At 73.7% G+C, this 113,591-nt stretch carries 107 protein-coding genes and 3 tRNA genes (2 of these 110 cut by a window edge); 53 read left to right on the forward strand and 57 right to left on the reverse strand.

The window, feature by feature from the left end:
- Positions 1–286 carry the 3' end of a serine hydrolase domain-containing protein gene (locus RMN56_RS10440; RefSeq protein ID WP_313723627.1) on the forward strand. 815 nt of this gene lie to the left of the window's left edge, so 286 of the gene's 1,101 nt are visible here — the last part of the coding sequence; its start codon lies beyond the left edge, outside the window; it ends in the stop codon at positions 284–286.
- A gap of 59 nt (positions 287–345) precedes the next feature.
- On the opposite strand, the gene RMN56_RS10445 is transcribed toward RMN56_RS10440, so the two are convergent.
- Positions 346–1,272 (reverse strand): phytoene/squalene synthase family protein, encoded by a 927-nt coding sequence (locus RMN56_RS10445; RefSeq protein WP_313723628.1) that lies wholly within the window; start codon positions 1,270–1,272, stop codon positions 346–348.
- A 65-nt stretch (positions 1,273–1,337) separates the two neighbouring features.
- On the opposite strand from RMN56_RS10445, the gene RMN56_RS10450 reads away from it, so the two are divergent.
- From RMN56_RS10450 to RMN56_RS10485, 8 genes are all read left to right on the forward strand, one after another.
- Complete coding sequence (locus RMN56_RS10450) at positions 1,338–2,495, forward strand: polyprenyl synthetase family protein (protein WP_313723629.1); 1,158 nt, start codon at positions 1,338–1,340, stop codon at positions 2,493–2,495.
- Positions 2,496–2,524: 29 nt separating this feature from the next.
- A complete protein-coding gene (gene crtI, locus RMN56_RS10455; protein ID WP_313723630.1) occupies positions 2,525–4,006 on the forward strand; it encodes a phytoene desaturase family protein in 1,482 nt (493 codons plus the stop codon).
- The gene (gene idi / locus RMN56_RS10460; RefSeq protein ID WP_313723631.1) at positions 4,003–4,608 is read left to right on the forward strand and encodes an isopentenyl-diphosphate Delta-isomerase; all 606 of its coding nucleotides are present in this window, start codon (positions 4,003–4,005) and stop codon (positions 4,606–4,608) included. The genes crtI and idi overlap by 4 nt, the downstream gene beginning before the upstream one ends.
- Positions 4,598–5,545 (forward strand): MerR family transcriptional regulator, encoded by a 948-nt coding sequence (locus tag RMN56_RS10465; protein ID WP_313723632.1) that lies wholly within the window; start codon positions 4,598–4,600, stop codon positions 5,543–5,545. The genes idi and RMN56_RS10465 overlap by 11 nt, the downstream gene beginning before the upstream one ends.
- A gap of 80 nt (positions 5,546–5,625) precedes the next feature.
- Positions 5,626–6,420, forward strand: a complete 795-nt coding sequence (locus RMN56_RS10470; RefSeq protein ID WP_313723633.1) for a polysaccharide deacetylase family protein — start codon at positions 5,626–5,628, stop codon at positions 6,418–6,420.
- A gap of 155 nt (positions 6,421–6,575) precedes the next feature.
- A tRNA-Glu gene (locus RMN56_RS10475) sits at positions 6,576–6,648 on the forward strand.
- A 33-nt stretch (positions 6,649–6,681) separates the two neighbouring features.
- Positions 6,682–6,755: transfer RNA gene (locus RMN56_RS10480), tRNA-Asp, on the forward strand.
- 74 nt (positions 6,756–6,829) lie between these two features.
- Positions 6,830–6,903, forward strand: a tRNA-Phe gene (locus RMN56_RS10485).
- A 239-nt stretch (positions 6,904–7,142) separates the two neighbouring features.
- Here RMN56_RS10485 and RMN56_RS10490 read toward each other — a convergent pair.
- Positions 7,143–8,333 (reverse strand): low temperature requirement protein A, encoded by a 1,191-nt coding sequence (locus tag RMN56_RS10490; RefSeq protein WP_313723634.1) that lies wholly within the window; start codon positions 8,331–8,333, stop codon positions 7,143–7,145.
- A gap of 384 nt (positions 8,334–8,717) precedes the next feature.
- Here RMN56_RS10490 and RMN56_RS10495 point away from each other — a divergent pair, with 384 nt between their 5' ends.
- Positions 8,718–9,569: a hypothetical protein gene (locus tag RMN56_RS10495; RefSeq protein WP_313723635.1), complete on the forward strand. Its 852-nt coding sequence runs from the start codon at positions 8,718–8,720 to the stop codon at positions 9,567–9,569.
- Between the two features lie 10 nt (positions 9,570–9,579).
- On the opposite strand, the gene RMN56_RS10500 is transcribed toward RMN56_RS10495, so the two are convergent.
- Complete coding sequence (locus tag RMN56_RS10500; protein WP_313723636.1) at positions 9,580–10,755, reverse strand: hypothetical protein; 1,176 nt, start codon at positions 10,753–10,755, stop codon at positions 9,580–9,582.
- Positions 10,756–10,962: 207 nt separating this feature from the next.
- Here RMN56_RS10500 and RMN56_RS10505 point away from each other — a divergent pair, with 207 nt between their 5' ends.
- Complete coding sequence (locus RMN56_RS10505; RefSeq protein ID WP_192579716.1) at positions 10,963–11,478, forward strand: SRPBCC family protein; 516 nt, start codon at positions 10,963–10,965, stop codon at positions 11,476–11,478.
- A gap of 31 nt (positions 11,479–11,509) precedes the next feature.
- On the opposite strand, the gene RMN56_RS10510 is transcribed toward RMN56_RS10505, so the two are convergent.
- Both RMN56_RS10510 and RMN56_RS10515 read right to left on the reverse strand, forming a co-directional pair.
- Positions 11,510–12,217 (reverse strand): DUF2786 domain-containing protein, encoded by a 708-nt coding sequence (locus tag RMN56_RS10510; protein WP_313723637.1) that lies wholly within the window; start codon positions 12,215–12,217, stop codon positions 11,510–11,512.
- A 38-nt stretch (positions 12,218–12,255) separates the two neighbouring features.
- Positions 12,256–12,645, reverse strand: coding sequence for a hypothetical protein (locus tag RMN56_RS10515; protein WP_313723638.1), 390 nt, complete (start codon positions 12,643–12,645; stop codon positions 12,256–12,258).
- A gap of 166 nt (positions 12,646–12,811) precedes the next feature.
- Here RMN56_RS10515 and RMN56_RS10520 point away from each other — a divergent pair, with 166 nt between their 5' ends.
- A complete protein-coding gene (locus RMN56_RS10520; protein WP_313723639.1) occupies positions 12,812–14,161 on the forward strand; it encodes an ABC transporter substrate-binding protein in 1,350 nt (449 codons plus the stop codon).
- Between the two features lie 55 nt (positions 14,162–14,216).
- Here the strand turns inward: RMN56_RS10520 and RMN56_RS10525 are convergent, their stop codons facing one another.
- Together RMN56_RS10525 and RMN56_RS10530 are read right to left on the reverse strand one after the other, a co-directional pair.
- The gene (locus tag RMN56_RS10525; protein WP_313723640.1) at positions 14,217–14,960 is read right to left on the reverse strand and encodes an enoyl-CoA hydratase/isomerase family protein; all 744 of its coding nucleotides are present in this window, start codon (positions 14,958–14,960) and stop codon (positions 14,217–14,219) included.
- Between the two features lie 52 nt (positions 14,961–15,012).
- Positions 15,013–15,870: a 3-hydroxyacyl-CoA dehydrogenase family protein gene (locus RMN56_RS10530; RefSeq protein WP_313723641.1), complete on the reverse strand. Its 858-nt coding sequence runs from the start codon at positions 15,868–15,870 to the stop codon at positions 15,013–15,015.
- A 168-nt stretch (positions 15,871–16,038) separates the two neighbouring features.
- Between RMN56_RS10530 and RMN56_RS10535 the strand changes: the two genes are divergently transcribed.
- The gene (locus RMN56_RS10535) at positions 16,039–16,326 is read left to right on the forward strand and encodes a hypothetical protein (protein WP_091041421.1); all 288 of its coding nucleotides are present in this window, start codon (positions 16,039–16,041) and stop codon (positions 16,324–16,326) included.
- Positions 16,327–16,365: 39 nt separating this feature from the next.
- On the opposite strand, the gene RMN56_RS10540 is transcribed toward RMN56_RS10535, so the two are convergent.
- Positions 16,366–17,142, reverse strand: coding sequence for a class I SAM-dependent methyltransferase (locus RMN56_RS10540; RefSeq protein WP_313723642.1), 777 nt, complete (start codon positions 17,140–17,142; stop codon positions 16,366–16,368).
- Positions 17,143–17,314: 172 nt separating this feature from the next.
- Between RMN56_RS10540 and RMN56_RS10545 the strand changes: the two genes are divergently transcribed.
- On the forward strand, positions 17,315–17,692 hold the full coding sequence (locus RMN56_RS10545) for a PPOX class F420-dependent oxidoreductase (protein ID WP_313723643.1): 378 nt from the start codon (positions 17,315–17,317) through the stop codon (positions 17,690–17,692).
- Between the two features lie 91 nt (positions 17,693–17,783).
- Here RMN56_RS10545 and RMN56_RS10550 read toward each other — a convergent pair whose 3' ends face one another.
- Together RMN56_RS10550 and RMN56_RS10555 are read right to left on the reverse strand one after the other, a co-directional pair.
- Positions 17,784–17,993, reverse strand: a complete 210-nt coding sequence (locus tag RMN56_RS10550) for a BldC family transcriptional regulator (RefSeq protein WP_007073996.1) — start codon at positions 17,991–17,993, stop codon at positions 17,784–17,786.
- 255 nt (positions 17,994–18,248) lie between these two features.
- Positions 18,249–19,088 carry a DUF8083 family protein gene (locus RMN56_RS10555; protein WP_313723644.1) on the reverse strand — a complete coding sequence of 280 codons (840 nt, stop codon included), beginning with the start codon at positions 19,086–19,088 and terminating at the stop codon, positions 18,249–18,251.
- 174 nt (positions 19,089–19,262) lie between these two features.
- Here RMN56_RS10555 and RMN56_RS10560 point away from each other — a divergent pair, with 174 nt between their 5' ends.
- Positions 19,263–20,345: a Glu/Leu/Phe/Val family dehydrogenase gene (locus RMN56_RS10560; protein ID WP_313723645.1), complete on the forward strand. Its 1,083-nt coding sequence runs from the start codon at positions 19,263–19,265 to the stop codon at positions 20,343–20,345.
- Positions 20,346–20,647: 302 nt separating this feature from the next.
- The gene (locus RMN56_RS10565; RefSeq protein WP_091315761.1) at positions 20,648–20,866 is read left to right on the forward strand and encodes a DUF3073 domain-containing protein; all 219 of its coding nucleotides are present in this window, start codon (positions 20,648–20,650) and stop codon (positions 20,864–20,866) included.
- 143 nt (positions 20,867–21,009) lie between these two features.
- Here the strand turns inward: RMN56_RS10565 and amcA are convergent, their stop codons facing one another.
- The 5 genes from amcA to RMN56_RS10590 all read right to left on the reverse strand — a co-directional run bounded on the left by amcA (position 21,010) and on the right by RMN56_RS10590 (position 25,762).
- Positions 21,010–21,246 carry a multiple cyclophane-containing RiPP AmcA gene (gene amcA / locus RMN56_RS10570; protein WP_313723646.1) on the reverse strand — a complete coding sequence of 79 codons (237 nt, stop codon included), beginning with the start codon at positions 21,244–21,246 and terminating at the stop codon, positions 21,010–21,012.
- On the reverse strand, positions 21,215–22,318 hold the full coding sequence (gene amcB, locus RMN56_RS10575) for a cyclophane-forming radical SAM peptide maturase AmcB (protein ID WP_313724702.1): 1,104 nt from the start codon (positions 22,316–22,318) through the stop codon (positions 21,215–21,217). Before amcB ends, amcA begins: the two co-directional genes overlap by 32 nt.
- A 124-nt stretch (positions 22,319–22,442) precedes the next feature.
- Positions 22,443–23,597, reverse strand: coding sequence for a phosphoribosylformylglycinamidine cyclo-ligase (gene purM / locus RMN56_RS10580; protein ID WP_262283485.1), 1,155 nt, complete (start codon positions 23,595–23,597; stop codon positions 22,443–22,445).
- Positions 23,598–23,653: 56 nt separating this feature from the next.
- On the reverse strand, positions 23,654–25,237 hold the full coding sequence (gene purF / locus RMN56_RS10585; RefSeq protein ID WP_313723647.1) for an amidophosphoribosyltransferase: 1,584 nt from the start codon (positions 25,235–25,237) through the stop codon (positions 23,654–23,656).
- A 171-nt stretch (positions 25,238–25,408) separates the two neighbouring features.
- Positions 25,409–25,762 (reverse strand): sterol carrier family protein, encoded by a 354-nt coding sequence (locus RMN56_RS10590; RefSeq protein ID WP_313723648.1) that lies wholly within the window; start codon positions 25,760–25,762, stop codon positions 25,409–25,411.
- Between the two features lie 158 nt (positions 25,763–25,920).
- Between RMN56_RS10590 and RMN56_RS10595 the strand changes: the two genes are divergently transcribed.
- Positions 25,921–28,014 (forward strand): carboxypeptidase regulatory-like domain-containing protein, encoded by a 2,094-nt coding sequence (locus RMN56_RS10595; RefSeq protein ID WP_313723649.1) that lies wholly within the window; start codon positions 25,921–25,923, stop codon positions 28,012–28,014.
- Positions 28,015–28,113: 99 nt separating this feature from the next.
- Here the strand turns inward: RMN56_RS10595 and RMN56_RS10600 are convergent, their stop codons facing one another.
- The 4 genes from RMN56_RS10600 to purS all read right to left on the reverse strand — a co-directional run bounded on the left by RMN56_RS10600 (position 28,114) and on the right by purS (position 32,626).
- A complete protein-coding gene (locus RMN56_RS10600; protein ID WP_313724703.1) occupies positions 28,114–28,863 on the reverse strand; it encodes a 2-phosphosulfolactate phosphatase in 750 nt (249 codons plus the stop codon).
- 10 nt (positions 28,864–28,873) lie between these two features.
- The gene (purL, locus tag RMN56_RS10605; RefSeq protein ID WP_313723650.1) at positions 28,874–31,615 is read right to left on the reverse strand and encodes a phosphoribosylformylglycinamidine synthase subunit PurL; all 2,742 of its coding nucleotides are present in this window, start codon (positions 31,613–31,615) and stop codon (positions 28,874–28,876) included.
- Positions 31,616–31,682: 67 nt separating this feature from the next.
- Entirely contained in the window at positions 31,683–32,366 is a 684-nt protein-coding gene (gene purQ / locus RMN56_RS10610; protein WP_313723651.1) for a phosphoribosylformylglycinamidine synthase subunit PurQ, read from the reverse strand.
- The gene (gene purS / locus RMN56_RS10615) at positions 32,363–32,626 is read right to left on the reverse strand and encodes a phosphoribosylformylglycinamidine synthase subunit PurS (RefSeq protein ID WP_154229431.1); all 264 of its coding nucleotides are present in this window, start codon (positions 32,624–32,626) and stop codon (positions 32,363–32,365) included. The genes purQ and purS overlap by 4 nt, the downstream gene beginning before the upstream one ends.
- Before the next feature lie 471 nt (positions 32,627–33,097).
- Here purS and RMN56_RS10620 point away from each other — a divergent pair, with 471 nt between their 5' ends.
- Complete coding sequence (locus RMN56_RS10620) at positions 33,098–33,781, forward strand: S1 family peptidase (RefSeq protein ID WP_313723652.1); 684 nt, start codon at positions 33,098–33,100, stop codon at positions 33,779–33,781.
- Between the two features lie 69 nt (positions 33,782–33,850).
- Positions 33,851–34,372, forward strand: coding sequence for a YbjQ family protein (locus tag RMN56_RS10625; RefSeq protein WP_262283576.1), 522 nt, complete (start codon positions 33,851–33,853; stop codon positions 34,370–34,372).
- 5 nt (positions 34,373–34,377) lie between these two features.
- Here the strand turns inward: RMN56_RS10625 and purB are convergent, their stop codons facing one another.
- From purB to RMN56_RS10640, 3 genes are read right to left on the reverse strand one after another with little or no spacing between them, the layout of a single operon-like run.
- Positions 34,378–35,799, reverse strand: coding sequence for an adenylosuccinate lyase (gene purB / locus RMN56_RS10630; RefSeq protein ID WP_313723653.1), 1,422 nt, complete (start codon positions 35,797–35,799; stop codon positions 34,378–34,380).
- Between the two features lie 58 nt (positions 35,800–35,857).
- Positions 35,858–36,625: a hypothetical protein gene (locus RMN56_RS10635; RefSeq protein WP_313723654.1), complete on the reverse strand. Its 768-nt coding sequence runs from the start codon at positions 36,623–36,625 to the stop codon at positions 35,858–35,860.
- Positions 36,622–37,140 carry a SigE family RNA polymerase sigma factor gene (locus RMN56_RS10640; protein WP_313723655.1) on the reverse strand — a complete coding sequence of 173 codons (519 nt, stop codon included), beginning with the start codon at positions 37,138–37,140 and terminating at the stop codon, positions 36,622–36,624. Before RMN56_RS10640 ends, RMN56_RS10635 begins: the two co-directional genes overlap by 4 nt.
- A gap of 177 nt (positions 37,141–37,317) precedes the next feature.
- Here RMN56_RS10640 and RMN56_RS10645 point away from each other — a divergent pair, with 177 nt between their 5' ends.
- Both RMN56_RS10645 and RMN56_RS10650 read left to right on the forward strand, forming a co-directional pair.
- The gene (locus tag RMN56_RS10645; RefSeq protein ID WP_313723656.1) at positions 37,318–39,642 is read left to right on the forward strand and encodes a right-handed parallel beta-helix repeat-containing protein; all 2,325 of its coding nucleotides are present in this window, start codon (positions 37,318–37,320) and stop codon (positions 39,640–39,642) included.
- 177 nt (positions 39,643–39,819) lie between these two features.
- The gene (locus RMN56_RS10650; protein ID WP_313723657.1) at positions 39,820–42,132 is read left to right on the forward strand and encodes a PKD domain-containing protein; all 2,313 of its coding nucleotides are present in this window, start codon (positions 39,820–39,822) and stop codon (positions 42,130–42,132) included.
- Between the two features lie 55 nt (positions 42,133–42,187).
- Here RMN56_RS10650 and RMN56_RS10655 read toward each other — a convergent pair whose 3' ends face one another.
- A complete protein-coding gene (locus tag RMN56_RS10655) occupies positions 42,188–43,480 on the reverse strand; it encodes an acetyl-CoA C-acetyltransferase (protein WP_313723658.1) in 1,293 nt (430 codons plus the stop codon).
- 54 nt (positions 43,481–43,534) lie between these two features.
- Here RMN56_RS10655 and RMN56_RS10660 point away from each other — a divergent pair, with 54 nt between their 5' ends.
- From RMN56_RS10660 to RMN56_RS10690, 7 genes are all read left to right on the forward strand, one after another.
- Positions 43,535–44,893, forward strand: a complete 1,359-nt coding sequence (locus RMN56_RS10660) for a 3-oxoacyl-ACP reductase (RefSeq protein WP_313723659.1) — start codon at positions 43,535–43,537, stop codon at positions 44,891–44,893.
- A gap of 260 nt (positions 44,894–45,153) precedes the next feature.
- Positions 45,154–46,041, forward strand: coding sequence for a MaoC/PaaZ C-terminal domain-containing protein (locus RMN56_RS10665; RefSeq protein ID WP_313724704.1), 888 nt, complete (start codon positions 45,154–45,156; stop codon positions 46,039–46,041).
- Between the two features lie 85 nt (positions 46,042–46,126).
- Positions 46,127–46,879, forward strand: a complete 753-nt coding sequence (locus RMN56_RS10670; RefSeq protein ID WP_313723660.1) for an NUDIX hydrolase — start codon at positions 46,127–46,129, stop codon at positions 46,877–46,879.
- Positions 46,876–47,850 (forward strand): BUD32 family EKC/KEOPS complex subunit, encoded by a 975-nt coding sequence (locus tag RMN56_RS10675; RefSeq protein ID WP_313723661.1) that lies wholly within the window; start codon positions 46,876–46,878, stop codon positions 47,848–47,850. The genes RMN56_RS10670 and RMN56_RS10675 overlap by 4 nt, the downstream gene beginning before the upstream one ends.
- A gap of 10 nt (positions 47,851–47,860) precedes the next feature.
- Positions 47,861–48,817: a hypothetical protein gene (locus tag RMN56_RS10680; protein ID WP_313723662.1), complete on the forward strand. Its 957-nt coding sequence runs from the start codon at positions 47,861–47,863 to the stop codon at positions 48,815–48,817.
- Positions 48,814–50,064: an adenylosuccinate synthetase gene (locus RMN56_RS10685; RefSeq protein WP_313723663.1), complete on the forward strand. Its 1,251-nt coding sequence runs from the start codon at positions 48,814–48,816 to the stop codon at positions 50,062–50,064. The genes RMN56_RS10680 and RMN56_RS10685 overlap by 4 nt, the downstream gene beginning before the upstream one ends.
- 24 nt (positions 50,065–50,088) lie before the next feature.
- Positions 50,089–50,706, forward strand: coding sequence for a DedA family protein (locus tag RMN56_RS10690; RefSeq protein WP_313723664.1), 618 nt, complete (start codon positions 50,089–50,091; stop codon positions 50,704–50,706).
- A gap of 8 nt (positions 50,707–50,714) precedes the next feature.
- Here RMN56_RS10690 and RMN56_RS10695 read toward each other — a convergent pair whose 3' ends face one another.
- Together RMN56_RS10695 and RMN56_RS10700 are read right to left on the reverse strand one after the other, a co-directional pair.
- Positions 50,715–51,362, reverse strand: coding sequence for a response regulator (locus tag RMN56_RS10695; protein ID WP_313723665.1), 648 nt, complete (start codon positions 51,360–51,362; stop codon positions 50,715–50,717).
- Positions 51,359–52,513 carry a sensor histidine kinase gene (locus RMN56_RS10700; protein ID WP_313723666.1) on the reverse strand — a complete coding sequence of 385 codons (1,155 nt, stop codon included), beginning with the start codon at positions 52,511–52,513 and terminating at the stop codon, positions 51,359–51,361. The genes RMN56_RS10695 and RMN56_RS10700 overlap by 4 nt, the downstream gene beginning before the upstream one ends.
- 160 nt (positions 52,514–52,673) lie before the next feature.
- On the opposite strand from RMN56_RS10700, the gene RMN56_RS10705 reads away from it, so the two are divergent.
- A complete protein-coding gene (locus RMN56_RS10705; protein WP_313723667.1) occupies positions 52,674–53,342 on the forward strand; it encodes a DedA family protein in 669 nt (222 codons plus the stop codon).
- Here the strand turns inward: RMN56_RS10705 and RMN56_RS10710 are convergent.
- A complete protein-coding gene (locus tag RMN56_RS10710) occupies positions 53,317–53,955 on the reverse strand; it encodes a TetR/AcrR family transcriptional regulator (protein WP_313723668.1) in 639 nt (212 codons plus the stop codon). The genes RMN56_RS10705 and RMN56_RS10710 overlap by 26 nt on opposite strands.
- 77 nt (positions 53,956–54,032) lie before the next feature.
- Between RMN56_RS10710 and RMN56_RS10715 the strand changes: the two genes are divergently transcribed.
- The 4 genes from RMN56_RS10715 to RMN56_RS10730 all read left to right on the forward strand — a co-directional run bounded on the left by RMN56_RS10715 (position 54,033) and on the right by RMN56_RS10730 (position 59,115).
- Positions 54,033–54,485, forward strand: coding sequence for an SCP2 sterol-binding domain-containing protein (locus RMN56_RS10715; protein ID WP_313723669.1), 453 nt, complete (start codon positions 54,033–54,035; stop codon positions 54,483–54,485).
- 1 nt (position 54,486) lies between these two features.
- Entirely contained in the window at positions 54,487–55,701 is a 1,215-nt protein-coding gene (locus RMN56_RS10720) for an acyl-CoA dehydrogenase family protein (protein ID WP_313723670.1), read from the forward strand.
- Positions 55,702–55,883: 182 nt separating this feature from the next.
- A complete protein-coding gene (locus RMN56_RS10725; protein WP_313723671.1) occupies positions 55,884–57,449 on the forward strand; it encodes an AMP-binding protein in 1,566 nt (521 codons plus the stop codon).
- Between the two features lie 97 nt (positions 57,450–57,546).
- A complete protein-coding gene (locus tag RMN56_RS10730) occupies positions 57,547–59,115 on the forward strand; it encodes a N,N-dimethylformamidase beta subunit family domain-containing protein (RefSeq protein ID WP_313723672.1) in 1,569 nt (522 codons plus the stop codon).
- A gap of 76 nt (positions 59,116–59,191) precedes the next feature.
- On the opposite strand, the gene purD is transcribed toward RMN56_RS10730, so the two are convergent.
- From purD to RMN56_RS10745, 3 genes are all read right to left on the reverse strand, one after another.
- The gene (gene purD / locus RMN56_RS10735; RefSeq protein WP_313723673.1) at positions 59,192–60,439 is read right to left on the reverse strand and encodes a phosphoribosylamine--glycine ligase; all 1,248 of its coding nucleotides are present in this window, start codon (positions 60,437–60,439) and stop codon (positions 59,192–59,194) included.
- Between the two features lie 85 nt (positions 60,440–60,524).
- Entirely contained in the window at positions 60,525–61,460 is a 936-nt protein-coding gene (locus tag RMN56_RS10740) for a type IV toxin-antitoxin system AbiEi family antitoxin domain-containing protein (RefSeq protein ID WP_313723674.1), read from the reverse strand.
- A 182-nt stretch (positions 61,461–61,642) separates the two neighbouring features.
- Positions 61,643–62,932, reverse strand: coding sequence for an adenylosuccinate synthase (locus RMN56_RS10745; RefSeq protein ID WP_313723675.1), 1,290 nt, complete (start codon positions 62,930–62,932; stop codon positions 61,643–61,645).
- 122 nt (positions 62,933–63,054) lie between these two features.
- Here RMN56_RS10745 and RMN56_RS10750 point away from each other — a divergent pair, with 122 nt between their 5' ends.
- Together RMN56_RS10750 and RMN56_RS10755 are read left to right on the forward strand one after the other, a co-directional pair.
- Positions 63,055–64,053: a diacylglycerol kinase family protein gene (locus RMN56_RS10750; protein WP_313723676.1), complete on the forward strand. Its 999-nt coding sequence runs from the start codon at positions 63,055–63,057 to the stop codon at positions 64,051–64,053.
- Between the two features lie 892 nt (positions 64,054–64,945).
- Entirely contained in the window at positions 64,946–66,598 is a 1,653-nt protein-coding gene (locus RMN56_RS10755) for a MinD/ParA family ATP-binding protein (RefSeq protein ID WP_376787317.1), read from the forward strand.
- Between the two features lie 48 nt (positions 66,599–66,646).
- On the opposite strand, the gene RMN56_RS10760 is transcribed toward RMN56_RS10755, so the two are convergent.
- On the reverse strand, positions 66,647–67,075 hold the full coding sequence (locus tag RMN56_RS10760; protein WP_262283514.1) for a DUF3151 domain-containing protein: 429 nt from the start codon (positions 67,073–67,075) through the stop codon (positions 66,647–66,649).
- Between the two features lie 262 nt (positions 67,076–67,337).
- On the opposite strand from RMN56_RS10760, the gene RMN56_RS10765 reads away from it, so the two are divergent.
- Positions 67,338–68,549, forward strand: coding sequence for an LOG family protein (locus RMN56_RS10765; RefSeq protein WP_313723678.1), 1,212 nt, complete (start codon positions 67,338–67,340; stop codon positions 68,547–68,549).
- Positions 68,550–68,605: 56 nt separating this feature from the next.
- On the opposite strand, the gene fbaA is transcribed toward RMN56_RS10765, so the two are convergent.
- Positions 68,606–69,628 (reverse strand): class II fructose-bisphosphate aldolase, encoded by a 1,023-nt coding sequence (gene fbaA / locus RMN56_RS10770; RefSeq protein ID WP_107077057.1) that lies wholly within the window; start codon positions 69,626–69,628, stop codon positions 68,606–68,608.
- A gap of 131 nt (positions 69,629–69,759) precedes the next feature.
- Positions 69,760–70,143, reverse strand: coding sequence for a phage holin family protein (locus RMN56_RS10775; RefSeq protein WP_313723679.1), 384 nt, complete (start codon positions 70,141–70,143; stop codon positions 69,760–69,762).
- 137 nt (positions 70,144–70,280) lie between these two features.
- Here RMN56_RS10775 and RMN56_RS10780 point away from each other — a divergent pair, with 137 nt between their 5' ends.
- Complete coding sequence (locus RMN56_RS10780; RefSeq protein WP_313724705.1) at positions 70,281–70,493, forward strand: hypothetical protein; 213 nt, start codon at positions 70,281–70,283, stop codon at positions 70,491–70,493.
- 33 nt (positions 70,494–70,526) lie between these two features.
- Here the strand turns inward: RMN56_RS10780 and RMN56_RS10785 are convergent, their stop codons facing one another.
- A complete protein-coding gene (locus RMN56_RS10785; protein WP_313723680.1) occupies positions 70,527–71,588 on the reverse strand; it encodes an LCP family protein in 1,062 nt (353 codons plus the stop codon).
- Positions 71,588–72,070, reverse strand: coding sequence for a SigE family RNA polymerase sigma factor (locus RMN56_RS10790; protein WP_313723681.1), 483 nt, complete (start codon positions 72,068–72,070; stop codon positions 71,588–71,590). The genes RMN56_RS10785 and RMN56_RS10790 overlap by 1 nt, the downstream gene beginning before the upstream one ends.
- A gap of 183 nt (positions 72,071–72,253) precedes the next feature.
- Here RMN56_RS10790 and RMN56_RS10795 point away from each other — a divergent pair, with 183 nt between their 5' ends.
- A complete protein-coding gene (locus tag RMN56_RS10795; protein WP_313723682.1) occupies positions 72,254–73,828 on the forward strand; it encodes an LPXTG cell wall anchor domain-containing protein in 1,575 nt (524 codons plus the stop codon).
- A gap of 173 nt (positions 73,829–74,001) precedes the next feature.
- Positions 74,002–74,787, forward strand: a complete 786-nt coding sequence (locus tag RMN56_RS10800) for a DedA family protein (protein ID WP_313724706.1) — start codon at positions 74,002–74,004, stop codon at positions 74,785–74,787.
- 183 nt (positions 74,788–74,970) lie between these two features.
- Here RMN56_RS10800 and RMN56_RS10805 read toward each other — a convergent pair whose 3' ends face one another.
- The 15 genes from RMN56_RS10805 to RMN56_RS10875 form a co-directional block, all read right to left on the reverse strand.
- Positions 74,971–75,348: an ArsR/SmtB family transcription factor gene (locus RMN56_RS10805; RefSeq protein ID WP_076468717.1), complete on the reverse strand. Its 378-nt coding sequence runs from the start codon at positions 75,346–75,348 to the stop codon at positions 74,971–74,973.
- 57 nt (positions 75,349–75,405) lie between these two features.
- The gene (gene pyrE / locus RMN56_RS10810) at positions 75,406–75,945 is read right to left on the reverse strand and encodes an orotate phosphoribosyltransferase (RefSeq protein ID WP_313723683.1); all 540 of its coding nucleotides are present in this window, start codon (positions 75,943–75,945) and stop codon (positions 75,406–75,408) included.
- 166 nt (positions 75,946–76,111) lie between these two features.
- On the reverse strand, positions 76,112–76,921 hold the full coding sequence (locus RMN56_RS10815; RefSeq protein ID WP_313723684.1) for an SDR family NAD(P)-dependent oxidoreductase: 810 nt from the start codon (positions 76,919–76,921) through the stop codon (positions 76,112–76,114).
- Positions 76,918–77,724 (reverse strand): hypothetical protein, encoded by an 807-nt coding sequence (locus RMN56_RS10820; protein WP_313723685.1) that lies wholly within the window; start codon positions 77,722–77,724, stop codon positions 76,918–76,920. The genes RMN56_RS10815 and RMN56_RS10820 overlap by 4 nt, the downstream gene beginning before the upstream one ends.
- Positions 77,725–77,796: 72 nt before the next feature.
- Complete coding sequence (locus RMN56_RS10825) at positions 77,797–78,540, reverse strand: hypothetical protein (protein WP_313723686.1); 744 nt, start codon at positions 78,538–78,540, stop codon at positions 77,797–77,799.
- A 70-nt stretch (positions 78,541–78,610) separates the two neighbouring features.
- A complete protein-coding gene (locus tag RMN56_RS10830) occupies positions 78,611–79,639 on the reverse strand; it encodes a hypothetical protein (protein ID WP_313723687.1) in 1,029 nt (342 codons plus the stop codon).
- Positions 79,640–79,649: 10 nt separating this feature from the next.
- Complete coding sequence (locus RMN56_RS10835; protein WP_313723688.1) at positions 79,650–81,218, reverse strand: polyamine aminopropyltransferase; 1,569 nt, start codon at positions 81,216–81,218, stop codon at positions 79,650–79,652.
- Positions 81,215–81,985, reverse strand: coding sequence for a hypothetical protein (locus tag RMN56_RS10840; protein ID WP_313723689.1), 771 nt, complete (start codon positions 81,983–81,985; stop codon positions 81,215–81,217). The genes RMN56_RS10835 and RMN56_RS10840 overlap by 4 nt, the downstream gene beginning before the upstream one ends.
- Positions 81,985–82,407: a DUF350 domain-containing protein gene (locus tag RMN56_RS10845; protein WP_313723690.1), complete on the reverse strand. Its 423-nt coding sequence runs from the start codon at positions 82,405–82,407 to the stop codon at positions 81,985–81,987. The genes RMN56_RS10840 and RMN56_RS10845 overlap by 1 nt, the downstream gene beginning before the upstream one ends.
- Positions 82,408–82,435: 28 nt before the next feature.
- The gene (locus tag RMN56_RS10850; RefSeq protein WP_313723691.1) at positions 82,436–82,861 is read right to left on the reverse strand and encodes a DUF4247 domain-containing protein; all 426 of its coding nucleotides are present in this window, start codon (positions 82,859–82,861) and stop codon (positions 82,436–82,438) included.
- Complete coding sequence (locus tag RMN56_RS10855; protein ID WP_313723692.1) at positions 82,858–83,349, reverse strand: DUF2617 family protein; 492 nt, start codon at positions 83,347–83,349, stop codon at positions 82,858–82,860. The genes RMN56_RS10850 and RMN56_RS10855 overlap by 4 nt, the downstream gene beginning before the upstream one ends.
- Before the next feature lie 2 nt (positions 83,350–83,351).
- Positions 83,352–83,984 (reverse strand): DUF4178 domain-containing protein, encoded by a 633-nt coding sequence (locus RMN56_RS10860; RefSeq protein ID WP_313723693.1) that lies wholly within the window; start codon positions 83,982–83,984, stop codon positions 83,352–83,354.
- Positions 83,985–84,077: 93 nt separating this feature from the next.
- Positions 84,078–84,455, reverse strand: a complete 378-nt coding sequence (locus RMN56_RS10865) for a hypothetical protein (RefSeq protein ID WP_313723694.1) — start codon at positions 84,453–84,455, stop codon at positions 84,078–84,080.
- Positions 84,456–84,580: 125 nt separating this feature from the next.
- Complete coding sequence (clpB, locus tag RMN56_RS10870) at positions 84,581–87,172, reverse strand: ATP-dependent chaperone ClpB (protein WP_313723695.1); 2,592 nt, start codon at positions 87,170–87,172, stop codon at positions 84,581–84,583.
- Positions 87,173–87,257: 85 nt separating this feature from the next.
- Complete coding sequence (locus tag RMN56_RS10875; RefSeq protein ID WP_313723696.1) at positions 87,258–87,899, reverse strand: TetR/AcrR family transcriptional regulator; 642 nt, start codon at positions 87,897–87,899, stop codon at positions 87,258–87,260.
- 82 nt (positions 87,900–87,981) lie between these two features.
- On the opposite strand from RMN56_RS10875, the gene RMN56_RS10880 reads away from it, so the two are divergent.
- Complete coding sequence (locus RMN56_RS10880) at positions 87,982–89,118, forward strand: epoxide hydrolase family protein (protein ID WP_313723697.1); 1,137 nt, start codon at positions 87,982–87,984, stop codon at positions 89,116–89,118.
- Between the two features lie 48 nt (positions 89,119–89,166).
- Here the strand turns inward: RMN56_RS10880 and RMN56_RS10885 are convergent, their stop codons facing one another.
- The gene (locus RMN56_RS10885; protein ID WP_313723698.1) at positions 89,167–90,276 is read right to left on the reverse strand and encodes a hypothetical protein; all 1,110 of its coding nucleotides are present in this window, start codon (positions 90,274–90,276) and stop codon (positions 89,167–89,169) included.
- Positions 90,277–90,310: 34 nt separating this feature from the next.
- Here RMN56_RS10885 and RMN56_RS10890 point away from each other — a divergent pair, with 34 nt between their 5' ends.
- The 3 genes from RMN56_RS10890 (at position 90,311) to RMN56_RS10900 (ending at position 92,626) form a co-directional block, all read left to right on the forward strand.
- The gene (locus RMN56_RS10890; protein ID WP_313723699.1) at positions 90,311–90,811 is read left to right on the forward strand and encodes a cation:proton antiporter regulatory subunit; all 501 of its coding nucleotides are present in this window, start codon (positions 90,311–90,313) and stop codon (positions 90,809–90,811) included.
- Between the two features lie 7 nt (positions 90,812–90,818).
- Positions 90,819–92,027, forward strand: coding sequence for a cation:proton antiporter (locus RMN56_RS10895; protein ID WP_262283538.1), 1,209 nt, complete (start codon positions 90,819–90,821; stop codon positions 92,025–92,027).
- 170 nt (positions 92,028–92,197) lie between these two features.
- Positions 92,198–92,626, forward strand: coding sequence for a hypothetical protein (locus RMN56_RS10900; protein WP_151465805.1), 429 nt, complete (start codon positions 92,198–92,200; stop codon positions 92,624–92,626).
- Between the two features lie 206 nt (positions 92,627–92,832).
- Here RMN56_RS10900 and RMN56_RS10905 read toward each other — a convergent pair whose 3' ends face one another.
- The 5 genes from RMN56_RS10905 to dnaK all read right to left on the reverse strand — a co-directional run bounded on the left by RMN56_RS10905 (position 92,833) and on the right by dnaK (position 97,622).
- Complete coding sequence (locus RMN56_RS10905; RefSeq protein WP_313723700.1) at positions 92,833–93,042, reverse strand: hypothetical protein; 210 nt, start codon at positions 93,040–93,042, stop codon at positions 92,833–92,835.
- A 179-nt stretch (positions 93,043–93,221) separates the two neighbouring features.
- Positions 93,222–93,662 (reverse strand): heat shock protein transcriptional repressor HspR, encoded by a 441-nt coding sequence (locus RMN56_RS10910; RefSeq protein ID WP_313723701.1) that lies wholly within the window; start codon positions 93,660–93,662, stop codon positions 93,222–93,224.
- A gap of 31 nt (positions 93,663–93,693) precedes the next feature.
- On the reverse strand, positions 93,694–94,875 hold the full coding sequence (gene dnaJ, locus RMN56_RS10915; protein ID WP_313723702.1) for a molecular chaperone DnaJ: 1,182 nt from the start codon (positions 94,873–94,875) through the stop codon (positions 93,694–93,696).
- A 79-nt stretch (positions 94,876–94,954) separates the two neighbouring features.
- Complete coding sequence (gene grpE / locus RMN56_RS10920; RefSeq protein ID WP_313723703.1) at positions 94,955–95,713, reverse strand: nucleotide exchange factor GrpE; 759 nt, start codon at positions 95,711–95,713, stop codon at positions 94,955–94,957.
- 49 nt (positions 95,714–95,762) lie between these two features.
- Positions 95,763–97,622, reverse strand: coding sequence for a molecular chaperone DnaK (gene dnaK / locus RMN56_RS10925; RefSeq protein WP_313723704.1), 1,860 nt, complete (start codon positions 97,620–97,622; stop codon positions 95,763–95,765).
- Positions 97,623–97,830: 208 nt separating this feature from the next.
- On the opposite strand from dnaK, the gene RMN56_RS10930 reads away from it, so the two are divergent.
- The 3 genes from RMN56_RS10930 (at position 97,831) to RMN56_RS10940 (ending at position 102,632) form a co-directional block, all read left to right on the forward strand.
- Complete coding sequence (locus RMN56_RS10930; protein WP_313723705.1) at positions 97,831–99,672, forward strand: GTPase domain-containing protein; 1,842 nt, start codon at positions 97,831–97,833, stop codon at positions 99,670–99,672.
- A 17-nt stretch (positions 99,673–99,689) separates the two neighbouring features.
- Entirely contained in the window at positions 99,690–101,348 is a 1,659-nt protein-coding gene (locus RMN56_RS10935; RefSeq protein WP_313724707.1) for a GTPase, read from the forward strand.
- 66 nt (positions 101,349–101,414) lie between these two features.
- A complete protein-coding gene (locus tag RMN56_RS10940) occupies positions 101,415–102,632 on the forward strand; it encodes a hypothetical protein (protein ID WP_313723706.1) in 1,218 nt (405 codons plus the stop codon).
- A 15-nt stretch (positions 102,633–102,647) separates the two neighbouring features.
- On the opposite strand, the gene RMN56_RS10945 is transcribed toward RMN56_RS10940, so the two are convergent.
- Positions 102,648–103,421 (reverse strand): hypothetical protein, encoded by a 774-nt coding sequence (locus tag RMN56_RS10945; RefSeq protein ID WP_313723707.1) that lies wholly within the window; start codon positions 103,419–103,421, stop codon positions 102,648–102,650.
- Between the two features lie 488 nt (positions 103,422–103,909).
- Here RMN56_RS10945 and pdhA point away from each other — a divergent pair, with 488 nt between their 5' ends.
- The 5 genes from pdhA to RMN56_RS10970 all read left to right on the forward strand — a co-directional run bounded on the left by pdhA (position 103,910) and on the right by RMN56_RS10970 (position 111,013).
- Positions 103,910–105,088: a pyruvate dehydrogenase (acetyl-transferring) E1 component subunit alpha gene (gene pdhA, locus RMN56_RS10950; RefSeq protein ID WP_313723708.1), complete on the forward strand. Its 1,179-nt coding sequence runs from the start codon at positions 103,910–103,912 to the stop codon at positions 105,086–105,088.
- Positions 105,088–106,077 (forward strand): alpha-ketoacid dehydrogenase subunit beta, encoded by a 990-nt coding sequence (locus tag RMN56_RS10955; protein ID WP_262283548.1) that lies wholly within the window; start codon positions 105,088–105,090, stop codon positions 106,075–106,077. The genes pdhA and RMN56_RS10955 overlap by 1 nt, the downstream gene beginning before the upstream one ends.
- Before the next feature lie 5 nt (positions 106,078–106,082).
- Complete coding sequence (locus tag RMN56_RS10960; protein WP_313724708.1) at positions 106,083–107,534, forward strand: dihydrolipoamide acetyltransferase family protein; 1,452 nt, start codon at positions 106,083–106,085, stop codon at positions 107,532–107,534.
- 223 nt (positions 107,535–107,757) lie between these two features.
- On the forward strand, positions 107,758–107,895 hold the full coding sequence (locus tag RMN56_RS10965; RefSeq protein ID WP_165823299.1) for a hypothetical protein: 138 nt from the start codon (positions 107,758–107,760) through the stop codon (positions 107,893–107,895).
- A 349-nt stretch (positions 107,896–108,244) separates the two neighbouring features.
- Positions 108,245–111,013, forward strand: coding sequence for an LppU/SCO3897 family protein (locus RMN56_RS10970; protein ID WP_313723709.1), 2,769 nt, complete (start codon positions 108,245–108,247; stop codon positions 111,011–111,013).
- A 51-nt stretch (positions 111,014–111,064) separates the two neighbouring features.
- Here the strand turns inward: RMN56_RS10970 and RMN56_RS10975 are convergent, their stop codons facing one another.
- A complete protein-coding gene (locus RMN56_RS10975; protein WP_313723710.1) occupies positions 111,065–111,643 on the reverse strand; it encodes a TIGR03086 family metal-binding protein in 579 nt (192 codons plus the stop codon).
- A gap of 86 nt (positions 111,644–111,729) precedes the next feature.
- Between RMN56_RS10975 and RMN56_RS10980 the strand changes: the two genes are divergently transcribed.
- Both RMN56_RS10980 and RMN56_RS10985 read left to right on the forward strand, forming a co-directional pair.
- On the forward strand, positions 111,730–112,377 hold the full coding sequence (locus RMN56_RS10980; protein ID WP_313723711.1) for a TetR/AcrR family transcriptional regulator: 648 nt from the start codon (positions 111,730–111,732) through the stop codon (positions 112,375–112,377).
- Positions 112,378–112,439: 62 nt separating this feature from the next.
- Positions 112,440–113,591, forward strand: the 5' portion of a protein-coding gene (locus tag RMN56_RS10985) for an NHL domain-containing thioredoxin family protein (RefSeq protein WP_313723712.1). It continues 681 nt past the right edge of the window; only the first 1,152 of its 1,833 coding nucleotides appear in the window; it begins with the start codon at positions 112,440–112,442; the stop codon falls past the right edge of the window.

The raw sequence follows: 113,591 nt of genomic DNA on the forward strand, positions 1-113,591 counted from the left end.
GCTCGCCGGCGGCACCCTCGACGGGGTAAGCCGGTTCAGCCCCGAGCTGGTCGCCGAGGCGACCCGGGTGCAGTACGACGGGCCGGACCTGGTGCTGGACCGCCGGGCGTCCTGGACGTTGGGCATGCAGTGGGAGCCGGACGGGAGCTGGGGCATGGGCGGGATCGGCGGCAGCAGCGCCTGGGCCGACCCGGAGCGCGGCTACACCTTCGCGTATGCGACCGGTCGGCTGGCCGACCACGACCGGGTGGAGGATCTGGTCGAGGCGCTGCACTCCTGTCTCTGACGGGAAGCGGACTGAGGCCACACCGGGTCGGCGTCCGGACCTCCAGCGCGTGCGGTCGCTCACGCCACCAGGGCCGGCCGGAGCGCCGGGCCGGGGATCCGCACCGGCGCGCCGGGCGGGGTGACCAGCGCCTGCGCGGCCACCGCCATCCGCCGGCGCCGGGGTACGCGGGCCCGCCGGACGAACACGTCGAAGTCCTGTGCGGCCACCTCGTCGAGGATGCCGCCGTAGAGCGCGTACGCGGTGCGCATGCAGGCCTGCGAGGCCGGGGCGAGCAGCGGGATGCCGGGCGCGGCGGCCTCGTAGTGGGCCTGGGCGCGGGTCACCTCGTACGCGATCAGCTCCCGCAGTCGCGGGGTGCTGCGGCCGGCGGCCCGGGCGGCGAGCAGGTCCTCGCGGGTGACGTCGAACGCGGCCAGGTCCTGGTCGGGCAGGTAGGTGCGCCCCCGGTCCAGGTCCTCGGCGACGTCCCGGATGAAGTTGGTGAGCTGGAAGGCGAGACCGAGCTGGCGGGCCGGCTCCCGGGCGGCGGCCGGGTCGGAGCTGCCCAGGATCGGCAGCATCATGGTGCCGATGACCGCCGCCGACCCCTCCATGTAGTCGAGCACGTCGTCGTAGGTCGGGTACGACGGGACCGTGAGGTCCATCGTCATGCTGCGCAGGAACGACGCGAAGTCGTCGCGGTCCAGATCGAAGACGGCGATGGTGTGCAGCACGGCGGGGAGCAGCGGGTCGTCGACCGGCTCGCCGTGCAGGCCGGCGACGAACCGGGCGGACCACTCGGCGAGCCGGGCCGCGCGCTCGGCCGGTGGGAGTTCCTCGGTGCGGTCGACGATCTCGTCGGCGTAGCGCGTGAAGCCGTACAAGGCGTGCACATGCCGCCGTTTCCAGGCGGGCAGCAGCCGGGTGGCGAGATAGTAGGTACGGCCGTGACGCCGGTGCAGCTCGCGGCAGCGTTCATAGGCAGCGGTGAGATCCGTGTCCACCGGCCCTCCTCCAGATTCGACGCAGCAATCGACGCAACTCGTAACCCTAGGGTACGCTCGCCCGCATGGCCAACGACGCAGTTGCCGGTACTCCGCCCCGCTTCGTCGCGCCGGCACAGCCCGGCGCGACCGACGATCCGGTCCGCGGCGTCCTGGCCGCGTTCACACAGGACCTGGTGACGGGCGTCGACGAGACCCTCACGGCGTTCCTGTCCGCCGAGGTCGACGCGCTCGCCGAGATCGACGTGGCGATGGGCGGGTTCGCCGCGACGGCCCGCGACTGCGTGCTGGCCGCCGGCAAGCGGGTCCGGCCGACGTTCGCGTACTGGGGCTGGCGCGGCGTGGTCGGCGGCGACGCGCCGCTGCCCTCGGTGCTGCCGGCGCTCGCCGCGCTCGAACTGCTGCACACCTTCGCGCTGGTGCACGACGACGTGATGGACGCCTCCGACACCCGGCGCGGCCGGCCCACCGCGCACCGGGCCGCCGCCCTGCGGCACCGGGCGGCCGGGCACACCGGTGACCCGGAGCGCTACGGCGAGGCCGTCGCTGTGCTCATCGGCGACCTCTGCCTGGTCTGGGCCGACCGGCTCATGACGCACGCCGCCGTGCCGCCGGCCCGGCTGCTCGACGTACGCCGCTGCTACGACCAGATGCGGGTGGAGACCGTCGCCGGACAGTTCCTCGACGTGCTGGGCGAGCACGACGCGGCGAACTGGTCGGTCGACCGGGCGCTGCGGGTGGCCCGCTACAAGACGGCCGGCTACACCGTCCAGCGACCGCTGCTCTTCGGCGCCGCCCTGGCCGGCGCCGAGGCGGACTCCCGGCTGATAACCGCCTACACGCGCTACGGGCTGGCCGTCGGGGAGGCGTTCCAACTCCGGGACGACCTGCTCGGGGTCTACGGTGATCCGGCCGCCACCGGCAAGCCGGCCGGGGACGACCTGCGGACCGGCAAACCGACCGTGCTGCTGATGCTCGCCCGGCAGCTCGCCACACCGGCCCAGCGCCGCGCGCTGGAGCGGGCCGGCACGGTCACCGGGGCGGGCGAGGTGGCCCGGCTGGCCGACCTGGTACGCGACACCGGGGCGGTGGCCCGGGTGGAACGGATGATCGCCGACCGGGTGACCGAGGCGCAGGTGGTGCTCGACGGCGCGCCGATCGACGGCACCGCGCGCACCGCGTTGACCGGCCTCGCCACCGCCGCCACCACGCGGCGGGCATGATGGGCAACTTCACGAACAAGGGAGCCGGAATGCGCACCGTGAGCGGGCGTACCGACCGGGTGGTGATCGTCGGCGCGGGGCTGGGCGGGTTGGCCTGCGCACTGCACCTGGCCGGCAGCGGCCGGCAGGTGACCGTGCTGGAACGGGAGCCGGTGCCGGGTGGGCGCGCCGGCCGGCTCGGCGTCGACGGGTACGAGTTCGACACCGGACCGACCGTGCTCACCATGCCCGACCTGATCGCCGAGGCCCTCGGCGCGGTCGGCGAGGAGCTGAGCGACTGGCTCGACCTGACCCCGCTCGACCCGGCCTACCGGGCCTGGTACCCGGACGGGTCGACGCTGGACGTCATCACCGACACCACCCGGATGGCCGCCGAGATCGCCCGGGTCTGCGGGCCCCGGGAGGCGGACGGCTACCTGCGCTTCGTCGACTACGCGCGCGACCTGTGGCGCTGGGAGCGGGCGGATTTCATCGAGCGCAACCTGGACGCGCCGACCGACCTGCTCACCGGCAACCTGCTCAGGCTGCTGGCGAACGGCGCCTTCCGGCGGCTCCAGACGAAGATCGACCAGTTCTTCCGGGACCCGCGTACCCAGCGGATCTTCTCCTTCCAGGCCATGTACGCGGGCCTCGCGCCGCACGACGCGCTGGCCATCTACGCGGTCATCGCGTACCTCGACTCGGTGGCCGGGGTGTGCTTCCCGCGCGGCGGCATCCACGCGGTCTCCCGGGGGATGGCCGGCGCGGCCGAGAAGCACGGCGTGCAGATCCGCTACGGCACCACGGTGACCCGGGTCGAGACGGCGCACGGCCGGGCCACCGGCGTGGTCACCGCCGACGGCGAGTTCGTCCCCGCGGACGTCGTGGTGCTCAACCCGGACCTGCCGGTCGCCTACCGGGACCTGCTGCCGGCGAGCCGGCAGCGCAAGCTCACCTACTCGCCCTCCTGCGTGGTGCTGCACGTCGGTTCGACGCAGGGCTACAGCCGGATCGCCCACCACAACATCCACTTCGGGCGGTCCTGGAAGGGCACGTTCGACGAGGTGATCCGGCGGGGCGAGCTGATGACCGACCCGTCGCTGCTGGTGACCAACCCGAGCCGGACCGACCCGTCGGTGGCCCCGGCCGGCAGGCACACCTACTACGTGCTCGCCCCGGTGCCGAACCTCCACCGGGCGCCCTTCCACTGGCCGGGCGACCTGACCCGCCGCTACGCCGACCAGCTCGTGACGACGCTGGAGGAGCGGGGCTACGTCGGCTTCGGCGACGGCATCGAGGTGCTGCGCGCGGTGACCCCGGCCGACTGGGCGGCGCAGGGCATGGCCGCCGGCACCCCGTTCGCCGCCGCGCACAGCCTCTTCCAGACCGGCCCCTTCCGCCCGCCGAACCTGCACCGGACGCTGGGCAACGTGGTCTTCGTCGGCTCCGGCACCCAGCCCGGCGTGGGCGTGCCGATGGTCCTCATCAGCGGCAAGCTCGCCGCCTCGCGGATCACCGGGAGGACATCTTGACGGCCCGGGAGAAGCACCTCGTCGAGCTGGTCGACGACGGCGGGCGGGTGCTCGGCGAGACCACCGTGGCCGCCGCCCACCAGCCACCCGGCCGGCTGCACCGGGCCTTCTCGGTGCTGCTGGTCGACCCGCGGGGGCGGATCCTGCTGCAACAGCGGGCCGCCGTGAAGACCCGGTTCCCGCTGCGCTGGGCCAACGCCTGCTGCGGCCACCCCCTGCCCGGCGAGTCGCTGGTCGAGGCCGCCAACCGGCGGCTCGCCGAGGAACTCGGCGTCGACCCGGTCGACCTCACCGAGGTCGGGGTCTACGTCTACTACGCCGAGGACCCGGCCACCGGTCGGGTCGAGTTCGAGTACGACCACGTGCTGCGCGCCGACGTACCGGCCGACCTGCCGATCCGGCCCGACCCGGACGAGGTGGCCACCCTGCGCTGGGTCGACCCCCACGAGCTGGAGGCGGAGCTGGACGTCGACCCCCGCGCGTACGCGCCCTGGCTCGGCGGGGTGGTGAACCGGCTGCTGCGGCCGGCCCGTCCCGTCGCCGACGTGACCCGGACGGGCGCGCCGGCCGACAAGGCACCGGAGCGGTCGGGTGGCGGATGAGGCGCTGAGCGCGGGAGCCGTCGCGCGCCGGCTGGGGGTCGCCGTCACCACCCTGCGCACGTGGCACCAGCGCTACGGCCTCGGCCCCAGCGAGCACGTGCCGGGGCACCACCGGCGCTACACGCCCGCGGACCTCGCGCGCCTGGACATCATGCGCCGGCTCACCGCGGAGGGGGTCGCCCCCGCCGAGGCCGCGCGCTGGGCCCGGCAGGCACCGGCCGTCCTCCCCGCCGAACGGCCCGGGCTGAACCGGCGGGTCACGGCGGCCCGGGACGGCGGCGGAACGACCATCCCGGTCGGCCGCGCCGGACCGGTGGCCCGCGGCGTGGCCCGCGCCGCCATGCGGCTGGACTCGGTGGCGATCGGCCGGGCCATCGCGCACGCCCTCGCCACCGACGGCGTGGTCCCCACCTGGGACGGGCTGCTGCGGCCGGTGCTCGCCGGCATCGGCGAACGGCACGCCGCCACCGGCGGGCTGGTCGAGGTCGAGCACCTGATGTCCCGCTGCGTCTCCGAGGCGTTCGCCACCGTGGCCCGGGCACACCCGGCCGCCGGGCCGGCCCGGATCCTGCTCGCCTGCGCCGATGAGGAACAACACACCCTGCCGCTGGAGGCGCTGGCCGCCGCCCTGGCCGAGGTCGGGGTGGGCTACCGGATGCTGGGCGCCCGGGTGCCGGTGCCCGCCCTGGTCGAGGCGGTCAACCGCACCGGCCCGGCGGCCGTGGTGCTCTGGTCGCACACCCGCGCCACGGCCGATCCGGACCAGCTCACCGCGGTGCTCGCCGCCCCGCGCCGCCCCCTGCTGGTGCTCGCCGCCGGGCCGGGCTGGCGGGCCGACACGCTCCCGGCCGGGGTGGTCCGCCCGGTGAACCTGGCCGAGGCGGTCTCCCTGGCGGTGGCCGTACGGGATTCCCTGGACCAGTCGACGACGGGCTGAGGGGTCGGGCCCTCCCGATTCGGCGCGACGTCCACTACGGTCGGAAAGTCCGCCCGACCCCACCCCCTCTCGGAGCGACGATGCGTCCACGCGCCGTGCTGGCGTTCGCCCTCGGCCTGGTCCTCCTCATGGCCGGCTGCGGCGAGCCCGGCAAGACCCCGTCCCAGGCCGGCGCCTCACCGGCCGCCCCGGCCGCCCCGGCGCCGTCGCCCACGCCGAGCCCACGGCCCAGCCCGAGCCGCACCACCCCGCCCAAGCCCAAGCTGCGGCCGATGCCGAAGACCCTGCCCGCCGGGCTGCACCGCTCCAGCGGCAGCCAAGGGGTCGCCCTCACCTTCGACGACGGGCCGGACCCCCGGTACACGCCGCAGATCCTCGACCAGCTCCGGGCGGCCCACGTCACGGCGACCTTCTGCCTGGTCGGCAAGCAGGCCAAGCGCTACCCGCAGCTGGTGGCCCGGATCGCCCGCGAGGGGCACCAGATCTGCAACCACAGCTGGCGGCACGACATCAACCTCGGCCGCCGGCCGCTGGCCGAGATCCGGGCCGACCTGGTCCGCACCAACCAGGCCATCCGGGCGGCCGCGCCGCGTGTCCCGATCACCTGGTTCCGCCAGCCCGGCGGCCGCTGGACGGCGGAGGAGCTGACGGTGGCCCGCCAGCTCGGGCTGCGCCCGCTGCACTGGAGCGTCGACCCGCAGGACTGGGATCACCCGCCGGCGAAGACGATCGTCAAGCGGGTGACGGCCGCGACCCACCACGGCTCGATCGTCCTGATGCACGACGCGGGCGGCGACCGGACCCAGACGATGGCCGCCTGCCGGCACCTGATTCCGGACCTCAAGCGGCGGTACGGGATCTCCCGGCTACGGTGACATCGCCTCTGACCTGCGGTTTCGCCCGGCTCTGCGCCCGTGGCCATACCGGTTTGGCCGGCCGAGGAGGCATGGCATATGCTTCTCATGCCTCCGGCGGGGCCGGATGGGAGCAAGTCCGCTTGAAGTTGCGAGTGTGCAATGATGGCGGGGCCGCCCTCATCGTCTAGCGGCCCAGGACGCCGCCCTTTCAAGGCGGTAGCACGGGTTCGAATCCCGTTGGGGGCACGGTCCGGCTCAGGCCGGATGCAACACCAGCTAGGTCCTGTGGAGCAGTTGGAGTGCTCGCCGCCCTGTCAAGGCGGAGGTCGCGGGTTCAAGTCCCGTCAGGACCGCAAGCGCTGACGCCGCGCCCTTCATGCGCGGCGTTCTGCGTATCGGCCTGTGCGGTAGCATGAGCCGACAGCACGGCCAGGTAGCTCAGTTGGTACGAGCGTCCGACTGAAAATCGGAAGGTCGGCGGTTCGACCCCGCCCCTGGCCACATAGCCTTTCGCCGGGCTACAGGAGCGCCGACCAGCGGAAACGCCGGTCGGCGTTCTGCTTACGCCCCGGGATCCCGCCTGTCTGGTCTGACCCTCGTTGACCCCGGAATCCCTCTGCTGGCCGCCCCTTGTTGCCTGGGGACTGCACGGACCCCGTCATGCTGGTCGGCCGAGAACGCGTGGCCGGCTGGCAAGGTCAAGATTGCTGTCAGCAGGGAGTGTTCGTGATCTCGGGTTGTTATCCGGGCGGTGCCGGTGCCTCGGAGGGCCGCCCGGCCGCGCGGTGGACGTCGGCGATGGCGATCGCGAGCAGCGCGGCGGATGCCGCGGCTACCGCCGTCAGCGGTGGGGTGAAGGCCAGCGGCACGGTCAGCAGTAGGAGGACGGCGATGCCGATCAGCCGGGGCCGGGACATGCGGGAGAAGACCACGCGCTCCAGCAGCGCCCGGCCGAAGAGGTAGATGGCGGGTCCGCCGAGGATGACCGCCAGCCAGGCGGAAGCGCTGTGGCCGGCGGGATGTGTCTGTACGAGTTCGTGTCCGGCGGCGGTGGCGAGGACGCCCACGATCATGAAGACGTGAGCGCCGGCAGCGACGCGGCCCAGGCGGGCGGGATCTTTCGCCGACGCGATCGCCACTCCGAAGAGGTCTCCTGCCTTGTAGGAGTAGATGCGCCAGAGCAGCACGGCGGTGAGGAACGCGATCACCAGCCCGAATGTCTGCGTGAGGCTTCGGAACCCGGCCTGGTCGGTGTAGGCGATGCCGACCGCGAGGATCGCCTCTCCGAGCGCGATCATCAGCAACTGTCGGTACCGGTCGGCGAGGTGCTCGGGGGCGTGCGCCCAGGCTGTAATGCGTTCTCGTCCCAGCCGGGGCGCCGGCCAGCCCGTTCGGGCGGCTCCGTATTCGATGGTGACGGCGAGCAGCCACAGCAGCGTCCCGGCCGTGCCGCCCGTGACGGCGCCGAGGAGCCAGGGCACGGCGGATATGCAGAACCAGAACAGGGTTGCCAGATAGCGGCGTCGAAGGGGATGCCTGCGCAGCGTCAGCGCGAGCACCGCCACCCGGCTGATCTGCAGGGCGACGTAGATCACGGCGAAGGCCAGGGCGGTCGCGTCGAACGCCTCCGGAATGGCAGCGCCCAGCAGCAGCACACCGAACGCCGTCACCAGCACCACGACCTGGGCCTCGTTGCCACGAGGGTCGAAGCGAGCCGTCCCGTAGGCCGTCATCGTCCACACCCAGATCAGCGGCAGGATCAGCAGCATCACCCGCAGCAACGTCACCCACTGGTCGGTCGCGGACGCACTTGCCAGACCGGGGGCGCTGGACGCCACCACCTGGTTGAGCGCGAAGACCACCACCAGATCGAAGAACAGCTCGACGAAGCTGGCCTGCTGCGGGCTGCGCTCACCACGCAGCAGCCGCACCGCCCGACCGGCACCCTTCGCCGAACCGGCGCTTCCCATGGCTGCCATTCAATGCGGAGTTGCGGCCTCCGATGGTGACTTCCGGGAATCGCAGGGCCCCCAAGGGCGTGTTGACAACGGCTACGGGAAGTGCCGCTCACTCGCGGATCTCCTCGCCGGGCAGTCGTAGACCGGCCAGTAGGGTGGGGCCGGTTCGACCCCTTCCCTGGCCACCTGGCCTTTGCCGGCCCACAGACATCCCCACCAGCGGAAACGCCGGTGAGGATCTTGCTGTCGGCCGTCCCGGCGGGTGGTCGCGAAGCCTGGCTCAGGGGCGTGAGTCCGGGTCGGGCCGGGGTTGGTCCCGATGGTGTGTCGGGCGGAGCCGGGCGAAGACTGAGCCGTATGACGAGAGAGCAGCGGGACATCTTCGCGCCCTGGCGGTTCACCTACGGGGCCGAGAGCCGGCGACGGCTCGCCGCGTCCGTGGTGGCCGTGCCCCGGGCGCTGGGCGCACTGGATGGGGCGGCGCGGCGGCCCGGTCGCCTTCGGGGACTGGGCAGGGCCCTGCTCGCCCTGCCGGTCGCGGTCGCCTCCACCGCGCTCACCGCGGTGCTCGCCTACCTGGTGCTGATCAACGTGCTGGCGTACCCGATCCGCCCCTGGCTCGGACTCGGCGAGCAGATCGGCACGGCCTGGTACGCCCACGCCTGGGGCGGCCCGACCCTGGCCGGCGCGTGGGCGACCCACGCGGCGCTGGTCCTGCTGCTGGTCGTACCGCCGATGGTCTGGGCCGTCCGAGGACTCACCGCCCTCCAGTGGCGGCTCACCGATCACCACCGAGTCGTCCATGTCACCGCGCGGCCCCTCCCGCCTCGGCGGCTGACCAATCGGACTTCGGCCGCACCGGCCGTCGCGCCGTCCCCGGCGGTGCGCGTCGCACCCGCCGTCGTCGAGCCGGTGGCCGTCCGGCCGGCACCGCCGCTGCCCGTCGCGGTGGTCACCCGGCCCGTGCGGCAGGACGCCGGGGCGACGCGCGGCGGGCGGGGGCGCCGCGTGGGAGCCGTGCTCGCGGCCGTGGGGCTGCTGGTGGCCTGCTCGCTCACCGCGCACGCCAACGGGATCGGGGACAACCTGATCTGGGCGCCGCGCGACCTGACCAGCGGCGTCGCCCTCGCCGTGACGCTCACGCCGGTCGCGGGGCTGCTGCTGCTCCGGCGTACGGCCTGGTGGCGGTCCCCGGCCCGGCTTCGCTGAGCCTGCGGGACTACCGCTCCGGTCGGTGCTGGCTCATGCCGTTCTGGATCGCCTCCCAGACGCTCCGGCCGGCCTGCAGCAGCGTCTCCCCGGCCTGGCCGGCGAGCTGGGCCGGGCCGGGCGGGCCGCCCGGCCCCTTCTCCCCTTCCTCCGGCTTGCCGCCGGCAGCCGGCTTCCCCTGCTCGCCGGCCTTCCCCTGCTCACCGGTCGCGCCCTGGTCCGCGGTCTTCCCCGGCTCGGCCGCCTTCCCCGCGGCGGATGGCCCTCCAGGTCCGGTGGGCGGCTGACCGGTCGGCGGGCGGCCGGCACCCGCACCGGACGGGCCACCGCCGGGCTGCCCACCCTCCCGGCCGGGCTGCCCGCCCGCGCCGGTCTGGCCGGCTCCGACGCCGGGCTGCCAACCCTCGCGGGACGTGCCGCCGCCCTGTTGGCTCGCCGGGCCGCCCTCGCGGGTGGCACCGCCGCCCCCGCGAGTGGACGGCTGCTGACCGCCACCACCGCCAGGCGGAGCGCCGGCCCCGCCGGACGGCGGCCGGTCCCCGGCGCCCGCCTGCGGTTTCGGCTGCCCTTGATCGCCCGCTGGCGGCTTCGGCCGCCCCTGGCCCGGTGACGGTGCCGGGTGTCCCTGGTCGCCGATCGGCGGCTCGGGGGCACGGGCCCCGCTCGGCGCCGCCGGGGACGGCGGTGCGGGCCGGCCGACGCCCTCCCGGGGTGGCCGGTCGGCCACCGCACCGACCGTCCCGATGCGCTGCCCGCTCTCGTCGCGGACGGGTGCGCCCGCCAGCCGCCGGGCCACCCGGTTGACCTCCTCGACGTCGGTCACGGCCGAGCGGGCCAGCGCCTCGATGAGGTGCGGGTTCCGGTCGATGGTGGTGAGTGCGCGGTCCAGAATCTGCACCAGCTTCTCCAGGCGCACCTTGAGCAGCACCTCGGCGCTGACGCCGGTGACGTCCAGTTCCACGTCGTCCAGATGCACCCGGACCCCGGCGTCGAGCTGCAGCAGGTTGGCCAGCCGGGCGCGCAGTGACAGGTCGGCGTCGAGCCCTCGGACGGACAGCCGGATCTGGTCGACCGTCACCTCCGGGATGTCGAGCAGGACGTCCGGCTCGGACTGCCCGCCGTCCTGGCGGGCGGGCCGCCCGCCCGTCTGGTCCGGCTTCCGCTCGGTCGCTCCGTTCTCGCTCATGCTCCCCGCTCCCCGCTGACCCGTCGGCCGGGCCGAATCAGCGGCGGTTACCCGGTTTCCGGCGGGGCATCCCTGGTGGTCCCACACGCCCGTGAACAGCGGCGGTGGGGACGGCCCGGCGCTGTCGGGAAAGAGGGCTCCCGCTGTCCGGAAGCGGGCGAAGATGAAAGCTGCACAGCGGGGCATGAGCCGGTATGGTCCGGGCCTATGGGACAGGGGATGGCCGATCCGGATGAGGTCCGCCAGGAATTCGACCGATTCTCCCTCCGCAGCACACTCTTCGCCCCCGCCTCCGCCGACCGGGCGTTCGCCGTGTTCACCGGCTCGCTGACCGACTGGTGGGTGCGCGAATACACCTGGTCGGGGCCGGAGGCGCTGGCCGAGCTGGGCATCGAACCGCGTGCCGGCGGCATGCTCTACGAGATCGGCCCGTACGGCTTCCGCGGCGACTGGGGCCGGGTGCTGACCTGGGATCCGCCCCGCCGGCTGGTCTTCACCTGGCAACTCGGGCCGGACCGGGTGCCGGTGCCGGATCCGGCGCGGGCCAGCGAGGTCGAGGTCCTCTTCCAACCCGAGGGGCCGGAGCTGACCCGGGTCGACGTCGAGCACCGCTACTTCGACCGGCACGGTGAGGCCGCCGAGGGCTACCGCAAGGCACTCACCGCCGGCTGGCACGAACTCCTCTGCCGCTACCTGGCGACGGTCGCCCGCACCACCGACTGACGCCAGGGGCGTCAGCCGCGAGCGCCCGGCGTCAGCGGTCGATGCCCCGCGCCGGGGATCGGGTGCCGGTCACGCCGGTGCCGCCGAGGTCGGCCCGGCGACCCGCGGCCGCGCCCGGACCGAAGCCACTGCCCGCCAGCCGGCGGCGCGGGGCGGTACGCAGCCGCGGATACACCTCGGCCACCCGGCGCTGCACCCGGTCGGACCGGTCGGCGAGCACCAGCGCCACCGAGGGTGCCCCGGATCCGGCGACCGCGCCGGCCTCGGCCGTCCGCAACCGCTCGGCGACCGCCTGCGCGAAGCCGGCCAGCCAGGTACGCCGGAAGGCGGCCGGATGCTCCCCGGCCGGTACGGCGGTGCCGGCCAACCCGTGCGCGGCCTGCACGAGCAGTGAGGTGAAGAGCAGCTCGACCCGTTCCAGGTCACTGGCGAAGCCGAACAGGTGCAGGTCGAAGCCGCTGCCCTGCCGGCGGCGTACGCAGCGGCAGCGCAGCGGGTCGGCGACCGCCGCGAGCAGGCCAGCCTTGTCCCGGGCGTACGGGGCGACCACCTCGACCACCCGGTCGCCCACCGGGTCGGTGGCCGGCTCGCGGGCGGCGAGCAGCGCCCGGTCGACGCCGTAACGGGCGATCAGCTCGGTGGCCTTGGCCATGAAGGCGGCCGACTCGGCCGGCGTGCACGCCGGGTCCTCGGCCTGGGCGAGCAGCTTGCGGACCTTGCTGAGCATCGCCTCGGACATGCACCAGAGCTATCACAGGCCGGGGCCGGGACGGGCGGTCAGCCCGCCCGGCTGCGCAGCGTCGCGACCGTCGACCCGGCGAGGGTGAGCAGACAGTCGGGCAGCAGCCCGTCGGCCGCCGCGGCGCCGAACAGCGCCTCGCCGGTGTCGGCGTCGTGGTTGGCGTACGCGCTGACGAAGCGGGCCACCCACCGGGTGTCGTAGTCGGCCTGGTCGATCCCGGGGAAGTCGAGCGCGGCGCCGCCCGCGGGGGCCTCGTCGCCGACCATGGTGGCGGCCAGGCACCAGGCCACCCCGTACGCCCCGGCCAGCCCGGAGCGGTCCACCACGGCGTCGAAGGTGCCCACCACGCCGTCGCCGTCACCGGCCAGCGCCGAGCGGAGCACGGCGGTCGCATCGTCCAGCGTCTGCTGTGCTTCGTCGGTCACCTGCGGAACAGTAGTTCGGAGGGTCAAGCGGTGACCCCGGAACGGCCCTTCCCTCACGGAGAGTGATACCGGCAGTCGGGGTGCCGACGGACCGACCTCCACGGTCCCGCTCTCCGCGCCGGCACGCTAATGTGCGCAGCGGACCTTCGCCGGAGGAAGGACGACCATGCTCAAATCTCGCGCGTCGCGTACGGCCCTGTCCACGGCCTGCGCGGCGCTCCTGCTCGCCACCAGCGCCTGCGGGAGCGACAAGCCCGAAGAGGCCACCGCCACCCAGGTGCGCCTCTACGGCACCGACGGCAACATGCAGAACTCGTACGTCGACGAGCTGAAGGACCGCGCGGACCTTCTCAACGGCATGAAGGGCACCACCCCGCTCACGCCGCTGCCCGAGAGCTTCAAGGAACGGCTACGCACCGTAGATCCGAGGCTGAAGGACTACCTCTACTCGGCGGAGACCTATGACGCGATCGTGATCAGCGTGCTGGCCGCCCAGCTCGCCGGCACGACGCAGCCGACCGATATCGCCAAGCAGATCGTCGGCGCGACCACCGGCGGCCAGCGCTGCGACGAGGTCGCCACCTGTCTCCAGCTGGCCCGGGCGGGCCAGGACATCGAGTACCGCGGGGTGTCGCTGACCCGGGCCGGGTTCACCGACGCCGGTGAGCCGGCCGCCGCCAGCTACGCGACGCTGCACTTCGGGAACCGGCAGCTCGACGACGGCAAGACCGAGTTCGTCGGTGCCGGTGACGAGTCGGGGGCGAGCACTAAGACGCCGCCGCGGGGCAAGAAGTCGCGCCCGGGCAAGTCCTACAAGGAGGACGGCTCCCCGCTGGTGCTCGGCGGGCTGCTGCCGAAGACCGGTGACCTGGCCCTGGCGTACCCGCCGATGGCGGCCGGCGCGGCGCTGGCGATCCGCGAGATCAACGCGGCGGGCGGCGCGCTCGGCGAGCCGGTGGTGTGGATCGACGGCGACGACGGCACCGACCCGAAGATCGCGAAGGCGACCGTGGCCTCGCACGTCCAGCAGGGCGCGCACGTCATCATCGGCGCCGGCGCCTCGGGCATCTCCCGGGCCGTGCTGCCCGACGTGGTGGCCGCCGGCCGGATCCTCTTCTCCCCGTCGAACACCGACGCGGGGCTGAGCACGGTGGACGACAAGGGCCTCTACTTCCGCACCGCCCCGCCGGACGGCCTCCAGGGCCGGGCGCTGGCCGACGTGATAATGCGCGACGGACCGCACAAGATCGCGATCGTCGCGCGTAAGGACTCCTACGGCGAGGGCCTCCAGGAGAACGTCCGCTCCGAGCTGGAGCGGGCCGGCATGGGCGCCGACAAGGTGAAGCTGCTCTCCTACGTGCCCCCGGAGGGCGCGTCGCCTCCGCCGGTGGACTTCTCCGCCGGCGCCAAGGAGATCAAGGACTACGGGGCGGACGCCGTGCTGGTGATCGGCTTCGGTGAGTCCTCGCGGGTGATCACCGCGCTGGCCGACGCCGGGGTGCAGATCCGGCAGTGAGACGACGACGAGGGCCGCACCGGGCGAACCGGTGCGGCCCTCGTCGCGTCCACGGTCAGCGGGAGCGGCGCCGCTCCAGGAACTCGGTCATCCGCCGGTGCTTCTCCTCGTCCTCGAAGAGCACCGCCTGACTGAGCAGGTCGAGCTGCGGGTGGGCGGCCGCCGGTGCGTCCACCGCCAGCTTGGTCAGCCGCAGCGCCAGCGCCGAGCCCTTGGCCATCTCGTCGAGCAGGCCGTGCGCGGTGGGCAGCAGCTCCGCCGGCTCGGCCACCACCCGGTTGACCAGCCCGATCCGCAGCGCCTCGTCGGCGTCCACCCGCCGGCCGGTGAAGAGCAGCTCCTTGGCCCGGGCCTCCCCGACCAGGGCGGGCAGCCGGTAGGTCGCGCCGGCGCCGGCCAGGATGCCCAGCCGCACCTCGGGCTGGCCGAACACCGCGCGCGCCGTGCACACCCGCAGATCGCAGGCGTACGCCAGTTCGGCGCCGCCGCCCAGCGCCGGGCCGTCCACGGCGGCCACGGTGGGCATCGGCAGCGCCCGGATCCGGGCGAACGCGGCCTGGTTGATGGCCGCCAGCGCGTCCAGCCGGCCGCGTTCGCGGAGCTGGGCGATGTCCGCGCCGCCGGCGAAGATGCCCTCCGTGCCGCCGGTGAGCAGCAGCAACCGGGGCCGTGCCTCCAGCTCGGCGCAGACGGCGTGCAGCTCGCCGATCAGGTCCGCGTCGATCGCGTTGCGCTTCTCCGGCCGGTCCAGGGTGACGACCAGCCGGTCCGGCAGTTCCTCGATCCGCAGCCCGCTCACCGTGCTCGCCTTTCGTTCGCGGCTGCGGGGCTCGCAAGCTCACTCCACGCGCTCACTGCTTCACCCCGCCTTCCCAGGTGTAGAAGCCCCGGCCCGACTTCTTGCCCAGCCGGCCGGCGGCCACCATCTCCTCGAGCAGCGGCGGCGGCGCGAACCGGTCCCCGTACGCGGCCTGGAGGGTGCGAGCGATGTCGAGCCGGACGTCCAGCCCGACCAGGTCGGTCAGCTCCAGCGGGCCGACCGGGTGCCGGTAGCCGAGCACCATGGCCTTGTCGATGTCGGCGGCGCTGGCCACCCCGTCGGCGACCATCCGGATCGCCTCCAGGCCGAGGGTCACACCGAGCCGCGAGGTGGCGAAGCCGGGCAGGTCGCGTACCACGACGGGGTCCTTGCCCAGCCGGCCGGCGAGCGCGACGGCCGCCTCGGTGGTCTCCGGCGCGGTGGCCGCGCCGACCACGACCTCGAGCAGCGCCATCGCCCAGACCGGGTTGAAGAAATGCAGGCCGACGAAATCGGCCGGCCGCTCCAGCCCCTCGGCCAGCTCGGCGATGGGGATGCTGGACGTGTTGCTGCCGAGCAGGGCGGGCCGGCGGCCCTCGGCGTCGGCGAGCACGGCCCGCTTGAGGTCGAGCCGCTCGGGGACCGCCTCCACGATCACGTCGGGGCCCTCGGCCACCTCGGCGAGGCCGGCCCGCAGGGTGACCCGCTCGCGGTTCGCCGTCGCCGCCTCGGCGGTCAGCTTGCCGCGCTGCACACCGCGCTCCCACAGCTCGCCGAGCCGCCGCACCGCCTCGGCGCCGCGCGCCGGGTCCACCTCGACCAGCTCGACCGCGTACCCGGCGCCGGCCGCCACGTACGCGATGCCGAGGCCCATGGTGCCGGCCCCGACGACCACAAAACGACCACTCATCGATGTCCCTCCGCCGCGGTCCTCCACGACGGGCGGGGTCTCCGCCGCGCCGGGTGGGTCCGCTCGCTCGATCCTGGGTGCGACCCTATGCAGGGCCGGCCCGCGGGCATGAGTGGGGGCGCGTCGGATCGGGTACAGACGGCCGTCAACGCCGAGGGAAGGATCGACATGAGCCAGGCACCGGAGAGCGCGGACAGCACCGAGACCGTGGAGACCCGCGGCGACGAGCGGGTGGACCTGCTCCGCGCGGACACCAACAACGACGGGAAGACCGACGTCTGGGTGGTGGACACCGACGGCGACGGGAAGGCCGACCTGTTCCAGTTCGACACCGACGGCGACGGCAAGGTGGACATCACCATGGTCGACATCGACGAGGACGGCACGCCGGACGAGGTGGTCGACGGCGACGGCGGCCTCCCCCCGGAGCAGACCACCCCCACCGTGCAGGTCTGACGCGGTGTGCCGGCGGGCGCTCCCGGGCGCCCGCCGGCATCAGGCCAGCCGGAGGGTGGCCAGGTAGTACGGGTGATCCCGGTCGTCGACGTCGACGAGGCGCCACGGCGAGCCCTGGACCAGCTCGGCGAACTCCTCGACCGAGCACACCAGATAGTCGAACCATTCGGTGCCGAGCAGCCGGTAGCGCAGCCGCAGCCGGAGCTGCCCGCCCAGCCGCCCCCGCCGCCGGTTCCGCTCGTGGTAGCCGGTGTGCACCGGATCGGTCGTGCCGTACGGGTCGGTGCCGTGCGCGATGACCTGGGCGCCGGGGCGGGCCAGTGCGGCGAGCGCGGCCAGCAGCGCCGGGGCCCGCTCCCGCCCCTCGAACAGCCCCAGGTTGTTGCCGAGCAGCAGGAAGGTGTCGTAGCGCCGGCCGTCGGCGACGTGCTCGTCCACGGTGCCGAGCACCAGATCGCGTACGCCCCGGTGCCGGCTGACCCGCAGCGCACCGATCGAGGTGTCCAGCCCGGTCACCGGCACGCCGCGCTCCTGAAGGTGCAGCGCGATGCGGCCGCCACCGACGCCGATGTCCAGCACCTGCCCGTGCACCCGGTCGACAGCCCGGTGGTCGTACGGCTGCCACCGCTCCGGCGGGTCCAGGTAGTGCTCGGTGGGTGCGCCGTTGACCAGCCCGTCGTCGCGCTCGATGATCTCGATGACCGGCCGGGGCAGCCGCCCGCCGACCAGCGGCCGGGGCCCGATCCCGGTGCTGACCGCGTACGCGTCGCGGATCATCTCACCGAACACGTCGCCGACCGTAGGTTCCCCGCTCACGGCGCCGTCCTCGTTCGCGACTGCGGGGCTCGCAGACCCGGCTCGCTCCTCGCGCTCACGGCGCTGTCTCTGTTCGCGACTGCGGGGCTCGCAGACCCGGCTCGCTCCTCGCGCTCACGGCGATCACGCTATCCGGGCTCGGCCGGCCTGTCGCGGCCGTATCCTGAGCGGCGTGACAGACCTGGACCGCCTGGCGGCGGAGAAGTACGTGCTGCTCACGACGTTCCGTAAGGACGGGCGGGCGGTGCCGACTCCGGTGTGGGCGGTGCGCGACGGCGAGGCGCTGGCGGTGTGGACCGTGTCGGACTCCGGCAAGGTGAAGCGGATCCGGCGCGACGGCCGGGTCACGGTGGCACCGTGCGACGTGCGCGGCCGGCCGCACGGCGAGGCGGTGCCGGGGCACGCGACGGTCAGCGGCCCGGAGTCGACCCGGCGGATCCGGGGGCTGCTCAAGCAGAAGTACCGGCTGATCGGCCGGCTGAGCCTGCTGGGCAGCCGGCTGCGGCGGGGCGAGGGCGGCACGGTCGGCCTGCGCATCGTGCTCGACTGAACCACCCCCGGAAACGACTGAGGGCGGCGGATCGTCGCTGTCGCGACGTCCCACCGCCCCTGATCGGAACGCCTGAGAATCGTCCGGGTCGTCAGTCCCCCTGGCGCTGCTGGGGAATCTGCCCCTGCAGCAGGGCCCGGACCTCCGACTCCCGGTAACGGCGGTGGCCGCCCAGGGTTCGGATGGCGCTGAGCTTGCCAGCCTTGGCCCACCGGGTCACCGTCTTCGGGTCGACACGGAACATCGACGCCACCTCGGCCGGTGTGAGTAGCGGCTCTGGTTCGTGCGTTCGCGATGCCATCGGGTCACTCCTCCACATGTATAGACATCGGCCGGGGTCCCGCCGGCCGACGCGCCTCCCATGGTCCGGCTAGTCCCCGATGTCCGACATGGGCCGAACGGCTGAAGGTCCCTAGACGGACGGATGAACCATGCCCGATTTTTACGACTTTTATGCCGCAGAAACTACCTTAATGGGACTCATGATCACGGTTCGTGATGCGTCAATTACGAGACAGTCTCGCATCGAGAGGCCTCAACCTGGGCAAACCCGGCCCTAGTTGCAACGCTCCAGCAGCTGCACCGCGCGCCACCGGGCGACCAGCTTGTCGTACGCCGCGGAGGCCTCCTCCGCCTCGCCCCGGGAGAGCCCGGCCAACCCCGTCGCGACCAGCTCGGTCGAGTCGTCGGCGGCGAGCGTCTCGTCGGGCAGCAGCTGCACCAGGCCGCCGTAGTCGAGCTCCACCACCGAGCGCGGGTGGAACTCCTCCAGCCAGCGGGCGGCCTCCTCGACCGCCTCGGTGATGGGGGCCTCGCCGACCGACTTGCGCAGCACCGACAGGGCCCGGGAGGACCGGCGGCGCGCCTTGGAGATCTCCGTCCGGTAGCGCAGCGCCCGCCGCTCCGGCTCGGTGACCAGGTGCCGCTCCTGCGCCTCGAAGAGCACGAACCAGCGCAGCGGCACCCCCCAGGTGGCGATCTGCTCGTGCACCCGGGGCACTCCGTGCTCCAGCACCCGCGCCCCGCTGCGCCAGTCCTCCACCACCGCCTTCGCCTGGCCGGCCAGGACCGGCGGGACGAACGCGTCGGCCAGCACCGAGGGCACGCCGTCGCGGGCGCTCAGCGCCGCCTCGGCGACCCGGATCCGCAGGTTCCAGGGACAGACCAGCAGCGTGTCGTCGGTCTCCAGGACGTACGCCTCGTCGGGCAGGTCGGGCAGCCGGGTCCAGCCCGCGCCCAGCGCCTCGATCACCGCCGTCCGCTGCCGGACCGGCCCCTCCAGCGGGGCGACCGCCCGACCCTCGTTCACGTAGCGGCGCCAGAACGACTGGCGGTCCCGATCGAAGGCGGTCAGCGGCTCGTACACGCGCAGGTATGAAGCGAAGAGCGACGGCACGGCGCGATCCTCCCACGAGACGGGACTTCCCCGCCGCCGCCGTCACGAGGCGTCGTGACGTGCGCGACAGTACGGCTGGGGCCGATATTAGGCTCAGCAGCACCGGCACCATCCCGCCGGCGTGCCAGCAGGGTCCGCGCCCCACAAGGGCGCACACCGACACAGGAGTCAGCCATGGGCGTATTCGCCAGCACCGACGACCCGGGATCGACCGGTCACGAACAGGTCGTGTTCTGCCAGGACAAGCAGTCCGGGCTGAAGGCGATCATCGGGATCTACTCCACAGCGCTGGGCCCCGCGCTCGGCGGCACCCGGTTCTACCCGTACGCCAGCGAGGCGGACGCCCTCGCCGACGTGCTCGACCTCTCCCGCGGCATGGCGTACAAGAACGCCCTGGCCGGTCTCGACCTGGGCGGCGGCAAGGCGGTCATCTGGGGCGACCCCGACCAGATCAAGAGCGAGGCGCTGCTGCGGGCCTACGGCCGCTTCGTGGAGTCCCTGGCCGGCCGCTACTACACCGCCTGCGACGTCGGCACCTACGTCGCCGACATGGACGTGATCGCCCGGGAGACCAGCTACGTCACCGGCCGCAGCGTGGAGCACGGCGGCGCCGGCGACTCCTCGGTCCTGACCGCCTGGGGTGTCTTCCAGGGCATGCGGGCCGCCGCCGAGCACGTCTGGGGCAGCCCGACGCTGGCCGGCAAGCGCGTCGGCGTGGCCGGCCTGGGCAAGGTCGGCAAGTACCTGACCGGGCACCTCCTGGAGGACGGGGCCGAGGTCGTGGCGACCGACGTCAACCCGAAGGCCCTGGAGTGGGTACGCACCACCCACCCGCAGGTCACGCTGGTCGACGACACCGCGGCCCTGGTCGCCTCCGACATCGACGTGTACGCCCCGTGCGCGCTGGGCGGCGCCCTGAACGACGACACGGTGCCGGTGCTGCGCGCGAAGGTGGTCGCCGGAGCGGCCAACAACCAGCTCGCCCACGCGGGCATCGAGAAGGTCCTGGCCGACCGGGGCATCCTCTACGCCCCGGACTACGTGGTGAACGCCGGCGGCGTGATCCAGGTCGCCGACGAGATCGAGGGCTTCAACTTCGACCGCGCCAAGCTGCGGGCCACCCGGATCTTCGACACCACCCGTGAGATCCTGCGACTCGCCGACGACGAGGGCGTCCCGCCGGCGGTGGCCGCGGACCGGCTCGCCGAGCGCCGGATGGCCGAGGTCGGCCGGCTGCGCACGATCCACCTGCGGTGAACGTCACCGGGGGCGGGGCTGCCGGCCCCGCCCCCGGACCGCTGCACCGGCGGCACCGGCGTTAAGCTGGACGTTGGGGGGATTCGTGCCGATCTGACCGCTGTCACGGCCGCTCCCGCCGTCCGCTCCTTACCGGGTACACTTTGTGACGGCCGGCTCACCGCGACGCGCAGAGCCGGTTGACGGTAACCCGAGGTGCCGAACGGTGGCATCCCCATGTACCGTAAGAGCCACGAGAGATGCCTGACGTCATCGGGGCCCGCCTTCGGGCTGCCCCGCATTCTGTGCGAGGGGGTCGAGCCATGGGGCGCGGCCGTGCTAAGGCCAAGCAGACGAAGGTGGCCCGGGAGTTGAAGTACCACTCCCCGAACACCGACCTCACCGCCTTGCAGCGCGAGTTGGCGGGTGCTGGTGGGAAGTCTGAGCAGCACTTCGACGACGACTACAAAGAGTATGTCGACGACGATGATGAGGATCACGCGGACGACGACCCGGACACCTGGGTCCGTCCGACCCGCTGACCTCCGGTCGCATCTGAGCACGCGGTGACTCCCCGCGTGCTCACGCATGTGCCCTTCCGTTGCGGCGCACCGACGATCAGGGGCCACGCCCTCCCGGAGCCCTCCGGCCGACCGGCGGGCCCCTGATCGCGGAAACGCGTACCTCAGCGGGGCCGGTTGTTCCAGTTGTAGAACGTCGGGATGTTCTCGAAGTGGTTCCAGGCGCACACCGCGCTGGCACCGTCGCCGCCCGACGCCTCCGCCCGCAGCAGGCGCGCGGCCTCGGCCTCGTGGAGAAGTGCGGTCAGTCCGCCGGCGGCCTCCCGCACCCGGTCCGCGACCGGATCGGGCTCGGCTGCTCCGACGCGCTCAGGCTGCCGGTGACTCGTGGTCTCGGGCATGCTCCAACACTCCCTCCAATAGGCGGATCTTGCTGTTGCGGCAGTGCTCGGTCTCCGTACCGTCGAAACGCCCCAGCTCGAAGTAGCGGTTGGCCGCGTGGCCACCGCCGCAGAAGCCGAAGTAGGGGCAGGACGACCGGCACGCCTCCACACCGGTGAGGAACTCGCCCACCCAGGGCGTCCGCCCGGCCCCGGCCAGGATCTCGGCCAGCGGGGTGCTCAGCACGTTGCCGCTGCTGAAGTCGCCGTAGTGCGGGTCGGTGAAGCCGGCCAGCTCCGGGGAGAGCACCACCACCGAGCCGTCCTGGGCGACCGTGGGAATCGGGTCGAGCCGGCGGGGCAGCAGGTCGTCCGCCGTGCCGGCCAGGACGGCGCCGGCATAGCGCAGCGACCACTCGATCTCGCGCAGGTGGATCCGGGGATCCCGGCGCCAGGCGCCCACCAGCTCCGCCCAGAACCCCGTCACCGCGCCCGCGTCCCGCGCGTTCGTGCGGGTGTTGACGCCCTCGGTCTCCTCGATGTTGATCCCCAGCACGTCACAGCCGAGGTCGAGGAAGTAGTCGTAGAGCTCGGTGGCCAGCCCCGGCTCCGGCCGGGAGACCACGGCCAGCGCCGAGAACGGCAGCCCGTGCCGGCGCAGCGCCGCCACCCCGGCCAGGATCCGGTCGTACGCCGGCCGGCCGCCCCGGGTGACCCGCTCGCCGTTGCGGTCCCGGGGGCCGTCCACGCTCACGCTCACCCGGATCCCGTGCTCGGCGAAGAACGCGCACCACGCGTCGTCGATCAACGTGGCGTTGGTCTGGACGTGGTGCTCCACCTCCGGCCCGAAGGGGGCCAGCAGGGCGGCCAGGTGCTCCCGGCCGGCCGCGAGCGGCTCCCCGCCGTGCCAGACCACCGAGAAGCGCCCGGCGGCCGCCCAGGGGTTCACCGAGGCCGCCACCGCCTCGGCGACCGCCACGGGCATCCGCCGGTCCACCGCCCGCAGCGGCAGGTAGCAGTAGACGCAGTCGAGATTGCAGAGCGTGGTCGGCTGCATCACCACATACGAGGGGACGGCGGCGATGCCCCGCATTCCGGTGTGCGTACGCGCAGCCATCACCCCTCCCCCGCTGGCCCTGAACTGCCCTTCAGGCTAGGCGGCGGTGGCTACTCGGGTGAACCCCCGATCAGGTGCCCGGATGATCACCGGAGAGTGATCACCCGCGGGTGTGCTGGCCGATCATCTGCACATTGCCCGAACCCTCGATGATCTCGCCGGCCTGCCAGGCGTCGACGCCACGGCCGGTCAGGGTGGCCAGCGCGCGGTCGGCGTCCTCGGCGGAGACGATCGCGAACATGCCGACGCCCATGTTGAACGTCGCCTCCATCTCCGGGTCCTCGATCCGGCCCTTGGACTGGATCAGGTCGAAGATCGGCTGCGGCTTCCAGGTGGAGCGGTTGACCACCGCGTCGACGTGCTCGGGCAGGATCCGCACCAGGTTGCCCGGGATGCCGCCGCCGGTGACGTGCGCCAGCGACCGCACCTCGGCCTCGGCGATCAGCTTGAGGCAGTCCTGCGCGTAGATCTTGGTCGGGGTGAGCAGCTCCTCGCCGAGGGTCCGCTGCCGGCCGAAGTCGTCGATCACCACGTCCAGCCGCATCCGGCCGGCCCCCAGCAGCACGTGCCGGACCAGCGAGTAGCCGTTGGAGTGGAGGCCGGAGGAGCGCATCGCGATGACCACGTCCCCCACCTCGACCCGGTCCGGGCTGAGGATGTCGCTCTCCTCCACCACACCCACGCCGGTGGCGGAGATGTCGTACTCGTCGGGGCGCAGCACGCCCGGGTGCTCGGCGGTCTCGCCGCCGAGCAGGGCGCAGCCCGCGTAGCGGCAGCCGTCGGCGATGCCCGCGCCGATCTCGGCGACCTTGTCCGGGACGACCTCGCCGGTGGCGATGTAGTCGAGCAGGAACAGCGGCTCGGCGCCGCAGGCCACCAGGTCGTCGACCACCATGGCGACCAGGTCGATGCCGACCGTGTCGTGGATGTCGAGCTGCTGGGCGATCACCAGCTTGGTGCCCACGCCGTCGGTGGAGGAGGCCAGGATCGGGTTCTTGTACTTCTTCGTGTCCAGGCGGAACAGGCCGGCGAAGCCGCCCAGGTCGCCCATGACCTCCGGGCGCCGGGTCTGCCGGACCTTGGACTTCAGCAGCTCCACGGCGCGGTCGCCCGCCTCGATCGACACCCCGGCGTCGGCGTACGAGACCGAGCGTTTGCGCTGCGTACGGCCGGTCCCCGCCGACCAGGGCTGGCGGTCGCCGCCGGCGCCCGTCGGGCTGGATCCTGCGCCGCTGCGCTCGGACACGTGGGTCACGGTTCTCCCCTTTGTGGTTCCCGCGGGCCGACCGGAGGGCCCCCGCGTCGGTGGTGCTACGGGCGGTGGGTGGCTGAGCCGCCCGGAGTGGCGGCCGACGGCTTCAGGTCGGTGCGCGGCGTCAGACGCGCCGAGCTGAAGTTGTCGTCAAGTGGGGCGGTGGGCTCGGACGCCTCGGCGGCGACCCGGCGGCCCACCCCTTCGAGCACGTGCTTGCCGATCAGGTTCCCGGCCGGCAGCTCGATCGGGTATTCCCCGTCGAAGCACGCCCGGCAGAGCCGGGTCTTCGGCTGCTCGGTGGCGGCGATGAGACCGGGAAGCGATACGTAACCCAGCGTGTCGGCCCCGATCGACCGCCGGATGCCCTCGTTGTCCAGCCCGTTGGCCAGCAGCTCGGCCCGGGTGGCGAAGTCGATCCCGTAGAAGCAGGGCCACCTGACCGGTGGGGACGAGATCCGGACGTGGACCTCCAGCGCCCCCGCCTCGCGCAGCATCCGCACGATCGCCCGCTGGGTGTTGCCCCGGACGATCGAGTCGTCCACCACCACGAGGCGCTTGCCGCGCACGTTCTCCCGCAGCGGGTTGAGCTTCAGCCGGATGCCGAGCTGGCGCAGGGTCTGCGACGGCTGGATGAAGGTGCGCCCGACGTACGGGTTCTTCATCAGGCCCTGTCCGTAGGTGATGCCGGACTCCTCGGCGTAGCCGATCGCCGCCGGCGTGCCGGACTCCGGCACCGGGATGACCAGGTCGGCCTCGACCGGGTGCTCCCGGGCGAGCTGGCGGCCGATCTGCACCCGGGCGGAGTGCACGTTCCGGCCGGCGATCGTGGCGTCGGGGCGGGCGATGTACACGTACTCGAAGAGGCAGCCCTTGGGCTCCGGCGCGGCGAACCGGCTGGACCGCAGCCCGTCCTCGTCGATGGCGATCAGCTCGCCGGGCTCCACCTCGCGGACCACGCTCGCGCCGACGATGTCCAGCGCCGCCGTCTCGCTCGCCACCACCCAGCCCCGCTCCAGCCGGCCGAGCACCAGCGGACGGACGCCGTGCGGGTCACGCGCCGCGTAGAGCGTCGACTCGTCCATGAAGACGAAGCTGAACGCGCCGCGCAGCTGGGGCAGCACCTCCAGGGCGGCCGCCTCCACGGAGAGGTCGGGTCGGCTGGCCAGCAGCATGGTGACCAGCGACGTGTCGTTGGTCGAGCCGTCGGAGTCCAGGCCCCGCTCGGCCACCTCACGCTTCAGCTCGGCGGTGTTGACCAGGTTGCCGTTGTGGGCCAGCGCGATCGTGGTGCCCGAGGTCGTGGCCCGGATGGTCGGCTGGGCGTTCTCCCAGGTCGACCCGCCGGTGGTCGAGTAGCGCGCGTGCCCGATCGCCAGGTGCCCGCGCAGGCTCGCCAGGGTGGGCTCGTCGAAGACCTGGGCGACCAGGCCGAGGTCCTTGTAGACCACCACGCCCGATCCGTCGCTCACCGCGATGCCCGCGGCCTCCTGGCCGCGGTGCTGGAGGGCGTAGAGCCCGAAGTAGGTCAGGTTCGCGACCTCTTCCCCCGGCGCCCAGACGCCGAAGACGCCGCACGCGTCCTGGGGGCCGGGTCGCTGGGGGTCAAGGTCGTGGCTCAGCCGGCCATCGCCTCGGGGCACCTGCCGCTCCCTCTTGCTGGGGTCTGGGACTGGCCTGGCGGAGGTCGGGGGGCAAGCTCCGCACCGTGGGCCGGGGACCGTCGTCGCCTGACAGTGTACGCGAACAGCGGTCAATACCGACAGTCACGAGCCGCCCGCTGAGCGTGATCGTGATCGGCATTGTCGCCGCAGCTAGAGCGGGAGGTGCTCGGAGAGATCCGCCCGGATGCCCGACACCCGTACGCGACCCTCGGTGACGGCCTCGGCCCACCCGAGGCGGCCGGTGGCCAGCGCCAGCCAGGTCGCCGGGTCCATTTCCACCACATTCGGGGGCGTTCCACGGGTGTGTCGCGGCCCCGGCACGCACTGCACCGCGCCGTAGGGTGGGACCCGCACCTCCACCGATCGGCCGGGGGCGCGCTCCGCGAGGGCGGCCAAAAGGGTACGGACCGCCTCCCGGTACACCGGCCGATCGGGCGTACGCCCCTCATCCAGCGCCGTCAACGTCGCCGCTACCGCGGCGGAATAAGTGTGCGGAGAGGACACGACGGGACGATACGACCCGGCCGCAACGCGCTCGACGCTGGCCCTGGGTAGAGATAGCCCGGCCAGACAAGGCATAGTTGCCGACGGCGTATTCGTACCGTGAGTGATCACCCGGCCGGACCGGCCGGCGGGGAGATCAGACCCGGAAGGCGGTGGACGTGTCAACACACCGACGTGCCTGGAAGCAGCGGGCCGGTGTGGTCGTGGCGCTGGTCTTCGGCGCCCTGCTCGCCGTCCCCGCCACACCCGCCCTGGCGACAAACCCGGACGTGCAGATCACCGAACTCCGGACGGACACGCTGCAGAGCGGCCAGACGGTAACCATGAAATTTTCGGTGACCAACAAGAACGACGCGCCGACGGTCTTCACTGTCAACGTCGACACGTTCGGCGGCCTGTCCTGCCAAGGCACTGATTGCCGAGTGCCTGCCAGCCTGGTTCAGCCGGGTGCATCCCAGCCGTTCACCGTCACCCTGGCAGCCGACAACCTCGCCGCCGGCGAGACCAAGTCCGGCCAGGTGCGGGTCTCCGCCAAGTCGGGCGGCGACCAGGCCAGTGACGCGCGGGACATGACCGTCAAGGGCGCGGCCGCCCCACCGACCCAGCCGCAGACGGTCAAGACGGTCTCCGGCAAGGTGGTCAACGCCGACGGCGACGCGATCTCCGGCGCGCTCGTCATGCTCCGCGACGGCGCCGGCAAGTCGCGGCAGACGAACACGAACAGCAGCGGCAACTTCAGCTTCAGCGGGTCCGCGTCGGATCCGATCGCGCCTGGGCGGATCGACCTCGGCGCCTCCAAGGGCGACGCCGATCCCGGCACCAAGTCGATCAACGCGGCCGCCGGTCAGTCCGTGACCGGGATCCGGATCAGCGTGCCGATCAAGGCGTCGGCGAGCCCGAGCCCCAGCGCCTCGGCCAGCGAAGAGGCCCTGCCGAGCGAGGAAGCCACCGACGAGGCGACCGACGAGCCGGCCAGCGAGGCGCCCGCCGCCCAGCAGCCGGCCGCCAACGAGGATTCGGGCGGCTTCGGCTCCTGGCTGCTGATCCTGCTCGGCGGCCTCTTCGTCGCCGTCGGCGTGGGCACCATCGTGCTGCTCTACATGCGGCGCAAGAACGAGGACGGCGACGGCGACGGCGACGGCCCGAACGGGCCGACCGGCCCCGGCGGCCCCGCTGGAGCCGCCGTGCCGGGTGCCCGGGGCGCCTACCGGGGAGCGGACGACCAGACCCGGGTGGTGAACGGCATGGGCGCCGGGCCGGCACCGACGATGGCCGGTGGCCCCTCGCTCAGCGACGCGCCGACCATGATGCACCGCCCGGTCGTGGACGACGTCCCGCCGGACCCGTACGGCGCGCCTCCCGGCCCCTCGTACGGTGTCGGGGCGGGACAGCCCGGCTACGGCGGCTACGGCGACGAGCCTGCCGGTCCGGGCGGCTACGGCGCCACCAACGGCTACGGCAACGCCCCCTCCTCGGGTGGCGGCTACGGCAACAGCCCGGCATCGGGTGGCGGCTACGGCACGGCCCCGGCCTCCGGTGGCGGCTACGGCAGCCCCGAGTACGGCGCCGGCGCCGCCGGCTACCCGCCCGCGCAGGCCGGCGGCTACGGCAACGAGCGCTACGACGAGCCCACCGGTCGCTACACCGGTGACAGCACCCAGTACGCGCCGCCGGCCGACCCGTACCCGACCAGCACCTACCAGCCCGAGCAGGGCCGCGGCTACGAGCAACCCGGCCCGGGCCAGTACGGCCGCGACGCGGAGCAGGGCGCCTATGGCGCCGGTGGCGGCTACGGCGCCCCGGCCGGCGGCTACGACAACCGTCCCGCGGGTGGCTACGACAACGGTGCGGCGGGCGCCTACGACGGCGGCCCGAACGGTGGCTACGACAGCGGTCAGACCGGTGGCTACGACAACCGCCAGGGCGGCTACGACGGTCGCCAGCCGGCCGGATACGAGGCCGGCCAGCCGGGCGGCGCGTACGACGCCGGCCAGCCGGGCGGCTACGACGGTTACGACCAGCGCGGCGGCTACGGCGGCGGCGACGGTTACGGCCAGCCGGCGCAGGGTGGCTACGGCCAGCAGGGCGGCTACGGCCAGGAGCAGCCGCCGCAGCAGCGCGGCGGTGGCTACGACAACCAGGGCTACGACCAGGGCGGCGGCTACTACGCCGACCCGGCCGAGGCCGGCCGGGCCCGACCCGACGCCCCGAAGGACCGCAGCGGTCGCCGCCTGGACTGGCTGGACGACTGACGCCCGGGGCGCGAGCGCCCCACCGCACACGACGACAGTGGCCGCCCGGTTGATCCGGGCGGCCACTTCGCGACCGCCGGGCGATCGACGTGGGACGGCTCAGGCGGCGGCGAAGTAGCCCCGGCGGAGCACCGGCACCACGTCGGAGACGCCGAGTTCGACGGCGACGGCCACGTCCTCGCCGAAGCCGCCCTCGACGAGTTCCCGGCCGGAGACGCAGCCCCGCACCGCGGCCGGCACGTCGGGCGTGCTGGCCAGGGCGGCCAGGGCCATGGCGGCCTCCACCGAGAGCCCACCGGGGACCCCGGAGAGGGCGTCCAGCACGCTGGCCGCTCCGAGCTGGTCCTCCACCCCGGGGCGCAGCGACCCGTCCGGCCAGCGTTCACCGGCGGCCACCACTCCCACGGGGGCGTCGATCGAGCCGTACCCCTGGGCCCGGAGCCAGCGCCCGACGGCGGGCGCGTTGCGCAGGCACGCGGCGACCACCGGCACGCCGGTGGCGCTCGCGGCGGCGCTGATGGCCGAGCCGTTCGGCGACGGCAGCACCAGGTCGGCGACGACCGGCGCGGTGCGCAGCGCCGCCGGGGAGAGCGACCACGGGTGTTCCGGGGTCGTCTTCCGGCGGCCCACCGCCGCGACGGCACCGACCCGGCGGGCGTAGTCGGCGGCCTGCTCGCCCCACGGGAACGGGTGCACCCGCATGCCGCGGCTCACCGCCACCTCCACGGCGGTGGTGAACGAGAGCACGTCCACCACCACCAGGGCGGCACAGACCCGGCCGAGTTCCGCGGCCCCGCTCAGCCCCCAGTCGAACCGGGCGCCGGCGCCGGGCTGGGCGAAGACGGCCAAGGCCAGGGCCTCAGCGCTGATCCGGCGCGGGGCGCTGGTCCGGGTCACCGGCGGCCGTCGCGGAGCCGTCCGGGTCGGACGTCACCCCGGGACCGTCAGCGGAAGCGTCGGTCGTGGTGGCGGCCGCGTCCGCCGGAGCCTCATCCGCCAGAGCCTCGACCGCCGGAGCATCGTCGGCCACCGGAGCGTCCGCGACGTCCGCCGACGCGGTCGCCCCGACCCCGGTCTCGGCCTCCGCCGCAGCGGTGCCGGCCTGCGCGATCGGCTCGGCGGCGACCTCGGCCGGGTCGACGCCGACCGGCTGCTCGGCGGTGGCCGGCAGGACGGTGGTGGTCCCGGTGCGGGTGGCCTCCACCTCCACCCGGGCCGCCTCCGCACCGCCGAAGAGGCGCGGCAGGGTGGCGGTGTGCGCCTCGCGCAGCTCGTCGAGGCCGATCCGGAACTGGCCGTGCACCTCCAGGGCGCCGCCGGCCGGGTCGGTGACCCCGATGAACTCCCACGGCACCCCGCGCTCGGCGCAGAGGGCGGTGAACGCCTTCTCGTGCCCGCGCGGCACCGACACCAGCACGCGGCCGGCGGACTCGCTGAACAGGAAGACGAACGGCATCGAGCCGCCGGCGAAGTGCTCCGGCAGCACGACCCGCGCGCCGACGCCGCGCCGCAGGCTGGACTCGACCAGGCTCTGGGCGAGGCCACCGTCGGAGAGGTCGTGCGCGGAGCTGAGGTGCCCGACCCGGGCCGCCTCGGCGAGCAGCTCGGCGAGCTGCCGCTCACGGGCCAGGTCGACCTGCGGCGGGATGCCGCCCAGGTGCTCGTGGGTCACCCAGGCCCACTCCGAGCCGGAAAGCTCCACGTGCGTCTCGCCCAGCAGGAAGAGCTGGTCGTGGTCGCCGGCCGGCCGCGGCACGAAGCCCATCGGCACCCGGTCCGCGACGTTGTCCAGCACGCCCAGCACGCCGACCACCGGGGTCGGGTGGATGGCCGCCGCGCCGGTCTGGTTGTAGAAGCTGACGTTGCCGCCGGTCACCGGGATGCCCAGCTCCAGGCAGCCGTCCGCCAGGCCGCGCACGGCCTCGGCGAACTGCCACATGACGCCCGGGTCCTCCGGGGAGCCGAAGTTGAGGCAGTTGGTCACGGCGATCGGCTTCGCGCCGGTCACCGCCACGTTCCGGTACGCCTCGGCCAGCGCGAGCTTCGTCCCGTTGTACGGGTCGAGGCGGGCGTACCGGCCGTTGCCGTCGACGGACAGCGCGACGCCCAGGCCGGTCCGCTCGTCGATCCGGATCACGCCGGAGTCCTCCGGCTGGGCGAGCACGGTGTTGCCCAGCACGTACCGGTCGTACTGCTCGGTGACCCAGGTCTTGTCGGCCAGGTTCGGCGACGCGATCATGCGGAGCAGGGTCTCCCGGAGCGCGTCCGGGTCGCTCGGCCGGGGCAGCGTCTCGGCCCGGTCGGCCTGGAGCAGGATCAGGTCGGCCGGCTCGCGCATGGGGCGGGCGTAGACGGGGCCGTCGTCGACCAGCGAGCCCGGCGGCACGTCCACCACCAGCTGGTCACGCCAGGTGATGAGCAGGCGGCCCGGCTGCCCGTCCGGCGACGGCGCGGTGACCTCACCGATGGCGGTGGCGAGCACGCCCCACTTCTCGGCGGTCTTGAGCACCGCCTCCAGCTTGTCCGGCGCGACCACCAGCAGCATCCGCTCCTGGGACTCGCTGGCCAGGATCTCGTGCGGCTCCATCGACGGCTCGCGCAGCGGCACCCGCTCCAGCCAGACCCGCATGCCGGTGCCGGCCGCGGCGGCCGTCTCGGTGAGCGCGCAGGTCAGGCCGGCGCCGCCGAGGTCCTGGATGCCGACGACCAGCTCGGCGTCGTACAGCTCGAGGCAGGCCTCGATGAGCAGCTTCTCGGTGAACGGGTCACCCACCTGCACGGACGGGCGGCGCTGCTCGCTGCCCTCGTCGAAGGTGGCGCTGGCCAGCACCGACACGCCGCCGATGCCGTCCCGGCCGGTCTTGGCGCCCATCAGCACCACGACGTTGCCCGGACCGGCCGCGGCCTTGTTCTGCAGCCGGGACACCGGCAGCACGCCGAGGCAGAGCGCGTTGAGCAGCGGGTTGCCCTGGTAGCTGGGGTCGAAGACGAGTTCGCCGCCGATGTTGGGCAGGCCCAGGCAGTTGCCGTAGCCGCCGACGCCGGCCACCACGCCGGGGAGCACCCGGGCGGTGTCCGGGTGGTCCGCCGCGCCGAAACGCAGCGGGTCCATCACGGCGACCGGGCGCGCGCCCATGGCGAGGATGTCCCGGACGATGCCGCCGACGCCGGTCGCCGCGCCCTGGTACGGCTCGACGAAGCTCGGGTGGTTGTGCGACTCGACCTTGAAGGTCACCGCCAGCTCGTCGGAGACCTGGACGACACCGGCGTTCTCGCCGATGCCGGCCAGCAGCCGGTCGCTCGGCGGGGCCTTCTCGCCGAACTGGCGCAGGTGCACCTTGCTCGACTTGTAGGAGCAGTGCTCGCTCCACATGATCGAGTACATGGCCAGCTCGGCCTGGGTGGGCCGGCGGCCGAGGATGTGCCGGATGCGGTCGTACTCGTCGTCGCGCAGGCCCAGCTCGGCGTAGGGCTGGAGCTCCTCGGGGGTGCCGAGGGCCCGGGGCACGGTGTCCACGCCCGGGGCCCAGTCGTCGGCCGGGCCGGCCTGCGGCACCACGCCCGGCGTCTCGCGCAGGGCCGGGTCCGGATGGGTGGTCATGACCTCTCCTCGCTGCGCTCGCCGCCGTGGCGGCGGGTGAGCCGATCGATGATCCCGCCACTCACGCTCACGCCGGGGCCCCGACCAGGTGCTTGAGCACCGAGGTGAAGAAGCCCAGGCCGTCCAGGGAGGGCCCGGTGAGCGCCTCCACCGCGTGCTCGGGATGCGGCATGATGCCGATCACGTTGCCGGCCTCGTTGGTGATCGCGGCGATGTCGCGCTGCGATCCGTTGGGGTTGCCGCCGACATAGCGCGCGACCACCCGGCCCTCGGCCTCCAGCCGGTCCAGCGTCGCCGGGTCGGCGACGTAGCAGCCCTCGCCGTTCTTGACCGGGATGAGCACCTCCTGGCCGGGCTGGAACGCGTTGGTCCAGGCGGTGCCGGTGGCCTCGATCCGGAGGACCTGGTCCCGGTTGCGGAAGTGCAGGTGCTGGTTGCGGGTGAGCGCGCCGGGCAGCAGGTGGGCCTCGCAGAGGATCTGGAAGCCGTTGCAGATGCCGAGCACCGGCAGGCCGCCGCGGGCGGCGTCGACGATCGAGCCCATCACCGGGGCGAACCGGGCGATCGCGCCGCAACGCAGGTAGTCACCGTAGGAGAAGCCACCGGGCAGGACCACGGCGTCGACGCCGTGCAGGTCCGGGTCGCCGTGCCAGAGCCGGACCGGTTCGGCGCCGGCGATCCGGACGGCCCGGGCCGCGTCCCCGTCGTCGAGCGAGCCGGGGAACGTCACCACACCGACCCGCGCGCTCACGAGCGGGCGTCCGCGGTCTCGTCGGCCTCGGCCAGGCGGACGGTGAAGTCCTCGATGACCGGGTTGGCGAGCAGCTTGTCGGCGATCTCCCGGGCGCGGTCCAGGTCCGGTTCACCGGTGAACTCGATCTCGATCCGCCTGCCGATCCGGACCGAGGCGACGTCGCTGACGCCGAGCCGGGGCAGCGCGTTTGCGACGGCCTGGCCCTGAGGATCGAGGATCTCGGGCTTGAGCATGACGTCGACGACGACGCGAGGCACGGGGCACTCCTGACTGTGTACGCAGTTGGGTGCCGGCCCACTACGGGCGAGCGCAGCCAGCCTACCTGGCAGATCCCGTCCCGACCGCACCGGCCGGTGCCCGCTCAGGCAGTGATCGGCGTAACCGGCCACCCGGGCGGGGGGCCGATACGCGTTCGTTGCGGCGTCGATATGAATTCGTTGCCGGCTGTCGCGGGCGACTTCGGGCACCAAGGGCCCCACCAGGCATTTCCCCGCGGATGCCCGCCGGTCCGACCGGTTTCCGACAGGCGGGAGGGCGGATCGCCCCCGGCCCGCCGTAACATCGCCGAATTTCGATTTAACTCTTGTGACGGACATCCGCCCGCCCTTAGCATGCATCGTCAGACGTCGATGAGTTTGTCGGCTCCGACCGCCGGGTCCACCCCCGCTCGGCGGTCGCCACCTGCCCGGCGACCCCGGGCACCCCCTCCGCAGAAGGAGTCCCCCGAGATGCGTCTCCGTCCCCTGCTCGCCGTGCTGACCACCACCCTCGCCGGGGTGCTCGCCACCGCCTCCGGCGCCACCGCCGCGCCGGCCGGCCCGCAGCCGATCATCGGTGGCAGCACCGTCTCGTCCGCCCCGTGGGCCGCCGCCGTGTTCAGCAACGGCTCGTTCACCTGCTCCGGCAGCGTGATCGCGTCCCAGTGGGTGCTCACCGCCCGGCACTGCGTCAGCGGCACGATGTCGGTGCGGGTCGGCAGCGTCTACCGCGCCTCCGGCGGGGTCACCCGCACGGTGAGCGCCTCCTACACCCGCAACGACCTCGCCCTGCTCCGCCTGTCCAGCGCGGTCAGCACCTCCACCGTGACGTTGGCCAGCAGCAACCCGCCGGTCGGCTCCACCAACTCGATCTACGGCTGGGGCATGACCTGCTACAGCGGCTGCAGCGCGTCCAGCCAGCTCAAGACCGCCACCGTGCAGGTGACCAGCACCAACGCCACCGACGCCTACGGCGGCCAGGCGATCCGCAGCACCCGGATCAACGGCAACGCCTGGCGGGGCGACTCGGGCGGCCCGCAGTTCTACAACGGCCGCCAGGTCGGCGTCGCCTCCACCGCCGACGGCTCCAGCATCCAGAACTACGGCAGTGTCGCGTACAACCGGGCCTGGATCACCTCGACGGCCGGTGTCTGACGGTTAGCGCCGGTGCGGCGCGGATGGGTCGGTGGCACCCCGACCGTCCGCGCCGCGCCGTTTTGCAGCATCCGATCAGGTGAACACGGCTCACGAACCGGCCGCCCGACGGCTGACAGCATCGGAACCGTGCTGGTCGTGACGACGGATCAACTGCCCGGCTACGAGATCCGCCAGATCCTCGGCGAAGTGGTCTCCTCGATGGCGCGGACCCGCAACCCGTACCGCGAGGGGGTCAAGAACCTGCGCGGTGGCGCCTACGACCCGATGGCGCCGGACAACCTCACCCGCTGGCGTACCGACTCGGTGGCCCGGCTGGGCGAGGAGGCCATGCGACTCGGCGCGAACGCGGTGATCGGCATGCGCTTCGACAGCCGGGACTGCGGCGAGATGTGGATGGAGATCTGCGCGTACGGGACGGCGGTGATCGTCGTACCCAAGACGCCCGACGTCATGCCGCCGGACCAGCCGATGATCGCGGCCGAGACCGCCCACGACCCGGAGATCGCCTCCGCGCCCGGCGGCATCGCCGAGCCGGCCAGCGCCCCCAACCTCCGGACCGCCGGCGAAACCCCCACTCCCGGCTCCTGACCCCCTCAGAGGATGGGCGGCGGGGAGTAGGCGGCGGCTTCGGGGTGCGCTTCCACGATCTTGGCGATGCGGGCGGTCACCCGGTCGACCTGGGCCCCGGCGGCGCCGACGAAGGCGTTGCGGTCGGCGACCAGGGCGTCGATCTCGGCCCGGCTCAGGCCCAGCCGCCCGTCGGCAGCGAGCCGGTCGAACAGGTCGTTCTCGGCGGCGCCCTTCTCCCGCATGGCCAGCGCCACGGCGACCGCGTGCTCCTTGATCACCTCGTGCGCGACCTCCCTGCCGACGCCCCGGCGGACCGCCGCGACCAGGATCTTGGTGGTCGCCAGGAAGGGCAGGAAACGCTCCAGCTCCCGGTTGATCACCGCCGGGTACGGCCCGAACTCGTCCAGCACCGTGAGGAACGTCTGGAACAGGCCGTCGGCGGCGAAGAAGGCGTCCGGCAGGGCCACCCGGCGGACGACCGAGCAGGAGACGTCCCCCTCGTTCCACTGGTCGCCGGCCAGCTCGCCGACCATCGACAGGTAGCCCCGGATGATCACCGCGAAGCCGTTCACCCGCTCCGACGAGCGGGTGTTCATCTTGTGCGGCATGGCGCTGGAGCCCACCTGGCCCGGCTTGAAGCCCTCGGTGACCAACTCCTGGCCCACCATGAGCCGGATCGTGGTGGCCAGCGACGACGGCGCGGCGGCGACCTGGGCCAGCGCGGAGAGCACGTCGAAGTCCAGCGACCGCGGGTAGACCTGGCCGACGCTGTCCAGCACCCGGGCGAAGCCCAGGTGCTCGGCGACCCGGCGCTCCAGCTCGGCCACCTTGCCGGCGTCGCCGTCGAAGAGGTCGAGCTGGTCGGCGGCGGTGCCCACCGGCCCCTTGATGCCGCGCAGCGGGTAACGGTCGATCAGGTCCGTCAGCCGCTCGTACGCGATCAGCAGCTCCTCGGCGGCCGACGCGAAGCGCTTGCCCAGCGTGGTGGCCTGCGCGGCGACGTTGTGCGACCGGCCGGTCATCACGAGGCCCGAGTACTCGTGGGCGTGCCAGGCCAGCCGGACCAGGGTGGCGACCACCCGGTCCCGGATCAACTCCAGCGAGGCCCGGACCTGGAGCTGCTCGACGTTCTCGGTGAGGTCCCGGGAGGTCATCCCCTTGTGCACGTGCTCGTGCCCGGCGAGCGCGCTGAACTCCTCGATGCGGGCCTTCACGTCGTGCCGGGTGACCCGTTCGCGCTCCGCGATCGAGGCCAGGTCCACGTCGTCGACCACCCGCTCGTACGCCTCGACCACCCCGTCCGGCACCGGCACGCCGAGGTCCCGCTGGGCCTTGAGCACGGCGAGCCAGAGCCGCCGCTCCATGCGTACCTTCTCCTCGGGCGACCAGAGGGCGACCAGCTCGGGCGAGGCGTAGCGGTTGGCGAGCACGTTCGGGATCGTCACGTGCCCATTCTCCCGTACCCGCCGACCAGCGCGCCGGTCGCCCCGAGCCGGCCGACGGTCAGGGCAGGGAGAGGGTCGGGTCCAGGGCGATGGCGGTCATCTCCGCGGCCGTGAGCAGGAACTCCTCCGACCGGCTCATGGCGGCTACCCGCACCCTCGTCCCGTCCGGCCGGAAGACGTCGACCGTCCGGTCGCCAGGGCGGATGACCGGCCGGCCGGGAGGCATGTACCGCGCCTCCAGATCGACGACCCTGATCCGCTCGCCGTTCGGACCCCGCGAGGTCTCGCAGGCCCGCTCGCTCCCCGAGCAGTCCGCGGGCTCCGCCGGCTGGCCGGCCTTCGGCCTGCTGATCTCGATGGAGAGGCGGGCCCGGACATCACCCCGGACCGCCACCCCGTGGCCGACCCACCCGGACGCGGACAGGTGCGAGAACGGGTTGACCGGCCAGCTTGGTTCGGCCACGGCCGGCCCCGACCACTCCGCCATGTCGTTCTCGTGCTCGACGCCGGACACCCAGCGCAGCCCCGGCGCGGACCGGTCGAGCGCCGCCAGCATGGCGCTCCGGACCCGCGCCTCGGCCGTTCGCCCGTCGGCGCTCGCCCCGGGCGACACGGATCCGACCGCCGGGCCGGTGCTCGACGTGCCCTCGGTGACCAGCACGGAGGCACCGGTCGCGACCGCGAGCACGGTCACGGCGGACAGCCCGTACGCGCCCACGCGGCGGCGCCGGGCCCGCCGCGCCTCCCGCCCGATGATCTGATCAAGATCGACCGCCGGGGCCGGCGGTGCGCCGATCGCTTCGTCGAGGATCTCCTGGTAGGTCATGCCCGCCTCCCGTACTCCGTGGTCATCTGGCTTCCGGCGAGCAGGCGCAGGTGCTCCAGCGCCCGGGCGGCCTGGCTCTTCACCGTCCCGGTGCTGATGCCGAGGATCTCCGCGGTCTGCTCGACGGACAGGTCGCAGTAGAACCGCAGCACCACCACGGCCCGGCGCCGTGGCGCGAGCCGGCCGAGCAGGTCCCACAGCAGCTCCCGGTCCGCCAGCGGCGACTCCCCGGCGCCCGGATCCGGCTGATCGGGCAGCTCGTCGCTGCTCCATTCCCGCCGCCACGGCCGCCGCCGCTCGTCCAGCCAGGCATGGGTCAGCACCCCGCGGACGTACGCGTCGACGTTCTCCGCCGCCCGGACCCGCCGCCAGTGCCGGTAGAGCCGACCGACGGTGATCGACACCAGATCGTCGGCCAGGTGCCAGTCCCGGCAGAGCAGGTACGCCGTCCGGCGCAGCCGATCCAGCCGGGCGGACACGAACTCCCGGAACTCGTCCTCGTCGCGCCGGTTCACGCCGCGGAACCTGTTGCTCGCCTCATGCCCATGGGACGGAAGGCGACCCCCCTCGGGTTGCTCACGATGCGAGACCGCCGCCCGTTATGCCGGTCGGGACAGCGGGACACCTTCCCATGGGTGAAGATCATCGCTGCCCCTTCCCGGGTCCCCATACTCCTCGAACCGAGGATCCACATGCGCACATCTCTCTTCGCCGGGCTCTGCGCAGCCGCGCTGACCGGTGCCTCACTCCTCACCCTCGCCGGTCCCGCGCAGGCCGCGGACGGCACGACCCTCTACGTCCGGCCGACGGTCACCACCTGCTCCGACACCGGACCCGGCACCTACGACCAGCCGTTCTGCACGATCGGCGCCGCCGCGTCGGTCGTCTCCGCGGGGCAGACCGTCGAGATCAGCGGCGGCGTCTACCGGGAGCACGTCACCGTCACCCGGTCCGGCACGCCGGACGCGCCCATCGTCTTCCGGGGCGGTCCCTCCAGCTCGCAGCTGGTCGGCACGGCGGCCGGGATCACCATCGACGGCCAGCACGACATCAGGATCGAACGGATCCAGGTCCCCGGCGCGGCCGACCACCCCGCACTGGACATCCGCAACGCCGCCCGCATCACGGTTGAGGGCGGCGGCTACTCGCTGACGAGCGGTGCGACCGGGACGGTCGTACGCCTCACGGGTGTCACCGACTCGGTCCTGAATCGCTTCTTCGTCTCCGGCAGTTCGCTGACCACGGGCATCGTGCTGGACGAGGCCACGTCCGGCGTGCGCCTGTCGTCGATGGACGTCGTGGGCAACCCGAACGATCCCGTCGAGCAGAGCGTCGGGATCCGGGTCGAGGGCCCCGACAACACGATTGCCGGCAATTCCTTCCAGCGCTTCACCGGAGCCGCCATCAGCGTCGCGGCGAGCGCGCGCGGGACGACCGTGGCGAACAACGAGATCACCGAAGGACTCGGGTACGGCGTCCACAACACCGGCGCCACCGGCACGGCGATCACCAACAACACCATCCAGGACCGCTGCCGCGGCGGCGTCCGCGTCGAGGCCGGCTCCACCGGCGTCTCGGTGCAGAACAACCGGCTCGTCAAGAGCCCCAACCACAGCTGCCCGTCGCCGCCGGGGCACGGCACGCAGATCGCCGTCGAGGGCGGCGCCACCGCCGACACGGTGGTCGACTACAACCTCGCCGACCTCTACCTGTCCGGCTCGTCGGCGATCTACTCCTGGAACGGCACCCCGATGGGCCTGACGGCATTCCGCGCCGCCTCCGGCCAGGCCGCGCACGACCTGGACACCCCGGGCCCGACGGGCGGCTACGACTCGGCCAACTCGGCCGCTCCGGGCTTCCCGGCGACCGACCGCAACGGCACCGCCCGGGTGGACGATCCGGCGGTGCCGAACACCGGCGCCGGTCCGCTGCCCTACGCCGACCGGGGGGCGGTCGAGACCGTCCGCGGCCCGGACACCCGCTTCGCCCTCACGCCGAACCTCGACACCGGCTCGGTCACCGTCGACGCCTCCGCCACCGTGCCGGGGACCGTGCCGATCGCCACCTACCGGTTCGACTTCGGCGACGGCACGGTCGTCACCCAGGGCACGCCGATCGCCACCCACCGGTACGCCGCCCGGAACACGTACAGCGTCTCCGTCCGGGCCACCGGCACGGACGGCCGCAAGGACGACACCACGCACGCGGTGAGCGTGCTGCCGCGCACCGGCACCGTCGGCCTCCTCGCCACGTCCGCCCTCCGGTACGTCGCTCCGATGGCCAACGTGCCGTGGCCCTCGCTCGCCGCGGGCGGGCCGGACCTCGGCACCGTCGCCCAGCTCGACCTGGTCGATGCCGGCGACGGCAAGGTGGCCCTGTTCCAGCGTTCGGCCGGCCGGTACGTCTCTGCCGACACGGCCGGGGTGACCGCACTGACCTACCAGACGGTGGTGGTCGGCGACACCGAGCGGTACACCCTGGTCCGCAACGCGGACGGAACGGTCAGCCTGAAGTCGGTCGCCGCCGGGAAGTACGTGACCGCGACCGCGAACGCGACCACGCCGCTGGTGGCCAACGGCAAGACCATCGGCACCGAGCAGAAGTTCTACCGGGTGAACGTCGCCGACGCGGACCGCTCGTTCAAGGCCGGCGCGAACGGCAAGTACGTCACCGCCGAGAGCGCCGGAGCCAAACCGCTGATCGCCAGCCGGACCAGCGTCGGCCCGTGGGAGCGGTTCGACCTCGCCGACCTCGGCAACGGGCAGGTCGGCCTGTTCGCCCACGCGAACAACCGCTTCGTCTGCGCGGACAACGCCGGCCTCAACCCACTCATCGCCAACCGCACCAGCGCCGGCGCCTGGGAGACGTTCACCCTGATCCGCAACGCCGACGGCACGGTCAGCCTGAAGGCAACCGTCAACAGCCGCTACGTCACCGCCGACAGCGGCGGCGCGAAGCCGCTGATCGCCAACCGCACCGCCATCGGCCCCTGGGAGAAGTTCACCCTCGAAGGCTGACCCAGCACACGACAGCGACGCCCGCCCGGCTGACACAACCGGGCGGGCGTGGCCGTTCGTGTCGAGGTCGAGGCGCCGTCCGAAACGCCGACCGGGGCAGCGGGGACACCTGCCCATGGGTAAAAATCAACGCCCGGGTTTCGTCCGGGTTCCCTTTCCTCTCGACCGAGGATGCACATGCGCCATTCCTCAGTCGCCGGGCTCACCGCACTCGCGCTGACCGGCGGATCCCTGCTGTCCCTCGCCACCCCGGCCCAGGCCGCCGACGCGGCGGTCCTCTACGTCCGCAAGATGTCGACCGCCTGCTCCGACACCGGGGCCGGCACCCTCGCCCAGCCCTACTGCTCCATCGCCCCGGCCGTCGCGCGGGTCACCGCCGGCCAGACGGTCGACGTCGGTCAGGGCAGCTACCCCGAGCGCGTCACCGTCGCCAGCTCCGGCACGCCGGACCAGCCGATCACCATTCTGGCCAGCAACGTCGCCACGCTCAGCGGACCGTCGGCCGGCTTCGTCATCGACGGCCAGCACGACATCGTGCTGCAGAACCTCCGGGTGGACAAGGCGGTCGACGTGCCTGCCCTCGACCTCCGGAACGCCGCCGGCATCAGGATCCAGGGCGGCAGCTACGCCATGGCCGACGCCCCCACGGCACCCGCGGTACGCCTCACGGGCGTGGCCCGATCGACTCTGAAGAATCTCGCCGTCAGCGGAAAGAAGCTGGTTGGCGGGATGGTCCTGGACGCCTCGACAACGGGCGTCGTCGTCAGCTCGTCGTTCGTGAGCACCAGCTCGTCGTCGAACCTGCTGCACACCGACCACACCGTCGGAATTCGGGTCGACGGCCCCGGCAACACCCTGCTGAACGACATCGTCACCGGCTTCACGGATGCCGGGGTGGTGATCGGCCCGGACGCCGACGACATGGTGTTGGCGAACAACCAGGTCAACAGCAGCGGCGGGGTCGGGATTCACAATCGGGGCGCCAGCGGCACTGCGATCACGAACAACACCGTGCGCGACCACTGCCTGGACGGCATCCGGGTCGACGGGGCGTCGGCGGGCGTATCGGTGCAGAACAACGTGCTGATCTCCAACGGCCTGGGCACCCAGGACTACTGCGACTCGACGGCCGACCCCACCGCCGAGATCGGCGTCTACGACGACGCCGGCAAGACCACGACGATCGACTACAACAACACCACTCACGGCTTCACACCGGCCGGGACGAACTACTCCTGGAACGGCACCCGGATGAGCCTGGAGTCGTTCCGGAGCGTGTCCGGGCAGGCTGCCCACGACAAGAACACGGCGTACACCGCAGACGCCCAGGACTCGGCGAACTCCGCGGCGCCCGGTTACCAGACCACTGACCGGACCGGCGCCGCCCGGGCCGACAACCCCGCGGTGCCGAACACCGGCGCCGGCCCGATCGCCTACGCCGATCGGGGCGCCACCGAAGCCCTGGGCACCCCGGTCGCCAACGTCGACCCGAGGCTCGACCTCGGCGCGTCCTCGGTCACCCTCGACGCCTCGGCCTCCACCCCCGGCTACGTCCCGCTCACCTCGTACGTCTTCGACTTCGGGGACGGCACGGTGGTCACCGAGAGCACGCCGGTCGCCTCGCACACCTACGCCGCGGTCGGCACGTACCAGGTGTCGGTGACGGTGTCCGGCAGCGACGACCGGGCCGCCACCAGCACGCAGAACGTCAGCGTGCTGCGGCGTACCGGCACGATCGGGCTGCTCTCGCTCTACAACCTTCGATACGCGGCCTCGGCGACCGCGGGGCAGGGTGTGGTGGCTGACCAACTCACGCTCGGTGCCTCCGGCCAGTTCGACCTGGCGGACGCCGGCAACGGCCAGGTCGCCCTCTTCTCCCGGGCCACTCGCCGGTACCTCGGCAACGGCGGCTCGGTACTCCCGCTCCGCACGGATGTCACGGCGAACGAGAAGTTCGACCTGGTGCGTAACTCCGACGGCACGGTCAGCCTGGGGAACGGCGGCACCTACGTGAGCAACCCGTCGGGCACCGCGCCGCTGACCGTCGTCGCCACCACGATCGGCACCCGGGAGAAGTTCTACCGGGTGAACGTCGCCGAGGCGGACCGCTCGTTCAAGGCCGGCGCGAACGGCAAGTACGTCACCGCCGAGAGCGCCGGAGCCAAACCGCTGATCGCCAGCCGGACCAGCGTCGGCCCGTGGGAGCGGTTCGACCTCGCCGACCTCGGCAACGGGCAGGTCGGCGTGTTCGCCCACGCGAACAACCGCTTCGTCTGCGCGGACAACGCCGGCCTCAACCCACTCATCGCCAACCGCACCAGCGCCGGCGCCTGGGAGACGTTCACCCTGATCCGCAACGCCGACGGCACGGTCAGCCTGAAGGCAACCGTCAACAGCCGCTACGTCACCGCCGACAGCGGCGGCGCGAAGCCGCTGATCGCCAACCGCACCGCCATCGGCCCCTGGGAGAAGTTCACCCTCGGAGGCTGACCCAGCACACGACAGCGACGCCCGCCCGGCTGCCACAACCGGGCGGGCGTCGGCGTCAGCGCTCCAGGATCGCCGTCACGCCCTGCCCGCCGGCCGCGCAGATGGAGATCAGGCCGCGCCCGCTCCCCTTCTGGTCGAGGAGCTTGGCCAGGGTCGCCACGATCCGGCCGCCGGTGGCCGCGAACGGGTGCCCGGCGGCCAGTGAGGACCCGTTGACGTTGAGCTTGTCCCGGTCGATCGAGCCGAGCGGCGCGTCCAGGCCGAGCCGCTCCTTGCAGAACTCCGGCGACTCCCAGGCGGCCAGGGTGGCCAGCACCTGCGAGGCGAACGCCTCGTGGATCTCGTAGTAGTCGAAGTCCTGCAGGGTCAGCCCGGCCCGGGCGAGCATCCGGGGCACCGCGTACGCGGGTGCCATGAGCAGGCCCTCGTCGCCGTGCACGAAGTCCACGGCCGCCGTCTCGGACCAGGAGAACCAGGCCAGCACCGGCAGGTGGTGAGCACGGGCCCACTCCTCGGACGCCAGCAGCACAGTGGACGCCCCGTCGGTGAGCGGCGAGGAGTTGCCGGCGGTCATGGTGGCCGCCTCGGCGTCCGGACCCTTGGCGCCGAAGACCGGCTTCAGCGAGCCGAGCTTCTCCAGGCTGGTGTCCGCGCGGAGGTTCTGGTCGCGGGTGAGCCCCAGGTAGGGGGTCATCAGGTCGTCGAAGAACCCCTTCTCGTACGCGGCGGCGAGCCGCTGGTGCGAGCGGAGCGCCAACTCGTCCTGGGCCTGCCGGTCGATGTTCCAGCGCAGCGCCGTCTTCGCGGCGTGGTCGCCCATCGACAGCCCGGTCCGCGGTTCGGCGTTGCGCGGGATCTCCGGCTTGAACGGCTGGAGCGGGCGCAGCTTGGCGGCGAGCTTCAGCCGTTCGCCGAGGGTCCGGGCGGAGTTGAGCTGGATCAGGGTCCGGCGGAGGTCCTCGTTGACCGCGAGAGGCGCGTCGGAGGTGGTGTCGACGCCGCCGGCGATGCCGACCTCGATCTGCCCGAGGGCGATCTTGTTGGCGACCAGGATGGCGGCCTCCAGCCCGGTGCCGCAGGCCTGCTGGATGTCGTACGCGGGGGTGTGCGGGTCGAGCCGGGAACCGAGCACCACCTCGCGGGTGAGGTTGAAGTCCCGGGAGTGCTTGAGCACGGCGCCGGCCACCACCTCGCCGACCCGCTGCCCGGCCAGCCCGAACCGGGCGACCAGCCCGTCCAGCGCCGCGCCGAGCATGTCCGCGTTGGACGCGTGCGCGTAGCGCGAGTTGGAGCGGGCGAAGGGGATGCGGTTGCCGCCGATCACCGCGACCCGCCGGACACTCTGCACGATCGGCCTCCTCGAAGCTGTTGCCCGAACCCTACTCGCCAGTAGGCTACGCCTATGACCGACAGGTACGCGAGCTTCGTCCAATCGGGGGCCGGCCGCGCGCTGGTCAAGCGCCTCGGGCTGCCCGACCCGCCCCGCCTGCGCCGGCACACGCCGGGCGACCCGCTCGTTCCCGGGCCGGTCCTGCTCGGCGCGTCGACCGGTGGCCGGCTCGCCGAGCCGGTGGGCAAGGCGCTGACCGCCGCCGGGGTCGAACTGGTCGACCCGGCCGCCGCCACCGACGCCACCGCCCGCTTCGCGGCCCTGGTGTACGACGCCAGCGGCATCACCGACTCCACCGGCCTGCGCCAGCTCTACGACTTCTTCCACCCGCAGGCCCGGGCGCTGCTGCCCAGCGGCCGGGTGATCGTGCTGGGCACCCCGCCGGCCGAGTGCGGCTCACCGCGGGAGGCCACCGCCCAGCGCGCGCTGGAGGGGTTGACCCGCAGCATCGGCAAGGAGTTCGGCCGTGGCGTGACGGCCCAGCTCGTGTACGTCACGAGGGACGGCGACGCCGGCACCCCGGTCAGCCTGGAGTCCACCCTGCGCTTCCTGCTCAGCGGCCGGTCCGCGTACGTCTCCGGGCAGGTGATCCGGGTCGGCGCCGGGACCGCCGCCGCGCCGGCCGACTGGGACCGGCCGCTGGACGGCCAGGTGGTCCTGGTCACCGGGGCGGCCCGGGGCATCGGCGCGGCGCTGGCCCGGGTGCTCGCGCGGGACGGCGCCTCGGTCGTCGCGCTGGACATCCCGGCCGCCGGTGACGAGCTGGCCGCGGTGGCCAACGAGATCGGCGGCAGCGCCGTGCAGCTCGACCTGACCGCCCCGGACGCACCGACCCGGCTGGCCGAGCACCTGGCGAGCCGGCACGGCCGGGTCGACGTGGTGGTGCACAACGCCGGCATCACCCGGGACAAGACGCTCGGCCGGATGGACGCCGACCGCTGGGACTCGGTGATCGACGTGAACCTCTCCAGCCAGGAGCGGATCAACGACGTGCTGCTGGAGCGGGGCCTGATCCCGGCCGGCGGCCGGATCGTCTCGGTCTCCTCGATCGCCGGCATCGCGGGCAACCGGGGCCAGACCAACTACGCGACCAGCAAGGCCGGGGTGATCGGCCTGGTCGACTCCCTCTCCCCGGTGCTGCGCGAGCGGGGCATCAGCCTCAACGCGGTCGCACCCGGCTTCATCGAGACCCGGCTGACCGCCCGGATCCCGCTGATGATCCGTGAGGCGGGCCGGCGGATGAACAGCATGGCCCAGGGCGGCCTGCCGGTGGACGTGGCCGAGACGATCGGCTGGCTGTCCTGGCCGGCGAGCGGCGCGGTCAGCGGCAACGTGGTCCGGGTCTGCGGCCAGAGCCTGCTGGGGGCGTGATGGCGCGGCGAAAGCAGCGGCCGGAGGAGCCGGCCGAGGAGCTGTCGGTGCACGAGCTGATCGACGGGCCGACCCAGGACCTCACCTCGGCCCGCGCGGCGCTCGCCGCCCGGAACGCCCCGGAGCCGCCGGTCGAGGCGACCCAGGACCTGTCCGCGCTGGCCCAGGACCGCACCCAGGACCTGTCCGCCCTGGCCGACGACCGCACCCGCGACCTGTCCGGCGCGGCAGCCGCGGTCACGTCGGGCGGCGCGGCCACCCTGGTCGCGCCGGAGCGCACCGGGCCGGACGGCCGGCTGCGCCTCGACCTGCCGCGGCTGCCGGCGCCGGGGGCGCTCTACCGGCGGGCCCTGCTGGGGGCGCTGCCCGGCATGGGTGGCCGGCGCCGGCCGGATGTGCCCGCCGTGGAGCTGGCGGTCTCCGGTGTGCCGGTCGACCCGGCCCACCTCGCGGACTACGACCGGGTCTGCGGGTTCCGGCTGGCCGACCGGCTGCCGGCGACGTACCTGCACGTGCTGGGCTTTCCGTTGTCGCTGCGGCTGATGACCGCGCCGGAGTTCCCCATCCCGTTGACCGGAGTGGTGCACGTGGCCAACCGGATCACCGTGCACCGGCCGGTCGAGGTCGGCGAGACGGTGGACTTCCGCACGTACGCCGAGAACCTGCGCCCGCACGAGCGGGGCCGGCAGCTCGACGTTGTGCTGGTCGGCTCGGTCGGTGGGGAGGAGGTCTGGCGGGGCGTCTCGACGTACCTCGGAAAGCAGCGCTCCGCGGGCGGCGGCCCGCGGCCCGACCGGGGTGACCGCCCGACCCCGCCGGCCTCGGCGCACTGGCGGGTGACCCCCCGGGTGGGCACCGGCTACGCGCGGGTCTCGGGCGACCACAACCCGATCCACACGTCCCGGCTGGGCGCGCGGCTGTTCGGCTTCCCGCGCCCGATCGCGCACGGCATGTGGAGCAAGGCGCGCTGCCTGGCCGCGCTGGAGAGCCGGCTGCCGGAGGCCTACACGGTGGAGGTGGCGTTCAAGCTGCCCGTGCCGCTGCCGTCCACGGTGGCCTTCAGCGCCACGGCCACGGGCGCGACCTGGGACTTCGCGCTGCACGACGCGCGGCAGGGCCGGCCGCATCTGGTGGGCACCGTCCGCTGAGGAAAGAGGGGCTTGAGGTCCCCTCTTTCGTGCGTTAAGTTGTTCTCAGATTGAGTTGTTCTCAAGATGAGAGAGACGGGACGCCGTGAACGAGCAGGACTTCCTGGCCGCGTACGACCCTCGGGACTACCCGGCGGTCGCCGTCACCGTCGACGTGGTGGCGCTGACCGTCCGCGAGGGCGCGCTGCACGTGCTGCTGATCCGCCGGGCCGCCCCGCCCTACACGGGGCACTGGGCGCTGCCCGGCGGCTTCGTCCGCCCCGACGAGGACCTGGCCACCGGCGCCCGGCGCGAGCTGGCCGAGGAGACCGGGCTCGGCGGCGAGCGGCTGCGCCGCGTCCACCTGGAGCAGCTCGCCACCTACGGCGGGCCCGACCGGGACCCGCGGATGCGGGTGGTCTCGGTCGCCCACCTGGCCTTCGCCCCCGACCTGCCCGACCCGGTCGCCGACACCGACGCCGACGACGCCCTCTGGCTGCCGGTGACCGCGCTGACGAGCCGGCAGCTCGCCTTCGACCACGGCCGGATCATCGACGACGGGCTGGAGCGGGCCCGCTCCAAGCTGGAGTACACGCCACTGGCCACCCGCTTCCTCGAACCCGAGTTCACCATCACCGAGCTGCGGGCCGTCTACGAGACGGTCTGGGGGCACCCGCTGCACGCCGGCAACTTCCACCGCAAGGTGCTGTCCGTGCCCGGCTTCGTGGAGAGCACCGGCGCCAGCACCGAGCGCGGCGGCGCGCGCGGCGGACCCCGGGCCAAGCTCTACCGCGCCGGCGACGCCCGGCTCCTCCACCCGGCGCTCCTGCGCCCCGCCCGGGAGGAGACGGTGCGGTGAGGACCGAGGAGGCCATCCGGCTGGTCGCCACCGCGCGCGGCGACGCCGACCTGTTCGGCACCGACGCGCCGGCCCGCCGCTACCGCGAGCTGGTCACGGCCCTGCACCCCGACCGGCTCGGCGCCCTCGACCCGGGGGTACGCGCCGCCGCCACCGACGCGCTGATGACGGTGACCGCCCGCTGGCGGGGCGGCCGCGGCGCCCAACTCGGCGACTACACGCTGCGCCGGATCGCGTACGTCGGCGACCTGGCCGACCTCTACGACGTCGGGCGGGACCGGCTGCTCAAGCTGCCCCGCGACCCGGCCGACGACGACCTGATGGCCCGCGAGGCGCGCGCCCTGCGACGGATCGCCGAGCGGGGCGACCCGCGGCACCTGTCCTACGTGCCCCGGCTCGTCGACCACCTGCCCGTCCAGGACCCGGCGACCGGCGCGGAACGGCTGGTCAACGTGGTGGCCGCGGCACCCGGGCTGCGCAGCCTCGACGAGGTGCGCCGGGCGTACCCGGACGGGGTGGACCCGCGCGACGCGGCCTGGATGTGGCGGCGGCTGCTGGTCGCCCTCGGCCTGGCCCACCGGGCCGGGGTGGTGCACGGCGCGGTGCTCCCCCGGCACGTGCTGATCGAGCCGGACGCGCACGGCGTGGTCCTGGTCGACTGGTGCTTCGCGGTGGTCGGCGAGGGCGCCGTCCCGGCGCTGGTCCCCGGTTACGAGGAGTGGTACCCGGCCGAGGTGACCGCGCGGCGGCCCGCCGGCCCGGGCACCGACCTGGCCATGGCCGCGCGCTGCATGACCTGGCTGATGGCCGACCGGGCCCCGCGCGAGCTGCGGGCCTTCGCGGCCGGCTGCCGGCGCCCGAAGCTGGCCGCCCGCCCCGACGACGCCTGGCGGCTGCTCGGCGAACTCGACGAGGTGCTGGAACGCCTCTTCGGCCCCCGCACCTTCCGACCCTTCACCCTCAATCCCTAGGGAGGCTGCCATGGGCAGCGGAATCTGGTCCACCGACGTGTACGACGCCGCCGACCGCTACCGACGGGCCACCGGCGCGAGCGCCTTCTCCTACAGCGACAGCGGGGCGCGCACGGTGCACCCCGCGCTCGACCCGCGCGGCGCGGTCCGGGAGAGCCGCGACTCGGACGAGCACCCCCGGTCGACGCCCATCGCGGTGCTCTTCGACGTGACCGGCTCGATGGGGCACGTGCCCCGGGTGCTCCAGAGCAAGCTGCCGCAGCTGCTCGGCCTGCTGCTCCGCCAGGGGTACGCCCGCGACCCGCAAATCATGTTCGGTGCGATCGGCGACGCCACCTGCGACCGGGTGCCGTTGCAGATCGGCCAGTTCGAGTCCGACAACCGGATGGACGACGACCTCGGCCGGATCGTGCTGGAGGGCGGCGGTGGCGGCCAGATGACCGAGTCCTACGAGCTGGCCCTGTACTTCATGGCCCGGCACACGGTCACCGACAGCTGGGCGAAGCGGGGCCGGCGCGGCTACCTGTTCATCATCGGCGACGAGCTGGCGTACCGCCGGGTGGACCGGCGGCAGGTGGCCCGGCTGATCGGCGACGACCTGCGCGAGGACGTGCCGCTGCGGCAGATCGTCGACGAGGTGACCCGGCGCTGGGACACCTACTACCTGCTCCCGGCCGGCAGCGCGTACGCGGGCAGCCGCACGGTGCTCGACTTCTGGCGCGACCTGCTCGGGCAGCACGCCGTCGAGCTCGACGACCTCGACGCGGTCTGCGAGACCATCGCGCTCACCGTCGGCCTCGGCGAGCAGGCCGTCGACCTGGACGCCGGGCTGCGCGACCTGGACCGGGCCGGGTCGACGGCCGGCCCGACCGTCTCCCGGGCGCTCGCCCGCCTCGGCGGTGACCGGCGCCCGGTGGCCACGCTGCCGTTCGCCCCGACCGACGGCAGCGGGGTCACCCGGCTGTGAGGCACGTGATGGTGGTCGACCTCGGCTACGGCGACGCCGGCAAGGGCACCGTCGTCGACTGGCTCTGCGCGAGCCGGCCGGTGCACACGGTCGTCCGGTTCAACGGGGGCGCGCAGGCGGCGCACAACGTCGTGCTGCGCGACGGGCGGCACCACACGTTCGCGCAGTTCGGCTCCGGGACGTTCCACCCCGGCGTCGGTACGCACCTGTCGCGGCACGTGGTGGTGGACCCGCTGGCGCTGGCCGCCGAGGCCGACCACCTCACGGCGGTCGGGGTACCCGACGCGCTCGACCGGCTGACCGTGGACGGGGAGGCGCTGCTGGCCACCCCGTACCACCGGGCCGCCAACCGGGCGCGGGAGATCGCCCGGGGAGCCGACCGGCACGGCTCCTGCGGGCTGGGGGTGGGCGAGGCGGTCGCGTACGGCCTCGCCCACCCCGACGAGGCGCCCCGGGTGGCGGACTGCCGCCGCCCGGCGGTGCTGCGCCGGCGGCTCGCCGCGCTGCGGGACCGGCTCACCGCCGAACTCGGCCCGCTGGACGTACCGCCGGTCGAGGGCTGCCTGCCCGCGTACGCCGGGTTCGCCGACCGGGTGGCGATCGTCGACCGGACGTGGCTGTCCGGGGCACTCCGGGCGGGGACCTGCGTCTTCGAGGGTGCGCAGGGGGTGCTGCTGGACGAGTGGCACGGCTTCCACCCGTACACCACGTGGAGCACCACCACCTTCGCCAACGCGGAGGCGCTGCTCGCCGACGCCGGACTGGCCGGGAGCGCCCAGCGGCTCGGCGTGCTGCGGGTGACCACCACGCGGCACGGCCCCGGGCCGCTGGTCACCGAGGATCCGGCGCTGCCGTTCGCCGACCCGCGCAACCCGACGAATCCCTGGCAGGGCCGGTTCCGGTTCGGCCACTTCGACGCGGTCGCCCACCGCTACGCGCTGGAGGTGGCGGGCGGCGTCGACGGGCTGGCCCTCACCCACCTCGACCTGGCCGGTCCGGGCCTGCGGATCTGCCGCCGCTACGACACCGCCGACCGCCTCGTGCCGGGTCCGGCCGGCGACCTGGACCGCCAGGCGGCGCTCACCGCCCGGCTGCTCCGGGCCCGCCCGGTCCTCGACGAGGCGCCCGCCGACTGGCCGGCGGCGGTGGCGGCCGAGCTGAACGCACCGGTGCTGCTCACCTCGCACGGGCCGACCGCCGAGGACAAGCTGCCCGCCCTCGCCGGAGCCGTTTCCGCACCCCGCTGACACCCCACCCCCGAGCATGGGTGCATGGGGGACGTGCTCGACCTGCTGCACCAGACGGTGGCCTCGCCGTGGGCGTACCTGGTGATCATCGTGGTCACCGCGGTCGACGCGTTCTTCCCGGCGGTGCCGGGCGAGACCGTGGCGATCACCGCCGGGGTCTTCGCAGCCGGCGGGGAGCCGAACGTGGTCGGCGTCATCGTGGCCGCCGCCTTCGGCGCGCTGCTCGGCGACAACATCTCCTACGCCATCGGGCGCGGCGGGGGCGCGCGCCGGCTGGCCCGGCTGCCCGTCGACAGCCGGCGCCGGGCGAGCTCCGAGTGGGCCCGCCGGGCGGTCGACCGGCGCGGCGGCGTCATCCTGACCACCTCCCGGTACGTCCCGGGCGGCCGGACCGCGGTCACCCTGACCATGGGCGCGGTCCGCTACCCGTTCCGTTCCTTCCTCATGTACGACGCGCTGGCCTGCGGCACCTGGGGCACCTACTGCGGCCTGCTCGGCTACTTCGGCGGGCTGGCCTTCGCGCACAATCCGGTCCAGGGCCTGCTCGCCGGGGTCGGCATCTCGGTGGCGGTCACCGGCCTGTTCGAGCTCGCCCGCTGGGCCCGCCGCCGCGCCCGCGCCCGGGCCACCGCGCGCCACTGACCAGGCCCCTAATCCTCCAGCAGGTCGGCGTCGTGGACCAGGATGGCGAGCTGGACCCGGTTGGCCACGTCGAGCTTGGCCAGCGCGCGGCTGACGTGGGTCTTCACGGTGGCCTCGCTCGTGCCGAGCCGACGGGCCACGTCGGCGTTCGCGTCGCCGCGGGCCACCTCCCGGACGATCGCCGCCTCCCGGTCGGTGAGCCGGGCCAGCCGCTGCCGGGCGGCCTCCCGCCGGGCCGGGCCGCGCTCGGCGAACGAGCTGATCAGCCGCCGGGTCACCGTCGGGGCGAGCATGGCGTTGCCGGCCGCGACGGTCCGCACGGCGGCCGCGAGTTCCCGGGGCGGGGTGTCCTTGAGCAGGAAACCGACCGCGCCGGCGCGCAGCGCGCCGTGCACGTACTCGTCCCGGTCGAAGGTCGTGAGCATGACGACCTTCGGGCCGGCGGCGACGATCCGCGGCGCGGCGGTCAGCCCGTCGGTGCCGGGCATCCGCACGTCGAGCAGCACCACGTCGGGCCGCAGCCGCACGGCGGCGGCGAACGCCTCGGCCCCGTCGGCCGCCTCGCCCACCACCGCGATGTCGGGTGCGGCCTCCAGGATCAGCCGCAGGCCGGCGCGGACCAGCTGCTCGTCGTCGGCGATCACGGTGCGGATCATGTGAGGTCCGCCATCGGCACCAGCGCCCGCAGCAGGAAACCGCCGTCGTCGGTCGGGCCGGCCGACAGCCGCCCGCCGGCCAGCTCGACCCGCTCGCGCAGCCCCACCAGGCCGAGCCCCGCGCCGGGCAGGGCGGCGCCGGGCCGGGCGGACGGCCCGTTGCGGACGACGGCCTCGATCCCGTCGGGCAGGTGCCGCAGGCGGACGGTGACCGCCGCGGCCGGGGCGTGCTTGCGGACGTTGGTCAGCCCCTCCTGGACAACCCGGTGCACGGTCCGGGCCACCCCGCCGGGCACCGGCCCGGGCGTCCCCTCGTCCCGCCGGTCCACCCGCAGGCCCGCCGCCCGCGACTCCCGGATCAGCTCGTCGACCGCGTCCAGGCCGGTCGGGGGGAGCGGCGTGCCGTCGCCGGCCCGCTGGCGCAGCACGCCCAGCACCTCGCGCAGGTCGGTGAGGGCCGCCCGGCCGGTGGAGCGGATCAGGGCGGCCGCCTCGACGGTGGCCGGCTCGGCGGCGGTCACCTCCAGCGCCCCGGCGTGCACCACCATGAGCGAGACCCGGTGCGCCACCACGTCGTGCATCTCCCGGGCGATCCGGGCCCGCTCCTCGGCGCGCACCCGGTCGGCGTGCGCCTCCTGCTCGCGTTCCACGCGTTCGGCGCGGTCCCGCAGGGCGGCCAGCGTGTCCCGCCGGGCGCCGATCCACAGGCCGGCGACCAGCGGGAAGACCACCACCCAGACGAAGAGCGCCGCGGCGTTGGCCCCGGTGGCGGTGGTCAGCCGGCGCTCCCCGCCGACCGCGACGCCGACAGCCACCCCGAGCAGGGCGACGACTCCCGCACCGAGCAGGTACGCGGCGAGGCGCCGACCGCGCAGCGCGACCCCCGCCCGCCAGGAGGCCAGGACGGCGGCCGGCGCGGCGGCCAGGACGAGCCAGCCGACGGCCGCCGCGGCGACCAGCGGCCAGCGGCGGGCCGCGACGGCTGCGGCGCCCGAGGCCAGCGCCACGACCAGCACCAGCAGGCGGGGCAGCGGCGAGCGGACGCCCAGGGCGCCGGTGGCCGACGCCCAGGTGCTGGCGGCCACCAGCGCGGCGAGCAGGAGCGGCGTGTGCCGCTCGGCCCGCCGCAGCAGGGCGGCGCGGGTGGTCACCCGGCGAGCCTAGGCCCGGCGGGCGCGCGACGGGGCGTACCTCCGGGAGGGTTGGGGGCCGACCCCGACGGCCCGTCGGGGTACGACGCGACGAAAGTAGCCGTCGCCGGGCGACCGACGGCAGATGGCCGGGACGGCCGGCGCGACCAGCATCGGGGCCATGGATTCCGTGCTCGACCTGCTCCACCAGACCATGTCCTCGCCCTGGGTCTACCTGGCGCTGTTCGCCGTCGCGGTGGTCGACGGCTTCTTCCCGGTGGTGCCGAGCGAGACCGCCGTGATCACGGCCGGGGTGTTCGCCGTGACCGGCCAGCCCGACCTGCCGCTGGTGGTCGTGGTGGCCGCGCTCGGCGCGCTGATCGGCGACCACGTGTCGTACGCGATCGGCCGTCACGGCGGCGGCCGGCTGCTGGCCCGGCTCCCGGCGGCCGTTCCCGCTCCTCAGGTGGCGGGCCGGAGCGGTCGTGGCGGCCGGCGGCGGGCCGCGCTGGAGCGGGCCCGGCGGGGCATCACGGCGCGTGGCGGACTGATCCTCATCGTGGCGCGGTACGTCCCGGGTGGACGGACGGCGGTCACCCTCACCATGGGTGCGGTCCGGTTTCCCCGGCGGCGGTTCCTGCTCTTCGACGCGCTGGCCGCCGTGTCCTGGGCGATCTACTCGGCGCTGGTCGGCTACCTGGGTGGGCTCGCCTTCGAGCGGGACCCGGTCCGCGGGCTGCTGCTCGGGCTGGGGTTGGCGCTGACCCTGACCGCCGTCGTGGAGACGGTGCGCTGGGCGCGCGGCCGGCGGGTGCGGGCCCGGGTCAGCCGGCCGGCGGGTGCCAGGTGACGCCGCGCAGCAGCTGGTCGGCGCCGAGCCAGGCCACGTTCATCATGCGGGTGGCGGTCTTCTCCGGGTCCGCCTCCGGGTGGTCGGCCAGCCAGTCGGCCAGCGACTCGGTCGCGCCCACCAGGGCGTACGCGACGACCTCCAGGTCGGTGGCGCCGACCTCGCGGCCCTTGGCGCGCAGCGCGTGGTCGAGCATCCCGGCGACCACCTCGACCAGCCGGCCGCGCATGGTGGCCAGCTCGGCGGCGAACGGCTGCTCACCGCGGGCCTGCCGGTAGAGCACCGCCCAGCCGTCCCGGTGCGCGCCGACGAAGCCGAAGAAGGCGCGCAGCCCGCGCCAGAGCCGCTCGTCGGCGGGCAGGTCGGGGGCGGCCGCCCCGGCGATGGCCTCCATCATCCGGGTGCCCTCCCGGTGCAGGCAGGCGACGAAGAGCTCCTCCTTCGTGCCCAGGTACGCGTAGACCATCGGCTTGGAGATGCCGGCGTCGTCGGCGATCTCGTCCATGCTGGCCGCGTGGAAGCCCCGGCGGGAGAAGACCTTGACCGCCGCGTCGAGCATCTGCTGCTCGCGCACGGCGCGGGGTAGGCGCTTGAAGGTCGGCGTGCTGGACACTCTTGCGAGCATACCTACTCGTGCGTAGGGTTACGCCTGAGTAACCAAAGTCGGCTCGCCCGAGAGGTGCATCCCCCATGAGTGACTTCGACCCGGCCAACTTCGCGAACGTCGGCCCGAAGGAGTTCGCGCAGCTGGTCAAGTCCACCCCCGACGACAAGCTCGCCGAGATCATGTCCGGCGACCTGCGCGGCAAGATCCTCAGCGAGGTCTTCAACCGGATGCCGACGCTGTTCCGGGCCGACCGGGCCGGCTCCACCAACGCGGTCATCCACTGGAACATCACCGGTCGCCCCGACGGTGGCACCGACACCTACGAGATCGTCATCGAGAACGGCACCTGCACCGCCTCGGAGACCCCGACCCGGGACCCGAAGCTCACCCTCACCATGGGCCCGGTCGAGTTCCTGAAGATCGTCTCCGGTGGTGGCAACCCGGTCATGATGTTCATGACCGGCAAGCTGAAGGCCAAGGGCGACCTGGGCCTCGCCGCCAACATCGCCAACCTGTTCGACATCCCCAAGGCCTGACATGGCCGAGTTCTCGCTCGACCTGAACGAGGAACAGCGGGACCTTCGCGACTGGGTGCACGGCTTCGCCGCCGAGGTCGTGCGCCCGGCCGCGGCCGAGTGGGACGCCCGGGAGGAGACCCCCTGGCCGATCATCCAGGAGGCAGCGAAGGTCGGCCTGTACGGCTTCGAGTTCCTCGCCACCTGCTGGGCCGACCCCACCGGGCTCTCCCTGCCGATCGCCAGCGAGGAGCTGTTCTGGGGTGACGCCGGCATCGGCCTGAGCATCTTCGGCACCTCGCTGGCCGTCGCCGCCATCTACGGCGCCGGCACCCCCGACCAGCTCGTCGAGTGGGTGCCGCAGTGCTTCGGCGACGTCGACCAGCCGGCGGTCGCCGCGTTCTGCACCACCGAGCCGGAGGCCGGCTCCGACGTCGGGTCGATGCGCTCCCGCGCGGTCTACGACGAGGCCACCGACGAGTGGGTGCTGAACGGGCAGAAGGCGTACGCCACCAACGGCGGCATCGCCGGCGTGCACGTGGTCACCGCCTCGGTCGAGCCCGACCTGGGCTCGCGGGGGCAGGCCGCGTTCGTCGTACCGCCCGGCACGCCGGGGCTCACCGCCACCCGCAAGCTGCGCAAGCTCGGGCTGCGCGCCTCGCACACCGCCGACGTCTTCCTCGACGACGTCCGGGTCCCGGGGCGCTGCCTGCTCGGCGGCAAGGAGGCGCTCGACGAGCGGCTGGCCCGGGCCCGCACCGGCCAGCGGGCCTCCGGCCAGGCGGCGATGCGCACGTTCGAACTGTCCCGCCCGACCGTCGGCGCGCAGGCGCTCGGCGTGGCCCGCGCCGCGTACGAGTACGCCCTCGACTACGCCAAGGAACGGGTCCAGTTCGGACGACCGATCATCGAGAACCAGGCGGTCGCGTTCGCGCTCGCCGACATGAAGATGGAGATCGACGCGGCCCGGCTGCTGGTCTGGCGGGCCTCCTGGATGGGTCGCAACAACCGGCCGTTCACGGCGGGCGAGGGCTCGATGTCCAAGCTCAAGGCGGGTGAGGTGGCCGTGTCCGTCACCGACCGGGCGGTCCAGCTCCTCGGCGGCGCCGGCTTCCTGCGCGACCACCCGGTCGAGCGGTGGTACCGGGACGCCAAGATCTACACCATCTTCGAGGGCACCTCCGAGATCCAGCGGCTGGTCATCTCCCGGGCCATCTCCGGCATGCAGATCCGCTGATCGCCGGCGGACCCCGACCCGACCCGCGACGGCACCGCCGTGCCGGGCGTACCGCCGTCGCGGGTCGGGCCGCCGGTCCACGTTCCGGATCCCGCCGGCTGGGCAACTGATCACGCGAGCTGGGCGCCGCGCCGCGGCGGGTGCATGATCGGAAGAACACGAACGCGAAGGAGGGTTGCGACTTGGACCTGCGGTTCATCGTCGCCACGCTGACCCGACGCGGACTGCTCAACCCGGGCCGCCCCATCCGGATGGCCTCCCAACTCAACGCCCTGCGCCGGTGGGGGTGGAGCCTCGCCGGCGAGCTGCGCCAGGCCGCCGCGCGCGACCCCGGGCGGACCGCCGTCGTCGACGAGCACGGCGCCTCGCTGACGTACCAGGAGCTGCTGGACCGGTCGGAACGGCTGGCCCGGTCGATGCGGGCCGGGCTCGGCGTGCAGTCCGGCGACCGGGTGGGTGTGCTCTGCCGCAACCACCACGGCCTCATCGAGGCGATCGTCGCCGCGATGCTGCTCGGCGCCGACGCCGTACTGGTCAACACCGGTCTCTCCGCGGCACAGCTGGCCACCGTGGCCGAGGAGCAGGGCCTGCGCGTGCTCGTGCACGACGCCGAGTTCGCCGAGCGGGTCCTCGGCCTTCCCGCCGACCTGTACCGGATCGACGAGCGCCGCCAGGAGGAGCTGATCGCCGGCGCGCTGCCCGGAGACCAGCTCAAGCCGCCGGAGCGGGACGGCCGCACCATCGTGCTCACCTCCGGCACCACGGGCGCTCCCAAGGGCGCCCGCCGGCCCACACCGCACGGCTTCGGCCCGCTGGTGTCCATCATCGACCGGATCCCGCTGCACGTTCACGACACCGTGCTGATCGCCGCGCCGATCTTCCACACCTGGGGGTACGCCGCCCTCCAGGTGTCGTTCGCGCTGCGCGCCACGATCGTGCTGCACCGCCGGTTCGACCCGGCCGCCACGCTGGCCGCCCTGGCCGGGCAGCCCTGCGACGCGCTCTTCGCCGTACCGGTGATGCTGCAACGGCTCATGGAGGCGCCGCCCCCCGAGCCCCGGCCACCGCTCAAGGTGGTGGCGGTCAGCGGCTCCGCCCTCCCCGGCGGCCTGGCCACCGCCTTCATGGACCGCTTCGGCGACGTCGTCCACAACCTCTACGGCTCGACCGAGGTCTCCTGGGCCTCGATCGCCGGCCCGGCCGAACTGCGCGCGGCCCCCACCACGGCGGGCCGCCCGCCGCACGGCACCCGCGTGGAGATCGTGGACGACGCCGGCGAACCGGTCCGGGACGGGGAGGTCGGCCGGATCTTCGTGGGCAACGAGATGCTCTTCGAGGGCTACACCTCGGGGGACGGCCGGGAGCGCCGCGACGGCCTGCTGGACACCGGCGACCTGGGCCGGATGAGCCCGGAAGGGCTGCTCTTCGTCGACGGGCGGGCCGACGACATGATCGTCTCCGGCGGGGAGAACGTCTTCCCGTCCGAGGTGGAGGACCTGATCGCCCGGCTGCCGCAGGTCCGCGAGGTCGCCGTGATCGGCGTTCCGGACCCGGAGTACGGCCAGCGGCTGGCCGCGTTCCTGGCCCTGCACCCCGGTGAGGCGCTCGACCCCGAGGCGGTCCGCGAGTACGTCCGGCACTACCTGGCCCGCTTCTCCGTGCCGAGGGACGTGGTGTTCGTGAAGTACCTGCCGCGCAACGCCACCGGCAAGGTGCTCGGCCGCGAACTCCGCCGCTACTACGCCTGAGCAGTCCCACAGGGGACAGACGGAGCTACCCCGCCGGTGGTACTTTCCGTGCGCCGGCTGCCCCGGCAGTGACTCTCATCCTCCGGGAGCGGCTCGCATGGTGCGAATCCGTCGGCGCTGGGCCCTGGGCCTCCTCCTCGGTGGTGTCTCGGCCACCGCGCTCGGCGCCGGCGAGCCCGTGCTGAGCCAGCGCCGCACCGGCCCGCCCACCCGCCGCCGGACGCCACCCGTCCAGGTGGAGAACCGCGCGGCGGGCGAACCCTGGTGGCCGCGCGGCGACATCCGGTCCGCCGACGACCGGCTACGGCAGATCCAGGGGTACGCCTCGACGACCAGCCTCGCCCCCGGCGAGTCCGTCGACTTCCACGTCGCGGTCAACCCGGCCCGCCCGTTCCGGATCACCGTGCACCGGCTCGGCTGGTACGGCGGCGCCGGCGCCCGGACCATGCTGACCAGCCCGGAACTCGACGGCACTCCCCAGCCGGTGCCGCCCGCCGACCCGGCCACCGGGACGATCGCCTGCCGCTGGCCGGTGTCCTGGACCCTCCGCATCCCCGAGGACTGGACCTCCGGCCTCTACCAGGCGGTCTTCACCTCCACCGACGGCTGGCGCGCGTGCACCCCGTTCGTGGTGCGCGACGACCGGCGGGCCGCCGCGCTGTGCGTGGTGCTGCCTGTGACCACCTGGCAGGCGTACAACCAGTGGCCGCTGGACGGGCGTGCCGGCAAGAGCCTCTACAACGGCTACACGGCCGGCGGGCAGCGCACCCCGGCCCTGCGGGCGCGCGAGGTGTCCTTCGACCGCCCCTACCCCGACGCGGGCCAGCCGATCCAGTTCAGCCGGGACCAGGACGCCGTCCAGTGGCTGGAGCGCAACGGCTACGACGTCAGCTACGCGACCAGCCTCGACCTGCACTCGGGGCGGCTCGACCCGTCCCGGCACCGCGGGCTGGTGTTCTGCGGGCACGACGAGTACTGGTCGGCGGAGATGCGCCGGGCCGCCGAGGCCGGGCTGGCCGGCGGCACCAGCCTCGCCTTCCTCGGCGCCAACAGCGTCTACTGGCACATCCGGGTGCGCCCCTCGGCCGACGGCCGTCCCGAGCGGATCGTGGCCTGCGCCAAGACCACCCCCGACCCCGGCGAGGACGCCGCCGGGCCGACGGTGACCTGGCGCGACCTGGGCATCCCCGAGCAGGCCCTGCTCGGCGTCCAGTACAACGGCATCGTCGCCACCCCGCAGCCGCTGGTGGTCCGGTCCGCCAAGCACTGGGTGTGGGCCGGCACCGGAGTGGCCGACGGCGACCGGATCCCCGGGGTCGTCCGGGGCGAGGCGGACGGCGTCAGCGCCGCCGCCGCCCGGCCCGCGGGGCTCGACGAGACCCTGCTCAGCGGGTCGCCGTACCCGGCTCGGCAGGGCCGGCAGCGGACGCAGAGCACCCACGTGTACGAGACGCCCCAGCGCGCGGTGGTCTTCGCCACCGGCACGCTGGGCTGGACGATGGCACTGAACCGGCGCGGCCACCGCGACGAGCGGATCGAACGGGCCACCGCCAACGTGCTCGACCGGATGGTCGGCCGCACGCCCGTCCGCCCGGCGTCGCCGGGCAGAACCGGCATGGAGACGGCGGGTCAGCCAGCGGTCTCCCCCGGCGCGACGAACCGCTGACGACCGGGCTGGCGGCTCGGGCGCCGGCCCCATCGGCCCTGCCCTGCCCTGTCCTGCGTGGCCGGACCCGGCCCGGTCAGGCGGGAAGGTCGATCCGGCCGTCCACGGCCGCCGCGGCGATGTCGGAGCGGTGGTGCGAGCCGGCCAGCTCGATGCCGCGTACCAGCTCGTAGGCGGCGTCCCGCGCGGCGGCCAGGGTCGGGCCGGTGGCCGTACCGCAGAGGACCCGGCCCCCGGCGGAGCGCAGGCTCCCGTCGGGGTCGCGGCGGGTGCCGGCGTGGATGACCCCGGCGCGGTCCGCGCCGGTGATCACGTCACCGGTACGCGGCGCCGCCGGATAACCCTCAGCCGCCACCACGACGGTGACCGCCGCCCCGTCGCGCCAGCGCAGCGGCGGGTGCGCGGCCAGCGTGCCGGTGGCGGCGGCCTGCAGCAGACCGGCCAGGGGCGTCTCCAGCAGGGCGAGCACCACCTGGGTCTCCGGGTCGCCGAAGCGGGCGTTGAACTCGATCACGCGCGGGCCGGCGGCGGTGATCGCCAGGCCCACGTAGAGCAGGCCGGCGAACGGGGTGCCCCGGCGGCGCAGCTCGGCCAACGTCGGGTGCACGACGTCGCGCATCACCTCGTCGACCAGACCGGGCGGGGCCCAGGGCAGCGGCGCGTACGCGCCCATGCCGCCGGTGTTCGGCCCGGTGTCGCCGTCGCCGACGCGCTTGAAGTCCTGGGCGGGCAGCAGCGGCACGGCGGCCTCGCCGTCGGTGACCACGAAGAGCGAGACCTCGGGACCGGCCAGGTACTCCTCGATCACCACCCGGCCGCACTCCTCGGCGTGCCGCTCGGCGGCGGCGCGGTCATCGGTTACCACGACGCCCTTGCCGGCGGCCAGCCCGTCGTTCTTCACCACGTACGGGGCGCCGAACTCGTCCAGCGCCCTGCCGACGCTCTCCGCGTCGGCGCAGGTGTACGCCCGGGCGGTCGGCACGCCGGCCGCGGTCATCACGTCCTTGGCGAAGGTCTTCGAGCCCTCCAGCCGGGCCGCCTCGGCCGACGGACCGAACGCCGCGATGCCCTTGGCCCGCACCGCGTCGGCGACCCCGGCCACCAGCGGCGCCTCCGGCCCGATCACCACCAGGTCCGCGGCCACCTCGACGGCGAGCGCCGCCACCGCCGCCGGATCGGCGCCGTTCACGTCCCGCAGCTCCGCCACGCCCGCGATCCCCGGATTACCGGGAGCCGCGACCAGCGCCGAGACAGAGGGATCGCCGGCCAGTCCGAGCGCGAGCGCATGCTCCCGCCCTCCACCACCCACAAGAAGAACCCGCACGACCCCGCATCCTACTGACCACCCCACCCCACCCGGTCGATCATGAGGTTGGCGGCAAGAAATGAGATCGACATCGCCGCCAACCTCATGATCGACGCAGGGCTCGGGTGGTGAGGGCGCGCCGGACGACGGACGGGATGTAGTCGGGGGTCAGGGTGTCGGGCCAGGTGAAGCGGAGGATCGTCCAGCCGGCGTTCGTCAGGCGGTTCTGGCGGCGACGATCGTTGAAGAGGGCATCCGGGGCTGCGTGCGGAGTTCTGCCGTCCGCCTCGGCGATGAGCCGTCCAGCGCGCCAGCCCAGGTCCCCGATGCCAAGCAGATAACCGTCGGAGTCCCGTACCTCGATCTGGAGGGCATCCGGACGGACTCCGCCGTCGACGCATCGCAGCCGGGTACGCGTCTCGAGCGGGGACTGCGCCAGACCGTTCGCCTCCGCGATGTAGCCCCGGGCGGCCACGACACCTCGCCTCCCGCGCATCAGCGCCGGAAGGGAGAGCAGCTCGTCCTCGCTGATCACCCCGCGGTTCAGCGCCGAGTCGAGCAATGCCACTGCCGGATAACGGCGCTCTCGCAGGATCAGCTCCGCGACAGTCCGCACCGCGGTGGTCACCGGGACACCGCCGATCACGGTCAGCGCCTCGGCGGCGTGTTCGAGCTGGTGCAGCACGACGGCCGGCTCCTTGACGCGTGCCGGTCTGGCCACGCGGCCCGGCAGGGCCACATGAATCGCGCCCGTTCGCGAGAATCCGCCGATCCCGTGCAGCTCGGCCGCCGTCGCGAGCACGGCGTGGGCGTGCGGCCCCAGCGAGAGCACGGCCGCCCTGATCCGGCTCAGCCGCTGACCGCCACCCGTCGCCGCGGGCTCGATCAGGTAAGCGGCGCGGGACAGTCGTCGCCAGCGACCAAACGCCACAAGGTTGTCGATCTCATGCCGGCTGAACCCGGCCCCCAAAGCCTGCTGCCGGGTGACAACGCCACCCTGGCGAGCGGCAACGCCCCTGATCACCTGCTGACGTTCCACACACCAAAGGCTCCCCGCCCCGCAGAAAGCCCGAGACCCCCTGTGGACAACCACCCGCCCCCTGTGGACAACCAGCCGCCTCTCCGCGTCGATCATGAAGTTAGCGGCGATCTGGATCTACAAAACTGCCGCTAACTTCATGATCACCAGGCGGGGGCGGGAGGCGGGAGGGGGGTGGGTGGTTAGGGGAGGAGGGGGTGGCGGATTACGTTTTCTTCGCGGCCTGGGCCTACGCCTACGATGCTCACCTTTGTGCCGCAGAGTTCTTCGATGCGGGCGATGTAGCGGCGGGCGTTTTCCGGGAGTTCGTCCTCGGTGCGGGCCTTGGTGATGTCTTCCCACCAGCCGTCGAGCTCTTCGTAGACCGGGGTGGCGTGGTGGAACTCGGTCTGCGTCATCGGCATGTCGTCGAAGCGCTTGCCGTTGATCTCGTAGCCGACGCAGATCGGCACCTTGGGCATGCCGGTCAGCACGTCCAGCTTGGTGATGACCAGGTCGGTGACGCCGTTGAGGCGGCACGCGTACCGGGCCACGACGGCGTCGAACCAGCCGGTGCGGCGCTCCCGGCCGGTGGTGGTGCCGTACTCGTGGCCGACCTTGCGCAGGTGCTGGCCGTTGTCGTCGAACAGCTCGGTCGGGAACGGGCCCGAACCCACCCGGGTGGTGTACGCCTTGCTCACCGCGATGACCTTGGTGATCGCGGTCGGCGGGATGCCCGCGCCCACGCACGCCCCGCCCGCCGTCGGGTTCGACGAGGTGACGAACGGGTAGGTGCCGTGGTCCATGTCGAGCATGGTCGCCTGGGCACCCTCCAGCAGGACCGTGTCGCCGCGGTCCAGCGCGTCCCAGAGCATGACCCGGGTCTCCGCGATGTACGGCCGCAGCCGCTCCGCGTACCGGAGGTATTCCTCGACGGTCTCGTCGACGTCGATGGCCTTGCGGTTGTAGACCTTGAACAGGAGCTGGTTCTTCTCGCGGAGCGCCAGCTCCAGCTTCTTGCGCAGGATGCCGGGGTCCAGCAGGTCCTGGAGCCGGATGCCCATCCGGGCGACCTTGTCCCCGTACGCGGGGCCGATGCCCCGGCCCGTGGTGCCGATCCGCGAGCTGCCCAGGTAGCGCTCGACCACCCGGTCCAGCGCCCGGTGGTGCGGCATGATGAGGTGCGCGTCACCCGAGATCCGCAGCCGGGACACGTCCACGCCCCGCTCGGCGAGACCGTCGATCTCCTCCAGCAGCACCTTCGGGTCGACCACGACGCCGTTGCCGATGATGATCATCGCGCTCGGCGACAGCGCGCCGGACGGCATGAGGTGCAGCGCGTACTTCTGGCCGTCCGGGGTGATCACCGTGTGGCCGGCGTTGTTGCCGCCGGAGTAGCGCACGACGTAGTCGACCCGCTCACCCAGCAGGTCGGTAACCTTGCCCTTGCCCTCGTCGCCCCACTGAGCGCCGATGAGCACGATCGCTGGCATCTTTTCCGCCTCCAGAAGGCTCGGGTGCCAGGTGGCGACCGGTCGGCGAGCCCGGGGTGTCAGGCTAACAAGTAGTGACGGCGGGACCGGCAGGGGTTCGTCGAGAAGCAGGAGGCTCCTTCGTGTACGACGTGGTGCTGCTCACCCTCGGCTCGGAGCGGGACGCTCCCGGTGGAGGCTGCGGCAGCGGTGGAGCCTGCTGCGGTGGCGCCTCGGACGTGGCCGGCGAGCAGCCGGGGGACCGCTGCGAGACGCCGCGCGTACCGGTGCTGGCCTGCGCGGACGCGCTCACCGCCCGGGGCGCTCGGGTGGAGACGGTGACCGCCCGCTCGGACGCCGAGATCGACGAGGTGCTGGCCCGCCTCGACGGCCCACCCCGCGCCGACGGCCTCACCTGGCCGGACCCCGACTCCAAGACCCGGCTGGTCGTCGCCACGGCCAGTGACGGGCAGTTGCGCGCCGTGCTGCGCCGGCTGGTCCGGCGGTACGCTCCGCCGCCCAGCCGCCGCCCCGCCGACCTGCCCGACAACCGGACGGTGCCGGACCTGCCGCCGGTCGGCGTACTCCCGCTCGACCCGGCCCGGTCCGGGACGGCGCGGGACCTGGCCGCGCAGCTCGGCCTGCCCCGCGACCCGGCGGCGGTGGCCGCCGCGGTGCTGGACGGCACCGCCCGCCGGCTCGACCTGCTGCGCAACGACGGCGGCTCGGTCACGCTGGACGGCGCGCTGCTCGGCGCGGCCGACGACGCGGGCCGGCCGCTGCACTGGCGGGCCCGGATCGAGGTCGACGGCACGGTGCTCAGCAACGGCGACGAGCCGATCATGGCCTGCGCGATCGGCAACGCCGGCGGGTACGCGCGCCTGGACGACGTGGTGCTGCTGGCCGACCCGGACCCGTCCGACGGCCGGGTCGAGGTGGCGGTCGCCGTGCCCGTGGTCACCCGGTCCGCGCTGGGCCGGAAGAGGGTACGGCTGGAGGTGCGCCGGGCCCGTGGCCGGGCGGCGGCGGTCGTACCCCGCGACAAGAAGCTGCCCTTCCTCGACGACGGCGTCGAGGGCGAGCTGAGTCGGAAGCGGTCCTGGTGGACCGAGCCGGGCGCCTGGGCGGTCTGGACGGCCTGACCTCCGTCGATCCCCCCGCTCGGGCCACCCGGCTGACCGGACGGCCTATCCTCGGCGGGAGGAATGGGGAGGAACCGTGGTGCACGAGAATGCCGACCGGGCCCACGTGCCAGGTCAACCGCAGGTGCCGGAGCGGGACATCGAACCGCTCTGGCCGCCCGAGCAGACCGACGGGGTCGTCACCGCCCCGCCGTGGGCGGCCCCGGCCCAGCCCAACGTGGCCGCCTGGCCCGTCCCGCCCGCCTGGCCCACGCCGTCCCCGACCGAGCCGGCGCCCTCGACGGCCGACGGCACGGAAACCGGGGCGCCGGCGGACGGCATGCCCGCGCCCCACGCGGCGCCGGCCCCGGTCGACCTGGATCTCCCGTTCACCCTCGATCAACCGGCCGCGCCCGGGGTCCCCGTTCCTCGGACGGCCGCCGCCCACGCGGGCGACGCCGCCGCCCCGGATGGTGCGGACCTGACGGTCGGTGCGGTCGGCCGGGACGGTGCCGCCGGCGCGGACCGCGCGACCGCCCTCGGGACGGACACCGCGGCCGGCACGACCGACCCCGGGTTCGGGCCGAACGCCCCGGTCGGCACGACCGACCTCGGGTTCGGGCCGGACGCCGCGGCCGGCGCTGACGCTGCGGCCGGCCGGGAGGCCGGTGTCGGCACGGATGCCGAGGTCGCCCCCGTGAAGGACGCCGGCCCGGACGGCCGGTTCGGCCCAGCGACGGCCAGCGGCCCGGACGGCACGGTCGAAGCGGCCAACACGGGCGGCGCATCCGGCCTGCCGGAGACCGCCCCGGAAACGTCGGGTGCGACCTCGGCGGACGGCCCGGCCGGCGCCGACGGGACGCCGGGCGACGCGGATACGACCTCCGGCCAGCGTCGGGCGGAAACCCCGCCGATCGGTCGGCCGGAGTCCCCCTGGGCTCAGCCTCCGCAGCGCTCCACCGCCGACGCGCCCACGCCGCCGGCGCATGGGCCGGTCCCGCCGCCCACCCAGGCCGCACCGGCGACCCCGGCCCACCCGCCCGAGCCGCCTGCCACCACACCGTCGACCCCGGCCCACCCTGTGCCGCCGTCGGCCACGGCCCCGACCGACCCTGGGACCACCAACCCCACCACCCCCGTTCACCCGGGGGAGCCGAACCCGACCGCCGCAGCGCCAGCGGTCGGCACCGGCGACGCGGCGCAGCCCACCGACGGCCCGACCGCTTCCGGTCCGAACGCTCCCGACCCGGCGCAGCCCGCGGTCGGGACCGCACAGGTCGGTCCCGACAGCCCGGCCGGGGGTTCACCGCCGCGGCTCGGCCCGTTCCCGCCCTCGCCGGGCGTACCCCTCCAGCAGCCCTACGGCGACGGGACGGGGTACCCGCCGGGTCCGGTCGGCTACGGGCAACCGGCGCCCCAGGCCGGCGCACCGGGCTGGTACCCGCCGGCCTGGCCCCAGCAGGCCGGCCCGCCCCCGCAGCCGGGCGCACCCCAGCAGCCGCCCGCACCGCACCAGCCCGGCCCTCAGCAACCCGCGCCACACCAGGCTGGGCCGCACCAGGCCGGGCCGCAGCAGCCCGGCTCGCAGCAGCCGGCCCCGGGCGCGTACCCGGAGCAGGTCTGGACCCCGGCGAGCGGTGCCCCGCCCACGGCGGAGGACTTCGCCCGGCGGCGGCAGGCCCGGCCGGTGGACCCGGTCGCGACCATGGGCGTCCGGGCGGTGGTCAACAAGATCGGGCTGGTCCGGCTCGCGCCGGGGCGGCAGGAGCAGGAGATGCGGCGCGACATCGAGATGGTGCGCCGGAACTTCGGCGGGCTGCGCCAGGTGACCGTGGTCAATCCGAAGGGCGGCGCCGGCAAGACGGTCGCCATCCTGCTGCTCGCCATGACCTTCGGCCAGAAGCGCGGCGGGTACGTGCTGGCCTGGGACAACAACGAGACCCAGGGCACCCTCGGGATGCGGGCCCAGCAGGACTTCCACTCCCGCACGGTGCGGGACATGCTGCGGGATCTGGGCCAGTTCCAGGGGCCGCACGGCCGGGTCGGCGACCTGTCGCAGTACGTCCGTTCGCAGGGCGAGGGCATGTTCGACGTGCTCGCCTCGGACGAGTCGGCGACCGGCGGCGAGATGCTGACCGCCGCCGCGTTCGCCGAGATCCGCGAGGTGGTGAGCCGCTTCTACAAGCTGATCTTCGTGGACACCGGGAACAACGTCCGGGCGCAGAACTGGCAGGCCGCCATGGACGCCACCGACCAGCTGGTGGTGACCATGTCGGCGCGCAACGACTCGGCCGAGACCGCCGCGCGGATGCTCGACCACCTGGAGCAGAGCGGCCGGCAGCGGCTGGTCCGGCAGGCCGTGACGGTGGTGTCGATGCCGCCGTCCCGCAAGGAGATCGACCTGCCGGCCATCCAGGAACACTTCGCCGCCCGGACCCGGGCGGTGCTGCTGGCACCGTACGAGCGGCTCATCGACACCGGCGAGCCGATCCGGTACGGGCAGCTCTCCTCGGCCACCCGCGACGCCTGGCTGAAGATCGCCGCGTCGGTGGCGGAGGGGCTGTAGCGCGAGCGCGACGGCCGGTTCCCGCGCGGGAACCGGCCGTCGCGTGCGTCAGTGGCTGGCCAGGGCGTCTCCGGCGGCCGGGTCGCAGTCGCGGAGGAACTGGGCGCAGCGCGCCGCCTCGTCCGCCTCGCCGATCTCGCCGGCCGCCCGGGAGAGCACGTAGAGGCAGCGGAGGAAGCCCCGGTTGGGCCGGTGCGACCAGGGCACCGGGCCGTGGCCCTTCCAGCCGCTGCGGCGGAGCTGGTCGAGGCCCCGGTGGTAGCCGGTGCGGGCGTACGCGTACGCCGGGATGACCTGGCCCGCGTCGAGTGCCCGGGTGGCCAGCGCCGCCCAGCCCGCGCTGTAGGTCGGGAAGCGGGCCGCGACCTCGGCGTACGCCTCGTCGGTGTCCTGCTCGGCGGCGGCCGCCAGCATGGCGTCGGCCTCCTCGTGTGCGGGGAGCAGGGTGGCCGGTGGCTCAGGCAACAGGTTCTGCATCGCCCCATTCAACCCGCTTCGCCCTGGGGTACGCGAGGGGGTCCGGCCAGTCGGTCGGCTGAACGGCTGAGGGTTTCGTCACGCCTGCGGTGTGCCGCCCACGTACCCGCGGCCCATGCCGGGGCGCGGGTATTTCCACTACAACTACAGATCCGGAACCTCCCCAGGACCGGGTAGTGCAGGAGCCCGGCGGCCTGGCCATCGGGCTCCTGTCCGTGCTCCCCACGTTTGCCGGCTTGCCGCCCGGGGGCAGGATGGTCGGGTGCCGACCCCACCACCCGCGGACGTCATCGAGCCGCACGCCACCCGAACCGACGAGATCGAGACCCGGACCGAGTTCGACCGGCGGCTGGCCGAGGGGACCCTCGCCGGCGTGACCGTCCAGGGCCTCCGCCTCGACCTGGACCCGGTTCCCGACCTGCGCGGCGCCGAGGTCGCCGGCACGCTCTTCGTGGGCTGCCGGTTCGCCGACCGCGAGGTCGGCGCGGACCTGGTCCGCCGGGGCGCGAACGTCGTCCCACCCTTCTCCGGGCTGCCCTACCCGACGCAGCCGTCCCACCTCTACACCGCCGACGACCTGGCCGCCGGCTTCGCCGAGGGCGGGTTCGCCGGGATGTACGACACCCGGGTGTACGCGCACTTCCGGGCGCACGGCGGCGCCCTGCCCGACGTGCGGGAGGCGCTCGGCCAGCGGCTGCACGACCACGGGGTGGACAACGCCCTGGCCGACGCCACCCGGGCCTGGCTGGCCGTGCACGGGCCGCAGTCGGTGGTGGGTGTGATGGGTGGGCACGCGGTGCCGCGCGGCAGCGCCGCGTACCGGATGGCGGCCGTGCTGGGTTGGGAGCTGGCGCGGGCCGACCGGCTGGTGGTGACCGGCGGCGGCCCCGGCGTGATGGAGGCGGCGAACCTGGGCGCGTTCCTCGCGGCCTGGCCGGCGGAGGATCTGACGGCGGCGATCGACCTGCTGGCCACGGCGCCCGACTTCACCGACCACGACCGCTACACGGCCGCGGCGCTGCGGGTCCGGGCCCGGTACGCGGCCGGCCCGTCCCTGCCCACGCCCCGCCCGGCGGCGCCCGGCACCGAGTGGGCCCGCTCGGGCGGCCTGGCCATCCCCACCTGGCTGTACGGGCACGAGCCGGCGAACCTGTTCGCCGGCCGGATCGCCAAGTACTTCTCGAACGCCATCCGGGAGGACACCATCCTGCGGCTGGCCCGGGGCGGGATCGTCTTCGCGCCCGGCCGGGCCGGCACGGTGCAGGAGGTGTTCCAGGCGGCCACGAAGACCTTCTACGGCACCGACGGGGCGAGCGGCGCGTACGTGTTCCTGGACCGCACCTACTGGACCACCGAGCTGCCGGTGGAGTCGCTGCTGCGGCCGCTCTTCGCGGCCTCCCCGTTCGGCGACCTGTCGGCCACGATCCACCTCACGGACGACGCCCGCGAGGCGGCCCGGATCCTCACCGCGTGAAAGGAGGGGCCCCCGGTCGACAACCGTTCGTCGACCGGGGGCCCCTCCTCAGCAGGTCACTTCATCGTGGTGCCGGTGGAGCGCAGGTGCTCGCAGGCCTCGACGACGCGGGCGGCCATGCCGGCCTCGGCGGCCTTGCCCCAGACGCGGGGGTCGTACATCTTCTTGTTGCCGACCTCGCCGTCGACCTTCAGCACGCCGTCGTAGTTGCGGAACATGTGGTCCGCGACCGGCCGGGTGAAGGTGTACTGGGTGTCGGTGTCGATGTTCATCTTCACCACGCCGTAGTCCAGCGCCTCGCGGATCTCGGACAGCAGCGAGCCGGAACCGCCGTGGAAGACCAGGCTGAGCGGCTTCTCCTTGCCGTACTTGGCGCCGACCGCCACCTGGATGTGGTGGAGCACCTCCGGGCGGAGCTTGACGTTGCCCGGCTTGTAGACGCCGTGCACGTTGCCGAAGGTCAGCGCCGCCATGTAGCGGCCCTTCTCACCGAGGCCGAGCGCGTCGACCATGGCCAGGCCGTCCTCGACGGTGGTGTAGAGCTTCTCGTTGATGGCGTTCTCGACGCCGTCCTCCTCGCCGCCGACGACGCCGACCTCGATCTCAAGGACGATCTTGCCCTTGGCGGCCTCGGTGAGCAGCTGCTCGGCGATCTCCAGGTTCTCGGCCACCGGCACCGCCGAGCCGTCCCACATGTGCGACTGGAAGAGCGGCTCCTGGCCGTTCTTCACCCGCTCCTGCGAGATGGCCATGAGCGGACGGACGAACTTGTCCAGCTTGTCCTTCGGGCAGTGGTCGGTGTGCAGCGCGATGTTCACCGGGTACTTCTTGGCCACCTCGTGCGCGTACGCCGCGAACGCCACCGCGCCGGTCACCATGTCCTTCACGGACGGGCCGGACAGGTACTCCGCGCCACCGGTCGAGACCTGGATGATGCCGTCGCTCTCCGCGTCGGCGAAGCCCTTGAGCGCCGCGTTCAGCGTCTGCGAGGAGGTCACGTTGATCGCGGGGTACGCGTACCGGCCGGCCTTGGCCCGGTCCAGCATCTCCGCGTAAGCCTCGGGGGAAGCGATGGGCATGTCGAACGCTCCTTACTTACCGCTCTCGGCCGTGCAGGCCGCTGTCTTCCATGGGTGCGCCGGACCGCGCTGTCCACCGCCGGAAGTATCCCGTAGGAGCGCGCGGTGGGCACAACCGACCCGGGAACCGCTCACCGCTCGTCCAGGCTGTCCGGCAGCACGACGCTGATCAGCCAGCTCACCACCGCCATCACGATGGCGCCCCAGAACGCGGCCCAGAAGCCGTTCACGTGGAACGACAGGTCCAGCCCGCGTGCGATCAAGTCGGTGAGCAGGAACAGCAGGGCGTTGACCACGAGCGCGAACAGACCGAGCGTGAGCAGGTAGAAAACGCAGCCGATCACCTTGATGACCGGCTTCAGCAGGGCGTTGACCGCGCCGAAGATGAGCGCCACCACGACCAGGGTGAACACGGTGTTGAATCCGTTGTGACCGGTCACCTCCACCCCGGGCACGATGAGCGTGGTGACCCACAGCGCGACCGCGGTGATCGCCAGCCGGATCAGGAAGCCCACGTCACCATCCTGGCACCGGGTGCCCGCCCCGGACGGCACAATTGCCGATCCACCGTTCCCTCCGCTGCCGAGCGGGGACCCGGGTCAACCCGTACGGTGTGGTGGTGACCGGCCGCACCGAGTTCCAGGGAGGGACGATGGGTCAGCCCGAGGAGGACTTCGCCCCGAGCCACCACCTCGCTCCGGAGGAGCGGGACCCGGAGGCGGAGCCGGCCGACGCGGTCGAGCAGGCCGCCGTGGTCACCCCCGAGGAGGGCGACGGTGAGCCGCAGCGGGGGTTCGAGGTCGACGACTGGGACGCCATGGAGCAGGCCCGGGTGGTCACCGCCGACGAGGACGACTACCGCTGAGCCGCGCGGGCGGGGCCGGCGGCCCCGCCCGCGTCAGCGCAGCGCGGTGACCTGCTTCGGGTGCGCGGCTGTCCACTCACCGAGCCGGTCGCCGCGCAGCGCGTCGAGGAAGCCCGGGGCCAGCGCGGGGTCGAGCCGGAACCCGTACGGTTCCTTCTCGGGGTAACGGACCGGCAGGCCGACCGCGACCGGATCGACGGTGGCCGCCTTCCCGGCCACGGCGAGCAGCGTCAGCAGGGACGTCTCGCCGGTGTCGGTCACCAGGCCCGAGCCGGCCTGCGAGATCAGCCGGTTGAGCAGCACCGGGTTGGTCAGCACTCCCTGCTCACGGATCCGGGTGAGCAGTCCGGCCGCGTACCGGCCGGCGTTGCGGTCCCGGTCCAGTCCGCCGTCGGGCATCCCGTACCGCTGGCGAAGCACGTCCACCGCGGCGGCGCCGTCGAGCCGCTGGCACCCGGCCGGGTAGGTCCGGTGGGTGTGGTGGGAGCGGACCGTCGCCGGCAGGCAGATCGGCACGCCGCCGACGGCGTCGGTGAGCTCCCGGGTCGCCCCGTAGGTGAGCACCGCGCCGGCGTCGATCCGTACGCCGGTGAGCTGGGCGACCACCTGCCGGGTCGACCGGTATCCGGCGGCCAGGTCCGTTCCGGCCGGCCCGGCGCCGGCGGTGAAGGTCGCGTTGAGCTTGTCGGTCCCCCGGCCGGGGACGGGCACCAGCAGGTCGCGCGGGAGCGAGACCAGGTAGAGCCTGCTGCGGTCCGCCGGCACGTGCACCAGCAGCACGGAGTCGGCGCGCCGACCCCCGCCGGCCTGGTCCAGGCCGAGGAGCAGCACGTTCATCGCCCCGCTGGGCGCCGGCGTCGCCGGCGTCGCCGGCGCGCCGAGCAGGTGCGCGCTCTCCGGCGGTCCCGGCGCGACCGCGGTGAATCCGGCCAGGGCGGCGGCCACCACCGCCAGCGCCGTGCCGGCGAGCCGGAGGCGGAACCGGCGGCGCCGGCGGCGGACCACGGCGCGGTCGATGGCGATCCGGACCGGGCCGACCGCCGGGGTCAACTCCTCGCGCCGCGCGAAAGCGGCCCGCAGGTCGTCCTCGATCATCAGCAGACCTCCACGTACTCGGCTCGGAGGGTGGCCAGGGCCCGGGAGATGCAGGAGCGGACGGTGCCGACGGCGCAGCCGAGGATCTCCGCGATCTCCGCGTCGGGCAGGTCCTCGTAGTAGCGGAGCACCAGCGTGGCCCGCTGCCGCCGGGGCAGCCGGGACAGCCACGACCAGACCTGGTCGCGGTCCACCGCGGACTGCGCGTGGTCGCTCGGCGCCGGCACGGCCTCGTCCGGTTCGCCGCGCAGCAGCACCCGGCGCGCCCACGAGCCGCGCCGCCAGTCGATGAACTGGTTGGTCAGCATCCGGCGCACGTACCGCTCGGGCGCGTCGCTGCGGGCGACCCGGCGCCAGTTGAGCTGGACCCGGACCATGGTCTCCTGCACCAGATCCTGGGCCTGGTGCGGATCCCCGGTCAGCATGACCGCGTACCGCAGCAGGGCGCCCAGCCGCGCGTCGGCGAACTCCTCGTACGTCACTGCACCTCCCGGTGTCCCGCCCTAGTTGACGGGTACGGGCCGGCGGAACATTGCACCGCCGCTGATCGGCCGTTCGGTCAATATCTGCCGTCCGGCGCCACCTGGGACAGCGCGGGCACTTAAGAGTTCCTTAAGCTCCACGGGCTCCACCTGATCAACCCCCCCCACGGAGGAACCCCCACCATGTTCACCAACTCCACTCGGCGCTGGCTCGCCGGGTTGGGCGTCGCAGGCGCGTTCGTCGCCGCCTCCGCCACCCCGGCCGTCGCCGGCGGATCCCAGATCAAGCTGGGCCTCTACTTCAGCGACACCACGATCGCCACGAACTCCGACGGCAAGATCGGGGACACTAGGATCTTCAGCTCCGCCCCGACCGTGCTGCACGACGTCGCCATTCGCTACGACTTCTCCGACCTGGCCGGCAAGGTGACCGTCGGCGAGGAATCTGGCAGCTACTGCAGCACGCCGTCGGAGTACGTGCTGCTCTGCACCAACCCGTTCGACGTCGAGGTCTACGAGTGGGGCTCGACCGGCTTCTTCGACGTGCAGCTCAAGACCACCAGCAAGGCGAAGGACGGTGACGCCGGCACGCTGAAGGTCACCATGACCGCGGCCGGCCAGGACCCGATCTCGCACGACGCGAAGATCCGGGTCGGCGAGGGTGTCGACCTGTCCGCCGGTCCGGAGACCACGACGTCGGCCGCCCCCGGTAAGAGCTTCACCGCTCCGGCGACGGTCAGCAACGCGGGCGAGACCGCCGCCAAGGGTGCCGTCGCGATCTTCTTCAACGACTACGGCATGAACGCGGCCAAGCACTTCAGCAACTGCACGTACGTGGGCGACGAGCTGCGCACCTGCCAGTTCGACGAGGAGCTGGCTGCGGGCAGCACCTTCACCGCGTCGCTGCCGTACGCCCTCGGCGCGGACACCTACGCCCCGAGCAGCAAGTACGGCGAGATCATCTGGATGACCCCGGCCGAGTTCGAGGACTTCCAGAACGACGTGGACTTCAACGAGGAGACGATCGGCCAGCCGGGCGCCGACGGCGAGCTGGCCCTCACTCAGGTCCCCGGCAAGGCGACCGCCCAGGGCTTCCAGGCCGACCGGCAGCCGGACAACAACGGCACCATCGTCACGGTGAAGGCGACCGGCAAGAACGGCACCGACCTGGAGGCGCTCGGCACCTCGGTCAACGGCGCGGCCGGCGCCACGGTGAAGGCGACCTTCGGGCTGCGCAACAACGGCCCGGCGACCCTCGACTACAACCGGGCGGGCAGCTCGGTCACCTACCTGAACTTCGACGTGCCGCAGGGCACGACGGCGGTCGCGGTTCCGGAGAACTGCATCACCAGGAACGGCGACGAGTGGGGCGAGCCGGGTCAGCCGGGCCAGCGCCACTACTTCTGCTACTTCGCTACGGTGCTGAAGGCCGGCGACTCGGAGATGCTGGACTTCTCGCTCCGGGTCGACAAGGTGATCGCCAACGCGACCGGGCCGGTGAAGATCAATGTCACCTGCCAGTGCGATGGCGGCTTTACCCGTGACTTGAAGCCGGCCAACGACACCGCCAAGGTCGTGGTGAACGCCGCGCCGGGTGGCGACGGCGGCCAGGGTGGCGGTGGCGAGGGTGACGGCGGCACGCTGCCGATCACCGGTTCCTCCACCGCTCTGATCGCCGGCGTCGGCGCGCTGCTGCTCGCCGCCGGGGCGGCCGGCTACGTGGTGTCCCGCCGCCGCCGGACCCGCTTCGTCGCCTGACCGGAGCACCACCCGCAACCACGGTGCCCCGCCGACCCGGTCGGCGGGGCACCGGCATGTCCGGCCCCGGTACCCGGTCGACCCGCGGCGGTGACCAGTACGCCCGGTCCGGCGAGGCGCCGGACAGCCCCCGGGTACCCTTTGTGGCCGTGGACACAGCAGAGAAGACCCGGATGCTTTCCGAGAGCGTGGCCCTCAACCCGCTGGACCCGAAGGAACTCATCCACACCTTCGGGATGGTCGGCGTCTGGGCGATCCTCTTCGCCGAGACCGGCCTGCTGGTCGGCTTCTTCTTCCCGGGCGACTCGCTGCTCTTCCTGGCCGGGGTGGCCGCCTCGCCGGTGGCCGACGCGATCTTCGGCCACGGCACCCGGCTCTCGCTGGCCGGCCTGCTGATCGGCGGCCCGCTCTGCGCTATCGCCGGCGCCCAGCTCGGCCACTGGCTGGGCGGGCGCTACGGCAAGCGGATGTTCGACCGCCCCAACTCCCGTCTGTTCAAGCGGGAGTACGTGGAGAAGGCCGAGTACTACTTCCAGAAGTTCGGCCCGGCGAAGGCCGTGGTGCTGGCCCGGTTCATCCCGATCGTGCGGACCTTCCTCAACCCGGTGGCCGGCGTGCTGGGCATGCCCGCCCGGCAGTTCCTCCTGTGGAACGTGGTCGGGGCGATCCTCTGGGTGGACGGCATCCTGCTGATCGGCTACCTGCTGGCCCACCAGATCTACGACGCGATCGGCGACAAGATCGACCGGTACATCCTGCCGGTGGTCGCGCTCATCGTCCTGATCTCGGTGCTGCCGATCTTCTTCGAGTTCCTCCGCGACCGGCGGGCGCGCAAGCGCGGTGAGGCGGTCGCGGTGATCGCCGCGGCCAGCGCGGCGGGCGCCGTGGACGCGGTCCGGGACGCCATCGACGGCGACGACGACCAGCACCACCGGCGCGGCGGCCAGCACCGCCGCTGACCCCGGACACACCGAAGGCCGGCCCCCTCTCGGGGAGCCGGCCTTCGACTACGACCTGTCGACCTGCGGGTGGCACGGATGACGGCAGCCGTCACCGTTCGGTGGTGGCGCCACCCCTTGCACGCCACCCATCGCCGCCGCACTCAGTGCGAGCGGCCACCCCGGACTCCGACACGTCCGGATTCAGCGGGCCTTCTTGGTGGCCCGCTTCCGCGGCGGGGTGAGCAGATCCGCGATCGTGGCGATCGCGGTCGGCACCAGCCGGTAGTACGCCCAGACACCGCGCTTCTCCCGCTCCAGCAAGCCGGCCTCGGTGAGGATGCGCAGGTGGTGGCTGACCGTCGGCTGCGAGAGGCCGAGCGGCGCGGTGAGGTCACACACGCACGCCTCCCCCTCGGGAGCCGACTGGATCAGGCTGAGCAGCCGCAGCCGGGCGGGGTCCGCGAGGGCCTTGAGGACCCCCGCGAGCCGCTCGGCGTCGGCACGTTCGATCGGCTCGCCGGCAAGCGGCGAGATCTGAGGCATGGTCATTTCAGCCAACGCAGTTCCCACGTTTTCCATCCTTCCACCAGCAGCATCGATCCGCCTGCATATCAGCAGATCCGAATCGGCAAACTTTTACGCCACAAGGCCGAGGTCAGCCAACGTATAGGCCGCCCGATAAGGCAGTCCGGCGGCTCGCACCGCGTCGCCGGCGCCTCGATCAACAATAACCGCCACACCCACCACCTCGGCCCCGGCCTCGCGCAATGCCTCGACGGCGGTCAACACGCTGCCGCCCGTCGTCGAGGTGTCCTCGACCGCCAGGACCCGGCGGCCGGCCACGTCCGGCCCCTCGATCCGACGCTGGAGGCCGTGCGCCTTGCCCGCCTTGCGGACCACGAAGGCGTCCACCGGGCGGTCGGTCCCGGCGGCCGCGTGCAGCATCGCGGTGGCCACCGGGTCGGCACCGAGGGTCAGCCCGCCCACCGCGTCGTACGCCCAGTCGGCGGTGAGGTCGCACATCACCCGGCCGATCAACGGCGCCGCCCGGTGATGGAGCGTGACGCGACGCAGATCGACGTACCAGTCCGCCTCCCGACCCGACGAGAGCACCACCCGGCCGTGGACCACAGCCAGGTCAGTGATGAATTTACGCAGGTCGTCGTGGTCCCCCATGGCGATAGAGGGTACTTCGCAAGTCTGGGAGGCGAGCGTGGGGTCCACCCGGGTCAACCCTGCGGGCGACCGACGGGTGGCGATGGCCGACTACGCTGTGCGACCGTCCATCCGGGCCGGCGGGCGAGCATCCCGGCTACGGGACCTCGGTCGGGCCGGCCCGTGGTCAGCCGCCGGGACGGCCGACCCGCCCGCGGGTGTCCCGCGAGACACCGCGCAGCAGCCGCCGGGGCGCGTGCCGGAGCCCGGCCACGGCCAGCTTGTACTTCCAGCTCGGCACGCTCACCAGCTTGCCTTTGCGCAGGTCACGCAGGCCTTCGTCGACCACGTCCTCGGCCCGCAGCCACATCCACGCCGGCGTGCGCGACATGTCGATGCCGGCCCGCTCGTGGTAGCCGGTGCGGGTGTAGCCGGGGCAGAGCGCCATCACGCGTACGCCGAGCGGGGCGACCGACTGGCCGATCGATTCACTGAAATTCGTCACCCAGGCCTTGCTGGCCGAGTAGGTCGATCCCGGCATGGGGACACCGAACCCGGCGACGGAAGAGACATTTATCACTGCCCCGTGGCCGCGCTCGGTCATCGGACCGAGGGCCGCGTGGGTCAGCCGCAGCACGGCCAGCACGTTGAGCCGGACCAGTCGGGCCTCGTCGGCGACGGCCGACCGGACGAACGGGCTGCTGAGGCTGGTTCCCGCGTTGTTCACCAGAAGGTCCACCGGCGGCTCGGCGGTCAGCCGGCCCTCCACGACGGCGCAGCCGTCGTCGGTGGACAGATCCGCGGCGAGGGTCTCGACCCGGTGGCCGTGCCGGCCGGTCAGCTCGGCCGCCAGGCCGTCGAGCCGGCCCGCGTCCCGGGCCACCAGGACGAGGTCCCAGCCGTCGGCGGCGAGCCGGCGGGCGAACGCCTCGCCGATGCCCAGGCTGGCACCGGTGATCAGGGCCCGGCGCGGTGCGGGGGTTGGTGCGTCGGTCACGGGCGGTCCTCGGGGGATGGGGTCGGCCCGGGCGGGGCCGACGGCGGCGGGATCGGGGGCGTGCCGGGCGGGGGCGGCACCGGTCCGGCCGGCGGCCCCCAGGGCGAGGGGTGCCCGTAGGCCGGAGCGGGGGCACCGGGTCCCGAGGCGGGCGGACCGGCCGGCGGGAAGGGCGGCCGGCCGTACCCCGCCGGGACCGGACCGGCCGGCGGCGTCGGCCCGGCCGGCGGGCGCGGCGCGCGGCGGTGGAGGAAGGCCCCGGCCGACGGCAGGGTGAGCAGCGCGGCCACCACCAGGTAGCCGAGGATCTGCGCCACCGACAGCGCCGCGTTCACCGGGATCCACCAGCCCGGGTAGGCGTCGCCCACCAGGGCCAGCAGGTCGGCGGTGACCCGGTCGTCGGCACCGAGCCGCAGCGGCGCGGTCCGCTGCCCGACCAGCACCGCCAGGCCACAGCAGCCGCAGAACAGCCCCAGCCCGGCGACCACCCAGGTGGCCACCCGGGCGCCGGCGCGGCCGGCGAGCAGCCCGAGGGCCAGCCCGACGAGCAGCAGCGCGACCAGCACGCCGAGCACGGCGGAGAGCACCGTCGAGGCGCGCAGCAGCGACGCCACCCCGTCGATCTCGCCGGCGCCCGCGTCGGTCGCCCGAGCCGCCTCCCGGAAGCGGTCCACCGTGCCCGCCGTGACGAGCAGGTTGGTGACCGCGTACGCCACGGCGCCCACCGCCATCAGCAGCAGCAGCGCTGCCGCCGAGACCACCGCGCCCGGCCGGCGGGGCGGTGCCTCATGGGGGTACGACACGACGAATCCCTCCGGTAGGCGTCGGCTTGCAACCTACTCGGAGGGATCGTCGGCGTCGCTCTTATCCGGACGTCAACTTGACGTTGGTGGCTCGCCGGCCCGGCGCTCCCCGGACTCCGGCGGCGGACCGGCCTGGCCCGGCTGCCCGGGAGTCGGCTGGCCGGGGTAACCGGGGGTGGTCGGGTAGCCCGGGGCCTGCGGGTAGCCGGGCTCCGCCGGGTAGGCGGCACCCGGGACCGGGGGCTCCCAGCCCTGCTTCGGCTTGCGGAAGAACTCGTTGGCCCTGGGCAGCGCCAGCAGGATCAGCGCGACCAGCAGCGAGATCAGCCCGAGCACACCGAGCACCGTGTTCAGCGGCTGGTACCAGGACGGCAGGGCGTCGTTCAGGCTGCGCTGGATCTCGTCGGCGGAGGGCGCGTCGCCGCCCCCGGTGTTGCCACCGACGGCGCCCGTGGCGCCGCTGATCAGGCTGCCACCGAGGCAGCAGATGAGGATGCCGCCCAGCACCCAGGTGGTGATCCGGGTGCCGTTCCTGCCCCGGTTGTTGAACAGGCCCAGGACGACCAGGGCCAGCGCGAGGACGAGCAGCAGGACGGCGGTCCCGATGGTGAACGCGACCACGAACGTGCCGACGTCCTGGGCACCCGTCGTCGTGCCCTCGAACGCCCGCTCGAAGCCCTCCTTCAGCTTGCTGCTGACGGCGACGGTCGCGATCAGACCGATCAACTGGGTGAGCGCGAAGAGCAGCAGCAGATAGAAGGATGCCGCCACCACGCCCGGACGCGCGCGGCCCGGCGCCGGGGAGGAATCGGTCATTGACTCTCTCCTTCTCTAGATCAGGCCCACACAGTATCGGCCCCGACCCATCGATGCCGCGCGCCGAAGGTCAGCTCGTGGGCCGCTCCCCGGCCTCCCGCTGCAGCCGTCGGTACTCGGCGGTCACCACCGCGAGCAGGAAGAGGTCCACGCCGAGCGCGAAGACCGCGCCGAACTGGTTGACCGTGAAGCTGAAGATCTGCCCGAACAGCAGGTCCACGAGGAGCGCGAGCTTGAACAGCCGGAAGGCCCGGGTCTGGTCGCTGGGCAGCAGCAGGGCGCCACGGATGCTCAGCAGCGCGGTGATCAGCGCGGAGACGGAGACCCCGAGCAGCGCACCCCATTCCCGCTGGTCGGGCAGATGGCCGGTGATGGCGTCGAGCAGGACCCGCAGCACGACGACGAACGGCTCGCCGACCACGTAGAGCACCACCAGGGACACCACCCACCGGTGCGTGGTGATCCAGACCAGGGCCCGGCGGGCCAGGCCGACCCAGCGGTGCCAGAACCGGGGCGCGGGAGTCTCCCGTCGGGGCACCACATCCAGCAGCCGGGTGACCGCCTCCTCGACCTCCGGGCCGCACCCCTGGACCATCCGCAGCACGGTCGCCCGGCGCCGTGCCGTGAGGCCGGTGGTGAGACCACCGACGACGGTGAACAGCGCGTTCGCCGTGCGCTCCGGCCCGGAGAGCCGGGTCCGGCCGCGTAGCGCCTGGGTGAGCACGACCAGCAGGGCGAAGGCGACGTAGATGATGCTGGCGGCCGGGGCGTAGAAGTAGTCCGTTCCGGCGGTGACGAACTTGCCGACCTCGTCGATGAACAGCCCGAAGCCCATCCCGCCCAGGATCGCGCCCAGGACGCGCGCCACGCTGCCGAGGAAGATCAGCCCCACCGCGAGGCCCGCGGTCATCAGCAGGCCGCCCCAGAGCACGTGCGCGATGTGCAGCCCGCCGCCGCCGAGCTGCGGAAACCCGGTCGCGCGCAGGTACGCCCGGGTGAGCAGCACGGTCACCACCCCGGACAGCACGAACGCCTGGAGGTACGACGGCGCCTCCAGTGCCCGGGGCGGCCTCGACCAACGGGCGGGACGGGCGGGCATGGCTACGACGCTAGTAGCCGCGCCACTCCACGCGGGCGTACTCCAGCACCCTGGGCTGCAGCAACGTCGAGGCGGGCACGTCCACCCGGGCCCGGTCGGCGGGGAAGGTGGCCGCCGCGGCGAGCACCGGCGGGGTGAGGAAGCGCAGCGGCGGCGCGTCGGCGGGCAGCCCCAGCTCGGGTGGCGTGCCGCCCGGCGCGGCGAGCACGAAGCCCCAGTCGCCGAAGCTCGGCACGTCCACGTGGTACGGCACGGTGGCGAAACCCGCCTCCCGGATCGACCGCTCGATCGACCAGTACGACCGGGGCGCGAAGTAGGGCGAGCCGGACTGCACCACGAGCCGCCCGCCGGGAGCCAACGCCGGCCGGATCAGCGCGTAGAACTCGACCGTGTAGAGCTTGGCGGTGGCCGTCTCGTCCGGGTCGGGCAGGTCGGCGACGACGACGTCGAAGCGTTCCGTGGCGGTCCGCAGCCAGCCGAACGCGTCGACGTTGAGCACCCGGACCCGGGGGTCGGCGAGCGACTGGTGGTTGAGGTTCCGCAGCTGCGGCTCGGTACGGGCCAGCCGCACCACGGCCGGGTCGAGGTCGACCAGGGTCACCTGCCGCACGTCCGGGTACTTGAGGATCTCCCGCAACGCCAGCCCGTCGCCGGCGCCCAGCACCAGCACGTCGCCGTGCGGCCCGCGCATCGCCGGGTGGACCAGCGACTCGTGGTAGCGGTACTCGTCGACCGAGCTGAACTGGAGGTCGCCGTTGAGGAACAGCCGCAGGTCGGTGTCGGCATGGCCGACCTCGCGCACCGACCGGGTCAGCACGATCTCCTGGTAGCGGCTGCGCTCGGCGTGCACCACCGGGTCGCGGTAGAGCTGCTGCCGTGCGGTCACCTCGAAGTCGTGGGCGGTGACCCAGGCGTACCCCAGGCAGAGCGCGACCACGACGGCGCCGGCGCCGAGCGCGACCCGGGACCGGCGGCCGAGGTCGGTGCGGAAGACCGTGCAGACCAGGGCGAGGCCGGCCACGGCGTTCACCGCGCCCACCACGAGGGCGCCCTTGAGCTGGCCGAAGACGGGCATCAGCAGGAACGGGAAGGCCAGCCCGCCGAGCAGCGCGCCGACGTAGTCGGCGGCGAAGAGGTCGGCCACCGCGCTGCCGGCGGACTGCTCCCGGATGCGTTGCAGCAGCACCATGAGCAGCGGGATCTCGGCGCCGATCAGCAGGCCCAGCACGAACGCCGTGCCGACCAGCGCCGGCCCGTAGAGGTCGAGCCAGGCGAACGCGGCGTAGAGGCCGAGCACGGAGAGACCGCCGAGCAGGGCCAGGGCCAGCTCGATCGCGGCGAACGCGGCCGCCGCCCGGGGCTGGAACGGCTTCGCGACCAGCGCGCCGACGCCCATCGCGAAGACCATCACGCCGAGCACGATCGACGCCTGGCCGACCGTGTCGCCGATCAGGTAGCTGCCGAGCGCGACCAGGGCCAGCTCGTACACGAGGCCGCAGGCCGCGCAGACGAAGACCGCGAGCAGGACCGCCGCGCGGGCCGGGCGCCACCGCGGCCGTGCCGGCGCGTCGGTGGTCATGCCTTCTCCCGGGTACGCCCGGCGGCGCCCGCCCCGGCGCGCTGCGCGGGCACGGCCACCCGGAGCTTGCGGCGCTGCACCACGCCCACGGTGACGAAGAGCGCGGCGAGCAGGAGCAGCCCGACGGTGGCGAGCAGCCAGCCCCACCGGTCCCGCAGGTAGTCGCTGCCGGCGTCGGGCAGCGGGGACGGGCTGGCCGCCGCCGGTGCCGGGGAGTCGGCGGGCTCGGCCAGCCCGGCCTCGACGGCGAGCAGCGGCAGCATGACCGCGGCCCGGGTGACCGCCCAACCCGGGTCGTCGACGAAGACGTCCTCGGTGAGCCCGAGCCGCTCCAGCCCGCTCTCCATCTGCCACAGGTCGGCGGAGTCGAGGTCCGGGGAACCGGTCACCGCGATCCGCGCGAAGTCGTTGCTCTCACTGCTCTCCGAGACGTAGCCGATGGTGGCCGTCACCTGCACCCAGCGCGGGCAGGCCGGGTTCTCCTCGACCGCGACCCCGTCGCCCAGGTTGGAGCCGACGTTGCGCGGGGCGGCGCCGTAGTCGTAGTAGTCCACCAGCTCCCAGCCGTAGCAGAGGCCCTGCTCGGCGCTGCTGCGCTGGAGGATCGCCACGCTGTCGGCGCGCTCGTCGGCGGCCGGCGCCGGCACCGTGGTGTCCCCGCCGCTGTGGAGCACCCCCACCACCACGCAGCCGGCGACGACCAGGGCAACAGCCAGCCAGGCGACCCAGGCGGTCTTCCTCCTCGCCGCCCGCTTGCCGGGTGTCATCAGCTGATGGCGGCGGCGATGATCGCGCCGGTCGCCAGGTGCACGACTGCGGAGACCCAGACCGCGGGGTGCGGCTCCGGGTCGACCAGGATCTCGCCGAGCTTGCCCGGGGTGGCCATGTCCAGCAGCAGGAACGACGCGGCCATGATGACCAGCCCGAGGATGCCGTACGCGGCCGCGCCCACCAGGCCGAGCGCGAAGTCGTCCGCGCTGGCGGCGATCGCGGCCACCACGATGATGCCCACGCCCGCCAGGTTCGAGGCGAGCAGCAGCGCGGCGTTGCGGTTGCGCTCGGCCCAGATCAGCTCGTGCAGCTTGCCCGGAGTGGCGACGTCGACCAGCACGTAGCCGACGGCCATCAGGGCGACGCCGACCACGCCGTAGGCCAGCGTGACGAGCAGATCGGTGAGGAGGGTCTGCACAGGGGACTCCAGGATTCGTCGGGTCAGGTCACTTGCCGGAGCCGGGTCCGCCGCCGCGGACCGTGCTGCCCCGCCCCCAGCCCCAGTGGCTGCCCACCCGGGAGTGGTAGCGGGGGTACGCGGTGGTCATCCGCTCCAGCAGGATCACCGAACCGGCGGCGAGCGGCAGGATCACCACCGAGTCGTCGTCGTAGCGCAGGTAGACCCCGCTGCCGTCGACGTACTGGTCGGCCGGCTGCCAGGCGTCGGTGATCTCCTTCGACACCTGGCTGGGCGTCCGGTCCGACGTGTACGCGATCGCGTCGGAGCCGAGGTCCCGGCTGGTCGCCCGGGTGTAGCGGTCCTGCACGTAGCCGCGGGGCGAGAAGTTGCCGTAGAAGATCGCGAAGGCGGCGACCACGGCGCCGATGACGGCGAACGCCACCCCCACCACGAACCACCGTCGGTACGTCACAGCTTCACCACCGTCTCGGTCAGGACCAGCTCGTTGGTCTGCGGATACGCGTGCCAGGTGCGCCAGGCCACCGAGCCGGCCGGCGGCTCGGGGCGGACGGCGAGCGCGGTGACCGCGTCCTCGTCGCCGGGAAAGACACCGACCAGCGCGTACGGGTCGTCGGCCAGGTCGGCGCGGAGCGCGGCGACCCGGGTGCGCAGGCCGTCGCCCGCCGGCCGGAGCACCGTGGCGGCGAACCGGTAGCCGGTGGTCTCGTCGTGCAGGGCGTCCGGCAGGTGCGGGGGGCGGCCGGGCAGGCAGGCGACCGTCTCGGTGAGGTCGCCGCAGACCACCTGGTGCGAGGCGCCGAGCAGGCGCAGGCGCAGCCGCAGCCCGCCGGGCAGGGTCAGCTCGCGCACGTGCAGGGCGGGGTGCTCGGGGCCGCCGAGGGCGAGGCTCAGGTCGGCCGCGCGGGTGTCGACGTACGGGGCGTGCAGGGCGACGAGCACGCTCAGTCCACCTTCTCCGGCCCACCCTGCGGGTAGATCATCACCTCGGCGCGGTGCACCTGCTCGCCGAGGTTCACCTCCCAGCCGGCCTCCCCGTACGCCTCGAACGAGAGCCGGGCCCCGCCGGGCGCCTGGTAGTCGTGGTAGCGCATGGTGCCGCGCGGGTCGAGGCCGGTGCCCTCGGTGGCGGTGAACTTCGCCTGGCCGGACTCGTCCCAGTTGTAGCGACGGCCGGCGATCTCCAGCGTCGGCGCGCCCGGGGTGACGGTTGCCGACGGCTCGCTGGTCCAGAGCACCAGCTCCAGATCCGGCTCCGATTCGACGGACAGCCAGCGCTTCACCCCGCCGGCGTCGTCGAGCAGGTGCTCCGCCCAGCTCCAGCCGCCCTCGACCAGGTGCACCGAGCCGCGCACGGTGTAGGGCACCTGGCGGATCTCCACGATGTCGCCGGGCTTGAGCGCACGCGGGTCGCCGCGCAGCGCGTCGGCGTCCCGGTCCCGGAACGGGTCACCGGGGGCGGCCTTCGGGCGTGGCGCGGACCGGGCCCTGCGCAGGGCGATCACGGCGATCACCACGCCGGCCACTCCGACCAGGCACCCCAACGTGGTCACCACGTACGCCAGCGAACCGTTCACGGCCGTCTCCCCCCAAGGTGCATCGGCGGAGACGGTAACAACCCCACGCACGCGTGCCGAAGTGCCGTTCGTTGAGTGACCGGTCAGCTACGGTCAGGCGCCGGTGAGGCGTTCGGCGGCGTACTCGCGCAGGGTGGCGCGGCCCATGAGGCACCCGCTGAAGGTGGTGAACTCGCCGTCGTCGGCGCGCAGCCGTTCCCAGGCGGCCCGGCCGGCCGCCGGGTCGACCGTGTCCAGCAGCGTGGCCGCGTACGCCTTTCCGGCCGGCGACCCGTGCTTCAGCAGCCGGTCGACCTTCTTCCGGGCCGCCTCGGGGTGCTCCCGCAGGGCCCGTTCCACGTGCCGGTACGCGTCGGTCGCCGGCAGCATCTGACCGGCGATGCCCACCCCGCCGAAGGCGAGGGTGTCCGCCCGCCGAAGCTCCTCGACGGCCGCGTCCAGCTCCCGGTCCTTCTCCCCGATCCCCACCATGCCCCCACTATTTCCCCGGCCGGCCACCATCGACCCTGTTGATCAAGAAGTTTGCGTCGGCCGAGGCGACTCGGCCGACGCAAACTTCTTGATCAACCCCGCCCCGTCGAGGTGGGGCGGGTGGGTCAGGCGGCCGTTACCGTCAGGCTGTCCTTCGTGTCGGACAGGTCGACCGTCACCGTGTCGCCGTCGCGGATCTGGCCGGCCAGCAGGGCCTTCGCGAGCTGGTCGCCGATCGCCGACTGCACCAGGCGGCGCAGCGGGCGGGCACCGTAGATCGGGTCGTACCCGTGCTCGGCCAGCCAGGTGCGGGCGGCGTCGCTGACGTCCAGCGCCAACCGGCGGTCCGCCAGACGGGCCCGCATCCGATCGAGCTGGATGTCGACGATCGCCCGCAGGTCCCCGCCCTGGAGGGCGGCGAACACCACGATGTCGTCGAGGCGGTTGAGGAACTCCGGCTTGAAGTGCGACCGGACCACCGCGAGGACGCCCTCCCGGCGCTGCTCCTCGGCCAGCGTCAGGTCGCTGATCACCGACGACCCCAGGTTCGAGGTGAGGATCAGGATCGCGTTCCGGAAGTCGACCGTGCGGCCCTGGCCGTCGGTGAGCCGGCCGTCGTCGAGCACCTGGAGGAGCACGTCGAAGACGTCCGGGTGGGCCTTCTCCACCTCGTCCAGCAGGATCACCGAGTACGGCCGGCGGCGCACCGCCTCGGTGAGCTGGCCGCCCTCCTCGTAGCCGACGTAGCCGGGCGGGGCGCCGACCAGGCGGGCCACGGAGTGCTTCTCGCCGTACTCGCTCATGTCGATGCGGACCATGGCCCGCTCGTCGTCGAAGAGGAACTCGGCGAGCGCCTTGGCCAGCTCGGTCTTGCCCACACCGGTCGGGCCGAGGAAGAGGAAGCTGCCCGTCGGGCGGTCCGGGTCGGCGACGCCGGCCCGGGCGCGGCGGACCGCGTCGGACACCGAGGTGACCGCCTCGGCCTGGCCGACGACCCGGGAGCCCAGCGTCTCCTCCATCCGGAGCAGCTTGGCGGTCTCGCCCTCTAGGAGCCGGCCGGCCGGGATGCCGGTCCAGGAGGCGACCACGGCGGCGATGTCGTCCGCGCCGACCTCCTCCTTGAGCATCGCGCCGTCGGCCTGGAGCCGGGCCAGCTCCTCCTCGGCCTGCTTCAGCTCGACCTGGAGGGCGGGGATCCGGCCGTAGCGCAGCTCGGCGGCGCGCTCCAGCTCGCCGTCGCGCTCGGCCCGCTCGGCCTCGCCGCCGAGCCGCTCCAGCTCCTCCTTGGCCGTGGAGAGCTTGGTGATGTGGCTCTTCTCCAGCTGCCAGCGCTCGGACAGCGCGGTGAGCTGCTCACGCTTGTCGGCCAGCTCCTTGCGCAGCCGGGCGAGCCGCTCGGCGGAGGCGGCGTCCGGCTCCTTGGCCAGCGCCATCTCCTCGATCTCCAGCCGGCGCACCGCCCGCTCGATCTCGTCCACCTCGACGGGCCGGGAGTCGATCTCCATGCGGAGCCGCGAGGCGGACTCGTCGACCAGGTCGATCGCCTTGTCCGGCAGGAACCGGTCGGTGATGTAGCGGTCGGAGAGGGCGGCGGCGGCCACCAGCGCGGCGTCGGTGATCCGCACGCCGTGGTGCACCTCGTAGCGCTCCTTCAGACCGCGCAGGATGCCGATGGTGTCCTCGATGGTCGGCTCGCCGACCAGCACCGGCTGGAAGCGGCGCTCCAGCGCCGGGTCCTTCTCGATGTGCTCGCGGTACTCGTCCAGCGTCGTGGCGCCGACCATCCGCAGCTCGCCGCGGGCCAGCATCGGCTTGAGCATGTTGCCGGCGTCCATCGAGCCCTCGCCCTTGCCCGCGCCGACCACGGTGTGCAGCTCGTCGAGGAACGTGATGACCTGGCCGTCGGAGTTCTTGATCTCCTCCAGCACCGACTTCAGCCGCTCCTCGAACTGGCCGCGGTACTGCGCGCCGGCCACCATGGCGCCGAGGTCGAGCGAGACCAGCTTCTTGTCCCGCAGCGATTCCGGCACGTCACCGGCGACGATCCGCTGGGCCAGGCCCTCGACGATGGCGGTCTTGCCGACGCCCGGCTCGCCGATCAGCACCGGGTTGTTCTTGGTACGCCGGGACAGCACCTGGATCACCCGGCGGATCTCCGAGTCGCGGCCGATGACCGGGTCGATCTTCCCCTCGCGCGCGCTCGCGGTCAGGTCGACGCCGTACTTCGCGAGGGCCTGGTAGGTCTGCTCCGGGTCGGCCGTGGTGACCCGCCGGTCCCCGCCGCGCACGGTCGGGAAGGCGGCGACCAGGTTCTCCTCGGTGGCGCCGGAGTTCTTCAGCGCGACGGAGACCGCGCCACCCACCCGGGCCAGCCCGGCCAGCAGGTGCTCGGTGGAGGTGTACTCGTCGCCCAGCGGCCGGGCGATCTGCTCGGCGGCGCCGATGGCGTTGACGAACTCCCGGGCCAGGGTGGGCTCGGCGATGCTGGAGCCGCGCGCCGCGGGCAGGGCGTCGACCGAACGCTGGGCGACCCGGCGCAGCTCGCCGGGGTCGGCCCCGACGGCGCGCAGCAGGCCGGCGGCGGTCGAGCCCTCGGTGTCGAGCAGCGACAGCAGCAGGTGCCAGGGCTCCACGGTGGCGTGACCGCGCTGGTTCGCCAGCGCGACGGCACCGGTGATGGTCTCGCGGCTCTTGGTGGTGAGTCGTTCCGTGTTCATGGGCTCCCCCGGATCGGCGTGTCCACTGGGAAGGACACAACCAGAGTTGAGTCTATTCCGCTCAACTCCACCGGTGTGACCCCGCTCACTCCCGGCGTTTCCAGCGCCAGCCGAACTCCCCCGCGGCAGGCGGCGGCCCGGGCAGCGGCGGCTCGGCCTGCGCGAGACCGGCCAGCAGCAGCGCCAGGTGGCGGCTGCGCAACTGCCGGGTCCGCTCCGGATCGGGTACGCGGATCGCAGCGCACCCCTCGAGCAGCAGCCCGACGTCCTGCGCCACCACGTCCGGCCGGAGCCGCCCCGCCCCCCGCGCCCGCTGCACAAGCCCCTCGACCAGCTCGTTCGCGCGTATCGCGGCCCGGCCCATCTCCTCGGTCGGGGTGAAGGTGCCGGCGAGGTGCACGGTGAGAGAGTGCACGTCGGCGTCGACGACGCGGGCCAGGAAGCCGGCGAACGCCGCCCAGGCGTCCGGCTCGGCGGCGGCCTCCTCGCCCGCCGCGATGAACCGCCGCAGCCCGTCGTCGCAGAGCTTGCGCAGCAGGTCCTCCTTGCTCGCGTACCGCCGGTAGAGGGCGCTGATGCCGACACCGGCGCGCTCGGCGACGGCGGCGATGGGTGCCTTCGGGTCATCGAGGAAGACGGCGCGCGCGGCCTCCAGGATCACCGCGTCGTTGCGGGCCGCCTGGGCACGTCGGCCGGCGAGCGGCGGAGGGTCGGTCGGATTCGGCATGCGTCGAGACTAACACTGGAACGGATCGTTCCGCTCTGTTACAGTGGAACGGAACGAATCATTCCGTTCTGGAGGAGCAGTCATGACGGACACCGCCATCCGCCCGTACCGCGTCGAGATTCCGCAGGCCGCGCTGGACGACCTCGCCGACCGGCTGCGCCGGACCAACTGGCCCGGCGAGCTGCCCGGCGTCGGCGGCGCCTACGGCATGGCGACGGACCGGGTCCGCGAGCTGGCGACGTACTGGTTGGAGAAGTTCGACTGGCGGGCGGTCGAGGCACGACTGAACGCCCACCCGCAGTTCGTCACCGGGATCGACGGCGAGGAGATCCACTTCCTGCACGTCCGGTCGTCCCGGCCGGACGCCACCCCGCTGGTGCTCACCCACGGCTGGCCCGGCTCGGTGGTCGAGTACCTCGACGTGATCGCCCCGCTCACCGAGCCGGCCGACCCGGATGCGCCGGCGTTCCACCTGGTGATCCCGTCGCTGCCCGGCTTCGGCTTCTCCGGTCCGACCCGCAGCGCCGGCTGGAACCGCTACCGCACCGCCCGCGCCTGGGCGACGCTGATGGCCCGCCTCGGCTACGACCGGTACGGCGCGGTCGGCAACGACGCCGGCTCGATGATCTCGCCCGAACTGGGCCGCCTCGACGCGGACCACGTGCTCGGCGTGCACGTCACCCAGCTCTTCTCCTTCCCGTCCGGCGACCCGGTCGAGTTCCAGGGGCTCTCCGCGGCCGACCAGGCCGCGATGCGGCACCTCCAGTGGTTCGTGGAGAACAAGTTCTCCTTCAACCAGGTGCAGAGCCAGCAGCCGCAGACCCTGGCGTTCGCGCTGGCCGACTCGCCGGTCGGCCTGCTGGCCTGGAACGGGCAGCTGCTCGACGAGAGCCTCGACCCGGACTTCGTCCTGGCCAACGTCGCGATCTACTGGTTCACCGGCACGGCCGCCTCGGCGATGCGGTTCTACTGGGAGGACGCGCACGCCACCGAGCAGCCGGCCGGACCGACCACGGTGCCGACCGCGGTGGCGATGTTTCCCGGCGACTTCCAGTCGATCCGCCGGTTCGCCGACCGGGACCACGCCAACATCGTCAGCTGGCACACCTTCGACGCCGGACCCGAGCGGCAGGGGGACGTCGGCGGCCACTACGCCGCGCACGAGGCGACCGACCTGCTGGTCGGCGACATCCGGCAGTTCTTCGCCGGGCTCCACTGAACCCTCGACGTGTTCGTCGCCGGGCCGGAGCAGCCCGGCGACGAACCGTCAGCCCTCGTCCAGCACCACCCGGACCCAGCGCCGGTTCGCCGTCCAGCCCGTGCCGAGCACCACGTCGTCCGGGCCCCGGGCGGCGATCGTGCCCTCCCCCAGGACCGTGAGGTGGTGCTCGGAGGTGAGCGGCCAGTCCACCCGGTAGTAGCGGCCGCCGGCCACCACACCCACCCCACCCGGGCCGGTCACCGCCACCAGCTCGGCGCCGAGCGGCGCCACCGAGCGGGCCTGCGCGGGATGCCCGACGGCGCGGACCGGCGCCCACTCCGGGCCACCCACCAGCCGCCAGAGCGCCGGGAAACCCGCCCGGTCCGGGCGCTCCCCGACCAGCCAGGCGCCGCCGTCCGGTGCGATCACCACCCGCAGCACCCCCACCTCGTCACCCCGCCAGGACAGCGGCGTCGACACCCAGTGCCGGCCACCGTCCCGCGACACCGCGGCCGAGGGACGGCCGTCGCGCGCGCCGGCCGCCACCACCAGGTCGCCCGAGTGACCGACGGTGTTCAGCCCCGGTACGGCCGGCTGGACGGGCAACGGCCGCAGGGTGGCGCCGTCCCGCTCGGCCACCGCACCGAGCCCCTCGGCCACCTGGAAGCGGCCCCGGGCCGCCACCAGAGCCGCCGGCTCCCCGCCGGTCGTGTGGGCGAAGGTGGCACCGCCGTCGGTCGAGGTGTACCAGCCGTACGGCTCGGCGAGCAGCACCAGCGCCCCCGGCACGGCGTAGAGCTGCTGGTTCACCGCCACCGGACGAGGGTGCCGCAGGGCCCGCCAGCTACGGCCACCGTCCCCGGTGGCGTACAGGAGGGCGGCGGGGCACCCCCCGGCGGGCGGCGGGTCGTCGCAGGCGGCGACGAAGAGGGCGTACCCGTGGTCGGCGTCGACGAACTCCACGAACGGGCGGTCGTACCGGCGGTCGACGGCGACCCGGACGTGCCGTACCTCGTCGAAGCCGACCGGCCGCGACGGCACCAGCGCGGTCGGCGCGGGACGCGGGGACGCGGACGACCGGTCGGGTGGGGTCCGGCGGACGTCGCCGATCGAGCAGGCGGCCAGGGCCGGCACCAGCAGCAACCCGGTGGTCCGGAGCACGCGGCGACCGATCATGGGGCCCCTCCTCCGCGACGGTAGCCTTGCGCGGGTGCGAGTACGTGTTGAACAGACTGCCCTACCGGGGATCGGCGTCCGTCACGATCTGATGACGGAATCCGGCCGCCGGCTCGGCGTGGTCTCCCACCGCAATGGCCGCCGCGACCTGGTCCTCTACGACCCGGACGATCCCGACTCCTGTCAACACGACATCCCGCTGACCGACGACGAGGCGGAGGCCCTGGCCGACATCCTCGGCGCGTCGCTGATGCTCGGCCAGCTCGCCGGGCTGCGCGAGCAGGCCGCGGGGCTGCTCACCGAGCAGATCGCCATCCCGGCCGGCTCCCGCTACGTCAACCGGCGGCTCGGTGACACCAAGGCACGGACGCGCACCAGCGCCTCCATCGTGGCGGTGCTGCGTCAGGGCGAGGTGATCGTCTCGCCCGATCCCACCTTCCGGTTCGCGGCCGGTGACGTGGTCGTCGTGGTCGGCACCCGCCAAGGGCTCGACGGGGTCACCGCGATCCTCGCCGAAGCCGACCCGGACGGCTGAGGCGCGGATGCACGAATCCACCACGCTGCTCGTCGAGGTCGGCGCGCTGCTGCTCCTGCTCGGCCTGCTCGGCCGGCTCAGCCGCCGCGTCGGCGTCTCGCCCATCCCCCTCTACCTGCTCGCCGGACTCGCCTTCGGCCACGGCGGCCTGCTGCCGCTCAACGCCAGCGAGGAGTTCTTCGCCGTCGGCGCGGAGATCGGCGTCATCCTGCTGCTCGTCATGCTCGGCCTGGAATACAGCGCCAACGAACTGGTGGGCAACCTCCGCTCGGCCGCGCCGGCCGGCCTGATCGACGCGGTGTTCAACGCACTGCCCGGCTTCGCCTTCGCCCTGCTGCTCGGCTGGGGCTGGGTGGCCGCCGTCGTGCTCGCCGGCGTCACCTGGGTCTCGTCGTCCGGCGTGATCGCGAAGGTGCTCGGCGACCTGGGCCGGGTCGGTAACCGGGAGACCCCGGTGATCCTCTCCGTCCTCGTCATCGAGGACCTGGCCATGGCCCTCTACCTGCCGCTGGTCACCGCGCTGCTCGCCGGGGTCGGCCTGGTCAAGGGCGGCATCGCGCTCGCCGTCGCGGTGCTCACCGTGGTCGTCGTGCTGGCCGTCGCCATCCGGTACGGGCACCTGATCTCCGCCGCGCTCTCCGCGAAGGACCCCGAGGCGCTCCTGCTCGGGGTGCTCGGCCTGACCCTGCTGGTCGCCGGGGTGGCGGCCAAGCTCCAGGTCTCCGCCGCGGTCGGCGCGTTCCTGGTCGGCATCGCCCTGTCCGGGCCGGTGGCACACCACGCCACCCAGCTGCTGTCCCCGCTGCGGGACCTCTTCGCCGCGGTCTTCTTCGTCTTCTTCGGCCTGGTCACCGACCCGCTGGACATGCCGCCGGTGCTGCTGCCCGCGCTGCTGCTGGCCGTGGTGACCATGGGAACGAAGCTGGCCACCGGTTGGCTGGCCGCCCGCCGGGCCGGGATCGCCGAGCCCGGCCGGTGGCGCGCCGGCTTCGCGCTGACCCCGCGCGGCGAGTTCTCCATCGTCATCGCCGGCCTGGCCGTCGCCGCGGCGTACCCGGTCGAACCCCGGCTGGCGGCGCTCGCCACCGCGTACGTGCTGATCACCGTGGTGACCGGGCCGATGCTGGCCCGCCTGCCCGACCTGCCCTGGTTCAAGCGCTGGCTGCGCCGGCGCAGCGCCGCCCGGCCGCCCGTGCCGGTGGGGGCGGCCGACTGACCTCGGCCGGGCCGGGTCGGCCGTACGGTGGACCCGGCCCGGCCAACGGTTGCCGAATTGATTCCGGGAAGGTCTACCGCCACCCGGCGAAACCGCGTTAACGTGTCGCCCCAGCAGCCAGGGTCCGCGGGTGGCCGGTGCCCCCGCCAGCGTAAGCGGAAGGTCGGCCGGTGAGCGTGCAGGAAGAGACGTTCCACGGCTTCGCCAACCCCGTCGATCCCTCGCCCGCCGAGCTGAGGTCGTGGGCCTACCAGCCGGATTCCGTCCCGCTGACCTCCATGCCGCCGGACTGGGACCTGCTGGTCGCCGGGGACCACCTGGTGCAGACCCTCTTCGACCTGGCCATGGACCCGGCCTGTCCGGCCCGCCGGTTCGCCCTGCACTGCCTCTACATCTACGCCGCCGACGGCATCCGGACGAACTTCCGGGCCCACCCGAAGCGCCGCTTCCGCAAGCTCGTGGAGCAGGCCGAGCGGGCCGGCGACGAGCTGATGCGCAACTGGGCGCACAACAGCCGCGTGCTGCTCGCCCGGCCGGACCTCTTCGTCTACCGGGACTGGTGCGAGGGCGGCCTGGTGCGGGAGAACCGGCGGCTCTAGCTCTTGCTTCTCTGTGTGGGGGGTGTGGCCCCACCGTGCCCGGCTCCGGGCGGTCAGGCTTGATCCCTGCGCCGGTCACGGCGGGGTCACACCTACCTCCGTGGCTCGCCGCCGGGCTTCGTGGGATTGATCTCCTGTGTCCCGCCCTGGGAAGGCGAACGGGCCGGGACCCCCCGTGGGTCCCGGCCCGCACGTCGGCGGATCGTTCAGCCGGTCGATCCGCCCTGCTTCCGGCGCCGCTCGTCGTCCCTGGCGCGGTCGACGCCGTGGTCCACCTGGTCCCCGAAGCGCCCTTCCCTGATCTTTTCGGTGAAGCCACCGTCGGTGATCCGGTCGAATCGCTCCCGGACGTTCTCGGCCACCTGCTCCAGCCGTTCCTCCGCCCGTTCCGCCACCTTCTTCGCCGATTCCGCCATGGCTCCCCCTGCCAGTTCGGAGGCCGAATTGAGTCGGTTGGCCGCATTCACAGGCTAGCGAAACCGGCCCTCCCGGATCCGGCTTTCCCCCGAACCGCACCGCCTGCCGGCGGGATGGAATGCGCGAAGGCCGGCGCGGCCCGGGGTGGGCGCGCGCCGGCCTTCGCGGCGGGGAAAAATCAGCGGTCGGGGGTCCGGCGGGGACGCCAGACGACGAGCGCGGTGGAGGTGCGGTTGGTGGGGACGAGGTCGCCACGGGCGAAGCCGCCCAACGACTCCAGCTCGGCGATCCGGCGGTACGCGGCGTCCAGCTCCGCCTCCAGCCGGGCCACCCGCCGCTGGGCCTCCTCCAGCAACCGCTCCAGGTGGATGATCCGCTTGACCCCGGCCAGGTTGATCCCGTCGTCCTGGCTGAGTCGCTGCACCTCGCGGAGCAGCACCACGTCCCGGACGCTGTAGCGGCGACCGCCGCCGGCCGCCCGGCCGGCCTGCACGAGGCCCAGCCGGTCGTACTGGCGCAGCGTCTGCGGGTGCATCCCCGCCATCCGGGCCGCCACCGAGATCATCAGAACCTTGGCCTCGTAGGCAGGGTCACCCGAGCCGACGAACTCCTGTGACATCCCCGCTCACCTCCGCTGCCTCGTCACCCGGTCAACTGAATCGACGCACCCGCGCGTCGAGATGTTCCCGCGCGGCCGGCGGGGTCTGCTCGGCGAACGTCTCCAGCGCCGCCCGCGCCTCGTCAGACAGCGTCGCGGGGACCACCACGTCGAGGGTGACCAGCAGGTCACCGGCGCGGCCGTCCCGGCGTACGACGCCCTTGCCCCGGGCGCGCAGCACCCGGCCGCTGGGCGTGCCCGGCGGCACCCGCAGCGTCACCGTGCCGTCCAGGGTCGGCACCCTCAGGTCGGTGCCGAGCACCGCCTCCGCGAACGTGATCGGCACGGTCAGGGTCAGGTCGTCCCCGGTGCGCCCGAACAGCTCGTCCGGGCGGACCTTCACGTGCACGAACAGGTCGCCCGCCGGGCCGCCCCGCTCGCCGGGCTCACCCCGCCCGGCCAGCCGGATGCGCTGGCCGTCGGCCACCCCGGCCGGGAAGCGCACGTTCAGCGTGCGGGTCTTGGTGACCCCGCCGGTGCCGTGGCACTCCGGGCACTTCTCCTCGACGACCGTGCCCACGCCCTGGCAGTTGCGGCACGGCTCGGAGAAGCTGAACGACCCCTGGTTGCGGGTGGTCACCCCGGCGCCGTGGCAGACCGGGCAGGCCACCGGCTGGGTGCCCGGCTTCGCCCCGTTGCCGTGGCAGGTCTCGCAGACCCCGGGGGCACGCAGCGTCAACGGCAGGGTGACGCCGCGGACCGCGTCGGGGAAGTCCAGCGCCACCTCGGTCTCGACGTCCCGGCCCCGGGCCGGGCCGCGCGGACGGGCCGCGGCGCCGGCGCCCCCGCCCGTGAAGATCGAGCTGAACAGGTCGCCCAGGCCACCGCCGCCGAACCGGGCCTCGCCGCCGCCCGCCCCGCCGAACAGGTCGGACACGTCGAACGGCATGCCACCGGGCTGGCCCGCGCCGCGGGCGTTGCGCCGGAAGGCGCCGGAGCCGAAGAGCGACCGCATCTCGTCGTACTCGCGACGCTTCTTCTCGTCGCCCAGCACGGCGTACGCCTCGGAGACGGCCTTGAACCGCTCCTCGGCCTTCGGGTCACCGGGGTTGTGGTCCGGGTGCGACTCCCGAGCCAGCTTCCGGTACGACTTCTTGATCTCGTCCGAGGAGGCGGACTTCTCCACGCCCAGCGCGGCGTAGTAGTCCTTCTCGATCCAGTCCTTGGAACTCACCGGTCCACCCCCTTCCACGGGACGTACCCCGGTCGTCCCGCCCGCCCGGGGTGGGCGGGCGGGACGTCACGGGTCGGCACTACTCGGGCTCGGCGACCGCGACCAGGGCCGGCCGCAGCAGCCGTTCGCCGAGCTGGTAACCCCGGCGCATGACCTGCACGCAGGTCGGCTCGGTCACGTCGGCGGAGGTCTGGTGCGCCACCGCCTCGTGCCGGGTCGGGTCGAACGGGTCGCCCTGCTCGCCGAACGCGGTCAGGCCGAACTTGGTCAGCGCCGTGGTGAGCTGCTCGGCCACGCTGCCGAACGGACCCACCAGGTCGCCGTGCTCGCGGGCCCGGTCCAGGTCGTCGAGGATCGGCAGCAGCGCGGTCAGCACCGTGCCGGTCGCCTGCTCCTGGACCAGGCTGCGGTCCCGGTCGACCCGCTTGCGGTAGTTGGCGTACTCCGCCGACACCCGCTGGACGTCGCGGGTCCGCTCGTCCAGCTCGGCCCGGAGCGACTCCACCTCGCCGCCGACCGGCGCCTTCTCGGTGGTGGCCTCCTCGCTCGGCTGGGCCGGCGCGTCGACCACGGGCGGGCCGGAGACCGTGGCCTCGGCCTCGCCCTCGATCTCGTCGACCACGACCTCGGCCTCCTCGACCAGCCCCTCGGCGGGCGCGTCGGCCGCGGCGTCGGCGGCCGACGTGTCGGTCACCGCCTGCTCGGTGGTCTTGCCGATCTTGCGCTTGTCACGGATGACGACGCGCGGCTCCTCGCCGGCGCCCTGACCGGCGGTCGCGGAGCCACCCGGCGCCGACCCCGTGGAGCCGGGATCGGCTGCTCGTGGCTTCTCCGTCATGCGGCTACCTCATCCCTCTCGCGGCGAGAAACGTGTCCGGGACCGAAGGTCACTTCTTGTCCTCGTCCACGATCTCCGCGTCGACCACGTCGTCGGGGCCGCCGGCCTGGGGACCGCCGGTCGCACCGGCGCCGGCGCCCGGCCCGGCCTCGCCCGGCCCGGCCTGCTCGCCCTGCTGCTGCGAGTAGAGCAGCGAGCCGGCCTGCTGGGAGACCTGCGCCAGCTTCTCGTGCGCGGCCTTGATCTTGTCGATGTCCTGGCCGCCGAGGGCGCTGCGCAGCTCGCCGAGCGCCTCGTTGAGCTGGTCACGGTTCTCGGCGGGCAGCTTGTCGCCGCTCTCCGCGAGGAACTTCTCGGTCTGCCACTGGAGCGCCTCGGCCAGGTTGCGGGTCTCGGCCTCGTCGCGCCGCCGCTTGTCCTCCTCGGCGTGCTCCTCGGCGTCCCGGCGCATCCGCTCGATGTCGTCCTTCGGCAGCGAGGAGCCGCCGGTGATCGTCATCTTCTGTTCCTTGCCGGTGCCCAGGTCCTTGGCGTGCACGTTGACGATGCCGTTGGCGTCGATGTCGAAGGTGACCTCGATCTGCGGCACGCCGCGCGGCGCCGGCGGGAGGCCGGTCAGCTCGAAGGTGCCGAGCTTCTTGTTGTAGGCCGCGATCTCCCGCTCGCCCTGGAACACCTGGATCAGCACCGACGGCTGGTTGTCGTCCGCCGTGGTGAAGACCTCGGAGCGCTTGGTCGGGATGGTGGTGTTGCGCTCGATCAGCTTGGTGAAGATGCCGCCCTTGGTCTCGATGCCCAGGCTCAGCGGGGTCACGTCGAGCAGCAGGACGTCCTTGACCTCACCCTTGAGCACACCGGCCTGCAGGGCGGCGCCGACGGCGACGACCTCGTCCGGGTTGACGCCCTTGTTGGGCTCCTTGCCGGTGAGCTGCTTGACCAGGTCGGTCACGGCCGGCATCCGGGTCGAGCCGCCGACCAGGATGACGTGGTCGACGTCCGAGACCTTGATCCCGGCGTCCTTGACGGCCTGCTCGAACGGGCCCTTGCAGCGGTCCAGCAGATCCTGCGTCATCCGCTGGAACTCGGCACGGCTCAGGGTCACGTCGAGGTGCAGCGGGCCCGCCGAACCGGCGGTGATGTACGGCAGGTTGATGTTGGTGGTGGTGGCGGCGGACAGCTCGATCTTGGCCTTCTCGGCCGCCTCCTTGAGCCGCTGCATGGCCATCTTGTCCTGGGACAGGTCGATGCCGTGCTCGCCGCGGAAGGTCTTCACCAGGTGGTCGATGATGCGCTGGTCCCAGTCGTCACCACCGAGGTGGTTGTCACCGCTGGTGGACTTGACCTCGATGACGCCCTCGGCCAGCTCCAGCAGCGAGACGTCGAAGGTGCCGCCACCCAGGTCGAAGACCAGGACGGTCTGCTCCTTGGAGCCCTTGTCGAGGCCGTACGCCAGCGCGGCCGCGGTCGGCTCGTTCACGATCCGCAGCACGTTGAAGCCGGCGATCTCACCGGCCTCCTTGGTGGCCTGCCGCTGGCCGTCGTTGAAGTAGGCCGGCACGGTGATCACCGCGTCGGTGATCTGCTCACCCAGGTACGCCTCGGCGTCCCGCTTGAGCTTCATCAGCGTGCGCGCCGAGATCTCCTGCGGGGTGTACTTCTTGCCGTCGATGTCGACGGTCCAGTTGGTGCCGATCTCCCGCTTGACCGAACGGATCGTCCGGTCCGGGTTGGTCACCGCCTGGCGCTTCGCGACCTCACCGACGAGCACCTCGCCGTTGCGGGCGAACGCGACGATCGAGGGGGTCGTCCGCGAGCCCTCCGCGTTGGCGATGACGGTGGGCTCACCGCCCTCGAGAACGCTGACGCAGGAGTTCGTCGTGCCGAGGTCGATGCCGACCGCACGTGCCATGTTCGCTTCCTCGCTTCGTAACGGTGAGCAGGTCAACGGGCCTGCCCGGCGGGTCGCCCGCAGCGACCGCACCACAAGTTGAGTGAACTTGACTCAATAGTGCCACGCCCCGGGCGATCCGCAAGTCCAGGTTGAGCCGACCCGACGCAACCTGACCGTTATTACCGTCCGGTTGTCTTACCTTGCGTCGGTCGGGCACGCTTTAGCGGTGACGACGCACGGCGATCCCGCCACCCATGCCGGCGCGCCCGCCGTCGCCGCCCGCACCGGCCCCGACGACGCCGGCGGGGACCGGCCCGCCGGCGCCGCGGAAGGCCTGCCCGCCGCACTCACCGGCCTGCGGGCCGCGATCGCGGCGGCCCGGTTCCCGCTGGCCCTGCCCTCGGCCGAGCCCGCCCGCCGCACCGCCACCGGTCTCACCGACCAGCTCGACGACTACCTGCTGCCCCGGCTCGCCCGCCTCGACGCCCCGCTGCTCGTGGTGGTCGGCGGCTCGACCGGCGCCGGCAAGTCGACGCTGGTCAACAGCCTGGTCCAGGCGCGGGTCAGCGCCGCCGGGGTGCTGCGCCCCACCACCCGCTCGCCGGTGCTGGTCTGCAACCCCGCCGACGCGGCCTGGTTCCGCCAGGGCGAGCTGCTGCCGGGCCTGACCCGCACCACCGAGCCGAGCGAGAACCCGGGCACCCTCCAGCTGGTCACCGCCCCCGCGCTCCCGGCCGGGCTGGCCTTCCTCGACGCGCCCGACATCGACTCGGTGGTCGACGCCAACCGGGCCCTCGCCGGTCAGCTGCTGGCCGCCGCCGACCTCTGGCTCTTCGTCACCACGGCCGCCCGCTACGCCGACGCCGTCCCGTGGGAGCTGCTGCGCAGCGCCCGGGCCCGGGGCACGGCCGTCGCCATGGTCCTCGACCGGGTCCCCCCGGAGGCGGCCGACGAGATCGCCGCCCACCTGTCCGAGATGCTCGCCGCACAGGATCTCGGCGCCGCGCCGCTGTTCGTCCTGCCGGAGACCTGGGTGGACGGGCAGGGCCTGCTCCCCGACCGGGTCACCGCCCCGCTGGCCGGCTGGTTCGCGCGGCTCGCCGCCGACGCCGAGGCCCGCTCGGCGGTGGTCCGGCAGACCCTCGACGGCGCGCTGGCCAGCCTGCACCCGACCGTGGACGCGCTGGCCGACGCCGCCGACGAGCAGGCGGCCGCCGCCGACGCGCTGGACGAGCGGGTCCGGGCGGCGTACCGGGGGGCGGAGCGGACCGTCGACCAGGGGCTCAAGGACGGCCGGCTGCTCCGCGGCGAGGTGCTGGCCCGGTGGCAGGAGTTCGTCGGCACCGGCGAGTTCTTCCGCAGCCTGGAGGCGCGGATCGGCCGCCTGCGCGACCGGGTGGTGGCCGCGGTCACCGGCCGTCCGGCCCCGGCCGCCGAGCTGCGGAACGCCATCGAGTCACAACTGGTCACGCTGCTGCGCGGGGTGTCCGCCGAGGCGGCGGAGAACGCCTACACCGGCTGGAAGGCGCACCCGGCCGGGGCGGCGCTGCTCGAACCTGAGCTGGCGCACCCGTCGGCCGATCTCCCGGAGCGCGCCGAGCGCCTGGTCCGCGACTGGCAGCGCGGCGTGCTCGAACTGGTCCGGGCCGAGGGCGGCGACCGCCGCTTCGTGGCCCGCACCGCCGCGTACGCGGTCAACGCCACCGGCCTGGCCGTCATGATCGCGGTCTTCGCGGCCACCGCCTTCATCCCGACCGGGCTGGAGGTCGCCACCGGCGCGGGCACCACGGTCGCCGCCCAGGCGGTGCTCCAGGCGATCTTCGGTGACCAGGCGGTCCGCAACCTGGCCAGCAAGGCGCGGGTGGACCTGCTCGACCGGATCGGCGCGCTGCTGACGGAGGAGGCCGACCGGTTCCTCGCCCGTACCGCCGAGGCGCGCCCGGCCACCGACACCGGTGACGCGCTGCGCCGGTCGGCCCGCGAGGTCGAGAAGGCCCGGCACCGAGCCGGCCTCTCCGGCACGTCGGGCGCGGCACTGCCCGCCGCGGACCAGGGTGGGCGCGCGTGAGCAACATTGTCGGCCGGATGCGGGAGACGTTCCGGGGCGGGCAGCGCGTCGACCCCGACGTCCTGATCGCGCGGCTCCAGGCCCTCCAGCGTTTCCTCGGCGCGGTCGACGGCCAGGTGCCCGACGCCGAGCTGGTCGCCGCGCACACCGTGGTCGAGCGGGCCGGCACCCGGCTCGCCCTCTCCGGCCACCACACCGTGGTCGCGCTGGCCGGGGCGACCGGCAGCGGCAAGTCGAGCCTGTTCAACGCCCTGGCCCGGCTGGATCTCTCCCCGGTCGGCGTCCGCCGGCCGACCACCGGGGTGGCGCACGCCTGCGTCTGGGGGCAGCTCGACGGCGCGTCCCGGCTGCTCGACTGGATCGGGGTGCTGCCGCGGCACCGGTTCGTCCGGGAGAGCCCGCTGGACGGCGACGACGAGTCCACGCTGCACGGCCTGGTCCTGCTGGACCTGCCCGACTTCGACTCGGTGCAGCGGAGCCACCGGCTGGAGGTGGACCGACTGCTCGGCCTGGTCGACCTGGTGGTCTGGGTGGTCGACCCGCAGAAGTACGCCGACCGGGTGATCCACACCAGCTACCTGCGCGAGTTCCACCGGCACAAGGACGTGACCGTGGTGGTGCTCAACCAGGCCGACCGGCTGCCCCCGGCCGAGCTGCCGCGCGTCCTCGGCGACCTGCGCCGGCTGCTCGACGCCGACGGGCTGGAGGGGGTGCCGCTGCTGCCCACGGTGGCGGTGGACCCGGCCGGGCTGGACGGGCTCCGCGCCGAGCTGGAGCGTACGGTCGCCGAGCGGCAGGCCGCGCTGCGCCGGCTGGCCGGCGACGTCGACGCCGTGGTGGCCGGGCTCGACCCGCTGGTCGGGCCGGAGCCGCCGCGCACCCGGCCGGGTGACGCGTCGGCACGGGAGCTCACCACCGCGCTGGCCGGGGCGGCCGGGGTGCCGACGGTGGCCGAGGCGGTCGAGAGGGCGTACCGGCACCGGGCGGTCGGCAGCACCGGCTGGCCGCTGGTCCGGGGCTGGCGGAAGCTGCGGCCGGACCCGCTGCGCCGGCTGCACCTGCCCGGCGGGGGCGCCGACGCGCCCGCGGAGAGCCTGGTCGCGGCCACCTCCGTACCCGATCCGACCGCCGCGCAGCGCTCGGCGCTCAACCTGGCCATCCGCGCGGTGGCCGACCGCTCCGCCGCCGACCTGCCGGCGCCCTGGCCGGCCGCGGTGATCGCCGCGGCCCGGTCCCGGCTGGCCGACCTGCCGGACGCGCTGGACCACGCGGTGGCCGCCACCGACCTGGGCATGGACCGCCGGCCGACCTGGTGGCGGGTGGTCGGCGCGCTCCAGTGGCTGGTCACCCTCGCCGCGCTGGGCGGCCTGGCCTGGCTGGTCCTGGGCTACGCGCTGCGCATCCTGGGCCTGCCCGCCCTCGACTACCCGGAACTCGGCGACGTGCCCTGGCCCACCGTGCTGCTGCTCGGCGGCCTGCTGGCCGGGCTGCTCGTGGCGGCGCTGACCCGACCGGTGATCCGCTGGGCGGCGCGGCGCGCCCGACGCCGGGCCGAGCAGCGGCTGCTCACGTCGGTCGGCAGCGTCGGGGAGAAGCACGTGCTGAACCCGGTCTGGGCGGTGCTGGCCCGCTACGGCGAGGCACGCGAGGCGCTGCGGGAGGCGGCCCGGGGCTGAGCCCCGGCGCGGATGCCCGGCGTGCTGACCGTCGTCGGCGCGGGCCGGGCGGCGTAGGGTCGGTGCATGGCCACGCCACAGACCCCCTACGAGGCGGTGCTGCACGCCGCTCGCGACGTGACGAGGCTCGACTCCGCCCTGGACGCGGAGATGCTCGGCGCCGCGCTGCTCGGCAGCGTCTACGCCGTTGCCGAGACCGATCGGGACAACGCCGTCCGCGAGTTCGTGGGCGGCTTCCTCACCGCCACCTCGCGCCGCCGCAGCGCCGCCGCGACCACCATCCGTGCCGTCTTCGCCACCCTGGTGCCCGACGCCGAGGGCGCCGGCCGGGTCCGCCCCGGCGCGTACGCCCCCGCGTGGGCCGGCCAGCTCGGCCGGGTGCACCTCACGGGCGCCTGGTCGTACGGCGACGTGTACGGCGATCAGACCTCCTACCTGGCCACCTTCGCCTACGACGACGACGAGGGCGGTCCGGAGCACGCCCTCGTGGCGCTGGTCGACCACAACATCGGGATCACCAAGGACGTGTTCGTGGGCGGTCCGGCCGCCCGGATCGTCGAGCAGGCCCGGGAGATCTGCACCCAGGACGAGTTCACCTGGTTCCGCACCGAGGACCCGGCCCGGATGCGCACCGAGGTGGGCCGCCACCTGGCGATCACCGACGACCTCGGCGAGCTGCCCGCGCAGGGCTCGCTGGCCACCGACCGGGCGCTCGTGGGTGCGCGGCTGGCCGCGCTGCCCGGCCCGGCCCCGGCGGCGGCCGACCTCCCGCCGCTGACCGACGAGACACGGACCGGGCTGGTACGCGCCTTCCTCGGCTCGCCGGAGGCGGTCCGCTTCGGCCTGGACCGGGTGGCCGACGGGGAGCTGGCCTCGCTGCACTTCTGCCTGGGGCTGCTGCTGGACCACGCGGCGAGCTTCCCGGACGCCGACCCGATGCGGTGGAGCCCGACGGTCGCCGAGCTGTTCCTGCTCGACTGGGTGCACCGGCGGGCCGTGCTGGACATGGACGACGCCGCCATGCTGCCCCGGGTGCTGCGCGGCTGGGCGGCGTACGCGGCCCGCCAGCGGGGGCTCGCGCCGGCGGCGGCCGCCCGCACGGACGAGGCCATCCAGGAGATGGTTCCCGAGTTCGCCCGGCTTTACAGCACGGGCGAGCGCCGCAGCCCGGCCACGGCCGCCGTCGCCCAGCTCATGGCGGACGGCGTGGACCCGGACGATCCGGCGGCGCTGGACGCCTGGATCGAGGCGAACCGCCACCGCCTCACCGACGACCCGGCCTGACCCGCCGGGAGCGGATCAGCGGCGCGGCCCGGTCGGTGCCGTGCTGCCCGACGCCGTGGCGCTCGGGTGCGGGTCGTCGCGCGGGCTGAGCGTCGGCGTGGGCGACGCCTCCGGCGGCGTGCCGGTCGGCGACGGCGTGCTGTCGGGCGGCTCGGTCGTCGGGTCGTCGGTCGGCGACGGCCCGGACGTCGGGGTCGGTTCGGCGGTCGGCGACGGCTCGTCGGTCGGGGTCGGTTCGGTGGTCGGGCTGGGGCTCGGCTCCGGGTCGGACGGCGACGGTGAGGGCACCGGCGACGGGCGCGGCGGGCCGGCCGGCGTGGTCCGGACGGGGCGCGGCGTCGGCACCGGCGCGGGAGCGGCCGGGTGGGACCGGTGGCGGGAACCGAGGTCGCTGTCGTCGGGCAGGGCCGGGGCGGCCGGGAGCACCGGTGCCCGGGGCGGCACGGTGGTGGCTCCGGCGACCGGCGACGGGGTGGGCAGCAGCGGCGTCTGGGTCCCCTCGGGCAACGGGATCACCACCGGGCCGACCGAGGGGGTCGGGATGAACGGGGTGCTGCTGTCCGGAAGGGCGCTGTTCCCCACGGTGGCCGACCCCGCGCTGATCGCGGCGAGGATCGGCATGGAGGCCGTGCCGGCCAGCAGCGCGACGGTGAACAGGTAGCCCCGGCTCGGGCCGCCCAGGCCGTGCGCGCGGTGCGCGCCGACCACCCGCCGGTAGTCGGACCGCGGCACCGCCCGGTGCCGGCCGAGGAACGGAGTTCCCGGAGGACCCTCTGGCGGCTCGGACACCGGCACACTCCTCGTACGCGTCGACAGGGCGGGATCCCGGCGCAGGCTTAAACGGACAAATGCCTCAAGGGGACCACCGTCAGCTTGAACCAGTGACGCTCAGTTCACCAGCCACCACAGCGTGTCGACACACAAATTGTCCGTCCCGTGACGGCGGCACACCAGACAAACGTGTCAATGCGTCGCGAACACGACGGAACGTCACCGGTGGAGGAGGCCGTACTGTGGGCCCGCTCACCTCCTCTGCAATCATTCAGGCACGACGGCAACGCAGCCGCCACCTCCGCGCACCCCGCGGCTGGTGCGGTACGGCGCCGGCGCTCCCGGGTCGGGCTCCTCAACGGGACCCGGCTCACGCCGCGCGGCAACCCTCACCGGGGCTAGGCGCGGCCGCCAGGGACCGGTCCGGCACCAGCCGGGTCGGGCGCACGATGTGCGCGGCACGGGTCACCCCCCGACGCCGGCGCAGACCAGACAGGGAGAGACGGATGGCAAAGGGCGATCCCGGGGCCGCCACCCGCAGCAAGCGGGCCGCACCCCGTACCAAGCGCGCCGCCGCCACGGGCGAACCGGAGCTCGTGCAGCTGCTGACGCCCGAGGGCGAGCGGATCGAGAGCGCGCTCGGCCCGGATGGGACCGAGTACCGCGTCGACTTCACCGACGAGGAGTACCGCGGGCTCTACCGCGACCTCGTGCTGGTCCGGAAGCTCGACGCCGAGGCCACGGCGCTACAGCGCCAGGGCGAGCTGGGCCTCTGGGCCAGCCTGCTGGGCCAGGAGGCCGCGCAGGTCGGCTCCGGCCGGGCGCTGCGTACGCAGGACATGGCCTTCCCGACCTACCGGGAGCACGGCGTCCTCTACTGCCGGGGCATCGACCCGATCATGCCGCTCGGCCTGTTCCGCGGCGTCGACCAGGGCGGCTGGGACCCGAACGAGTTCAAGTTCAACATGTACACGATCGTCATCGGGGCGCAGACCCTGCACGCGACCGGCTACGCCATGGGTGTCGCCATGGACGGCAAGACCGGCAGCGACGAGGGCGAGGCGGTGATCGCCTACTTCGGCGACGGCGCCACCAGCCAGGGCGACGTCAACGAGGCGTTCGTCTGGGCCAGCGTCTTCAACGCCCCGCTGGTGTTCTTCTGCCAGAACAACCAGTACGCCATCTCCGAGCCGCTGGAGCGGCAGACCCGCGTCCCGCTCTACCAGCGGGCCGGCGGCTTCGGCTTCCCCGGCGTCCGGGTGGACGGCAACGACGTGCTCGCGTCGTACGCGGTGACCCGGCACGCGCTGGACAACGCGCGGCACGGCCAGGGCCCGAGCCTCATCGAGGCGTACACCTACCGGATGGGCGCGCACACCACCTCCGACGACCCGACCCGCTACCGGATCGCCAGCGAGGTCGAGGCCTGGCAGGCCAAGGACCCGATCGCCCGGATGAAGGCGTTCCTCACCAAGCAGCAGATCGTCGACGAGTCGTTCTTCGCCGAGGTCGACGAGCAGGCCCGCGCCGAGTCGGTGCACCTGCGCGAGCGGGTGCTCGCCATGCCCGACCCGGAGCCGGTGACCATGTTCGACCACGTCTACCCCAACGGGTCCCCGGAGCTCGACGAGCAGCGGGCCCAGTTCAGCAAGTACCTGGAGTCGTTCGAGGGGAGCGCCCACTGATGGCCACGGAGACGCTCACCCTCGGCAAGGCCCTCAACGCCGGCCTGCGCAAGGCCCTGGAGAACGACCCGAAGGTCGTCATCATGGGCGAGGACGTCGGCAAGCTCGGCGGCGTGTTCCGCATCACCGACGGCCTCCAGAAGGACTTCGGCGACCAGCGGGTGATCGACACCCCGCTCGCCGAGTCCGGCATCATCGGCACCGCGGTCGGCCTGGCCATCCGCGGCTTCCGGCCGGTCTGCGAGATCCAGTTCGACGGCTTCGTCTACCCGGCGTACGACCAGATCGTGTCGCAGGTGGCGAAGATGCACTACCGCTCGCAGGGCAAGGTGCGGATCCCGATGGTCATCCGGATCCCCTACGGCGGTGGCATCGGCGCGGTCGAGCACCACTCGGAGTCGCCCGAGGCGTACTTCGCGCACACCGCCGGCCTGAAGGTCGTCACCTGCGCGAACCCGCAGGACGGCTACTCGATGATCCAGCAGGCCATCGCCTCCGACGACCCGATCGTCTTCCTGGAGCCGAAGCGGCGCTACTGGGAGAAGGGTCCGGTCGAGCTGGACGCCCCGCTGACCGACGCGTATCCGCTGCACGCCGCGCGGGTCGCCCGGCCGGGCACCGACGCCACCGTGCTGGCGTACGGCCCGATGGTGCGCACCGCCCTGGACGCGGCCACCGCCGCCGCCGAGGACGGCCGGGAGCTGGAGGTCATCGACCTGCGCACGCTCTCCCCGCTGGACCTGACCGCCGCGTACGAGTCGGTGAAGCGCACCGGCCGCTGCGTGGTCGTCCACGAGGCCCCGGGCAACCTGGGTCTCGGGTCGGAGATCGCCGCCCGGATCACCGAGGAGTGCTTCTACTCCCTGGAATCCCCGGTGCTGCGGGTCACCGGCTTCGACACCCCCTACCCGGCCGCCCGGGTGGAGGAGGAGTACCTGCCCGACCTCGACCGGGTGCTCGACGCCGTCGACCGCACCTTCGGCTGGTGAGCGGCATGTCACGGATCAAGGAATTCAACCTCCCCGACCTGGGCGAGGGCCTGACCGAGGGCGAGATCCTCGCCTGGCTGGTCAAGGTGGGCGACGACATCGAGCTGAACCAGCCGATCGTCGAGGTGGAGACCGCCAAGGCGGCGGTCGAGATCCCGGCGAAGTGGGCCGGCCGGGTGCAGGCGATCTTCCACCCGGAGGGCGCCACGGTCGAGGTCGGCAGCCCGATCATCGCGATCGACACCGACCCGAACGCCGGGCCGATCGAGCAGTCGACGACCGGTGCGCCGGCCGCCGACCTGCCCACCCCGTCGGCGGCGTCGCTGGCCGCCGTCGAGGTCGCGCCCGAGGAGGGCATGGTCGAGCCGGGCCTGATCGGCGGCGTGGCGCCGGGCGGGCGTACCGCGGTACTGGTCGGCTACGGCCCGCGGAACGCGCCGGCCAAGCGCCGGCCGCGCAAGGGCGGCGTCCCGGCCCAGGCCGCGGCGGCCCCGGTCCAGCCGGCACCCGCGCCGGTCGTTCCGGCACCGGCTGCCCCGGCGGTCAACGGCAACGGCCGGGTGACCGGCGCCGTGCTGGCCAAGCCGCCGGTGCGCAAGCTCGCCAAGGACCTGGGCGTCGACCTCGCCACGCTGACCGGGTCGGGCCCGCTGGGCTCGATCACCCGGGAGGACGTACAGCGGGCGGCGGCGGCCCCGGCGGCGGCCGAGCCGCTGACGGTCGCGACGCCGGCCACGGCGGCCGCGAGCTTCGGCGCCGACCGCGAGCAGCGCATCCCGGTCAAGGGGGTACGCAAGCTCACCGCGGAGAACATGGCCCGCTCGGCGTTCACCGCGCCGCACGTCACGGAGTTCCTGACCGTGGACGTGACCCGGGCGATGAAGGCCCTGGACCGGCTCCGCGAGCGGCGCGAGTGGCGGGACGTGCGGGTCTCGCCGCTGCTGCTGGTCGCGAAGGCGGTGCTGCTGGCGGTCAAGCGCCACCCGATGGTCAACTCGACCTGGGCCGGCGACGAGATCGTGGTCAAGGACTACGTGAACCTGGGCATCGCGGCGGCCACCGAGCGTGGCCTGATCGTGCCGAACATCAAGGACGCCGGCCGGCTCTCGCTGCGCGAGCTGGCGGACGCGATGACCGCGCTCGTCCAGACCGCCAAGGCGGGGAAGACCTCGCCGGCCGACATGTCCGGCGGCACGCTGACCATCACCAACGTCGGCGTCTTCGGCGTCGACACCGGCACCCCGATCCTGCCTCCGGGCGAGTCCGCGATCCTCGCCTTCGGCGCGGTGCGGGAGCAGCCCTGGGTGCACAAGGGCAAGGTCAAGCCGCGCCTGGTCACCACGCTGGGCCTCTCCTTCGACCACCGGATCATCGACGGTGAGCTCGGCTCGAAGTTCCTCCGCGACATCGGGGACTTCCTGGCCGATCCGGAGGCGGCGCTGCTCGCCTGGACCTGACGGTCGCATCGCACCAGGCCACGGCCGGTGTGCACGGGTGAACGCCCGGCACACCGGCCGTTGCCGTTGGGGAAAGGAAACGTCGGCTCAACGGGGCTCCCGGCCTACGATCCTTAGGCACGTGGCTCAGCTCACCTAAGAATCGATGGAAGTTCGCGACGTTCTGGGGTTCAATAGAGACATCAAGGGGCTGACAACCGAATAGCCAGGAGGAGAGACCCAGATGAGCATGATCGAGCGAATCCGCAACCGCCGCGACGCCAACCGCCGCGCCCGTGCCATCGAGCACGCGCTGCGTTCCGCCAACTCGCCGGCCGTCCGCGAGGAGCTTCTCGCCATCGCCCAGCGTCACATGAGCTGACGCTCCCCGACTTTCCTCACCTCCTCCAGTTCGAAGACCCGCCCGGGCAACCGGGCGGGTCTTCGGCGTCTCACGTCGATTGACACCGGGATTCCACCTCGCCGCACCGCCCGGTACGGTGGGGCTCGGTCGCCAACCGCCCGCCTCCGGACCGATCGCCTTCGAGAGCAACCGATCGATACCGTCCGGTGACGTTCGGTGACGGCCGGTGCTCCCCCGGGCGCCTCCGGGCGGCCACCGGATACGGTGCGGGGAGCCCGCACGGCCGGTACCCGCCGGCGACTCCGGCAGCGATGCCGACGGTCCCGATCGGCATCGGCGGCCGACATGTGATGGAGGAGGCGCACCCATGACGTCCGAGGCCCCGCACCGCCCCGGCCAGGAGCCGGGCGAGGTGTCGCCGGGCGCCGGCGGACCGGTGCCGTACGGCGACCGCCCGGCGCAGCAGGACAACGGGTACGGCGCACCCGACCTCGGCTGGGCCCCGCCCCCGCCGGCCGGTCGGCCCGCCCAGCCCGCCCCCGCCTGGGCCGCGGCCGACGACCAGCCCCCCGCCTGGACACCGCCGGGCGGCCAGCCCGCCGCCGGCCGGGCCACCGCGCAGGTGCCGCCGCCGGCCGAGCCGGGCGGCTGGAGCCCCGCCTCGCAGCCCGCCTGGGCCGCTCCGGAGCAGTCCGCCCCGTCCTGGGGCGGGCCGGACCAGGGAGCACCCGCCTGGGGCGCGCCCGAGCAGGCCGACGCCCACCGCGGCGCCGAGCCCGGGCCGTCCGCCTGGGCCGCCGCCCCACCGCACAACCCCACCGAGTCGACCCCGCCGGCCTGGGGCGCCCCGGCGGCGGCCGGCGAGCAGCCGGCCTGGGCGCAGGCCGGCGACCCCGGTGCCCGCGGCGCCGCCCACGTGCCCGCGCCCGCCACCGTCCCGAACGAGTCGTGGGCCACCCCCGCCGGGCAGGACGACCCGAACCGGTCCGGTGGGTGGAACCCGCCGACCGGTCAGCAGGACGACGACCCGGGCCGCTCCGGCGGCTGGCGCGCGGCGCAGGAGGACAACTCCGGCGGTTGGGCCGTCGGGGCCGCCGCCCAGCAGCAGGACGACCGGCCCGCCTGGGGCCAGCAGGGCGAGCAGGCCGCTCCCGGCTGGACGCCGGCCGAGCCGACCGCGCGCGCGGCCGCCAAGGTCTCGGTCCCGGGCGCCGTCCGCCCGGAGGGTGCCTGGTCCAGCCAGGACCACCAGGGCCAGGCCGCGAGCTGGCAGAACGGCCCGAACGCCACGCACGGCGACGACCAGGGCCAGGCCCCGAGCTGGCAGAACGGCCCGAACGCCACGCACGGCGACGACCAGGGTCAGGCCGCGAGCTGGCAGAACGGCTCGGCGACGCAGGACGACGACCCGGACCGCTCCGGTGGCTGGGCCGCGGGCCGGTCCGCCGGCGGCGCTGAGGCGCCGCAGCAGGCCGCCTGGGGTGCGCCGGAGGAGCAGCGCCCGTCCGCCGCGTGGAGCGGCGCCGCGGCGGTGCCGCAGCAGCGTGAGCCGGAGCAGCCGGCGGACGAGCCGGCGCAGCCCGGCTGGGGTTCCGCCGCCGTCCCGGCACCGGCCGAGGCGCGGGCCAGCGCGTCCGTCCCGTCCCCCGACTCGCCGCCCGCCTGGGGCGGCAACCAGGACAACCCGGGGCAGTGGACGCGCGACCGTCCGGCCATCCCGGAGGCCGAGCCGTGGGCACCCGGCCAGGCCTGGGGCCGCGCCGCCGAGGCCCAGCCCGAGCAGTCCGCGTCGCCGGGCTGGGAGCCGGCCCGCGCCGACGACGGACCGATCTACCAGCCGGCGCCGGGCCCGGGGATCTCCCCGGCCAACGCGGTGCCGCTGCCCCCGCAGGAGCAGCGGGTGCCGGGCGCCGCCCTGGCCGCCGCACCGCCCGCCGACTATGCGCCGTTCAACCCGGGCGGCGAGCCGGGCGACCGCAACCCGCAGGCGTACGAGCCGGAACCGGCCGCCGACGCCAGCTGGGGTACGCCCGGCCCGGCGCACGACGAGCCGCAGTCACCGGCCGGGCCGGTGGTGCCCGGTCCGCGGACCTCGCCGGAGGCCGGCGCGGGCGGCGCCGTCTCGGCCAGCGCCTCGGTGCCGATGACCAGCCGGGTCACGCCGCCGGCCGACCAGCCGCTGCCCACGGGTGGCACGCCCGCCCCGCAGCCGCGCGTCTACGGCCGCCCCGCGCGGCCCGAGCGGGAGGAGGCGCCCGGGCAGGACGGCCCGAACGGCTTCGCCGAGCCGGGCCCGCACTCCCGGGCGGACGAGTCGGACCGCCAGCACGGATACGCCGAGGCGCCTCCGGTGCACTCGGCCCCGCCGTCCTCGCCGGCCGCCCCGCCGCCGTTCCCGCCCGGCGTGCCGTCCTTCGTTGACCCGCCGGGCAACAGCCGGCCGGTCAACGGGGTGCACCCGCACAACGGTGAACGCCCCGGTGGCCCGCACGATCCGTTCGGTGGCCCCGGCGGCCCGCACGAGCCGTTCGGCGCGCCCGCCGGGCACCAGGACCCGTTCGGCCCGCCCCACCGCGACCAGTTCGGCGGGCCCGGGGGCGGTGACCCGTTCGGCGGTCCGGCCGGCGGCCGCGCCTCCGTCGCCGTGCCGGGGCAGATGCCGATGGGCGAGCCGGGCGGCTTCCCGCCCGCGTTCCCGCCGCCGCCCCAGCAGGGCCCGCCGGCCTGGCCGCAGGCGGGTCAGGGCGGCGACGCGGACCAGGGCCGCTTCGAGGCGTTCAAGCCGGAGGCGGAGCCGAAGACCGAGGCGCCCACGCCGAAGGTGCGCAACGGCCGGGTGCTGGCCCTGGTGCTGATCGCCGCGGTGCTCATCCTGGCCGTGCCGCTCGGCCTGCTCACTCTGCTCGGCAAGATCGGCGGGGACGACAAGCCGGCGGGCTTCGACCCGGCGGTGGGCTCCTGCGTCAAGCAGTCCAACGCGACCGCCGTGGCGGCCGACTGCGGCGAGCAGGGGGCGTTCACCGTGGTGTCGAAGGTGGACAGCAAGGACAAGTGTGCGGACCCGGCGCAGCCCCAGGTGGTGCTTCCCGGCGACGGGTCCAACCGGGTGCTCTGCCTCAAGCCGGCCGGCCAGTAGCGACTCCCACGACGGCGGGGCCACGGTGATCCGTGGCCCCGCCGTCGTTCGTCACCGCTGCCAGTGGGGGTCGCGACCGAGGTAGGCCAGCAGGGCGGCGACCGGGTCGGCACCGGGTTCGGTGGGCAGCGCGGCGGCGTACGCGAATCCGCGCAGCGGCTCGGCGGTCGCCCGGGCCGCCGGCATGAGCTGTGCGGCCAGCTCGGCGGTGAGCGGCGCCGGCTGCCCGGTGGCCACCGCGACGTCCCAGGCGTGGATCGCGGCGTCGAGCGCGCAGGTCGCGGCGGCGAGCTCGGGGTCCATGGTCGGCGCGGGCGGCAGCGGCGTGCCGACCGGACCGGCCGCCGAGTCGATGCCCGCCCAGGCCGCGGTGGCGGCCTCGACCGCGCTCCGCACGACGCTCTGGACGCCCTCGTCGTGGCCGCGCGGCGGGTCGAACGGGTTGTACGCCGGCATCGTGCCGGCGCCAACGGACGCCGCCCACGCGTGCTGGTCGCCGGCGGCGTGCATGAGCACCTGCCCGACGGTCCACCGGTCGCACGGCGTCGGGTCGTCGAGCCGGTCGGCCGGCACTCCCTCGGCGGTGCGGCGCAGGAGGTCGAGGGCGGTGGTGAGGACGGGAAAGCTCACGGGCCGGTCCTTTCAGGGAACGGAATACTTCGTTCCGTTCCAGCTTAGCAGAACGGAACGATCTGTTCCACTGCTATGGTCGACCCATGCCCGAACCCGAGACCGGCCCGCTCAGCGGTCGCCGCGCCCAGGCGGCCCGCAACGACACCCGCATCCTCGACGCCGCCCGCGAGGTCTTCCTGGCCGATCCCGACGCGCCCGTCTCGGCCGTGGCCACCCGCGCGGGCGTCGGCATCAGCGCCCTCTACCGGCGGCACCCCAGCAAGCAGGACCTGCTGCGCGCCCTCGCGGCCGACGGCCTGGCCCGCTACATCGCCGACCTGGAGGAGGCGCTCGCCGCCGAGGCCCCGCCCTGGGACGCGTACGTGGCCTGCCTGCACCGGGTCGTCGAGGGTGGCGGCCAGGCGCTCGCGCAGCGGCTCGCCGGCACGTTCGTCCCCACCCCGGAGTTGAGCCGGCTGGCCGAGCGGGCGACGCGGCTGGCCGACACGCTCCTCGACCGGGTGCGTGAGTCGGGCGACCTGCGCGACGACGTCAGCGGGGCCGACATCGTGCTGCTGGAGACCGTCATGCTGGTCGACCTCCCCGGCGCCGACCGTGGGGCCGCGCTCCGGTACCGCTACCTCACCCTGCTGCTCCAGGCCCTGCACAACCCCGTGGAGGGCCCGCTCCCCGGCGTCCCGGCGCGGCAGGAGGACCTGGTGGCCCGCTGGCGGGGCCGGCCCGGCGGATGATCGTGTCGCGCTTCACCGCCCCATCGGGCCGGACGCCGCCGGCGGTGCGGCACGATAAGGGCATGAGCGCACGAGTACGGGCACCCGAGCTGCGCGGCCGGGGCTGGCTGAACACCGGCGGCAAGGACGTCACCCTGGCCGACCTGCGCGGCAAGATCGTCCTGCTGGACTTCTGGACCTTCTGCTGCATCAACTGCCTGCACGTGCTCGACGAGCTGCGCCCGCTCGAGGAGAAGTACGGCGACGTCCTGGTCGTGATCGGGGTCCACTCGCCGAAGTTCGAGCACGAGAAGGACGCCGCGGCCCTCGCCGCCGCCGTCGAGCGGTACGGCGTGCACCACCCGGTGCTCGACGACCCCGAGATGGACATGTGGCAGCAGTACGCGGCGAAGGCCTGGCCGACCCTGTCGGTGGTCGACCCCGAGGGCTACGTGGTCGCCACCATGGCCGGCGAGGGGCACGCCGAGGGGCTGGCCCGGCTGATCGACGACCTGATCGCCACCCACGAGGCGAAGGGCACCCTGCACCGGGGCGGGGGCCCGTACGTGCCGCCGGCCGAGCCGGAGACGGCACTGCGCTTCCCCGGCAAGGCCGTGGTGCTCGACGGCGGCAACCTGCTGGTGTCCGACTCGGCCCGGCACTCCCTGGTCGAGCTGGCCCCCGACGGGGAGACCATGGTGCGGCGGATCGGCACGGGCAGCCGCGGCCACGCCGACGGCCCGGCGGAGGCTGCGACCTTCTCCGAGCCGCAGGGGCTGTGCCTGCTGCCCCCGCACGTGGCCGAGGTGGCCGGCTACGACCTGGTCGTCGCGGACACCGTCAACCACCTGCTGCGCGGCGTGAAGCTGGACACCGGCGAGGTGGTGACGGTCGCCGGCACCGGGCGGCAGTGGCGCTCGACGGTCGACGACCACGCGCACGACGCCGGCTCGGTCGACCTCTCCTCCCCCTGGGACGTCGCCTGGTACGACGACCGCGTCATCGTGGCCATGGCCGGCATCCACCAGCTCTGGTGGTTCGACCCGGCGAAGCGGACCGCCGGCATGTACGCCGGCACCACGGTGGAGGCGCTGCGCGACGGCCCGCTGCCGGACGTGTGGATGGCCCAGCCCTCCGGCCTCTCCGTCTCGGCCGACGGCGCCCGGCTCTGGGTCGCCGACAGCGAGACCAGCGCGATCCGCTACGTGGAGAACGGCGTGATGGGCACCGCCGTG

This window comes from Micromonospora halotolerans (genome assembly GCF_032108445.1).
Classification (GTDB): Bacteria; Actinomycetota; Actinomycetes; order Mycobacteriales; family Micromonosporaceae; genus Micromonospora; species Micromonospora halotolerans.

Bases quoted from the DNA above. Each gene is read 5' to 3' on its own strand.
- RMN56_RS10450 (WP_313723629.1), top strand. From the start codon at position 1,338: ATGGCCAACGACGCAGTTGCCGGTACTCCGCCCCGCTTCGTCGCGCCG.
- crtI (WP_313723630.1), top strand. From the start codon at position 2,525: ATGCGCACCGTGAGCGGGCGTACCGACCGGGTGGTGATCGTCGGCGCG.
- RMN56_RS10470 (WP_313723633.1), top strand. From the start codon at position 5,626: ATGCGTCCACGCGCCGTGCTGGCGTTCGCCCTCGGCCTGGTCCTCCTC.
- RMN56_RS10495 (WP_313723635.1), top strand. From the start codon at position 8,718: ATGACGAGAGAGCAGCGGGACATCTTCGCGCCCTGGCGGTTCACCTAC.
- RMN56_RS10500 (WP_313723636.1), bottom strand. From the start codon at position 10,755: ATGAGCGAGAACGGAGCGACCGAGCGGAAGCCGGACCAGACGGGCGGG.
- RMN56_RS10505 (WP_192579716.1), top strand. From the start codon at position 10,963: ATGGGACAGGGGATGGCCGATCCGGATGAGGTCCGCCAGGAATTCGAC.
- RMN56_RS10510 (WP_313723637.1), bottom strand. From the start codon at position 12,217: ATGTCCGAGGCGATGCTCAGCAAGGTCCGCAAGCTGCTCGCCCAGGCC.
- RMN56_RS10520 (WP_313723639.1), top strand. From the start codon at position 12,812: ATGCTCAAATCTCGCGCGTCGCGTACGGCCCTGTCCACGGCCTGCGCG.
- RMN56_RS10530 (WP_313723641.1), bottom strand. From the start codon at position 15,870: ATGAGTGGTCGTTTTGTGGTCGTCGGGGCCGGCACCATGGGCCTCGGC.
- RMN56_RS10535 (WP_091041421.1), top strand. From the start codon at position 16,039: ATGAGCCAGGCACCGGAGAGCGCGGACAGCACCGAGACCGTGGAGACC.
- RMN56_RS10550 (WP_007073996.1), bottom strand. From the start codon at position 17,993: ATGGCATCGCGAACGCACGAACCAGAGCCGCTACTCACACCGGCCGAG.
- RMN56_RS10560 (WP_313723645.1), top strand. From the start codon at position 19,263: ATGGGCGTATTCGCCAGCACCGACGACCCGGGATCGACCGGTCACGAA.
- RMN56_RS10565 (WP_091315761.1), top strand. From the start codon at position 20,648: ATGGGGCGCGGCCGTGCTAAGGCCAAGCAGACGAAGGTGGCCCGGGAG.
- amcA (WP_313723646.1), bottom strand. From the start codon at position 21,246: ATGCCCGAGACCACGAGTCACCGGCAGCCTGAGCGCGTCGGAGCAGCC.
- amcB (WP_313724702.1), bottom strand. From the start codon at position 22,318: ATGCGGGGCATCGCCGCCGTCCCCTCGTATGTGGTGATGCAGCCGACC.
- purL (WP_313723650.1), bottom strand. From the start codon at position 31,615: ATGACCACCCATCCGGACCCGGCCCTGCGCGAGACGCCGGGCGTGGTG.
- RMN56_RS10620 (WP_313723652.1), top strand. From the start codon at position 33,098: ATGCGTCTCCGTCCCCTGCTCGCCGTGCTGACCACCACCCTCGCCGGG.
- RMN56_RS10635 (WP_313723654.1), bottom strand. From the start codon at position 36,625: ATGACCTACCAGGAGATCCTCGACGAAGCGATCGGCGCACCGCCGGCC.
- RMN56_RS10645 (WP_313723656.1), top strand. From the start codon at position 37,318: ATGCGCACATCTCTCTTCGCCGGGCTCTGCGCAGCCGCGCTGACCGGT.
- RMN56_RS10650 (WP_313723657.1), top strand. From the start codon at position 39,820: ATGCGCCATTCCTCAGTCGCCGGGCTCACCGCACTCGCGCTGACCGGC.
- RMN56_RS10660 (WP_313723659.1), top strand. From the start codon at position 43,535: ATGACCGACAGGTACGCGAGCTTCGTCCAATCGGGGGCCGGCCGCGCG.
- RMN56_RS10680 (WP_313723662.1), top strand. From the start codon at position 47,861: ATGGGCAGCGGAATCTGGTCCACCGACGTGTACGACGCCGCCGACCGC.
- RMN56_RS10690 (WP_313723664.1), top strand. From the start codon at position 50,089: ATGGGGGACGTGCTCGACCTGCTGCACCAGACGGTGGCCTCGCCGTGG.
- RMN56_RS10695 (WP_313723665.1), bottom strand. From the start codon at position 51,362: ATGATCCGCACCGTGATCGCCGACGACGAGCAGCTGGTCCGCGCCGGC.
- RMN56_RS10705 (WP_313723667.1), top strand. From the start codon at position 52,674: ATGGATTCCGTGCTCGACCTGCTCCACCAGACCATGTCCTCGCCCTGG.
- RMN56_RS10715 (WP_313723669.1), top strand. From the start codon at position 54,033: ATGAGTGACTTCGACCCGGCCAACTTCGCGAACGTCGGCCCGAAGGAG.
- RMN56_RS10720 (WP_313723670.1), top strand. From the start codon at position 54,487: ATGGCCGAGTTCTCGCTCGACCTGAACGAGGAACAGCGGGACCTTCGC.
- RMN56_RS10730 (WP_313723672.1), top strand. From the start codon at position 57,547: ATGGTGCGAATCCGTCGGCGCTGGGCCCTGGGCCTCCTCCTCGGTGGT.
- RMN56_RS10745 (WP_313723675.1), bottom strand. From the start codon at position 62,932: ATGCCAGCGATCGTGCTCATCGGCGCTCAGTGGGGCGACGAGGGCAAG.
- RMN56_RS10760 (WP_262283514.1), bottom strand. From the start codon at position 67,075: ATGCAGAACCTGTTGCCTGAGCCACCGGCCACCCTGCTCCCCGCACAC.
- fbaA (WP_107077057.1), bottom strand. From the start codon at position 69,628: ATGCCCATCGCTTCCCCCGAGGCTTACGCGGAGATGCTGGACCGGGCC.
- RMN56_RS10780 (WP_313724705.1), top strand. From the start codon at position 70,281: ATGGGTCAGCCCGAGGAGGACTTCGCCCCGAGCCACCACCTCGCTCCG.
- RMN56_RS10785 (WP_313723680.1), bottom strand. From the start codon at position 71,588: ATGATCGAGGACGACCTGCGGGCCGCTTTCGCGCGGCGCGAGGAGTTG.
- RMN56_RS10795 (WP_313723682.1), top strand. From the start codon at position 72,254: ATGTTCACCAACTCCACTCGGCGCTGGCTCGCCGGGTTGGGCGTCGCA.
- RMN56_RS10800 (WP_313724706.1), top strand. From the start codon at position 74,002: ATGCTTTCCGAGAGCGTGGCCCTCAACCCGCTGGACCCGAAGGAACTC.
- RMN56_RS10805 (WP_076468717.1), bottom strand. From the start codon at position 75,348: ATGGAAAACGTGGGAACTGCGTTGGCTGAAATGACCATGCCTCAGATC.
- pyrE (WP_313723683.1), bottom strand. From the start codon at position 75,945: ATGGGGGACCACGACGACCTGCGTAAATTCATCACTGACCTGGCTGTG.
- RMN56_RS10825 (WP_313723686.1), bottom strand. From the start codon at position 78,540: ATGACCGATTCCTCCCCGGCGCCGGGCCGCGCGCGTCCGGGCGTGGTG.
- RMN56_RS10830 (WP_313723687.1), bottom strand. From the start codon at position 79,639: ATGCCCGCCCGTCCCGCCCGTTGGTCGAGGCCGCCCCGGGCACTGGAG.
- RMN56_RS10835 (WP_313723688.1), bottom strand. From the start codon at position 81,218: ATGACCACCGACGCGCCGGCACGGCCGCGGTGGCGCCCGGCCCGCGCG.
- RMN56_RS10840 (WP_313723689.1), bottom strand. From the start codon at position 81,985: ATGACACCCGGCAAGCGGGCGGCGAGGAGGAAGACCGCCTGGGTCGCC.
- RMN56_RS10865 (WP_313723694.1), bottom strand. From the start codon at position 84,455: ATGGTGGGGATCGGGGAGAAGGACCGGGAGCTGGACGCGGCCGTCGAG.
- clpB (WP_313723695.1), bottom strand. From the start codon at position 87,172: ATGAACACGGAACGACTCACCACCAAGAGCCGCGAGACCATCACCGGT.
- RMN56_RS10875 (WP_313723696.1), bottom strand. From the start codon at position 87,899: ATGCCGAATCCGACCGACCCTCCGCCGCTCGCCGGCCGACGTGCCCAG.
- RMN56_RS10880 (WP_313723697.1), top strand. From the start codon at position 87,982: ATGACGGACACCGCCATCCGCCCGTACCGCGTCGAGATTCCGCAGGCC.
- RMN56_RS10885 (WP_313723698.1), bottom strand. From the start codon at position 90,276: ATGATCGGTCGCCGCGTGCTCCGGACCACCGGGTTGCTGCTGGTGCCG.
- RMN56_RS10895 (WP_262283538.1), top strand. From the start codon at position 90,819: ATGCACGAATCCACCACGCTGCTCGTCGAGGTCGGCGCGCTGCTGCTC.
- RMN56_RS10905 (WP_313723700.1), bottom strand. From the start codon at position 93,042: ATGGCGGAATCGGCGAAGAAGGTGGCGGAACGGGCGGAGGAACGGCTG.
- RMN56_RS10910 (WP_313723701.1), bottom strand. From the start codon at position 93,662: ATGTCACAGGAGTTCGTCGGCTCGGGTGACCCTGCCTACGAGGCCAAG.
- grpE (WP_313723703.1), bottom strand. From the start codon at position 95,713: ATGACGGAGAAGCCACGAGCAGCCGATCCCGGCTCCACGGGGTCGGCG.
- dnaK (WP_313723704.1), bottom strand. From the start codon at position 97,622: ATGGCACGTGCGGTCGGCATCGACCTCGGCACGACGAACTCCTGCGTC.
- RMN56_RS10935 (WP_313724707.1), top strand. From the start codon at position 99,690: ATGCGGGAGACGTTCCGGGGCGGGCAGCGCGTCGACCCCGACGTCCTG.
- RMN56_RS10940 (WP_313723706.1), top strand. From the start codon at position 101,415: ATGGCCACGCCACAGACCCCCTACGAGGCGGTGCTGCACGCCGCTCGC.
- pdhA (WP_313723708.1), top strand. From the start codon at position 103,910: ATGGCAAAGGGCGATCCCGGGGCCGCCACCCGCAGCAAGCGGGCCGCA.
- RMN56_RS10955 (WP_262283548.1), top strand. From the start codon at position 105,088: ATGGCCACGGAGACGCTCACCCTCGGCAAGGCCCTCAACGCCGGCCTG.
- RMN56_RS10960 (WP_313724708.1), top strand. From the start codon at position 106,083: ATGTCACGGATCAAGGAATTCAACCTCCCCGACCTGGGCGAGGGCCTG.
- RMN56_RS10965 (WP_165823299.1), top strand. From the start codon at position 107,758: ATGAGCATGATCGAGCGAATCCGCAACCGCCGCGACGCCAACCGCCGC.
- RMN56_RS10970 (WP_313723709.1), top strand. From the start codon at position 108,245: ATGACGTCCGAGGCCCCGCACCGCCCCGGCCAGGAGCCGGGCGAGGTG.
- RMN56_RS10980 (WP_313723711.1), top strand. From the start codon at position 111,730: ATGCCCGAACCCGAGACCGGCCCGCTCAGCGGTCGCCGCGCCCAGGCG.